Origin of the sequence: Nonomuraea turcica, assembly GCF_030718205.1 — a bacterium.
GTDB lineage: Bacteria > Actinomycetota > Actinomycetes > Streptosporangiales > Streptosporangiaceae > Nonomuraea.
Genome location: NZ_JAUZQF010000014.1, coordinates 55,742 through 166,509, shown reverse-complemented (window position 1 = coordinate 166,509; position 110,768 = coordinate 55,742). Strand labels below are relative to the sequence as shown.

Sequence of the window (110,768 nt, the reverse complement as noted above, 5' to 3'; positions counted from 1 at the left end):
GGGGACGCGGCACCAGCGCGACCGCCATGGCGGTGACGATGCCCAGGTTGTGCTGGACGAACGCGGACGTCAGGTCGGGTCCGGCGACCCGGCCGTGGTAGCGGCCGGACGGGTCGAGGCCGCCGGTGGTGACCACGCTGCCGTCGGCCAGCACGGCCTCCAGCCCGGCCACGTCGTGGACGCGGGAGCGGAAGGTGCCGTCGCCGCGGTCGAGGGCGTTGCCGACGACGGAGGTGTCGGCACAGGAGTTGGTGACGTTCAGCATCCACGGGGTGTCGCGCAGCACCGCGGCGAGCTGCGCCTGCGTGACCCCGGGCTCGATGACGGCGAACCCGGCCTCCAGGTCGAGGCTGCGGATGCGGTTCATGCCGCCGAGGTCGACGACGACGTTGTCATCGGTGACCGGCATGGACGAGCCCATTCCCCAGTTCCTGCCGGTGCTGATCGGGTAGAGGCGGCGCCTGGCCGTCGTGGCGCTCCGTACCAGGGCGCGGACCTCGTCGAGGGTGCGCGGCGCCTCGGTGCCCGCAATGGAGCGAGGCTGGTGACCCCCGACGTCACGAGGCATCAGCTCCACTCGCGTGAGCTCCTGCATGTCTCTCCTCAGGCTTTCTACGGGCTAGGCGGTGTGCTGGAGCAGGTCGTCGATGGAGCCGATGGCCTGGTTGGACATCTCCCTGATGCCGAGCAGCCGCTGCTCGACGAAGATGTCGGTGTCGGGGAGGGCGTCGGGGATGTCGAGCGGGCCGGAGCCCGCGGAGCTCGCGCGCGGCGGGGACTGCACGGGAACCTCGTGCAGCGCGTAGGGGTGACGCCGCGGGCGGACGGTGTCGGTGTCGTGGGACTCGTGCCTGGTGCGGCCGGGCAGGTGCGGGGGGGTTCGCATGACGGGAGCTCTCCTACCGGATGTGAATGGGGTTTTCCGGGCGGCCGCTCTCCGTTGAGCGGCGTCAGTGTCAGCGCGCCGGAGCTCGGCCCTCCTCGTGGCCGGGATGTCCGGCCCGTGGGATGACCGCCGCGGGGATGGCCCGCGCGAGCTCCGGCACACCGTGGTTGATGACGCTCGCGGCGATCCGGCGTTCCGCCAGCCCCATGTGGGGGCGGCCGCCGCCGGTGGAGCTCGGCCGGGCGGCCGAGCCACGGATCATGGAGCTGGCGTGCACCCATCGGCGTGACTCGGCCAGCACGTCCCGTTGTGCGCGGCGCAGGTCGGAGTGCCGCGCGTACTGCTCGCAGACGGCGCCCGCGAGCACCCGCGCCATGACGAGGTGCTCGTCGCAGGCCGTCGCCAGTTTCGACTCAAGGCCGATGACCTGGGCCAGGAGCAGCTGCAGGTGGGGCAGTCCTGAGCTGCGCTCGAACCCGGCGAGCTCGGCCAGCCGCTCGGGCCAGCGCAGCCGGCGCTGGATCGAGGCGCACGTGGCGGCCACGACCTGCGCGGCGGGCTGATCGTCCGGGTTGTGTCCCTCGAGCTGCACGGCCCGCTGGGCGGTGTGCTCGAAGTCGGACAGGCGGCGCAGGCCGCTCTGCAGCAGGCGTACGCGGTTGTGCAGGCAGGCGGCGCTCCAGCCGAGCACCAGCAGCCGGTTCTGGTCGGCCTCGCAGTGCCAGCCGACCAGGGACACCTCGCGGGCCATGCGGTGGTAGAGCACCCAGGCATCCGGCGGGGCGGGCGGCGCGGGGGTGTCGATCCACACCTGCAGGCCGCCCGGGGGCAGCTCGCCGACGCCGATGTCCATGCCGTCGGGCGCGACCCTGGCGCAGATGCGCCGGACCACGCTCGTGTGCTCCGGAGCCACCGGTACCGGGCCTTCTAAGACAGGCGGCACTCGCTCGGGGGCCACCTTCGCCCTTGGCTCGATGCTCATCTGAGGCCACCTCCTGACCCGAGGGCCATATTCGATCCCTGTAAATTCACACTTAATGTTGCCGCTCTGATCGTGAGCAGCGGGCCGTTTTCTGTCAACTGGCACTTAACAGATACAGTATGGATCCCTCGCCGCGAGGCTAGGCGGCGGCGTGAACGGATGACTTCCCGCAGGTGAATCCGGTGTTACGGGCCGTGGCCGATCTAGAGTCCGAACGGTTCCGGCACGCGTGAGGGACCGGCCGGGAGAGGTCCGCGCCGGAGCCTGGAACAGTGGTCGCGACCAGGTCGCCGGCCTTCGTACGGCCCCTCGGCGACCGGCGCGTCGCTGGCAGGAGGCGGCTACTGCCCGCTACCGCGGCACTCCCCCAAGTCCCGGCTCTTACCTGATCGATAGTGATTCGTCACTAGACCGGATTCGTCGCAATCGACCGCCCGGCGCGGACCCGGCTACAGCGGATTGTCGTGGTCGCCGGTGCGCTGCGCCGGAATGCTCGGCCCCATTCCGTAATGGCGGTAGAGCTCCATCTCCTCCGCCACGCTCAGGTGCCCGTCGACGTCGATGTGCGGCGCCGCGTGAACCGCTTCCCGATCGAAGGGAATCTGAATCTCGTGGCCCGCGCGGTGACTGCCGGCCAGCGGCACGAAGGTCTGCCTCATCCCGAGGAACCCCGTGCGCACGGTCACCCACTCGGGCTCGTCGGTGCGTTCGTTGAGGTAGACCTGGCCGACCTCGCCGATCGGCTCCCCGTTCGGCCCGATGACATGACATTCGAGCAGGTTGCGAATCTCGGTCTGCGTGGCCACGACGATCCCCCCGACGCGATGACCTGCCCTAAATGTGACGAATACCCCATATCACCCTATTTGCACACTCACTCGCCATGGGCGCCGCGCAGCGCGGACAGGTGCTGCTCGAGCGTCGGGGCCGCCTCCTTGGCCAGGGCGACGACCGCCGGGGACGATCCGCGGGAGATCTCCATCTTGGTGGCCGCGATCGCGGCCATGTGCTCGTTGGTCATGGTCGCGAGGAACTCCTGGTCGAAGTCCTTACCGACGGCGGCCCGCAACTGGAGGATCTCCTCCCGCTGATGGGCGGAGATCGACTTGGGCAGCTGGACGCCCAGCCGCGTGGCGAGCTGGGCGACCTTGATGTCGAAGGTGGTGTGGTCCTGGACGAGCGTTTTGCCGATCGCCTTGATCCGCTTCGTGGAGCCCTTGCCCTGTGCCAGCCGCCCCGTCTGGATCTCTGCGACATTGCCCTGGTGGATGGTCCGCATCCAGGCCCTGTCCTGTTCGGACGGCGGCGTGTCGGTCTTCGGCGCCAGGGCTGCGGTGTTGGTCGGCGCCTCGGCGCATCCGGCCAGCGCGGCGGCGGCCAGCAACAGGGTCAGGCGTGTACGCATGGGCGTTCCTATGACATGGCGACACTTTTCCACTACGCACAGTAATCGCAACCCCGTGGATGACCCCCGCATTCCGGTGGCCTGGGCGCGCCCTGCGCCCGGGCGGCCGTTTCCCCGCCGCCAAGGATCGCCCGATGACGGCGACGATCTCGTCGAACGGCACCGTGACCATGTCGTGTGGCCGCCTGGGTGGCCACGGGCCGGGTTCACCGGAGAGCGTGCAGGCGTGGCGGGAGGCCGAAGGCACGGGGCAGGACGGTCAGCGGAAGCTCAGCTCCAGGGTGGTGTGCTGCTTGCGGATGACGATCCCCTCGGCGTCCGCCTGCCCCGGGTAGGCCGTCACCCGCAGGTCCCCCGCCTGCGGGCGGCCCGCCTCGTCCCAGGCGGCGACGTGCGCGGCCAGCTCGGCCGCCAGCCTGGCGCCGGCGCCGCCGTGACCGCGGGCGACCAGGAACCCCTCGGCCGCCAGCACGGCGATGCTGTCGCCCTCCACGATGCCCGCGCTGAACGTCGGCCCGGCGGCCGTCTGACCGCTGAGCGCGCACCAGCGCGGCTCGTGCAGGGCCAGCCACAACGACATGCCCATGCCGATCACGGGCATGGGTGCGGGCTCCTCGACCTTGGTGGTGATCTCGGTGGGCACCGCGTCGAGCGCGGCGGCCACGTCACCGAGCTTGCGCGGCCCGGGAAGCGCCATGATCAGCTCGGGATCCCGGCGCAACACGATGATCACCTCGGGACCGGCGAACGGCCCCCTCATCCGCATGAACCCGCACGGCGCCACCGACCGGCTCACCCAGTGCCCGTTCTCACGCTCCATGGCCACGGACACCTGCACGCCGCGCAGATCCAGCGGCACCACCAGCCGCCCGTCCGGGCGCAGTTGCGCCAGCCAGGCGGGCGCCAGGTCCCACACGCCGACGGTGGCGATCAGGCGGTCGTACGGGGCCAGCTCGGGGTGGCCCGCGGCGCCGTCCCCGCGCACCACCTTCACCCGGGACTCCCCCGCGGCCGCCAGATGCTCCCTGGCCCCCGCGACCACGTCCTCGTCGATGTCGACGCTCACGACACGCCCCTCGGGACCGACAAGGCGGGCGAGCAACGCCGCGTTGTAGCCGGTGCCCGCGCCGATCTCCAGCACCCGGTGCCCGAGGGCCACGGCAAGCTGGTCGAGCATGGTGGCCATGATGGCGGGCTGCGACGAGGAGCTGATCGGCCGGCCCTCGTCGTCGCGTTTGGTCACGATGGGCTCGTCGCGGTAGGCGTCCTCGGGGGCGACGCCGGGCACGAAGAGATGGCGCGGCACGGCCCGCATGGCCGCGGCCACGGGCTCGCTGACGTCCTGGCGCTCCCGCAGCAGCGCCACCATGGCTTCCCTCTGCGTCGCGACGTCCATGCCCCCATTGTCGCGCCTGCAGCACAGAGAATTGTTGGTAAAGAACGAGTCAGGAAGGGTTGGGAGCCGATTGAGGGGGAAGGGCAGCCAACTCCTGACCGTCGACCGTGAGGAGGAGCCGTAGTGCTCACCCTGACAGCCAACGCAGCCCAGGCGATTCGCGATTTGACCGCGTCCGCGCCCGAAACGGCCCAGAGCGGGATCCGCATCTCGTCTCAGGGCGAGGGCGCGAGCTCGCTCACCCTTTCGCTGGCCACCGCACCGGAGCCGGCCGATGCGATCGTGGAGGCCGAGGGGGCGCGCGTCTACCTGGATCCCGTCGCCGCCACCGTACTGGAGGACAAGTCTCTCGACGCCGGAGCCGATGACCAGGGAAGCGTGTCGTTCCTGGTCACCGACCAGACAGCCTGACTCCACACGGGCGCGCCCCCGCCGCGGCCTGCCAGGTCGCGGCGGGGGCGGTCGCTCAGCCGCCGGACAGCAGCTTGTGCAGGTAACGCAGCTGCTCCTCGGACTGGAAGCCGCCGCCGCCCTCGTGGTTGTTCCAGGGCCAGACGGTGATCTCCTTGGGGCCCTGCCAGTGGTTGTATCCGGCGAACACCGTCGACGGTGGGCACACGTCGTCCATCAGCGCGACCGAGTACAGCGCGGGCACCCGGCCGCGGGCGGCGAAATTCAGGCCGTCGAAGTATGACAGCGTGCGGAACACCTGCTCGGCGCTGTCCCTGCGGGTCGCCAGGAACCTGACCAGCTCCTGGTACGGGTCACGCCCGGTGATCTCGACCGCCCTCCGGAAGTGGGTCAGGAACGGCACGTCGATGAGGGCCGCCTTGACCGCCGGGTGCAGCGCAGCCGTGGCCTGGGCGATGCCGCCGCCCTGGCTGCCGCCGGAGACCACGATGTGGCTCGCGTCGACCGCCGGGTGTGCGAGCGCCGCGTCCACGGCCCGCACGGCGTCGGTGAAGACCCGCCGGTAGTAGTAGTCCTCCGGGTCGAGGATGCCGCGGGTCATCATGCCCGGAGCCTGCGGGTTGGCGCTGCCGTGCGGGTCGCCGGTGGTGCCTGGGCTGCCCACGTTGCCGCCGCCGTGGCCGCGGGTCTCCATCACGAACACCGCGTACCCGGCGGCGGGCCAGAACAGGTGGTCCTTGGGGAACCCGCGCCCGCCGCTGTAGCCGATGTAGTGCATCACGCACGGCACCGGGCCCTCGGCGCCGCGCGGCAGCAGGAACCAGCCGTTGATCCGGTGCCCGCCCCAGCCGGCGAACGACACCTCGTACACGTCCACGGCGGCGAAGGGCAGGTCGTACGGGACGTACTCGGCGGCCAGGTCGTACTGCCCGGCCTCGGCCAGGGTGCGGGACCAGAAGTCGTCGAAGTCGGCGGGCTCGTCGCGGTCGGGGAGGTAGGCGCGAAGCTCCTCGAGCGGCAAGTCGAACAGTGGCACGGGTTCTCCAATTCCATCGAAGGATGGTGATATTTCATCCCATCGTGGCGGAAAGCGCTATCCCACCCCTCCGGCTTTCCGCGGCGTCCGGTGAAAGCGACGCTCCCGGGTAGAGGCGATCACGTGAGCAGACACGTCGTCCAGATCCCCTACTCCCACCTCCATCCCGGCCTGATCCTGGACGCTCCCGCGGGCGCCCACGACTTCCTGGTGCACTTCGGCGACGACTCCGAGTCGCGGGCGCAGTTGCTGAGGGACGACACGGGGCGGCCTGTCCTCAGGATGGGCGGCTACATGACGGCCCAGGGCACGGTCGTCGACGAACGCGTGTGGACCGTATGCGAAGCCGCCCGGCACGGCGACCACATCCGGCTCCGCCTGGGCCGCTCCCTCGCCTAGGCCTGGCCACGCCGGGCCGTGTGAGCGACCGGGCCGGTGAGGCGGTCCTGCGCGGGGCGCGGCCCCGGACAGGGCGCGTGCCGGTTCAGGATTGGGCCTGGGGGTGGGGGGACGGACGGGCGGTGCAGGAGCCGGCCTTGGTGGAGGCGACCTTCCACTCCGCCCCCGGGAACGGGCTCATGAAGTGCGTCAGCAGGTCCACCGCGTAGTCCGGCGCCTGACCGCCGGGATCGAGCAGGGACACCATCTGAGGCCCGTCGGCGCCGCGCAACGTGATCGAGTTGCCGGTGCCCCCGGCCGCGAAGCCCGGCTTGGCGTCGACGGTCACGCAGGCCAGGCTGATCCCGGCCGCCTCGATCTCCTGCTTGGCCCCGATCCGCCGCATCCGCTGGTCGTAGCGGCGCAGCGCGAGCGACGTCGTGGGCCCGAGCCGCATGGAGTCGCGGAAGACGTCGTTGCCGAGCTCCCTGCTCAGCTTGACCTCCATGGCGACGTCAGGCCGCAGGTCCACCCCCTTGGCGGAGATGTCGAGCCGCTCGTAGTTCCCCTCGAAGCCGGGAGCGACGTACCCGAGCGCCGGTGGCGCCTTCAGCCCGAAGGGGATCTTCCCCGGCCGGACGCGCAGCCACGACACCCGCCGGGCCGACAGCCTCAGGTCCTCCACCGAGCTGGCCCCCAGCCCGAAGCTCCCGCCGAGGTGGTACGTCAGGAATCCGGTCGTGTACGGGATCTCCTGGCTCATCGTGATGCCCTGCCGGGCGACGGGGTCCAGCTTGAGCCCGCCGCGCACCGCGATGCGGCCCGTGGGCACCGGCCTGGAGACGAGGTCGAGGGTCTGGTCGGGATTGAGCCTGATCGTGGTGTCGGCGGCCAGATCCTGCACGGAGAGCGACACGTCCCCGTACCGGCCGGAGGGATCGACGAGGCCGCCCTCCACGCCGAGGTACCCGTCAAGGGTGCTGACGCCGCCCTCCGCCTTGTACGTGACGGCCGGCACGCCGAGCGCGGCAGCCGAGGCGTCGGCGTCCACGCCGAACGTGCCGGGCACGTCGCCGAGCCGCAGCTCGCCGGTGCCCTTGCCAGCCAGCGTCACCTTGGCGACGAGGCGCTTGACGGCGGCGGAGTTGCGTACGCGGATGCGGGTCTGCGCGCCGTACGTGCCCTGGACGGACACGGCGGCGGGCACCGGGTCGATGGCCACGTGGCCGCGCAGGTCCCCGGCCTCGGCCGTCACGGCGAGCGCGCCGAGCGTGGCGGCGGGCTCGATGCGGTACGAGGCCTGGACCGTGTTGCCCTGCCCGACGCCGAACGGCCCCAGCGACATGCTGGTGATCTTGGAAGGCAGGCCGGTCAGCGTGGCCTTGGCCTTGATCGGCACGGGCGTCAGGACGCTGCTGGCGAGATACACCCCCAGGCTCCGGCGACGGGGGCTGAAGCCCGAGAACGCGAACGTCTTGTTCGCCAGGTCCACCGACACCTGATCGGGCAGCCCGGTGACGTCGAGGTAGCCCTGCAGCCCGAAGCAGCCGCGGTCGGGCGTGCAGAAGGGCCCTGGTGCGCAGCCGGATGAGCCGGGCGCGCAGCCACCGTCCACCAGCGACACCCCGCCCGGCAGGGCCGGCGCGGCGCGCATCTTCTGCAGCGCCCCCGTCTTCCCGAGCCAGGCGCGGGCGCGCACGTCGAGGCGGGAGCCGGAGTACGTGAGCTTGCCGTCGGCGACCGAGACCGCCAGGCGGCCGGGCACGGGCCCGAGACTGCCGGCCAGGCCGAAGCGCACGTCGCCCTGCGTGACGTCGGCGTCCACCGCGAGGGTCTGCCTGGCCGACCGGAAGTCGGCGGTGAACCCCTGCGCGGCAGGACTGAACTCCACCTGCGACAGCCCCTTGACCAGCACGCTGGCGTCCAGGTCTCCGGACGCCTGGTCGTAGTGCGCCGCCAGGTGAGGTCCCGTGGGCGCCGTGGCGTCGTCGTGGTTGGTGAAGGCCAGCGCCGCCGAGCCGACCGGGCCCGACAGGCCCCGGAAGCGGTACGACGCGGCGTTCCACGAGGCGTCGAAGCGGGCGGGCACGCCGGTCACCTCGGCGGCGGCCCTGGCGTAGCGGTCGCCGAGCTTGGCTCTGGCAAGGGCCGACACCTTGGCGACCGGCGTGTCCGAGTTCCAGGTGAGCGTCTGGGCCTTGGTGTCGGCGACCAGCTCGACGTGCTTGCGCACGCCTTCGACGGTGGTCCGCAGGTCGTCGCCGGTGCCACCGGTGGAGGTCACGTGCGCTTTATTGGCATAAATCTGGATTTGGCGGATCTTCGAGGATGCGTCGATCTTGACCGTCGTGCGTTCGCCCAGCTGCCACGACGCCTTCACGTCGTCGCGCACGCCGAGCACGGTGCCGTCGATCGTGGGTCCCGACTTGACGTTCGCGTACGCGGCCCGCAGCTTGTCGATCAGACCGCTGGCCTGGTATTCGGCCTTCCTGGCCGCCGGGTCGAGCGTGACGTCCACGGTGGCGGGCGTGTTGGAGATCTCCAGCCGGGCCAGATGGGCGCCGTCGATGCTGGCCGCGCCCACGAACGACCGGCCGCTGGAGTCCACTTCCAGGTGGACGTGCGGCGCGGCCCCGTACGTGACCTCGAATCCGGACAACCCCGTCAGCAGCCCCGACACCCCGACCGCGGCACCGTTCTTGATCATGGTGACGTGGCCGCCACGCGGGCTGGAGATCGCGCCCTCGTTACGCTGCAGCACCACCGCGAACCTGCCGATGGGCGAGCTGGTCGAGTGCGTGACGCGGTGCTCGGCCAGGTTGTTGACCAGGCGCACCTTGGCGGGCAGGTCGCTCAGCTCGGCGCGCAGGACGGTCTTGTCGGCGTTCCTGTCGAAGAAGAGCAGCTCCGCGGCGCCGGCGCGGGGGCGTCCCGAGTCGACGGACAGGGTCTGGCGGCCGTTCGCGGCGGCGTACTTGGCGGTGAGGGTGGGCGGGACCTTCCGGAGCTCGGCGCTCACCGCCCTGGCCAGCCGCCCGTCGCGGTAGGTGTAGTGGTGCACCCGGGCGCGGGCGACGGGCGACGGGCCGGCGAAGCGGATCTCGCCGCCCGCCAGCCGCACTTCGGCGCGGGTGGGCATCCGGTCGAGCACGGCCTGGGTGAACTGGCGTCCGGTCACGGCCAGCGCCTCCAGCTTGGCGGGCGCGGAGGCGGTGACGTCGAGTGTGGGCGGGTCGAGCGCGGCGCTCACGGTGAGCTTGTCGGTGGCCGGCGTTTGGCGCAGGCTCACCGCGCTGCGGCCGGTCAGTCCCGCGATCACGGCCGCGGACGCACCCGGATCCTTACGCCGGACCGAGGCCTTGACCCGCTTGCCCGCCAGGTCCACGGTGAAGGTGCCCCAGTCGTAGTCCGACAGCGACGAGCCGCGCCGCAGCCCGTCGAACCCGACCGACACCTTGCCGTCGTACTCCGCCCAGACCTGCGCCTTGAGGTTCTCCCGCGTCAGCCGCTTGACCGCGAAGCCCAGCCCGACCGCGCCTTCTCCGGGCATGGCCGCCGGGACCAGGTCGGCGGCCAGGTCGGGCAGGCCGTCGCCGGTGACGTCGGCGGCCGCGGGCACGCCGACGGGCTGCTGGATCGAGCAGGACACCGGGACCTCGGCGCTCTCGACGCACAGCCGGTACGTCAGCCCCGGCACGGCCTTGCCGAGCCCGTCGAACACCTTGACCACCGAGGCCAGCGGCTTGATCAGCGACAGCGTCTCGGCCTGCGCGGTGTCCGGCAGGATCTTCCGCACGTCCGGCACCTGCCCGCCCACGCCCTCCTCCTCCAGGACGGCGGCGGCGTCGGCGGTGACCTGGTTGATCAGCCCGGGTCCCGCGGCCGTGGTCACCTCGGGCTCGCCGGGGCCCACCTGCGCGTTCACCGCCGGCCGGACCGCGAGCGACGGCCGCGTGGGAACGGTCACCGTGGCGGCCGGCGGCTCCTCGACGGCGGGCACCGGCCGGACCGTGACGGCCGTCCCCGCTGATGTGCGCACCTCGGCCTGGGCGGCGGGCGGCACGGCCACCAGGACGGCGGCGGCGATGGACGTCGAAGCGAGCACGCGCAGAAGGGCGTGCGGCATGAAGCTTTCTCCCCCGGACCGGTCTAATTCATCCCATCAGAAACAATGGTCACGAGACGACCATATTTCCTCACCGGTAGTCAAACCGTCACGGAAATGGAACTCCAACCTCCGGGGAGAACCGCAGGCCCCTCAGGAGTGGTACGGACGCAGCCGCGGCGAGCCCGCCCAGGGTCAACGGACTCCCGCAGCGGCGTCAGGACGCGTCGCCTGGCGGCATCACCACCGCGTCCGGGCCCGGGAAGACGAGCTGCTCGTGCCCGTCGTCGTAGCGGACGACGAAAGGCGGCGAGCCGCCGGCGCCGCGGACCTCGATGATCTGGCCCTTCCTGTCTTTCTGACCGACGACGTGGCCGTGCACGAGCAGAATGTCACCGACGTTCGCCTGCATGATCGCTCCTCTCAGCTGGGCAAGGACAACTTTGAGGTTCCTCCCCACCTTGCATCAGCCGTAGCACCGAGGGAAGGCCGGCATCCGGGGCCTCGGCATCTTTTCCGGCGTGGCCTAAGGTTGACGTATGAAGGCTTCTTCAAATAACCAGGTGTCGGATCTGGAGAGCTGCAGCACCCGGGTGGTGGACGCCGAGCGGGTCGCGGTGGTGCGCTCGCGCATGCCCGGTGACGGTGATCTGGCGGACACCGCGGATGTGTTCGGCCTGCTGTCCGATCCCGGCCGGTTGCGGCTCTTGCTGGCGCTGCTGGAGGGCGAGCTGTGCGTCTGCGATCTCGCCGTGGTGAGCGGGCTGAGCGAATCGGCCACCTCACACGCGCTGCGGCTGCTTCGGGCGCATCGCGTGGTGTCGGTGCGGCGGGCCGGCCGGATGGCCTACTACCGGCTCGACGACGCGCATGTCCGGATGCTTCTGGATCTGGCGGTGGCGCACACCGAGCACACGCAGGCCATCCATCCTGAACGCGACGAGCGCAAGCAGGGCTGAGCTCGCATGCGGCTCGGCGGCGGCCGACAGCCCGTCGTGTTGACAGGCCCGTGACAGATGTCGCTATCGTTCATATGTGAACAGCTATTCAGGAGTTGAGAGCGCAGGCCGGCCCGCCCGCCACCGGTCCGCCGACGTGCGGCTCGACCTGTCCGGCAGCGTTCGCATGCATGCAGGCTCTCGAGACGGCGAGGTCACCGGATGAGCGCCGGGCACGGACACGGACATGGCCACGCCGGCGGCCGCCACCGCTGGCGGCTGGCCGTCTCCTTCGTGCTCATCGGCCTGTTCTTCATCGTCGAGCTCGTCTTCGGGCTGCTGTCGGGATCGCTGTCCCTGTTGTCGGACGCCGGGCACATGGCGGCCGACGTGGTCACCCTCGGCGCCGCGCTGGTCGCCACGCGCATCGCCACCCGGCCCGACACCACCGGCCGGCGCAGCTACGGCTCCTACCGGGCGGAGGTGTTCGCCTCGTTGCTGGCCGTGGCCATGATGCTCGGTGTCGCCGTCTACGTCGTCATCGAGGCCATCAGCCGCATCGGCGGCACGGCCGAGGTGTCCTCCGGGCCGATGCTCGTCGTCGGTGCGATCGGCCTGATCGTCAACGTCGTGGCCCTGCTCCTCCTGCGGTCGGGCGCCGCCGAGAGCCTCAACGTGAAGGGCGCCTACCTGGAGGTCGTGGCCGACACCGCGGGCTCGGCCGGCGTCATCGTCGCCGGCTGGCTCGTCGCCACCACCGGTCAGCCTGTCTGGGACACCCTCGTCGCCCTGGCCATCGGCGCCTTCGTCGCCGTCCGCGCCGTCTCCCTCGGCCGCCAGGTCTTCGCCGTGCTGGGTCAGCACGTGCCGGAGGGCGTCGACGCCACCGCGGTCGCGACCGACCTGTCCGCCATCGACGGCGTATGCGACGTCCACGACCTCCACCTGTGGACGCTCACCTCCGGCATGAACGTGGCCACCGCCCACCTGGTCACCAGCGACCCGAACGACAACCACGCCGTCCTGGACCGGGCCCGCGACGTGCTGCTGCGCCGCCATCACATCGCCCACGCCACCCTGCAGGTCGAGCCGACCGATCATCAAGGATGCGACGAACTGGGCTGGTGAGTGGCTAAGGGGCGCAAAAGCAACGGGTGGCGCAGGAGTCCTTCCTGCACCACCCGTACTCTCTGGCGACCTGGGTCAGGCCTTGTACTCGGGGTAGCCGTAGCCCACGACGTGGGACTTGGGCCGGATGCGCTGCTCGACCTTGCCGTTGCCGGTGTTGCCCTCGATCGCGGTGATGGTGCCGTCGCCGTTGTCCTTCTTGACCATGCCGACGTGGTCGATGCCGTCGGTGCCCTGGCCGTTCCAGTCGTAGAAGACGACGGCGCCGGGCTTGGCCTCGGTGCCCCAGTGCTTGTTGGCCTGGAACCACTTGGCGTAGCTGACGGTGTAGGCGTCCCAGCCCATGGTGGGGCGGGCGCCGGCCTGCTCGCCGACCCAGGAGATGAACATGGCGCACCAGGGGGCGTTGGCGTAGGCCTGCAGGCTGCCGCCGTCGCGGGCGACGGTCTCGGCTGCCCGCGGGGAGGACATGTACCAGCTGTGGAACGGGGTGCCGCCGCCGGCGGCGTTCTCGCTCACGCCGATCTGCGACTCGGCGATCTTCAGTACGGTGTCGGCGCTCACCTGGCCGGCGCCCTTTTGCGGGATGGCCTGGGAGGCGGGCAGGTTGGACCGCGCGGGTTGCGTGGACTGCTGGTCGGCGGCGAAGGCCGGGGATCCGGCGACGACCGTCGCGGTCATCCCGGCGGCGACCAGGGAGAGGCTTGCGGACGTCAGGGCACGAGCGAAGACGTTCTTGGCCATGGGTGAAAGATGCTCCTAGCTTCCATGCCGCCTACCGGGTTAGCTGACGGGTTCGGGCGTGGAAGTGCCCTACGGGGCGCTCGTGTCGAGCGCGCCGATTCACCCCAGATGAAGTGGGTCCCCGGTTCCGCAGATTGCGAATTCGGCGGCCGCGTCATGGTCACGGACTCGAAGGTCCATGCCGATGAGACGCGGTCTCGGCAATACGGAGGACGTTACGCGGCACTGCCAGGCGTACGCCCTGAGTCCTAAAGGTAAGCGAACGGCATAGAGAGATGCAAACCCCGATGGGGAGCAGGCAACAGAATGCCCTATGACATAGGCGATCGAGGCGAAATTCTTTACCTACTCCGGGCCCTTGACGGGGTTTTCCAAAGGCGCCCGGCAACGGCGACCTCTGCCCGGCCAGGAACCGTCACGGCGGGCGCTGCGTGCCTGGTCACAGCCTCACGGGAATGCATTGGGCCCCGCTTGCGCTATCTGAGGATAGATATATACCTTTTGCGTAATCGCGGTATACGTTGTGGCGAACTGTCGTCACCGTCGTTGCCGTTTTGTTGACCGGACCGCGCCTCCCGAGGGGATCCCTGGGATGGCGTTCGGCCGCCGAATCCGCGCCTCGCGGAGCCGGGGATCCCCACCTTTCTGCGCGCGTCGGGCACTTCCACGCCCGAACCCGCCAGCTAGCCCGGTAGGCGGTATGGAAGCAAGGAGTCAATACCCCATGTCCAAGCCCCGGCTTGCCGCAGTCGCCCATTCCCTCAAGTCCCTCAAGAACCGTCTCGACCTTCCCAGGAAGACGCTCAGCCTCGCCGTCGGTGGCGCGATCCTGGCCGCAACCGCCGCACTCACGGGTGTGGTCGGCACCGCCATCGCCTCATCCCCTAAGCACAGTCCGGTGCACGAGGCTCAGCCCGCGTCCCGATCCCTGGCCTTCGGCCTGGACATCTCCAACCACGAGCCGCTGTACGACTGGAGCGCGAGCTCGGCCCAGTTCGGCATCATCAAGGCCACCGAGGGCACGAGCTTCCGTGACGCCTCGTTCGCCAGGCACTGGCGCGAGCTCGACAAGAAGCAGATCGTGCGCGGGGCCTACCACTACGGCCACCCCGGCAACGACCCCATCGCCGAGGCGGAGCACTTCCTGTCCGTGGTGAACTCCCAGCCCGCCAAGCAGGGCGACCTGCTGGTCCTGGACCTGGAGACCACCGACGGCGAGTCCGCAGGCGAGGTCAACGCCTGGGCGAAGGCGTGGTTGTCGCACGTCAAGGCCAAGACCGGGGTCACCCCGATGTTCTACAGCGGCTGGAACTTCGCCGACACCTACGGCAAGGGCCTGGCCGAGTATCCGCTGTGGGTCGCCCACTACAGCAAGCCCAAGGGCGCGCTCACCCCGCCCGCCGACTGGAAGTCGTGGACCATCCACCAGTACACCGACGTCCCGGTCGACGAGAACGTCTCCGCGCTGACCCCCGAGGAGCTGCGTGACCTGGGCCGCCCCGCCGTCTGACACCCTTGCCCCGGCCCACGGTCGAGGACGCCGGGGGTGGCGTCTCCCCGTTCGCCACCCCCAAGGTCCTCAGGGACGGATGAGGACCTTCAGCGCCTCGCGGGCGGCCATCGCCCGATAACCGTCCGGCACGTCGTCCAGGCCGACCGTGCGGTCGAAGACACGGCCGGGCTCGATCGTCCCGTCGAGCACCTCGGGAAGCAACTCCTCGATGTAAGCGCGAGCCGGCGCCACCCCGCCGGTCAGGGTGAGGTTGCGCAGGAACTCGGCAAATCCCATCGGCACCTGCTCATACTGCGGCACACCGACCCGGCTCACCGCTCCGCCGTCGCGGGCCACGGCGAAAGCCGTCACGATCGCCTCTTTGGTGCCGACACACTCCAGCACCGCGTGGGTGCCGTCGCCTCCGGTCAGCTCACGCACCCGTTCGACGCCCTCCTCGCCCCGCTCGGCGACGACGTCGGTGGCGCCGAACTCTCGCCCCAGAGCGGTGCGGCCCTTGTGCCGGCCCATGAGCATGATGCGCTCGGCGCCGAGCCTCTTGGCCGCGAGCACCGCGCACAGCCCGACCGCGCCGTCGCCGATCACCGTCACCGAGGTGTGCAGCCCGACGCCGGCCGTCACCGCGCAGTGGTGGCCGGTGGGGAGCACGTCCGACAGGGCGAGCAGGGACGGCAGCAGCGGGGAGTCCTCGCCGACGAGCAGCTTGACCAGGGTGCCCTCGGCCTGCGGCACGCGGACCGCCTCGCCCTGGCCGCCGTCCACGCCGTCCGCCGCCCAGAAGCCGCCGTGCCGGCAGGACGTCTGCAGACCCTCGCGGCAGAAGTCGCAGGTGTTGTCCGACCACACGAACGGCGCCACCACCACGTCGCCGGTCTTCAGCCGGGACACTTCCGCGCCGACGTCCTCCACCACGCCGAGGAACTCGTGGCCGATGCGTTCGCCCAGCTCGGTGGCGGGCCTCGCCCCGTACGGCCACAGGTCGCTGCCGCAGATGCATGAGCGCAGCACGCGCACCACGGCGTCCGTGGGGTGCTGGATCTTCGGGTCGGGGACCTCCTCCACGCGAACGTCACGGGCACCGTAGATCAAGGTTGCTCGCATGAGGGCCTCCCCGTCGTGATTCTCCCGTCGTCACAGGTACCCGGGGTCGGCCGAGATCGCGTGATCGGCACGTCTGCTCCAGGTCCGTTGTCGTTAAAGACGCCCCGCATTGACATGCAAGTCGCTACTTGCCTATCGTGGGGTCCGTGGGCGACGTGTTCAAGGCCTTGGTCGACTCCACCCGGCGCAAGATCCTCGACGAGCTGACCGAGAAGGACGGGCAGACCTTGTTCGAAATCTGTACGCGCCTGGCGATGAAATACCAACTCGGCTCCTCGCGGCAGGCGATCTCCCAGCACCTGGACGTTTTGGAAGCCGCCGGCCTGGTGGAGACGCGCCGCGAAGGCCGCTACAAATTCCACTTCATCAATACGGCGCCGCTCGAGCCCATTGTCGACCGATGGCTCAGGCGCGCCCCGAAGGAGTCACCATGAAGATCCACCTGTCCAGCGTATTCGTGGACGATCAAGAACAGGCCATGCGCTTCTACACCGACGTGCTGGGCTTCACGGTCAAGCACGACGTCCCGCTGGGTGAGGACCGCTGGCTGACCGTCGTGTCACCGGACGACGTGGACGGCACCGAACTCGTCCTCGAGCCCTCCAGCCACCCCGCCGTGCCGCCCTTCAAGGAGGCACTGGTGGCGGACGGCATCCCGATGACCTCGTTCGCGGTGTCGGACGTGCATAAGGAGTACGAGCGTCTGAAGGGCCTCAGCGTGCGCTTCACGCAGGAGCCGACGGTCATGGGACCGGTCACCACGGCCGTCTTCGACGACACCTGCGGCAACCTCATCCAGATAGCGGCCCAGGGATAACCACCGGCGGACCGAGCGCTGTTCTCTGCGCCGGTGGTGCTGCGGTAACGCATGCGTGCCTTCGTCTTCACCGGTCCAGGACGCGCGGAGGTCCAGGAAGTGGAGCCGCCCGTGCCGGGGCCCGGTGGGGTGGTGGTCGAGGTGGAGCGGGCCGGCGAGGGCGTGGATCCCGCCAGGGTCGGGCGCCGGGTGACCGGCGACAGCATGCTGGGGTGCGGCGGCTGCGCGCGGTGCTTGGCGGGCCGCCGGCACCTGTGCGCCGACCGATACGAGATCGGCGTGCGCAGCGGCTGGCCGGGAGCGCTGGCCGAACGGCTTCCCGTGCCCGTTCGGGCGCTCCAGCCGCTGCCCGGCCCGGTCGATCCGGTGCTCGGCGCGCTGGTGGAGCCGGGCGGGAACGCGTTGCGGGCGGTCCGCGCCGCCGCGGTGGCGCCCGGCGCTCGCCGGCGTTCGCCCGCTCGCTCGGCTTCACCCGCACCTGGACGACGCCTCCGGAGCCGTCATCGAGGTTCGACGCTGTGATCGACGCCTCGACGGGGTCCGGCGCTCCCGCGCTCGCGCTCGAGGCCGTGGAGCCGGGCCGCAACGTCGTCTTCATCGGCCTGTCCGCCGAGCCCAGCCTGGCCGACACACGCCGCCTAGTGCTCAAGGACGTGACCGCCGTGGGCGTGCTCAGCGCCACCGGCGGCCTCGAGGGAGCCATCGACCTGTACGCCTCCGGTCAGGTCGATCCGCGTCCGCTGGTCGCCGCCACCGTCCCACTGGACGAGGCCGCCGCGCCCGCTACACCCGATCGCACCGAGATCCCGTCACAGCCGGATCTGCCCGCAGAGATCCCCCGCTCTGGGCTGACGCGCATCCGAAAATCCGTCGCCCCGGATCTGCCTGCTGGTTAGCGTTTCCCGGTGGACATCTACCTGGAGACAGACCGGCTGATCCTGCGCCGCTTCACCGAGTCGGACGCCGACGACCTCTTCCACCTGCACAACGATCCCGACGTCATGCGATACCTCAACGGCGGCAAGCCGACGCCCCGCAAGATGATCGTCGAGGAGACGCTGCCGAGGTTCATCGCCTCCGGTTTCTGGGCGGCGATCGAGAAACCTTCGGAGGCGTTCCTCGGCTGGTTCCATTTGCGGGCGGCCAAGGGCAAGCCCGCCGACGAGCCGGAGCTCGGCTACCGGCTGCACAAGTCGGCCTGGGGGAAGGGGTACGCCACGGAGGGCTCGCGGGCACTGATCGACAAGGCGTTCGGGGAGCTGGACGCGCGCCGCGTGTTCGCCCAGACGATGACGGTGAACCTGGGATCGCGGCGGGTCATGGAGAAGTCCGGGCTGAGGCACGTACGGACCTCCTTCATGGACTGGCCCGACCCCATCGACGGCACTGATCAGGGCGAGGTGGAGTACGAGCTCCTGCGGCCCGACTGGGAGGCCCGCCGGCCAACGTGAGCCGGGAATGGGCTACGTCACCGCGACCACCGCGTAACGTTCGTCGTCGATCTCCTTGCCCCACAACGCCGGGTCGGCGAGCACCTCGACGCGCACGTCCGCGAGGTCCGCGACGGTCAGGCGCACCGCCGCCACCAGATCGCCCGCACGCACCCCGCCGTCCCACGGCATGCCCGCCTCTGATCCCGCGTCCCGCCGCGAGCCCTCGCTGCTCTCGCCGGGCGTGCTCCAGCGTCCCTCCACGAGGACCAGCCGTCCGCCGGGCCGCAGCAGCGCCGCCCAGCGGGTCAGCGCGGCCTCCGGATCGGGGATGGTCCACAGCAGGTGCCGGGCCAGCACCACGTCGAAGCGCCGCTCCCCCACGGGTGGCCGGGCGGCATCCCCGACCAGCACGATCGCGTCCATGCCCGCCAGCTTCGCCCGCGCCCGGGCCACCATCCGGGGCGCCAGGTCCACGCCCACGACCCGATGCCCGCGCTCGGCCAGCAGCAGGGACAGCGACCCGGTGCCGCACCCCAGGTCCACGACGTCGAGCCGGCCCTCGGGCAACCAGGCGGCGAGCCGATCGGCCCAGGCGGCTCTGACTCTGGGGTCGCGCAACCCGTGGTCCGCCTCCTCGTCGAAGGAGTCGGCGGCGGCGTCCCAGTGTGCGGCGATGTCATACATGGCGCCCATCGTGGCACCCACCACCGACATTTCGCGGAGGCATGGACCTGGTGCACTGGTCAGACCAGTCGCTAGGGTGCCTGTCATGGGATATGACGCGCTGTTCCGCCTGGACGGGCGGCGAGCCGTGGTGATCGGGGCAGGGAGCGGGATCGGCAGAGAGGCGGCCCAAGCCATGGCCGCCCACGGGGCGTCCGTGGTGTGCGCCGACCGGGACCTGGCCGCGGCGGAGGAGACCGCCGCCGCGTGCGGGGGATCCGCACGGCTGCTCGACGTGCTCGACGCCGGGGCCGTTGGCCGGGCCGCCGCCGACCATCCGGCCGACGTGCTGGTCTTCACCGCCGCCACGAACGTCCGCAAGCGGCTGCTCGACTACTCGGGCGAGGAGTTCGACCGGGTGGTGGCGCTGAACCTGCGGGCTTCGTTCGACGTGGTGCGGGCGTTCGGCGCGGGCATGGTGGAACGGGGACGCGGGTCGATCATCGGGTTCGCGTCGATCCGGGCAAGCGTCACCGAGCCGGGGCAGAGCGTCTACTCGGCCACGAAGGCCGGCCTCGTGCAGTTGCTGCGCACGGCCGCCGCCGAGTTCGGCTCGCACGGGGTGCGGGTGAACGCCATCGCGCCCGGCGTGGTCGAGACACCGCTGACCCGCCAGATCAAGGACCACCCTGACTGGTACGCCGCGTACGCCGCCAAGAGCGCGCTCGGCCGCTGGGCGTCCGCGGAGGAGATGGCCGGAGCGGTCGTCTACCTGGCGAGCGACGCCGCGAGCTTCGTCACAGGATCGGTGTTGTACGTGGACGGCGGCTGGACCGCCGTGGATGGCCGTTTCGACCCGCCGAATTGAGATGAATATCCCCGCCGCAACAGGGCAGCGGGCACGGTTCCGTCCCAACAAAGAAGGAGGGACCTGACCGATGAGTACAGCACGGAAATTAGCACCCGCGACCCTAGCGGCCGTGCTGGCGTTGACCATCGCCCCAGCGGCGCAGGCCCAGACGGCCGCCGCCCCCGTGACGGCCTCCATCGCGGAGTCCGGCACGGCTCTGCACCTGTCCAGGCAGGACAAGTCGTACCTGCGGCAGGCGCATCGCGGACACCTCGCCGAGATCGCGGCCGGCAGGGCCGCGCTACGCGAGTCCCGCGATCGGGGCGTGCGCGAGATCGCCTGGCGGCTGATCCGCGATCATCGCAGGCTGGACGCCCGGCTGCGCAACGTCGCAGACCGGTTCGACGTCCGGCTGCCGGACGCGCCGACCGCCGAGCAGCAGGCCGCCCTGCGTGACGTGGTCGCGAGGTCCGGTCAGCGCTTCGACCGGGCATGGCTGCGGCTGCAGGCCGACGCCCACTTCCGGTCGCTCCGGCTGGTCCAGGTGGAGCTGCGTCTGGGTCATTCGAACTGGACAAAGGACCTGGCGCGGGACAGCGCGCCCGTGATCCGGCACCACCTGCGGATGATCCGCGCGGAACAGTAGCCGGCACATCCCCGGCGGCCGCGGCCTAACGGGTCGCGGCCGCCGCCTCCCAGCGGCGTGGCGCGCAGAGCGTGCTCCCGCCGCGGCGGCGAGCCGCTGCCGAGAGGTGTGTATTCGCCGGCCACTCGGGCAGTGGGATCACACTTTTGATGCCACCCGGGGGGAGGGCGATATGGCCCGCAAGGAGAAAGCCAAAGGCAAGATCGAGGAGACGAAAGGCATGGCCAAGGAGCGCACCGGCGACGTCACCGGCAACGCGTCTCTGCAGGCCAGGGGGAAAGCGGAGAAGACCAAGGGCAATGTGCGGCAGGCGAAGGAAAAGGCGAAAGACGCCTTCAAGAAGTAGCGGTTCCGCACCATCGTGACGACAGCGGCGGGAGCCCCCGGGGAAGGGCTCCCGCCGCTGTCGCCCAAGCTTCCTGGTTCTAGGGCCGGATGATCGCCATCCTGGTGACGGTGAGCTCCTCGATGGCGAAGCGCGGGCCTTCGCGGCCGGTGCCCGAGTCCTTGACGCCGCCGTACGGCATGTTGTCCGCCCGGAAGCCGGGCACCTCGTTGACCACCACTCCCCCGGCCTCGATGCGCTCGATCGCGGCGAACGCCGTGGCCAGCGACCGCGTGAAGACCGCCGCATGCAGGCCGTACCGCGACGCGTTGACCGCCGTGAAGGCAGCCTCCAGGTCGGGCACCGCGCGCACGCACACCACGGGGCCGAAGATCTCCTCGTCCCAGGCGGCGGCCCCGTCGGGGACGCCGGCGAGCACGGTCGGCGCGATGGCCCGGCCGTCGCGGAGCCCGCCCGTGATCGGCTCGGCCCCGGAGGCGGCGATCCACTCCAGCACCCGGTCCGTCGCGGCCTCGTCGATGAGCGGGGCCACCCGGGTCTCGGGCAGGCGCGGGTCACCGACCACGACGGTCTTGACGCGGTCGGCCAGCAGGGACAGGAACGCCTCGCGTACCGGCTCCTCCACCAGGACCCGCTGGACCGAGATGCACGCCTGGCCGGAGGCGTAGTAGCCGCCGCGCACGACCGCGTCGGCGGCGGCCTCCAGGTCGGCGTCGGCGGCCACGATGAGCGCGGCGTTCGAGCCGAGCTCCAGCAGGACCTTCGTGGGGGCGGCGCCGCGGGCGATGGCGTGGCCGGCGGCGGCCGAGCCGGTGAACGAGACTGCGCCGATCCGCCGGTCCTCGACGAGCGTGCGGCCGACCTCGACGTCGCCGGTGACGAGTTGCACGGCGGCGGCGGGCAGGGCGCCGGTGGAGCGGAGGAGGTGGACCAGCCAGAGCGTGGCCAGCGGGGTGGCCGGGGCGGGTTTGACGATCACGGGGCAGCCGGCCGCCACGGCGGGCGCGATCTTGTGGGCGGCGAGGAGCAGCGGATAGTTGAAGCCGGTGATGCCGACGACGACGCCGATGGGGCGGCGCGTCCAGAAGCCGATCAGGCCCTCTCCGGACGGCAGGAGGTCGAGCGGCACGGTCTCACCATGCAGCCTGGCCACCTCCTCGGCGGCGGTGGCGAGCGTGACGAGCGTCCTGGCCACCTCGACCTTGCAGTCCAGGAGCGGTTTGCCGGTCTCCATGACGAGCAGGCGCTCGAACGCGTCGCGGTCGGCATCGAGGGCGTCGTGGGCCTTCATGAGGGCGGCGCGGCGGGCGTGCGAGGGCAGCGCGGCCATGGCGGGGGCGACGGCCAGGGCCTCGTCGATGGCTCGGGCGGCGTGGGCGGGGGCGCCCAGGGGGGCCGTGGCCACGACGGAGCCGTCGTAGGGGAAGATCACGTCCGAGGTTCGGCCGGTTTGCACCCACCCGTCGCCGATGGGCAGGCCGTCCGGCCAGGTGGTGTCGATGGTCATGAGATTCCCCCTGTGGTGGCTGCTGCGCTCGGGAACACGTCGAGGTACGCGGGCGCGCCCTCGCGGCCGGTCGCGGCGAGGACGGCGTGGGCGACGGCGCGGCTGAAGACGTCCGCCGCGGCCGCCAGGATGTCCTGGAACTCGTCCTGGGCGGGGGCGGGGGCGCCGCACGTGGACAGGCCGAAGATCGTGTCGCCGTCGGTCATGGTGTGGGCCGGTCGGATCGCCCTGGCCAGGCCGTCGTGGGCCACCGCCGCCAGCTTGCCGCACTGGGCCTTGGTGAGGGTGCGGTCGGTGGCGACCACGCCGATGGTGGTGTTGAAGGACGGCGTCTTCTGCGGATTCCAGGCGTGGACTTCGTGCGGGGCCGGGGGTCGGAGGTGGTCGAACTCGCCTGGGAGGCCGTAACGGGCGCCGGCCAGGGTGCCGTCGGCGGGGTCCAGGACCGAGCCGACGGGGTTGGCGACGGCCAGGGCGGCGACGGTGGTGCCGTCGGGGAGGACGGCGCTGGCCGTGCCGATCCCTCCCGCCAGGCCGCCCGCCATCGCCCCGGTCCCGGCCCCAATCGACCCGCTCGCCGTCGGGGGTGCCGTCCCAAGCACGGCTTCGGGGCCCGCCTCGACATTCCCGCCGACCGGGGTTGCGCTCCCTTCGGCGGGAGAGGCGTGGGTGGGCGCGCCCGACGCGCTTCCAAGGACGTACGCGCCGCTCGACGCGCCGGACACCGCGTTGGGCGCCGTGGCGGGTGGTGCGCCGGGCACCGCATCGGGCACCGCATTGGGCGTCGTGGCGGGTGGCGCGCCGGGCACCACGTCTGGCGTCGGGGCGGGCACCGCGGCAGGCGCCGTGGCGGACGGCGCGCCAGGCACCGCAGCCGGCGCCGTGGCGGACGGCGTCGTGGCGGGCGGCGCGGCAGACGGCGCGGCAGACGGCGCGGCAGACGGCGCGGCCGACGCCGTGGCAGGCACCGCAGCGGGCGTCGTGGCGGGTGTGGGAGGGCCGGAGGCGAGGACGTTCGGCGCAGGTGTGGGGTGGGTGGCGGCGTCGTAGGCGGCGGTGCCGAGCGAGGCGTCGGGGACGGCGCGGAAGGCGCCGCCGCGGCCCAGGTCGAAGATGACGGCCGCAGGGACGATCGGCACCACGCCGCCGCTCACCGGGTAGCCGATGCCCGCGTCCGCCAGCCGGTCCACCACCCCGCACGCCGCCGCCAGCCCGTACGCGCTCCCGCCCGTCAGCACCACGGCGTGCACGCGTTCGACCAGGTTGCGCGGGTCGAGCAGCTCGGTCTCCCGCGTCCCCGGCGCGGCCCCGCGCACGTCCACCCCCGCCACGGCGCCCCCGGCGGGGGCCAGGATGACGGTGGTGCCGGTGCGGTGGCCGCCCCCGACCCGGTGGGCGTGGCCGACCCGCAACCCTGCCACGTCCACCAGCGAGTTCGTGGGACCGGGACGCATCAGAAGTCGCCGTTCAGGAACCGCCGCGCCGCCTCGGCGAACACCCGGGTGCACCGGACGATCTCCTCGACCTCCACGTATTCGTCCGCCTGGTGCGCGATCCACTTCCCCCCGGGCCCATACACGACGGACGGGATCCCGCCCCAGTGCGTCAGCACGGTCCCGTCGGTCGACCCGGGCACCCCGCCGTACACCGGCTCCTCCCCCGTGACCGCGCGGTGGGCGGCGGCCAGCGCGGCCACCACGGGGTCGGACACGGGCACGTCCACCGGCGGCCGGTCCACCAGCACCGACACCTCCGCCCCGATCCCGTCGCAGGAGGCCAGCGCGGCCACCCGGTCGGCGATGTCCTTGTGCTCGACGCCCGGGATGGTCCGCACGTCCACGAACACCGAAGCGCCGGCGGGGATGACGTTGACCTGCTCCTCGGAGCCGGCCTGGAGCACGGTCGGCGTCACGTAGACCTCGCCGAGGTGCTCGTGCGCCGGATGCCGGCCCTGCAGCTCCTCCTGCAGCGCCCCCAGGCCGACCAGCAGCGGGCCGATGGCCTGGATGGGGTTGCGGCCGTGCTGCGGCATGGCGCCGTGCGCCATCTTGCCGGCGAGGTCCACGCGCAGCCGCAGCGCGCCCTTGGCGACCGCGCAGATCTCGCCCGCCTCGGGTTCGGCCACGATCGCGCCGTCCACGCCGGCCGCGAGCCCTTCGGAGACGAAATGGTGGGCGCCGATCATGAGGCCTTCCTCGTCGGCCAGCGCGCACACCTTGATCCGCCCGGGGAACGGCCCGGCGAGCTGCAGGGCGCGGGTGGCGTACAGGGTGGCGGCCAGGCCGGACTTCATGTCGGCGCTGCCGCGCCCCCACAGCCTGCCGTCGCGGATCTCCCCGCCGAACGGGTCCACGGTCCACTCCGACAGGTCGCCTTCGGTGACGACGTCCGTGTGCCCCTCGAACATCAGCGTCGGCCCGTCACCGCCGCCGCCCTCGACCACGGCCACCACGTTGGGCCGGCCGGGCGCGGCTTCGTACACGGTGGGCTCCCAGCCCCAGTCCCGCATGCGGGCGGCCACGAGCTCGGCGGCCGGCTGCTCACGCCGTCCGGGGTCGTTGGTGCTGGGGATGCGCACCAGCGCCTGCGTGAACGCCACCACTCCATCGGCATCGACGTCGATCACAACAATCCCTCCAGAGTCGGTACGGCCTGCAGCAACGTTTGGGTGTAGGGGTGGGCGGGCGCGGCCCACACCTCGTCCACGGGCCCGGTCTCGACGATCTCGCCCTGGCTCATGACCGCGACCGTCTCGCAGACGTGCCGCACCACGGACAGGTCGTGCGAGACGAACACGAGTGTGAGCCCGAGCTCGTCGACGAGGTCGGCCAGCAGGTTGAGTATCTGCCCACGGACGGAGACGTCCAGAGCGCTGACGGGTTCGTCGGCGACGAGCACCTTCGGGCGGGGCGCGAGCGCGCGGGCGATGGCGATGCGCTGCCGCTGCCCGCCGGAGAACTGGTGCGGGTAGCGGTCGGCGGCGGCCCCGGGCAGGCCGACCTCGTCGAGCAGTTCGGCGACCCGGTTGCCGACGGGCAGGCCGAGGGCGACGAGCGGCTCGGCGACGAGGTCGCGCACCCGCATGCGGGGGTCGAGCGAGCTCATCGGGTCCTGGAAGACGATCTGGAGGTTCTCGCGCAGGAAACGCAGGCTCCGCTCGGGGCGGCCGGTGATCTGCCGGCCGTCGAACGTGATGGTGCCGCTCGTGGGCTGGTCGAGCGCGCACAGCAGGCGCAGCAGGGTGGACTTGCCGGAGCCGGACTCGCCGACGATGCCGTACCGCTCGCCCTTGCCGATGGTCAGCGACACATCGTTCAGCGCGTGGACGGCGGCGCCCGGCTGGGTGAGCGAGGTGCGGGGGCGGCGGTAGACGCGGGTCAGGTTGCGGGCGTCAATCAGCGGGGTGCCAGCATGCGTGGGCATGGCCGTCTCCTGTCAGCGCCGGTGCCGTCTCACAGTCGGGGGCGGCGTGCGCGCAGCGGTTGCTGAACACGCAGCCGCCGGGGAAGTGCCCGGCCGCCGGGACACTCCCCTGGATGGTGGGCAGGCGGGTGCCGCGCGGGGTGAGCTTCGAGGCGGCCAGCAAGCCCTCGGTGTAGCGGTGGCGGGGCCGGGTGAAGACCTCGCGGATGGGGCCGCTCTCGACGACGCGGCCGCCGTACATGACCAGGACCCGCTCGCAGACGGAGGCGACGACGGCGAGGTCGTGGGTGATGAACAGCAGCGCGGGCGCGACCTCGGCGATCAGGTCGAGCATCTGCTTCTGCACGGTGACGTCGAGCGCGGTGGTGGGCTCGTCGCAGATGAGCAGCTGGGGCTCGTTGGCCAGGGCGATGGCGAGCATGACGCGCTGGCGCTGCCCGCCGGACAGCTGGTGCGGGTACGCGCGGGCGATCTGCCGGGGGTCGGGCAGGCGGACCCGTTCGAGGAGGTCGTACGCCCGGGTGTAGGCCTGCGGGCGGGGGACGCCGTGCAGGGTCATGACCTCGGCGACCTGGGCGCCGACCCGCATGAGCGGGTTGAGCGCGGTCATCGGCTCCTGGAAGACCATGGACAGGTCGCGGCCGCGCAGCCGCTTCAGCCGCTTCTCCGGCACGCCGACGAGGTCGCGGCCGTCCAGCGCGGCCCGCCCGGAGGCAGTGACGCCTTCGGGGAGCAGGCCCATGAGCGACAGCGCGGTCAGCGACTTGCCGGACCCGGACTCGCCGATGAGCCCGACCCGCTCGCCCGGCCCGATCGCGAACGACACGTCGCGCACGAGCTCGACGGCGTCCGCGCGCACGGTCAGTCCCTCAACCTCCAGCACGGATCCTCCTGAGCTTGGGGTCGAGGTAGTCGCGCAGCCCGTCGCCGAGGAGGTTGAAGCCGAGCACCGCGAGGGCGATCGCGATTCCGGGCCAGAGCGCCAGGCGCGGGGTGGAGAACAGCAGTTCCTGCGACTCCTGCAGCATGCGACCCCAGGACGGGGTGGGCGGACGGGTGCCGAAGCCGAGGAAGGACAGGGCCGCCTCGGCCAGGATCGCGATCGCGAACGACACCGACGCCTGCACGATCAGCACGGATCCGATGTTCGGCAGCACGTGCCGCACGGCGATCGCGGTGCGGCGGCGCCCAGCGGCCCGGGCGGCGAGGATGTAGTCGGTGACCATGACCTGGAGTGTGGCGGCGCGGGCCACGCGGGCGAAGGCGGGCACGGTGGCCACCCCGATCGCGATCATCGCGGTGAGCGTGCCGGCCCCGTAGACCGCGCCGAGCATGACGGCCAGCAGCAAGGCCGGGAAGGCGAACACGAGGTCGTTGACGCGCATGATCAGCTCGGACAGCCAGCCCCACGGTGACATCCCGGCGATCATTCCGAGGGGGACGCCGAGTACGGCGGCGATGCCGACGGCCACGATGCCGACGTAGAGGGTGGTGCGGGCCCCGACCATGAGCTGGCTGAAGGTGTCGCGGCCGAACTTGTCGGCGCCGAGGAGATTGCCGTCGCCGGGCGCGCGGAGCTTGCGTGCGGCGTCGACGAGCGTCGGATCGTGCGGGGTCCAGAAGAACGACAGCAGCGCGGCCAGCACCACCAGTGCCACGAGCGTGCCGCCGACCAGCAGGGCGGCGTTCATGCGGCCTCTCATCGCAGCCTCGGGTCGAGCAGGTGGTAGGTGATGTCCACCACGAAGTTGATCAGTAGCACGGCCGCCACCAGCACCATCACCACGCCTTGGACGAGCAGCAGGTCACGCCCGGCCACGCCGTTGAGCAGCAGGTCGCCGAGCCCCGGGATGACGAAGACGCGCTCGACCACGACCGCGCCGATCAGCAGCGTGGCCAGTTGCAGGCCGAGCACGGTGACGACGGGGATCGAGGCGTTGCGCAGGCCGTGCCGCCAGAGCGCGCCGGTGCTGCCCCTGCCCTTGGCGCGGGCGGTGCGCAGATAGTCCTCGCGCATCACGTCCAGCACGGCGCTGCGGACGTAGCGGGTGAGCACCGCGCCCTGGACCAGGCCGAGGGACAGCCACGGCAGCAGGAGGCTACGCAGCCACTCCCCTGGGCTCTCGGCGATCGGCACGTACCCGCCGGACGGCAGTGCCTGGGCCTGCACCGCGAACACGAACACCAGCAGGATGCCCGCCAGGAACGCCGGGACGGCGATGCCGACCTGGCTGGCCGCGCTGATGGCGGCGCCCAGCGGGTTGCGGTGGTGCACGGCGGCGAAGGTGCCGAGCGGCACCGCGATGACCAGCGCCACCACCATGCCGCCGAGCACGAGCACCGCCGTCACGCCCAGGCGGTCGCTGATCTGCGGGCCGATGGGCGAGCTGGTCACGTACGAGGTGCCGAAGTCGCCCTGGGCGAGCCCGCCTACCCAGTCGAAGAACTGCGCGACGGGCGGCCGGTCGGTGCCGAACTGCGTGCGCAGCTGGGCCACCGCCTCTGGGGTCGCGTTGACGCCGAGCGCGATCTCGGCCGGGTCGCCGGGCAGCAGCCCCATGAACGCGAACACCACCACGGCGGCCACGGCGGTGCTCGCGAGCAGCACCGCCAGCCGTTTGAGCAGGTAAACGATCACTGTTTGGCGAGCGCGGTGAAGTCGAAGGACTCCGCGATGGCGTTCTTCGGCAGCCCGGTGACGCCCTTCTTCGCCACGATCAGGTTGGGGAACAAGAACAGCCAGTCGGCCGCGGCGTCATCGGACAGCAGCTGGGCGGCCTTCTTGAGGTCGCCGGTCTGCTGCTGCTCGGTGCCCTCGTCGGCGGAGGCGAGCAGCTTGCCGAACTCGGGGTTGTCGTAGTGGAAGTAGTACGACTTATCCGCGAATATCCCCATGTCACGGGGTTCGACGTGGTTGATGATCGACAGATCATAGTCGCCCTGCTTGAACACCACGTCCAGCCAGCGGGCCGGGAACTCCAGGGGCTCGATGTCGGCCGTGATGCCCACCTGGGCCAGCTGCGACTTGACGACCTGGGCGCTCGCCACCGCGTACGGCAGGTTCGGGATGCGCATCTTGACGGTGAGCGTCTTGCCGCCGAGCAGTTCCTTGGCCTTGGCCGGGTCGTACGGGTAGTCGCCGGTGCGGTCCTCGTACCACGGGTCGGTGGGCGGCACCATCGAGCCGATCAGCTGGCCGCGCCCGGCCCAGGCGGTGTCCAGCAGCGCCTTGTGGTCGATGGCGTGGCGCACGGCCTGGCGGGCCTTCTTGTCGTTGAACGGCGCGCGGGCGTTGTTCATCGACAGCACGACCTCGCCGTTCGTCGTGCCCTCGACTGTCTGGAACCGGTTGGGGTCGGCGAACTGCTGCAGCGACTCCGGCGCCTGGACGCTGGAGATGACGTCGATGCCGCTGGTCAGCAGCGCGTTGTTCATCGCCGTGGCGTCCTTGAAGTACTTCAGCGTGATCGACGACAGCGGCGGCTTCGTGCCCCAGTAGGAGGGGTTGGCGTTGAGCTGGATGGAGTCGCCGCGCCGCCACGAGCCCAGCACGTAGGGGCCGGTGCCGACGGGCTTGTTGGCCAGGTCGGCGACGCCGGTGCGGCTGAACATCGCGCCGAGCCTGGTCGCCATCGAGTAGAGGAAGCCGTTGCTGGGGCGCTTGAGCGTGACAACGGCGGTGGAGTCGTCCTTCTTCTCCACCTTGTCGACCACGTCGAGCTGTGACTTGATCTTCAGCTTCCAGTCGGTCTTGACCCGGTCGAGCGAGAACACCACGTCATCGGCGGTGAAGGCCGCGCCGCTGCTGAACTTCACGTTCTTCCGCAGCGTGAACGTGTAGGTCTTCCGGTCGTCCGAGACCTCCCACTTCTCGGCCAGCAGCGGGACGATGTTGCCGTCCTGGCCGAGCTTGACCAGGCCCTCGTAGACGTTGACGAGCAGCGCCTGCGGGATGGCGGCGCCTTCGGTGGCGGTGAAGTCCAGGTTCGCGGGCTCGGCCACGAATCCGACGGATAGAGATTGGGCCGCGGGGGTCGAAGTGCCGCCGCCGGCCTCGCCGCCACAGGCGGCCGCGCTCAGCAGGAGACCGCCCACGGCGATCCAGATTCCGATGCGCCTCATGTCTTGCAGCCTCCTGGCTAGTGCACTGGTCGGACCAGTAGGCTCAGCACATTGCCAGCCGATGGCGGCTCGGGTCAAGGGGGACGTCCATGAGTGGTCCGCAGTTCGAGCCGGTACGCACCGTACGCGCCTATGAACGGGTCGTGGAGCAGATCGAGGGGGCGATCGAGAGCGGCGCTCTGTGCCCGGGCGGGCGGCTGCCCAGCGAGCGCGAGCTCATGGTGCAGTTCTCGGTGAGCCGCTCCACCGTGCGCGAGGCGCTGCGGGTGCTGCAGGCACGCGGCCTGGTGCGCTCGCGGCCCGGCGACCCGAACGGCGCCGAGGTCCTGCCGTTCACGCCCGCCGCCTTGCACAAGTCGATGACCACGCTGGCCCGGGTGGCGGAGTTGTCGCTGGGCGAGCTGGTGCAGTTCAGGATGGTGCTGGACGCGGCGGCCATCCTGCTGGCGGCGCGGCTGCGCACCGAGGAGCAGCTGGAGGAGATGGCCGCGGCTGTGGAGCGTATGAAGGAGGCCGCCGCCGTGGAGCGCATGAAGGAGGCGGACAGCGCGGCCTTCAGCGCCGCGGACGTCGCCTTCCACGACGCGCTGGCGCGGGCCAGCGGCAACACACTCATCCAGGTCTGCACGGACGTCGTCCGGTCGGTCGTGGTCGACCTCATCGCCGGCAGGATCGCCGCGGCTCCCGACCAGGAGGCGCTGATGCGCCGGAGCATCGCCCACCACGAGGAGGTCCTGGCCGCCGTGCGCGCCGGCGACGGCCCGCTGGCCGCCCGGCTGTTCCGCAGGTCGGTGTACGACTACTACGCCGGCTACGTGCCCGAGGAGGAGCGAACCGCTCTGCAAGCCCTTCTGGAGTGATTTGCCCCACACAGTGCTATCTTGCACGCGTGGGCCGCGGGGACGACAACGGGCTGACAGAGGCCTTCCTGCGCGAGCCGCGCCGCTACACCAGCCACCAGGTCGCCGAGATGGCGGGGGTTCCGGTCTACCGCGCGCGGCGCTTCTGGCGTGCCCTGGGGTTCGCCAACGTGGCCGACGACGCCGTCGAGTTCACCGACTCCGACGTCGAGGCGCTCAAGACGTTGCTCGGCATGGTCAGCTCCGGCGTCTACGACGAGGAGCACGTGCTGCTCATGGCCCGCTCGCTCGGCGGGGCCACCGCGAGACTGGCCGAGTCGCAGGCCGAGCTGGGCGTCGAGGCCCTGGACCAGGCGGGCGTGCCGCTGGCCGACCGGCCGCGGGCCTGGCGCCGGCGGGCCGAGCGGGTGGTGCCCGACCTGGCCAAGCTGCTGGTCTACGCCTGGCAGCGCCAGCTCGCCGCCGCCGCGGGCCGCATGGCCGACCAGGACATGAGCGCGGTACGGCTGGCCGTCGGCTTCGCCGACCTGGTCGCCTTCACCCGGCTGAGCAGGCAGATCACCAGCAGCGAGCTGGCCCGGCTGATCGACAGGTTCGAGGGCGGATCCGCCGACATCGTCACCTCCACCGGCGGCCGGGTGATCAAGACGCTGGGCGACTCGGTGTTGTTCGTGGCCGACAAGGCACACGTGGCGGCCGAGATCGCGCTGCGCCTGGTCGAGACGCACGCGCGCGTCAGGGGCCTGCCGGAGCTACGGGTGGGGCTGGCGTCCGGGCCGGTGATCTGGCGGATGGGCGACGTGTTCGGCACCACCGTCAACCTGGCGAGCAGGCTCACCGCACTGTCGCTGCCCGGCACGATTCTGGCCGATCCGGCGCTGGCCGAGGAGCTCGAGGGCGACCGGGCCTTCCGGCTGCGGCCGGTCGACAAGCTGTCGGTACGCGGGCTGGGCGAGATGGCGCCCTTCACCGTCATGCGGGCGGGAGCCGGCTGACGTGTCCGGCATGATCGCGGGGCATCCGCTGAAGTGATCCGCGGTTTCGGGCGGCGGGCTGAGCGGGCATGGACTCCCGGCAACGACTTCACCTGACCCCCGGGACATCTCTCCGTCCCCGTCGAGAGAGGCCGCTGACCGCATGCCGAGCTTCCCTGAGATCATGCATCGCACGTTCTTCCGCACGCTGTCCCTGCTCACGCCGGCGGCGCAGGGCGTGCTGCTGCGCCGCTACTTCAACTGGTGGCACCGCAACCCGGACCCGTGGAAGCTGGCGACCGACAGCTACGAGCAGCAGAAATACCTGTCCACGCTGCAGCTCCTGCCGCCCAGGCCGTACCAGCGGATCGTCGAGGTGGGCTGCGCCGAGGGCGTGTTCACGCACGCGCTCGCGGCGGCCTACCCGGACGCCGAGATCACCGGAGTGGACGTGTCCGAGCGGGCGCTGGCGCGGGCGCGCGAGCGGGTGCAGGGCAACGCGCGGGTGCGCTTCGTGCGGGCGGACATCCTCACCCACAGCCCGGACGAGCGCTTCGACCTGGTGTTCTGCTCGGAGACCCTCTATTACCTGGGCCGTACGGAACGCCTGCGGCGGGCCTCGGCGCGGCTCGGCGAGCTGCTCGCGCCCGGCGGCGTCCTGGTGGCGGTCCACCCGTGGCCGGAGGCCACCCGCCTGCACCGCTATCTGGACAGGTCGCTGCCCCGGCTCGGGGAGGAGGTCTACACCGCCACCTACCGGCCGTTCGCCGTCTCGATCTACGGCACGGATCCGATCTGACGCTTGCCCAGCAGATCGGCGGCGATGTCCCGGACCACCACGCGCTGGATCTTGCCGGTGGCCGTCTTCGGCAGCGCGTCCACGACCAGCACCTCGCGCGGGCGCTTGAAGGAGGCCAGGCCGTCGCGGCAGAACGCGACCAGCTCCGTGGCGTCCACGGCGCGGCCCGCCGCCGGCACCACGCAGGCGACCGGCTTCTCCAGCCCGTCGGGGTCAATGTAGGCCACCACCGCGCACTCCCCCACCGACGTGTGCTCCAGGAGCCTGGCCTCGACCTCCATCGGCGACACCCAGATGCCGCCGGCCTTGATCAGGTCATTGGAGCGGCCCAGGCAGTGATAGAAGCCGTCCGCGTCGCGGGTGTAGGTGTCCCCGGTCCGCAGCCACTCCCCCTGGAACACCTGGCGGGTGGCGGCGGTGCGGCACCAGTAGCCGGTGGCGATGGAGTCGCCCCGGACGTACAGGTGGCCCGGCTCGCCTTCGGGGACCGGCGCGCCGAGGTCGTCGAGCAGCCTGGCCTCGTAGCCGGGCACGACCGTGCCCGAACTGCCCTGACGTACCTGGCCGGGGCGGTTGGAGATGAAGATGTGCAGGGCCTCGGTGGAGCCGAGGCCGTCGATGATGTCCACGCCGAACCGCTCGGTGAAGCGCCGGTAGATCTCGGCGGGCAGCGCCTCGCCGGCCGAGACGGCCAGCCGTACCGACTCGAACGCGTCGTCGGGGGCGCCGGGGGCGAGCAGGGCCGCGTAGAACGTGGGGCCGGCGAAGAACAACGTCGGCCGGTCCGCCGTCACCCGCGCGATCACCCCGGCGGGGGTGGGCCTGGCCGGGTCGAGGATCACGGTCGCGCCCGCGGCGAGGGGGAAGAACAGGGAGTTGCCGAGGCCGTAGGCGAAGAACAGCCGGGCGACGGAGAAGCACCGGTCGCCGGGGCGGATGCCGAGGACCTGCTTGCCGTAGGTCTCGCAGACGTCGCGGATCGCGCCGTGCCGGTGCATGGCGGCCTTGGGCGCTCCTGTGGTGCCGGAGGTGTAGAGCCAGAGGGCGGGCGAGTCGCGCCAGCTGTCGTACGCGGCCCCGGCGCCCTGGCCGTGCGCCGCCACGGCGCCGCGGCCGGCCTCCAGCACGTCCGCCCAGCGCCGGACCCGCACCCCCGAATCCCACGCGCCCGCGTCCTCTGCGGCTGGGTCCGGGTCCGCTTCGTCCGGCTCTGTCAGGACGAGCGTCGTTACGTCGGGGGCGGTTGCCAGCGCCTCCCGCACGGCCGGCGCGAACTCGGGCGTGGCCACCACGACCCGCCCCCGCGCGTCCCGGAACAAGGTGGCCAGCTCGGCGCCGTTGTACATGGTGGAGATCGGCACGGCGACCGCCCCCATCCGCATGACCGCCAAGATGGCCACCACCGTCTCGGGGCGGTCCGACATGACGAGCAGCACCCGCTCCTCAGGCCGGACGCCCAGCTCCCGCAGTCCGGCGGCCAGCTCGGCGACGCGGGCGGCGAGCTGCGCGTACGTGACGGAGCTTGGGGCGCCCGCGGGCCCCGTCACCGCGACCTGATCACCTCGGCCGGCTTCGACCTGCCGGTCCACGAGGTAAACGCTGGCGTTGAACGACTCCGGCATCATGGCCGTCCCCATCCGCAGGCGGACATTCGTAGGCGCATCCTCCACAGAGAACAGATGAGCCGTCAACCGCCCGTAGGATCACAGATGCACGTACTCGTAGTCGAACGGCCGCCCGTTGATCCCGTTTCGCGGCGGCGCCACCCAGGCGGCGATCTTCCCCTGCTCATACACGGGCCGCATCAGCGCCTTCACGTGCTCCTTGTCCGCGCCCGTCGGCAACCACCGGCCTCTGGCCGCCTCCCATGACCCTTCGTCGAGGACGCGCCCGTCCGGGGAGATGTGGTGCCCGGCGAACACGCCGACCCGGCGGTTGAACCCCACGTGCGGCAGATAGAGGGTCGCGTCGAGGCCGTGGCCGGCGAGGATGCGGTTCCACCGGTTCACGCCGGTGGCGCAGTCGGCGATGTACTCGCCCCGCAGGTCCGCGTTGAGCGCCGTGAGCGCGGGCAGTCGCACGTCCACCAGCCGGCCCCGCTCCACCTGCGGCACGACGGCGAAGGCGTCGGTGAGCCGGTGGTCGTCGGCGCGCCGCTCCTCCTGCCAGCGGCCCTTGAGCCCGGCGGTGAAGTAGTTGGCCACATTGGTGGACGTCTCGCCGCCGAACAGGTCGAGGCTCACGCTGTAGTGGAAGTTGATGTACTTCTGGATGACATCCAGCGGGATCCCGCCGTACGGCCCGATGTCGTCGGTGTCGTGCTCGCGCATCAGCTGCGCGGTGCGCTCCACCACCCGGTCCACGCCCGTGGTGCCCACGAACATGTGGTGGGCCTCCTCCTTGAGCATGAACTCGCACGTACGGCTCAGCGGATCGAACGCCGACTCCTTGAGCGTGCCGAGCTGATACTTCCCATCCCGATCGGTGAAGTACGTGAACATGTAGAACGACAGCCAGTCCGGCGTCTCCTCGTTGAAGGCGCCCAGGATGCGCGGCGAGTCCTCGCTGCCCGAGTTGCGCTTGAGCAGCTGCTCGGCCTCCTCACGGCCCTCCCTGCCGAAGTAGGCGTGCAACAGGTAGACCATGGCCCACAGGTGCCGCCCTTCCTCCACGTTCACCTGGAAGAGGTTGCGCAGGTCGTACAGGGAGGGGGCGGTCAGCCCGAGCCGGCGCTGCTGCTCGACGCTGGCCGGCTCGGTGTCGCCCTGGACGACGATGAGCCGCTGCAGGTCGGCGCGGTGCTCGCCCGGGACCCGCTGCCAGACCGGCCGGCCCTGGTGCTCGCCGAAGGCGATGCGGCGGTCGTCCTTCGGCTCGGCCAGGAAGATGCCCCAGCGGTAGTCGGGCAGCGGCACGTGATCGAAGTGCGCCCATCCCTCGCGGCCGACCGAGACGGCGGTGCGGAGGTAGACGTCCCTGGTCGGCAGCGCCGGGCCCATCTCCGCCCACCACTGCAGGAAGCGCGGCTGCCATGACTCCAGCGCCCGCCGCAACCGGCGGTCCTCCGAAAGGTCGACGTTGTTCGGTATGCGCTCGCTGTAGTCGATGGACACCTCTCAAGCGCAACATCGCCATGTAGTCGCGTCAAGGGGATGTAGACCAATGGTGCTGGGCGAACGGGATCCGGCCGAGGATGTTCGCGAGGGCCGCGGCCGGATAGTCGATCATGTCGGCGGGCAGGGCGTGGACGGGCCACCAGGCGATCTCCGAGCACTTGTGGGGTTCGGCGTTGTACGGCTCGCCGGTCCACTTCCCGGTGGTGAAGAAGAGGCCGACCCGGTCGGGCGCCCGGTGCATGACGTGGGCGAACGTCAGGTCGGCCGGGTCGATGGTCACGCCCAGCTCCTCGGCCGCCTCCCGGGCGGCGCCATCGGTCGCCGGTTCACCCTCCTCCAGGTGTCCCGAGGGCAGGTGCCAGAGCCCGTCGCCGTAGCCGGTGCCGGAGCGGCGGGCGAGCAGGAGCTCGTCGCCGCGCAGCAGCACCACGTGGACGTCGACGATGGCCCGGAAGCGGTCCGGCGACGCGGCGGCCGAATCGGCAGAGGGACGGCCAAGGACGTCCCTGCGCTGGTCGGGGCCGGTTGGGCGGCGGTCGAGGGCCTGGGCCCATTTGACGGCCACGGCGGCCACCTGGATCAGCTCGGCACGCAGCCGGTCCGGGTCGGCTTCGGCGAACGCCTCCAGCACCTCCTCAGCCAGGACATGTCGCTGGTCGCGTATTCTCGCGGGGACTTCGTCACCACCGTCCTCGCCGTACGGAGCGGCCGTCTCCGTCTCCTGCCTGGCCAGGTCGGACTCGGCCGTCGTACGCGCGCCTCCGGTGCCGTCGGGCAGCTCCTGCATGCCCCACCTCTCGTCCTGGGCCGCCCGCTCAGCCGCCACCTCGGCGAGCACCCTCGCCAGCGAGCCCGGCACGCCCGCGTCGCCGTCATGTGTCATGGCCCCCAGTGTGGCCTGGAGACTCAGCTCACGAGGCAGCGGGCCGGAAGCCGGGCCCCAGGTCCATGGTTCCCGAGCACACATGGTCGCGGAACGCCCGCGCCGCCGGGGTCAGCCGATCTCCCGCGGGCCAGCTCACCCCGATCGTCCGGAACATGGGCGGCGACAAGGGGATCTCCACGACGCCGGAGCCCGGCGTGGCCGGACGGGGTCCGGGCTGGGAACGGGGCAGGACCGCGACGCCGAGCCCCGCCGCCACCAGTCCGCGCACGGTCTCCGACTCCTGGCACTCGAAGGCGATCAGCGGCTCGAACCCCGCCGCCGCGCACAGGTCGTCGACGATCTGCCGCAGGCCGTACCCGTGCTCCAGTGCGACCTGCGCCTCTCCCGCCAGCTCCGCGGCCCTCACCCGCTCGCGCGTGGCGAGCCGATGTGCTACCGGCACGGACAGGACCAGCTCTTGATCGGCGAGCGGCCGGCTGTCCAGGCCCGGGTCGTCCAGTGGCATCGGGGCGACGAACACCAGGTCGCTCTCGCCCTCGTGCAGGTTCCGGAGCATGTCCTGACGCGAGCCCTGCGCCAGGCTGAAGCGGGCGCGCGGGTGGCGCTCGCGGAAGCCGCGGATGAGCGACGGGACGAGCGTGCGGCCGAGCAGATGCAAGAAGCCCAGCAGGATGCGGCCGCTGTCCGGATCGATCTCCTCGCGTACCTCGCGGGCGGCGCCGGTGACAGTGCTCAGCGCGCGGGCCGAGGCGGCGGCCAGTGTGCGGCCCGCCCTGGTCAGGCGGATGCCGCGGCCGGCCGGCAACACCAGCGGGGCTCCGACCAGGTCGGACAGGGCGGCGAGGCGGCGGCTGGCGGTGGGCTGAGGGATGCCGAGGAGCTCGGCGGCACGCGTCACGTGACCGGTCTCGCCGACCGCGGCCAGCAGGGCGAGGGTGGGCGCGAGGTGGGCGGCCAGCTGTTCATCGGATTCATCCATCACGGTATGAATTATCGCTCATTTCAGTATTAGACGTATTTATTAGCCTTGCTTAGCGTTGTGCGGGTGGTCATCCAAGCGCAGAGCGCGCCTCCACAGGTGGACACCCGGCGGGTAGGCGCGGCCGTCGCGGCGGCGGGGCTGTCGTCGTTCGCGCTGCTGTACGCGCCGCAACCGGTGTTGCCGCAGCTGGCCGCCGCGTTCCGGCTCGATCCTGGCAGCGCTTCGCTCGCCATCGGCGTGGCCACCGGCGCGCTGGCGGTGGCCGTGCTGCCGGTGGCCGCGCTGGCCGAGACCGTGGGGCGGCGGCGGATGATCGTCTGGTCGGTGGTGGTGTCGGCGGTGCTCGGGCTGCTGCTGCCGCTGGCGCCGTCCTTTCCTGTGCTGCTGGCCATGCGGGCGGTGCAGGGGGTGGCGATCGCCGGGTTCGCGGGGGTGGCGGCGGCCTATCTGGCCGATCAGGTGGGCATCGGACGGCTGGCGGCCGCGGTGGGCACGATGATCGCGGGGAATTCGGTCGGCGGGATGCTGGGGCGGCTCGGCACCGGCTTCGCCGCCGGCCCGCTGGGCTGGCACGGCGCCCTCGCTGTGGTGGCCGGGGTCGCGCTGGCGTGCGCACTGTTCGCGTCCCTGACGCTGCCCCGCACCCCGCCGCTCCAGACGCACGCCGAGCGGCCCCCGCTCGGCGTGGCGCGGCTCGGGCTGTCCAGAGCCGGATCGGGCAGTGGTGGCGCGGGCGTAGCCGGGCGGACGCGTGGCGGCGCGGGCCGGGCCGGGCGGAGAAATGCCGCGGCGGGGGTGCTCGTTCCGTGTGTGGCCGGGGCGCTTGCCACGGGCGCGTTCGTCGCGATCTACAACGCCGCCGGCTTCCGCCTGGCCGCACCGCCCCTCGCACTCACCCCGGCCATCGCCTCCTTGGTGTTCCTCTCCTACGCCATGGGCACAGCGTCCTCGGCCGCCGCCGGGCGGCTCGCGGACCGTCTGGGGCGTACGGCGGCCTTGGTCACGTCGCTGATCGTGACAGTTGCCGGCGCCGTACTGACCCTCCACCCGTCGCTGCCGGCGACGGCGCTCGGCTTCGCCGTACTGACCGCGGGCTTCTTCGCGGCGCACGCCATCGCCAATGCCTGGGTCGCCGCCCAGGCCTCCCCGCGCGCACGCGGCCGGGCCGCCGGCCTCTACACCCTCTGCTTCTACCTGGGCAGCGGCGCGGGTGGCACGGCGGGCACCATCGTGTACGGCAACGCGGGCTGGCCTTGGCTGATCGCCCTGATCTCGGCCTGGCTGCTGCTGGCCACGCTGGCCGTCCTGCTGAGACCCAGCACTCGCCGAGCACGCAGGCACACCGTTGCGCATGCAGTGCCGCGGCGTGGCCGGCCGTCCGGCTGAGCTCAGGCGCAGTGTTCCCAGTTGGTGGTGCCGCCGCCATACATTGAGGAGCCGTAGTACTGGTAGCCGCCCCACATGACGCAGCGGTTCACTCCGTAGAGCTTCACCGGACCGGCGTAGTACTGGTAAGTACCGCCGTCGGTCTGGAAATCGTCATATCCGCTGGCCTGCCCGCGCACCTCCAGCCACGCTCGCGTGTAGTGCGAGGTCCCCACGGAGGCGCCCTTCTTCATCGCCACGACACAGTTGTACGAGCCGTTCCACAGCAGGAAGGCGTCCGCGTAGGTCGAGGTGTAGGAGTCGATGACGCTGTAGCCGGAACCGCAGACCCCCTGCGGCGTGTAGGGATTGGCCATCGCCGGCGAGGGCACCATGATCGACAGCCCGAGCATCGCACCGACCACGGTAACCCTTGAAAGTCGTCGCAAGATGTCTCCCTCGGTCGGTTCTCACGCCTATCGCGGAGTACGCGAGCTTCGTCCGCAGCATGATCGCTTACGTAACGGCTGTGGCGCAAGGGCGATTTCGGACGTGCATCATGAGTCCCATGCGAGCCGAGCCCGGGAGTGGAGCCATCACGTGATAGCGCTGGATATCGCAGAGGTGGCCGTCGGGCTCCTCTTCCTCCAGGGGGCCTGGTGGAAGTTCGCGCATGTCGGCGAGTTCCGGACGATCATGCGTCGCCAGGCGGGATTCGTCGCGCGCTGGAGCGGCCCACTCGGCGTCGTGGTGCCGGCCGGCGAGCTGCTGATCGGGGGCGTGGCGGTAGTGGCCGGGCTGATGGCGATCGCGCCGCCGGTCGCGCAGGCCGCATTCGCGGTGCAGGCCGCGTTCGCCGCAGTGCTGCTGGCGCACACCCTTCAGCAGCGGAGATCAGGTTCGCGCGCCAGATGTGGATGCCTCAACGGCACCGAGACGTTCGGCACCGCGACCGTGGTCAGAGGGGTATTCGTGCTCGCCGTGAGCCTGGCGGTCCTGATCTTTCCTGCCGACGGGGCGAAGGACCTCCTCGCGACGCTCGCCGGCGCGGCCGTGATCTACTTGATCGTCGCCGTGGGGTTGAGCGCGATCTTCTGGACATCCCCAAAACCATGATCTAGCGCAGCAAGATCTAGTTCATGTAGCTTTGGCCGCGTTCCGACCGAAGGAGGATGGGGTGGCCCAACCGCACGAGTGGCGAGCCCCGAGTGGTCGTCGCCTGACGGTGACACTGCCGGACAAGTCCGTCGTCGAATCTCGCACGGTGTTGGCCAGGTTGGCCGGCTCCACGATCACCGCGGGCTTCCAGATCGGTCCCACGGGCTTCTTCGAGAAGTTCGCCAACTACGAGCAGCCCACCACGGTCGTCGACCGGTTCGTGCTTCAGAACCGCGAGGTCGTCGTGGCCGCGAGCGCGGACGGCTACCTCACCGTGGCCGGCTGGCGCGGGCCGCACCACGACGTCGCCGTGGTGTTCACCGGACCGGCGCCGCAGCGTTCCCGGCTCATGGAGTACTTCGACACATTCACCTACAACGACGACCCAACAGGTGTGACCATCGCCATCCCCTCGACCGTGAACGCCGATCTGTTCAGCGAGACCATCGGCGTGGTGGTGCAGGACAGAGGTCAGATCGTCATCCCCAGCGCGACCGCGGCGCAGGGTCTGGTGCCGAGACACCGGGGCACGCCCTCACGGCACGGCGAGGTGTGGCGGACGCAGAAGAACCCGGACGCCAAGGGCGAGCGGGTCAGAGACTACATGTATCTGCTGGGCACGCCGCGCGGCTTCGCGGAGATCACGTTCTTCGAGCACGCCAGCGTCAGTGACGACGACCTGCTGCGGTGGCTCGACGACATCGACGTGAGCTGGCAGTAAGGGGTTCATCGTTGTCGGCTGACACCGCTCTGATGATCGTGACCTGGGCGGCTCTGATCATCCTCTACCTGGGTCTCGCCGCCACCCTGCGCGAGGTGCGCCGGTTACGCGCCGAGGTCCTGGCCCTCCGCACCGGGGGCGGCCCGAGCGCGGCCCCCGCGCTGAAGCTCCCGACGCTGGCCTACGACGGCCAGGCCGAGCGCGTCGTGCTCGCGGCCGATCTGGGCTGCCCGGCATGCGACCAGGCCGTCATGGAACTGGTGGCGCTCGCGCCCGGGCTGGAGCAACCGCCCATCCTGCTCACCTACGAGGAGCCCGAGGTCTGGGGTACGGCCGCGCAGGCGCTGACGGTCACCAAGGATCCTGCCGCCTGGTCGCAGATCGCCCACCTCACCCCGCCTGTCGTGCTCCTCGTGCGTCCCGACGGGCGGGTGGCCGACCTGCGCCTGCCGGTCAACGGCTCGGCCGTGACGACCGCCCTGGCCGACTGGGGCCTGACTATCGCACCGGAAAGGGTTTGAGATGGCGCTGGAGTTCTCGTCGATCCCCGACGCGCAGGAGACCGACGCCGGCACGGCGCGGCCCACGCGGGCCTTGAGCAAACTACCCCGCACGTCGAACAGGCGCGGCTTCTTCCGGGCGCTCGGCCTCGCCGGCGTAGGCATCGGCGCCGCCGCGCTGACCCTCGGCCCGCTGAACCGTCCCCGGCTGGCGTCGGCGGCCACCAGCGACTACGGGCACTCCGAGTACGGCGCCGACAACTGCAGCGACTCCTACCCGAGCGGCTATACCCAGGAAAGCGACACGCAGGGCGCCTACACCAGCGGCAACGGCTACCAGGCCGCCTGCTTCGGATTCGACTACCGGGGCAGCGGTTACTGCCGCTGGCGCTGGCACCGCAGCCCCATCTACACCGCATGCGGTCCGTCGGGCGCGAAGAGGAACTCCTGGCAGTGGAAGACCCCGGACGGGCGGGTCTGGCGTTGCTCCGATGGATTCGACAACGGCATCTACTCGATCTGCCGCGCGCGGGTCGCCTGATTCATGGTCGGCCGGCACGTCACGATCACCCGCCGATTCTGGCACCCGCTGCCGCTGGCCGTGGTCATCGCGACACTGTCCCTCGTGGCCACCGCCTTCCACCGCAGCGGCATCGCGGAGACGGCGCCCTGGCTGGCGATGGGTGCGGCGGCGGGCTTCTCCGTCAGCGGCTCCACTTGAAGCCGTAACTCGGCGTACCTGCTGAACTCGCCGGTCTGGCGATCTTCTCCTTCTCGGCTCGGCTTCTGCCTGGGCACGTTCCTCGGCGCAGTCGCCATCGCGTTCGTCCTGATGACGGGCGGTTCGGTGATCCGTCTGGTGCTGCCGAGCGCAGCCTGGGCGCTCGGTCTGGCGGTGTTCGCGCTCGCCGTGTCGGCGAGGGAGTTCGGCGTTCTGCGGTTCTGGCTGCCGGAGAACAAGCGCCTGGTCCCCGAGCACGTCACCCGGCACGGTCCGTTCTTCGGGCCGTTGCAGTTCGGCTTCGAGATGGGCACGGGCATGCGGACCTACGTCCCCAGCGGCCTGCCGCACCTCCTCGCGCTCTGCGTCGTCCTGCTCGCCTCGCCCTGGGCGGCGCTGGGCGCCGGGCTCGGGTTCGCAGCCGGCCGGTCGCTGATGACGTTGGCCAACCTGCGCTACGACGGCGAGCACGGCTGGGATCTGAAGTGGCTCAGCGGAGAGAAGGTGATCAAGGCGATCCTCCTCGCCGCCATGGTCGTCCCGCTCGCCGTTGTACTCGCACACGCCTCTGGCGTGTAGCAACGGTTCACCGAGCCCGGCCGGCCACCGGACGACCGCACCGTCAGCAACGCCGAGGTGCTCGTGAGCCTGTACCGGACCATCCGGGAAGCGGCGAGCGCCGGCAACAGTTCATACCCTAGGCGGGCCCCAGCCGCGTGACGGTCACCGTGATCTCCTGGCGGCTCCCCGGCGGCCCCTGGTAGATGCCCTTGAGCGGCGGCACGTCCGAATAGTCCCGCCCCCGGGCCACCACCACGTGCGCCTCCCCCACGTACGTCCGGTTGGTGGGATCGAGCGGCAGCCACTCCCCCGCCCAGTACTCCACCCACGCGTGGCTCTGCCCCGCGACGGGCTCGCCGATCCCGGCGGTCGGCCGCGGATGCAGGTAGCCCGAGACGTACCGGGCCGGCAGCCCGGCGGCCCGCAGCAGCCCCGCGGTGAGGTGCGCCATGTCCTGGCAGACGCCCTTGCCCAGGTCCCACGCCTCCTGCGCGGAGGTCTGCACGCCGGTCGAACCGGGCATGTACTCCACCCGGGCCGCGACCAGCTCACAGATCGCCTCGGCCGTCTCGTGCGGATCGCGGCCCAGCGCCTGCATCTTGGCCAGCTCGTCCAGGTCGGCGTTCACGGCGGTCATCGGGGTGCGCCGCAGCAGCTCCTCCATCGACGGATGGGCCAGCGTGACGGAGACCTTCGGCGTACGCGGCCCGCTCGTCTCCACCCTGCTGACGGCCTCGACGGTCAGCGACCGGTGCGGCTCGGGCACGTCGAACGCCGTCACCGTGGTGCCCCAGTAGTCCTCGTACGAGTAGGTCGGCACGGCCGGGGTCACTTTGACGCGGCTGGACAACACGCCGTGGGCGGGCGTCATCCTGAGCTCGTTGTAGGAGGAGTGCGCCTCACCGTCGTACTCCACGTGCGTCACGTGGGAGACCTTCACGCGCCAACCCATGCCATCGCCTCCCTGTGCTGGAAGAACCGCTTCGTGATCGCTTCGCCCGCGGCCGCGCACGCCTCCTGGAGGGTGCCGAGCAGCTCCGGCAGCCGGTCGCTGAGCTCGTCCAGGTCGCTGTACTCGAGCCCGGCGCGCACCCGCCCGATCGCGGCCTGCGCGGAGTCGGCCACCCCGGCCCTGGCCGTGTCGGGGGCGAGCGCCCGCAGGCACTTCTCCGCGGTCAGCAGCGAGTAGACGACCGAGCGCGGGAAGAGCCGGTCGAGCAGCAGGAACTCCAGCACCGCGCTGTCCCGGGCGCCGTGCGTCCTGGTGAACGACTCGTCGGCGCCGCTGGCCTGCAGCAGCAGCCGCCAGTCGCTGGCCAGGTGAACGGCCAGGAGCCGGGTGGTCATGTCGACGCGTTCGAGGCTGCGACCGAGCACGATGAAGCGCCAGCAGTCGTCCCTGCTCATGGTGGCGTCGGCGAGACCGAAGAACAGGGCGGCCCGCTCGCGGACGAACGCCAGGCAGGCATGCGGGGGCAGCGTCTCCAGCTTGGACAGATGGTGCCAGGTGACGTTGAGGCACTCCCACACCTCGCTGGACAGCACCTCGCGCACGCCGCGCGCGCTGTCCCTGGCGGACCTGACGGAGGAGGCGATCGAGGCGGGCTCGTCCAGGTCGTAGGCCAGGCGCCGGATGACCGCCTGGGGACTGGCGGGAGCAGCGGGGCTGAGACCGAGCACCGCGTAGAGGGAGTGGTTGGTCTCGGGCTCGTCGAGCATGCGGTGCACGGACACGTCGAGGAGCCGGGCGGTGTCGTCGGCACGCTCGACGTACCTGCCGATCCAGTAGAGCGTCTCGGCGATGCGGCTGAGCAGCGGGCGCGTCATTGCTGTTCCCCTTCCCAGGCCGCGGTCCTGCTGGGGCTCCACTGCGCGGCGCTGGGCGCGGCCACCGCGACGGAGGCGGCGGGCGGCCAGGCCTCGCCGAGCACCCACGTGTCCTTGGAGCCGCCGCCTCTGCTGGAGTTGACCACCAGCTCACCCTCCGGCAGCGCGACGCGGGTCAGCCCGCCGGGCAGCAGCCACACGTCGTCGCCGTCGTTGACGGCGAACGGCCGCAGGTCGATGTGGCGCGGCGCCGGGCGCTCGCCGACCAGGGTGGGCGAGGTGGACAGCAGCACCGGCCGCTGGGCGATCCAGCCGCGCGGATCCTCGCGTACGGCCTCCCGCACGGACGCGAGCTGCTCGGGTGTGGCGACAGGCCCGATCACGATGCCCTTGCCGCCCGCGCCGTCCACGGGTTTCAGCACCAGCCGGTCGGCGTCGGCCAGGACCTGGTCGCACACGTCAGGCTCGTCGAGCCGGTAGGTCTCCACGTTGGGCAACAGCGCCGTCTCCCCCAGGTAGTAGGCGATCAAGTCGGGCACGTACGTGTAAATGAGCTTGTCGTCGGCGACCCCGTTGCCCACACCGTTGGCGATCGTGACGTTGCCGGCGCGGGCGGCGTTCACGATGCCGGGGCAGCCGAGCACGGAGTCGCCGCGGAAGTGCAGCGGGTCGAGGAAGTCGTCGTCGACGCGGCGGTAGACGACGTGGACGGGGCGGCGGCCGTACGTGGTGATCATGTAGAGGCGGTTGTTCTCGCAGACCAGGTCGCGGCCCTCGACCAGTTCGATGCCCATGAGGCGGGCCAGCAGCGCGTGCTCGAAGTAGGCGGCGTTGTAGACGCCGGGCGTGAGCAGCACCACGGTCGGGTTCGCGACGCCCGCGGGCGCGGCGGCGCGCAACGCGGCCAGGAGCCTGGCGGGATACTCCTCGACCGGGCGCACGAACTGTTCGGAGAAGAGCGTGGGCAGCGTGCGGGTCATGGCGAGCCGGTTCTCCAGCACGTAGCTGACGCCGCTGGGGGTGCGGACGTTGTCCTCCAGCACGCGCAGGGCGCCCTGCTCGTCGCGGATCAGGTCCGTGCCGCCGACGTGGACGCGCACGCCGTTGGGCGGGCGCCAGCCGTGGGCGACGCGATGGTAGTGGGGGCTGGAGTGCAGCAGGCGCCAGGGGACCACGCCATCGTGGAAGACCTGGCGGTCGCCGTACACGTCGTCGAGGAACGCCTCCAGCGCGCGGATCCGTTGCCGCACGCCGCGCGTCACGAGGTCCCACTCGGCGGCGTCGATGACCCGCGGGATCAGGTCGAGCGGGAAGGGCCGCTCGACGCCCGCGTAGTCGAAGGTGACCCCGCGATCGGTGAACATCCTGGCGAGCTGGTCGGCCCTGGTCCGCAGCTCGCGGGCGCCGAGCGGCTGGAGCGCGGCGAACAACGCCTGGTATTGGCGACGGGGCACGCCCGGCCGCTCGAACATCTCATCCCACGCTCCGGCCATGACATACGTATCAAAGATGTCCGCCATGACCGATTTATAGGAAAAGTATGTTTCGGACAATGGCGTCGAATGTTACAAGCGCACGGAGCGTTCGAGGGAGTCGGTCAGCCACAGGTGGGTGGAGCCGAGCGTGGCCACCTCGCCGCTGACCTCGGTCACCAGCCGCCAGTAGCGGCGCATCCGCGGCTCGCGCTCGTGAGCCACGTCCGTCAGCAGCCGCCTCCGGAACTCCGGGGTGTCGCCACTGGCGCGCACGCCGGCGTGCGCCGCCACGAACCGGTCGAGCTCGGGCCCCTCCCGAGGCGCCTCACCCGCCAGCACCAGGGGCTCGGCCAGCCCGCACGCCTCGCCGACCCCGGACATCAGCGCGTCCTCATCGGAGATCAGCTCGATGTTGACGCGGGCCCGCTCCAGCAGGGCGCGAGTCAGCGATCGGTCTCCCGCCAAGGCGACCAGCTCGGCGTACGCCACCACCTGCGACGGGGTCGGGTCGATGGGCGGCTCGGGCACGGCCATGGACACGAACGCCGTGAACATGCCCTCGGAGATCGGGGCCAGCATCGCGCGCCGCCAGAAGTCGATCACCGCGTCGCGGGCGGCGGGGCCTGCCTCCACGGCGGCCAGCACCTCCAGCCGGGCGGCCCGCTCGGCCGGGCAGGCCTCTTCGACGGCCCGCAGCGAGGCCCGCCGCCAGGCCAGGTCGGCGAGCTGGATGTCGAGCGCGGCCCGCTCGGCCGCCACGACCTCGTCCACAGAGCGTTCTCCATCAAGCACGCGCCTGATGGAGACCAGTCCGAGCCCGAGCCCGCGCAACCTCCTGACCAGGCCGAGCCGGTCCACGGCCGCCGGGTCGAATCTGCGGTGCCCGCCCGTGCTCCGCACGGAGTCGATGAGGCCCTCGTCGCAGTAGAAGCGGATCGTCCGCACCGGCACGCCGGTCAACCGGGCCAGCTCGCCGATTCCGAGGGTGTCATCGCGTAAAGGCACTTGAACCTCCACTTGACTGGAGTTCCTACGGTACCGGCGTAAGCGTTCACGCGATCGAGGGGAGTTTCGCCATGCTGGACGTCGAACGGCTGGAGGAAGGGCTGCGGGAGCAGACCGCGGGGTTCGCCCGCGCGGCCACCGGAGGGGATCCGCAGGCCATCGTGCCGACCTGCCCGGAGTGGCCGTTGCGGGTGCTTGTGGGGCACATCGGGCAGGCACACCGGTGGACGGCCGAACTCCTGCGCAAGGGTGAGCCGGTGTCCGTCCCCGACCCATGGCAGGCCGAGCCCGGCGCGCCCGAGGGGTGGGAGGAGTGGCTGCGGGCGGGCGCCGAGGACCTGCTCGACGCCCTCAGGGAGAGCGGCGCGGACATGGAGATGTGGACGTTCCTCGGGCCGCGGCCGGCGCTCTTCTGGCTGCGGCGGATGCTGGCCGACACCGCCGTCCACCACTACGACGCGGCGGCCACGACGGGGGCCGTGTTCGAGATCGCCGGCGATCTGGCGCTCGACGTGGTCGACGAGGGCATGGAGATGCTGGTGGCGCCGGGCGCCGAGCAGCTCAAGCCGGACCTGGTGGAGTTGCGGGGCCGGGGTGAGCGGCTCGGCGTGCGGCCCCGCTCGGGGGACGGCTGGGTGCTCATCCGGACGCCGGAGGGGCTGCGGTGCGAGCGCGGGCCGGTCCCGGCCGAGGCCGACGTGGTGGTGTCGGGTGCGGCGGCGGACCTCATGCTGGTGTGCTCACGCCGCCTCCCCCTCGGCGACGCCCGGGTGGAGATCACCGGGGACCGCGCCCTGATGGAGCACTGGCTGGCCCGGATGGCGTTCTGACGCGGCTCACCTGGTTTCGACGAGGCCAACCACCGCTCCACCTGCCGCACGGCCTCCGCGCGGCACCTGGCATTCGACACCCGGCTCGGATGCTGCTCGAGAGTGGTCGCTAGACGAGGGCGACGCGCACCACCGGTGACCAGCGGGTGCAGCTCGACTTCTGGCCGGGAATGCCCCTCCTGCAGAGCTGGACCATGACGTCCACGTACGACCCGGCGGGAGCCGTGAAGGTGAACTTGCGGGCGACACCCGCCTTCACCTCCCGCTGCGCTCCGGCGCCGGTGCGGAGGTTGTAGTAATAGCCGGGCGCGTCACCATAGCCGCCGTAATACAGGGTGACGTTGTTCGTGCACGAGTTGTACCGGGCGCCCAGGTACGGGGTGTCGTTGTACTCGTACCTGGTGGGGTTGCTGCCGGTCCGGTAGCCGGTCCGCGACGTGCCGTCCCGGATGTCGCAGTTCTGCGCCGTGACGGCGGCCTGTACCGTCGTGGTGGCCCCGGCCTGCGTTGCGGATGCCGACAGCAACCCGGCGGTCATCAAGGACGACGCCATGGCGGCGCCGACGAGCATTCTTGCCTTCATGAGATTCCCCTGTCTCGGAACTGCCTACTCCGATGACTTTGAAGGCGCGGCACCCCCGGCCGCATGAGTAGCCCCTACTCAAAACCGGCGGGGCTCTGCGGCGGCGGGAAAGGGCTGGCTCGGATGTGGCCGGCGCCGAAAGTCCGGGCTGGCTCGGATCCGGGATCCGGGCTGGCCCGGATCCCTGGCGCCGCTCTCCTGACTAGCGTCGCGAGTGGGGAGGTGCCAGTGGAATCCGAATGGCCGTTCACCGCTCGCAGGTCCGAAATGGAGTCCCTCGCTTCTGGGGCGGTCGCCGTCGGGGAAGCTGGGGCCGGCAAGTGCAGGTTGCTGCGGGAGGCCGCGCGGCGTGCGGGCGGCGGGCTCGTCACCGTCGCGGCCGAGCCGAGCGTCCCGTTCGGCGCCTTCGCGCACCACGACCCGGCCTCGCACCGTCGCGTCCTCGCCGTCCTGGCCTTCCTCCGCTCGGCCGGCACCCGCTGACCCGCGGACGATTCGGACGCTCACCCCCGCCGAGACCTGCCTGGCATCCCTGTCGTCTCAACTGTCGAGGAAGCGCAGGATGGCGAGCACGCGGCGGCTGTAGCCGGGGTCGCGGGGCAGGTCGAGCTTGTCCATGATGGCGTTGACGTGCTTTTCGACCGTACTGAGCGAGACGTGCATACGCGCGGCGACGGCGGCGTTCGTCAGACCTTGGGCGAGGTGCCGCAGCACCTCGGCTTCGCGCGGGCTCAGCTTGCTCAGCGGGTCGGCGTGGGTGGTGCGGGCGAGGAGCTGGCGCACCACCTCGGGGTCGAACACGGTGCCGCCCGTACGCACCCGCTCCAGCGACTCCAGGAAATCGGCCACCTCCGAGACCCGGTCCTTGAGCAGGTAGCCGAGCCCTTCGGTGCGCCCAGCCAGCAGCCTGGCCGCGTAGTGCTGCTCGACGTACTGGGACAGGACGAGCACGCCGACCTCCGGCCGGCGATCCCGGATCTCCAACGCCGCTCGCAGGCCTTCGTCCTTGTGGGCGGGCGGCATGCGCACGTCGATCACGGCCACGTCCGGGCGGTGGTGTTCGACCGCGTCGAGCAGCGCGGATGCGTCCCCGACGGCGGCGACGACCTCGTGGCCGGCGTCGTCGAGCAGCCGGGTCAGGCCCTCGCGCAGGAGCACGGAGTCGTCGGCCAGGATCACCCGCACGGCTCGGCCTTCGGCAGCGTGGCGACGATTTTGGTGGGGCCGCCGGGCGGGCTGTCCACGACGAACTCGCCGTCCAGCGCCAGCACCCGCCTGGCCAGCCCGGACAGCCCGCCGCCCGACGGCTCGGCGCCGCCCTTGCCGTCGTCCGAGATCGCCACCCGCACCGTCCGCTCGTCCTCGCTCAACACGACCAGGATGTCACGTGCTCCGGCGTGCTTGACCGCGTTCGTGATGGCCTCGCGAGCCACGAAGTAGACAGCGGTCTCGATCTCGGAGACCGGTCGCTCGGCCAGTCCGTAGTGCACGGTCACCGGCACGCTCGACCGCTCGGCCACGCCCGCGAGCGCGGCACGCAGTCCCAGCTCGTCGAGTGCGGTCGGGTAAATGCGCCAGGCCACGCTCCGCAGCTCGTCGAGGAGGTGGCGCGACTCGGCGTAGGCCTGGGCGACCAGCTCGCCGGTCGTGTCGTGGTCGCTGCTGTGCTGGGCGCGGCCGAGCAGCATGGCGAGGGCCACGCCGCGTTGCTGCACTCCGTCGTGCAGGTCGCGTTCGATTCTGCGGCGCTCGTCGTCCACGGCCTTGACGATGCCGGAACGGGTCGCGGTCAGCTCGGCGATGCGTCTGCTCATCTGCTCGTGGCGGTCGGGGCCGAGGAAGCGGCCGGCCAGCCGCCGTTCGAGGGACCCGACGGCCAGGATCATGAGGGCGGTCAGGGCCAGCAGCGCCAGCCCGCTGGTCACGCCGAGCACGCCGCTGCTGGTGACCACTTTCACCCCCGGCAGGTTCACGGGCACCTGCTCGGACTCGCCCCAGGCCAGGTCCCACGACCCGCCGAGCAGGAGCAGACCGGTGAGGAACAGGGCGGAGGCGCAGACGTACCCGCCGAGCACGCCCAGCGTGGCACGGGCGGCGAGGAAGCCGTAGCCGGCCTCCCCCGACGTCTCGTGGCCGAACCATCGGGCGAGCCTGGCACGTTCGACGGACACCAGCCTCGCCAGGCCCCGCGCGGCGGCGGGGCGGATCGCCGGCACCATCGACGCGGGCCACGCCACGCTCAGGAAGGCCAGCTCGACGACGCCCAGCGCCATCCCCAGGAACACGCCGGCCAGCACGCGGACGACCCGCTGGCCGTGATCCGACGCTGCCACGGCCCGAGTCTAGGCGTCGCGGCGGCGCAGCACCGCGTGGCCGATCGCCAGCGCGGCCGCTGTCCAGGCCAGCAGCCAGGCCAGTCCTTCGCCCGCCGGGTACGGGATCGGCCCGCCGGTCAGGTTGTCGGTGCTGCCCATGAACGCCAGCCCCGCGAACAGCGGCATGCGCAGCGACGCCTCCAGCGCCGCCTGGCTCCCCGTCATGAGCAGCAGCAGAGGCAGACCCATGAGCAGCATGAACACGACGGTCAGCGTGCCTGCCGCGCTGCGCATGGCGGTGCCCACGCCCACGGTCATCACCGACAGCAGCGCGAAGAACCCGCCGACGGCGAGCAGGTCGGCCACGACCTCGCCGGCGGGCAGCACCACCAGCCCGCCGAACGCGTCGGCCGACAGCAGCAGGTAGACGGCCGCCGTCGCCACGGCGCCCGACAACACGCCCGCCGCGGCCATCGCCGGAACCACCACCAGCGCCTTCGCCGCCAGCATCACACCGCGGACGGGGACGGCCTGCAGGGTGACACGGACGGCGCCGGAGGAGTACTCGGAGGTGATCGTCAGCATCGCCAGCGCCACGAGCGCGAACTGGGCGAAGGCTGCCGCGGACACCACAGGCTCGCTCGCGACGACCGGCGTGGCCGCGCCCTCCCGCCGCAGCGCCTCCGTGGCCGTCGCGCCGCCCAGCGTCAGGGCGCTGAGCACCATGAGCACCGTCGCGGCGGCCAGGCACCACCACGTCGACCGCACGGACCAGAACTTGCCCCATTCGGCGCCGATCGCCTGCCACAACGTGCTCACGCCTCCGCCTTTCCCGCGCCGTACTCGACGCTCTGCGCCGTAAGCTCCTGGTATGCCTGCTCGAGCGACGCCTCCCGGGTCCGCAGCTCGTGCAGCCTGATCCCCGCCTCGTGCGCCAGGTCGCCCACCCGCTCGATCGGCGCCCCTGTGGCGACCAGTTCGTTCTCCGCCTGGCGCGCCACCTCGACCCCGGCGGCGCGCAGTCGTGCGGCCAGCTCCCTGGCGTGCGGGGTGCGGACGACCACGGCCGTCAGCGAGCTGCCCGCGATGACGTCCGCGAGCGGGGCGTCCATGAGGAGCCGCCCCTTCCCGATCACCACCAGGTGGTCCGCGGTCAGCTGCATCTCGCTCATGAGGTGGCTGGAGACGAACACCGTGCGGCCCTCCGCGGCCAGCGACCTCATGAGGCCGCGTACCCAGCGCACCCCGTCGGGGTCGAGCCCGTTGACGGGCTCGTCGAACATCAGCACCTCGGGGTCGCCCAGCAGCGCCGCCGCGATCCCGAGCCGCTGGCTCATGCCGAGCGACAACGTCCCGGCCCGTTTGCGCGCCGCGCCGGCCATCCCGACGGTCTCCAGCACCTGCGCGACGCGCCGCCGCGAAATGCCGTTGCTGCGCGCCAGCGCCGCCAGGTGCGCGTACCCGCTGCGGCCGGGGTGCAGCGCGCGTGCGTCGAGCAGCGCCCCCACGGTGCTCAGCGGGTTCCTGATCTTCCGGTACGGCCTGCCGCCGATGAGCGCCGTGCCTGAGGTGGGATGGTCGAGCCCGAGCACGAGCCGCATCGTCGTCGACTTGCCGGCTCCGTTCGGCCCCAGGAACCCGGTCACCGTGCCGGGCTTCAACGCCAGCGACAGGTGGTCCACGACGAGCCGGTCGCCGTAGCGTTTGCTCAAACCCTTGAGACTGATCACGCCGCCTCACGCTAGGCAGCCGAAGCCCGAGCCACCATGGGGGCGGACCGTCGACCTCGATGGCGGAAAACCGCAACGGCCCGCCCGGGGCGCGTTCAACCCGCTGACCGCCACCGGCACGGCGCCGGACGAGGCGCGGCGCTTGTGCGAGGACGCGGCCCACGGGCTGGCGCCGGCGCTGCGGGACATCGAATTCACGGAACGGCACCTGGTGGAACGCTGCTCGACACCGAGGTACGGCGGGCGATCAATCGCACATCACCGCTTCCTACGAGAATCCCGGCTGGATCAGAAAATCTGCGGCCGGCGTGGCGACGTTTTTCACGTGCGGCATGTGGCGGCCGAGATGGAGCAAACGGGCCGACCGCCCATGCGACGACCGCCGCTATTGCTGGCATGCAGATAGCGGTTGCTCCAATTGCGGCGACTGCTCGCTCTGACCTGCACGTTTTATTATCCAAAGGGCATTGGACAATGTTCGGACATTGATCGCTTGGCGGTGGCGGCGACGGCACGCGACAGTTGGTGGCGGAAAGAACGACCACCACCCAGCGAAATGGGGGAAATTTGCCATGAGAATTCGTGGGAAAGTCACGCTCACCATCGCCGCGATGGCCGGCTCGACGTTCGCCTATTCAACGGCGGCGGCCCCGTCGTTCGCCGTTTCCAATACGGCCGCCGTTTCCGCCGCCCCGCAGCAGGCGCTCGACGTCATCCGGGGGAAGACGCGCTGCTTCAGCTACTCCTACGGCGACGACGGCACGACGAGCGTCACGGTCTACTTCCACAATCGCTGCAAGCACTCACGCGGGATCAAGATTCGGGTCGCGCAGGCGAAGGACGCCTGCATCTGGGTACGGGGCGGGGACTTCGACAAGAAGAAGTTCAAGGGGGCGCGCCCCACCGTGCAGTCGATCAAGGAAGTCTCGCACTGCGGCTGACGCCCTGATCCCGTGTTCCGTGCCGGGCCCCGGCCGCGCTGCCGGGGCCCGGCCCCCCCTTTCGATGGTTTTGGTAGCCTCCGTGGGATGGTGCAGTCGTCCGGACCTCAGGACGAAGCGGCGGCGTCGCGGCGGGGGCGCAAGCCGATCCGGCCGGATCCGGCGTCCGGCCCTGTCGCGCTGTTCGCACACCGGCTGTGGGAGCTCAAGGAACAGGCGGGCGACCCCTCGTTCGCCGACATGGCCTCGCGCCTCGGCGCGGCTGCCTCCAAGTCGTCGCTGGCGGCCGCGGCCCGCGGGAGCGCGCTGCCGACCTGGGAGACGACGTGGGAGTTCGTCCGGGTGCTGGCGGTCGACCGGCTGGGGCGGGACGCCGAGGAGGCCAGGCGCGAGTGGCGGGCCCATTGGGAGCTGGCCGCGAGCACCGCACAGACCGAGACCGCTCCCCCTCCCGAGGCCGCATCCCGCCCCGAGACCGCACCTCACGCCGATGTGCGCTCTGATGCCGCGTCCCATGCCGCCGACCTCGAAACGGTGGCCGAGGCCACCGAAACCGAGGTCCTCATGGCGGAGAACCCCGTCGCCCGAGCCCGATCCACCCCATCCAAATCCCTGATCGCAGCGATCGTGACCGGCGCGACCGGTCTCGCCGCCGCGCTCTTCGCCTGGCTCGCCCCGGGTCCGGAGCCGGCCGAGCCCGCCGCCCGCAGCACCCCGGCGCCGTCGAACTCCTCCTTCGACGACTCCCTCTTCGAGGGGGACGTCACCCATCCGGACGGGACGGTGGTGAAGAAGGGGACGGAGTTCACCAAGATCTGGCGGATCAGGAACGCCGGCACCATCCCCTGGCAGGACCGCTATCTCACCCGCCTGAACGACACGCCGTGCAAAGCTCCGAAACGCGTCGCGATCCGCCCGGTCCAGCCGGGCCAGTCGGTCGAGATCGCGGTGCGCGTCCGCGCCGCCGACTCCCCCGGCCGATGCAAAATCTACTGGAAGATGACCGACGCGGCCGGGGCCGAGTTGCTCACCGCCAAGAAACCGATCTTCCTGGACGTGGTGGTCGCCTGACGGGTCAGCGCTCGAAGAGCGTCCTGGCCACGTCGAAGGACTGGCCGGCCACGTCCTCCTCGGCCCGCCGGTACGCCTCGATCACGGCCTCGGCCAGCGCCTGCGAGCCCAGCCGCAGCGCACGGGGATCGATGCGGAGCGCGGTCAGTGACCCGCTGGGCGACAGCTCGACCGCGACCTGGCCGCCGGCGCTCTCGCCCCGCCCTCTGGTCTCGGCCAGCAGGCGGGTCGCCTCCTCGAACCCGGCCGCGTGCGCCGCCAGCTCCGCGAGGGCGCGGTCGATCTCCGGATCGCCGGAACGGGGTGTCGTCATCGTGGTTCCTTACGTCAGCGCTTGAAGATGAACGCCCTCGGGGCGTGCGCCAGGGCCGAGCGCAGCGCGCCCTCGTCCGACAAGCCGCCGCTGGCGACGAGCGGGTAGATGGTGGCGGCCGACAGCGTGCGGCGGAAGAACTTGCCCGCCGGGCCCGCGCCTAGCAACGTCTCGGTGAGCTGCGTCTTCGGGATGAACTTGCGGACGTCGCTCAGGGCCTTGATGCCGCCGTTGTAGGCCATCTCGGCGGCGAAATGCTTGCCCGCGTACGCCCAGAGGTTGCCCATCGGCTGGCCGGTCGCGGCCGAGCTGGCCGCGTGCACGCCGGTCTTGAGCACGGTCCACAGCACGGAGTCGGCCACCGCGTCCAGGCCCTCCCGCACCAGGTACTCGCCGACCTTACGCTTGCCGATCCGGTACTGGAGGATCCACTGGACGGTCTTCTGGAAGATCGTGCGCTCCAGTCTGGCCCTGGCCTGCAGGTACCGGAAGGCCCTCAGGGCGGCTTCCCTGGCCGCCGGGTAGACGAAGCCGAACATCATCGTGAACGCCATGGCGGCGAGCATGGTGCCGATGATCCACAGCTGTTCCCGGTGCTCGTCCACGGCGTTGGCGTAGTCGTCGCAGCCGTCGGCCAGTTCGCGCAGCTCCTCCTGGAGCGCGGCGTAGCGGGGGGCGAGCTCGTACGGCCACACGTCCGCGAACCGGGACACGGCTTGGCTGTCGTTGGCCTTGCGTACCACGGCGACGCCGGTCTCGGTCTGGCGGGCGAGCTCACCGATGGAGTCGGCGAACTCGCGCAGGTCCCGGGCGCGGGCCCGCAAATTGGACGTGTCGGCCTCAGGCACGTACACGCCGGCGAACCAGGCGAGGGCCTGGAAGGGGTCGAACATCAGGCACCCTCCTTGCGTGGCGGGGCCTGCGGGATCGGCGCGTCCGGGATGTCCGGGATTTTCGGGAGCGTGTTGATGATCTGCTGCTCCAGGTAGTCCCACATCTTGTCGAAGTCACGCAGGTTGCCGGCCCACGTGAAGTTCTTGTCGGCGATGCGGCGCAGGGCGCCGGTGAGGGAGTCGTAGCCGTCGGCGTACCACTCGGCGAAGCGCCGGCCGTCGTCGTCGCCGCCGACCAGGCCGGAGGTGCCGGCCAGCGACGTGGAGGCGCGCTGCCGCGCCACCACGTCGTCGCCGGTCTTGTCGAACAGCCTGGCCAGCTCGCGTATCGAGGTCCAGTCGATCAGCACCCCCTGCCCGGAGTTCGGCGCGGGGCCCGGCTCCCGGCTCCGGTCGTCAGGAACGTGCGGGACTTCCGCCGTGGGGAAAGGGGTGGGCGTCGGCGCCGACGTGGTCGGGCTGGGCGCCGGCGTCTCCGACGGGCTCGGACTTGGCGTGCCCGAAGGCGTCGGGCTCGGGGTGCCGGAGGGCGTCGGACTCGGCGTCCCCGAAGGGGTCGGACTTGGGGTGCCGGAGGGCGTCGGATTCGGCGTGTCCGAGGGCGTCGGGCTCGGCGTCCCTGAAGGCGTCGGGCTCGGAGTGCCGGTGGGCGTAGGGGTGGCTGAGGACGTCGGGGTGGGCGTGGACGTGGGACTGGCGGTCGTCGTCGCCGTGGGGCCTGGACCGGTCACGGGGCTCGGCCCATCGGACGAATCCGCCATTAACACTCCATTCACTACAAAACCACCAGTAACAATGACATCAGCACGATAACACCGACAAATTTCCCCAGTGTTAACCGTGGCGTTTAAATCAGGACTGGTGTGCGTTCATCCACTCAGGGGTCTCCCTGAGCAGCTCGTCCAGGTCCTCGAGGAGTTCCTCCTCGACGCGCCCCGCCCGCGCCAGCTCCTCCACCCGCTGGCACAACGCGGCCTCGCGCCCGGCCCCCACGGTCGCGCAGCTGCCCTTGAGCCGGTGCGCCAGCGCCGCCACCTCCGGCAGATCCCCGTCCCGCGCCGCCCGGAGCAGATCCTCGAACGTCCGCCGAGCGGTCGCGAGGTACGCCTGCGCGACATCCGCCACCGCCTCCGCCGACAGGCCCGCCAGCTCGGCCGGAAGACCGGCGTAGGAGGCCCACTCCGGAATCCTGGCGAGCACCCGCGGCCAGTCCACCGGCTTGGCCAGATGGTCGTCCATGCCGGCTTCGAGGCACCGGATCCGGTCGTCCGGCATGGCCGCCGCGGTCATCGCGATGATCGGGGTACGCGCCTCCTCGCGACCCCTGATCTCCTCGGTCGCGGCCAGCCCGTCGAGCACGGGCAGCTGGCAGTCCATGAACACCAGGTCGTAGCCGCCGGCCAGCACGGCGCGCACCGCCTGCTCGCCGTCCTCGACGGTGTCCACCTCGTGCCCGGCCTGCCGCAGGACGAGCATGGCCACCTGACGGCTGACCTCGTCGTCCTCGGCCACCAGGATGCGCACGCCCTCGGCGGCGCCCGCGGCGACCGGCGTGCCCTCGCGCGGCTCCCCGGAGCACTCGGCGGTGCCCAGGGCGTTCTCCACGGCGGCGAGCAGGCGGCGCCGGCTGAGCGGCCGGGTGATCGACTGCACGGGCCGCTCCCCGGCGGACGGCCAGGCGAAACGGGCCCGGCCCGGCGTGACGACCACGACGACGCTGGTGGTCTGGAGCAGCGGGTCGCTGAGGATGGCGTGCGCGAGCGTCTCGCCGTCCTGGGCTGCGCCGAGCTTTCCGGGGCCGAGCTCTCCGGGGCCGAGCTCTCCGGCGCCAAGGTCGAGCGCGACCACGGCCAGCTCGTACGGGCTGCCGCCGGCCGCCGCGTCGTGCAGGCAGGCCAGCGCGGACCGGGCGTCCCTGGTCTCCTTCACGGAGAGCCCCGCGTCGGAGAGGTAGCGCCCGGCCAGCGCCCGGTCCTCGGGGCGCGGGTCGGCGACCAGCGCGCGCCGCCCCGCCAGCGCCCCGGCCCCTGGTTCGGACCACGTCAGAACGTCCACCGGCAGCCGCACCCAGAACCGGCTGCCCACTCCCTCCACGCTGTCGAGGCCGATCTCCCCGCCCATGAGTTCGGTGAGCTGCCTGGAGATGGCGAGGCCCAGGCCGCTCCCGCCGGTCCGGCGCGTGATGGGCGAGTCGACCTGGCGGAAGACCCCGAAGACCCGCTCCCGGTCGTCGGGGCCGACGCCGATGCCGGTGTCGGAGACGGCGAACCCGAGCACCACCCGCGAGCTGCCCGGCTCGCCCTCGTGCAGCGTGACGTGCAGGTCGACGCCGCCCTGGACGGTGAACTTCAGTGCGTTGCCGATCAGGTTCGTGAGGATCTGCCGCAGCCGGGCCGGGTCGCCCGCCACCTGCCGCGGCACGTGTTCGTCGAGCCGCAGCGTGAGCCAGAGGCCCTGCTCGTAGGCCAGCGGCGCGAGCGGCGCCACCACTTCGTCGCACAGCCGCGGCAGGTCGAACGGCGCCGCGTCGACCTGCAGGTGGCCCGCCTCGATCCTGGACAGGTCGAGAAAGTCGTCGAGCAGGCGCAGCACGTTCTGGGCCGACTCCTGGCCGGTGGTGGCGTAGTAGCGCTGCTCGTCGTCCAGCCGGGTGCCCATGAGCAGCGAGTTCATGCCGAGCACGCCATTGATCGGGGTGCGGATCTCGTGGCTGATCTTGGCCAGGAACTCGGATTTGGCGCTGGAGGCCTGGACCGCCTCGTCCCTGGCGTCGGCGAGTTCGGCCGCGTACCTGGCCAGGGTGGCCTGCGCCCGGCGGCGGCCGCGCGTGGTGTGGATCTGGATGCCCAGGCCGATGAGGATGAGCAGGGCGAGCAGGGCCGCCACCGTCATCACGTTGCCGCGCAGCTTCTCGGCGGAGGCCAGCGCCTCGGATGCGGCGACCTCGGCGGTCACCGTCCAGCCGACGCCCGGGATGGGCTCGGAGGCCGACAACACGGCGCCGTCGATGCCGTGGAAGGGGCCGTTCCAGGTGCGTGCCATCAACGCCGCGTCCACCCGTGGGTCCTCGCGCAGGGAGGTGAGGGCGTACAGCTGCCTGCCGGGGTCGGCGACGAGCACGCCGGCCTGGTCGGTGATCAGCAGCCGGATGTCCTGGGCCTCGGCCGCGTCCTTGGCGAACCGCTGGATGGCGTCCAGGCTGTAGACCACGGTGAGAATGCCGATCATCCGCTTCCCGTCGGCGCTCGGGATGGGCACGGCCACGGCGACGGCTCTGGACAGGTCGCGCATCGTGGGCGTGTAGGCCTGCGAGACGTACGGCTGGCGCTGGTCGCGCACCGCCCGGTACCAGTCGGTGTTGCCGATGTCCTGAGGCAGGGCGCTCTGCGGCTCGGCGCCCAGCATGTCGCCTTCAGGGGAGATGAGGATCAGGCCGCTGACGCCGTCGCGCATCTGCTTCAGTTCGCCGAGGTAGCCCTGCAGGGTGGCGGCGGTGGCGTTCTCGACCGCCTGGCGTACCCGGGGCTGCTGGGCGAACGCGCTGACGAGCTGCTTGAGCGAGCCCATCTGCTGATCCACCACGACCCTGCTGACCGACGCGGTGGTCTTGACCCGGTCGGTGACCTCGTCGCGTACCGCCTGCTCGGTCAGGGAGATGCTGGAGGCGGTCAGCAGCGCCAAGGGAAGCAGCCCGAGCAGCGTCCACAGGGCCGTCACCGCGAGCAGCCATCTCACCGGCGTCCGTCTCCCTGTCGCTCGAGCCTGTCACTCGGGTACAGAGTAGGAGGGATCGGGCGCGCGTGGGAGGATCGCCGTGAGCAGAATGCGCTAAAGTCGATCTTATTTAACAAAAGCCTCCTAAGCTGCTCAGAACCGCTGTCAGTAGAAGCGAGGAGTGTGGCGATGCCTGTATCCAGGGACATCACCGTTCTCATCGTGGACGACGACCCGGTGGTGACCGCCGCGCTGCAGGCGCAGGTGAACCGGGTCCTCGGGTTCCGAGTGGTGGGGATCGCGCACAGCGGGCACGCGGCGCTGGCGGCCGCGGCCCGGTTCGCGCCGCGGCTGGTCCTGCTCGACCTGCATCTGCCGGACCTGCCTGGCCTGGAGGTCGCGCACCGGCTGCGCCGGCCCGATCAGCCGCCGGCCGACATCATCGTGATCTCCGGGCGCAAAGAGTCGGCGACGGTACGCGCGGCCATCCAGCGCGGCGCCCTCTACTACCTGGTCAAGCCGACCAGGGCCGGCACGCTCGAGCAGACGCTGCTGCGCTACGCGGCGACGACCGAGCAACTGGAGTCCGGCGGCCGGTTCGCCGAGCAGCAGGAGATCGACCGGATCTTCCGCCTGCTCCACATCGACCACGTCGACCGGCCGAAGAGCATCTCCGCGGCCACCGAGCAGGCGGTGCTCGACGCGCTGGCCGAGGTCGAGGAGGACGTGTCGGCGCACGAGCTGGCCGCCTCCATCGGCGTCAGCCGCGCCACCGCCCGCCGTTACCTGGAGCATCTGGCCGACCGCGGCCTGGTGGAGGCCCGGCCGAGGTACGGGCCGACCGGCCGGCCGCAGCACCGGTACCGGTCGCGGTGACCAGGCTTCGCACCCTGTTCGTGGTGCTGCTGTGCCTGCTGCCCGCGGGCTGCGCGAGCTCCGAGGCGGCGGCGTTCCCCGAGGGCTCGACCATGGCGCGCATCAGGGACCGCGGCGTGCTCGTCGTGGGCATCAAGTTCGACCAGCCGATGTTCGGCTACAAAGACCCGGCGACCGGGCGGATCACCGGGTTCGACGCGGAGATGGCCCGGCTGGTGGCCAAGGACCTGACCGGAAGCGAGCGCAACATCCGTTTCGTCGAGACGGTTTCGCGCGAGCGGGAGAACTTCATCGCCCAGCAGGTCGTGGACCTCGTCATCGCCACGTACTCGATCACCGAGGCCCGCTCCCAGCTGGTGACCTTCACCGACCCCTACTACTACGCGGGGCAGGACCTGCTGGTCAGGGCGGCCGACACCCGCATCGACGACGTGTCGGATCTCGCTGGCAAGAAAGTGTGCACGGCCAAGGGCTCCACGTCCGTCGAGCGGCTGCTCGGCGAGCTGTCCCGCGAGAACCTGGCGATCGTGGACGGCTACAGCGAGTGCGTGCCGGCGCTGCTGGCCGGCCACGTCGACGCGATCAGCACCGACGACACCATCCTGCTCGGCCTGCAGGAGCAGCATCCGAGCGCGCTGCGGCTGGTCGGCAAGCCGTTCGGCAAGGAGCCGTACGGGATGGGCATCCGCAAGCACGACACGGTCTTCCGCGACTACCTCAACGGGCTGATCGCCCGCTGGCTGGCCGACGGCCAGTGGGATCGGGCCTACCGGGACACCATCGGCGTCTTCCCCGGGGCCACGTCCGACCAGTCCAAACCTGCTCGCCGCTGACCAGTATCGCTAATTTCTGAGCAAAACGATCACAAGCCTTTTCGCGCCATATACGGCTCCTACGGTTACGCCAACGCTGACAGACAGCAAGGAGCGTGACACATGAGCCAGGCGGATCTGATCGTCCTGGACCAGGTCAACAAGCGCTACGGCGAGCACCACGTGCTCAGGGACGTGAACCTGACCGTCCGGCGGGGCGAGGTCGTCGTCGTCATCGGCCCGTCCGGAGCCGGCAAGTCGACGCTGTGCCGCGCGATCAACCGGCTGGAGACCATCGACTCCGGCACGATCACCGTGGACGGCACGCCGCTGCCGGCCGAGGGCAAGGCGCTGGCCCGGCTGCGGGCCGAGGTGGGCATGGTCTTCCAGTCGTTCAACCTCTTCGCGCACAAGACCGTCCTGGACAACGTCGTCCTCGGGCAGGTCCACGTGCTGAAGAAGCCGAAGGGCGAGGCCGTGCGCAAGGCCCGCGAATTGCTCGACCGGGTCGGCATCGGCGGCCAGGCGGCCAAGTTCCCCGCCCAGTTGTCCGGCGGGCAGCAGCAGCGGGTGGCGATCGCCCGCGCGCTGGCCATGGAGCCGAAGGTCATCCTGTTCGACGAGCCGACGTCGGCACTCGACCCGGAGATGGTCAACGAGGTGCTCGAGGTGATGACCTCGCTCGCCCGCGAGGGCATGACCATGGTCGTCGTCACCCACGAGATGGGCTTCGCCCGGCGGGCCGCCGACCGGGTCGTCTTCATGGCCGACGGCGAGATCGTCGAGCAGGACAGCCCCGACGGCTTCTTCGGCGCGCCGAGCAGCGAGCGCGCCCAGTCCTTCCTCGCCAAGATCCTCACTCACTAAGGAGCCCCCCGTGTTTGGAAGATCCCTTTTCGCAGTCTTCGCCGTCATGGCCGCGACCACCGCGTGCGGCGGCGGGTCGGAGTCGTACGCCTCCGTCGTGGACAAGGCCAAGAACGACAAGAAGCTGGTCATCGGGGTGAAGGCGGACCAGCCGGGTCTGGGACTGCGCACGCCGGACGGCGCGTTCGCCGGGTTCGACATCGAGGTCGCCAAATACGTGGCCAACGAGCTGGGCGTCGACCCCGCGAACGTCACGTTCAAGGAGACCGTCTCCGCCAACCGGGAGGCGTTCATCGAGCAGGGCCAGGTGGACCTGGTCGTGGCGACGTACTCGATCACCGACGCCCGCAAGCAGAAGGTGTCCTTCGCCGGGCCGTACTTCGTGGCCGGGCAGGACCTGCTCGTCCGGGCGGACGAGGCGGCGCTGACCGGCCCCGAGGCGCTCAACGGCAAGAAGCTCTGCTCGGTCGCCGGCTCGACCCCGGCGCAGAAGGTCAAGACGGAGTACGCCAAGGAAGTGCAGCTGCAGGAGGAGCGGACGTACTCGGCGTGCGTGGACCGGGTGCTCGGCGGCCAGCTCGACGCCATCACCACCGACAACGTCATCCTGGCCGGCTACGCCGCGCAGCACGCGGGCAAGCTGAAGGTGGTCGGCAAGCCGTTCAGCACCGAGAAGTACGGCATCGGGCTGAAGAAGGACGACACCGCCGGCCGCAAGGCGGTCAACGACGCGCTGCAGAAGATGTTCTCCGACGGCAGCTGGACGAAGGCGCTGCAGGCCAGCGTGGGCGCCTCCGGCTTCGCCCTGCCGCAGGCGCCGCAGCTGGAGCGGTACTGATCCTATGGAAGCGTTGCTCTTCGAACGCGACACCATCCTGGCCGCGTTCTGGATGACCGTACGGCTGACGGCGATCAGCGCGCTCGGCTCCCTGATCCTGGGGACGGTGCTGGCCGCCATGCGGGTCGCCCCGCTGGCCTCCCTGCGCGGGGCCGCGAGCGTCTACGTGTCGGTGGCCCGCAACACGCCGCTCACGCTGGTGCTGCTGTTCACCGGCCTCGGCATCGGCGCCAACCTCGGCGTCGAGCTGTCCGACGACATCGCGACCAACAACTTCTGGCTCGCGGTCATCGGGCTGACCGCCTACACCTCGGCGTTCATCTGCGAGGCGCTGCGCTCCGGCCTCAACACGGTGCCGGTCGGGCAGGCCGAGGCGGCCCGGTCGCTGGGGCTGGGCTTCGTCAAGACGCTGCGGCTGATCACGTTGCCGCAGGCGTTCCGCGCGGTCGTGGCGCCGCTGGGCAGCATCCTCATCGCGCTGACCAAGAACACCACGATCGCGCTGGTGGTGGGTGTCAGCGAGGCGTCCGTGCGGATGCGCGAGATGATCGAGACGTACGGGGACCAGGTGATCGAGATCTTCCTCGGCTTCGCGGCCGGGTTCGTGCTGCTGTGCCTGCCGATGGGGCTGCTGTTCGGCTGGCTGTCGAAGCGGATGGCGGTGGCCCGATGAGCTTCGCCAACCTGTACGAGGCGCCGGGGCCGCGCGGGATCCGCCGCAACCGGCTGCTGGCGGCGGTGGTCGCGCTGGTGCTGCTGGCGATCGCGTACGTCGTGTACGTGCGCTTCGACCAGAAGGAGCAGTGGGCGGCCGAGAAGTGGCTGCCGCTGCTGAGGGGCGACGTGTGGGCCACGTTCATCCTGCCCGGCCTGGCGGGGACGCTGGGCGCGGCCGTGGCGGGCGTGGTGCTGGCCGGGCTCTTCGGGATCGTGTTCGCGACCGCCCGCATGTCCGACCATCGGTGGATCCGGGTGCCCGCCGCCATGGTGGTGGAGTTCTTCCGCGCCGTCCCGCTGCTGCTGCTGATCTTCTTCGCCTTCTTCGGCTCGTTCGTGCTCATCGGCGTGAACATCTCCGCCTTCGCCGCCGTCGTCTTCGGGCTCACCCTCTACAACGGCTCGGTGATCGCGGAGATCATCCGGGCCGGCGTGCAGAGCCTGCCGAAGGGGCAGCGGGAGGCGGCGTACGCGGTCGGCATGCGCAAGGGGCAGGTCATGCGGCTCGTGCTGCTGCCGCAGGCGCTGCGGGCGATGATGCCCGCCCTGGTCAGCCAGTTCATCGTTCTGCTGAAGGACTCGGCGCTCGGGCTGATCGTCGGCTACGACGAGCTGGTCGACCGCGGGCTGAACGGGATCGCGGCCAACTTCTCCAACGTCATCCCGGCGGCGATCCTCATCGCGGCCATCTTCATCCTGATCAACGTGTCTCTGGATCGGCTGGCCCACCGGCTCGGCGCGGCGTGACCGGCGACCCCCGTTGCCGCCGTCGGCGAGGACAATGATCCCATGGCGCTCACCCCCGGCCCGCTCGCCGGCTCACCTGGCCCCTTCTCCGGTCGTCACGTCGCCGATCTCGCTCACGACCTCCGCCGCGGCCGCGCCACGTCGGCCGAGCTGGTCGAGCAGGCGCTCGACGCGATCGCCGCGCTCAACCCGGCGCTCAACGCCTTCGTCACGATGGACGCCGCCGGCGCCCGGGCGGCCGCGCGGCGAGCGGACGAGGAGCTGGCGGCGGGCACGGACCGGGGGCCGTTGCACGGCATTCCGGTCGCGGTGAAGGACCTCATCATGATCGCTGGGCTACGGGTGACGATGGGGTCGCGGCATTTCGCCGGCCACGTCGCGGAGGCCGACGCCGAGTGTGTCGCGCGGCTGCGCCGGGCGGGCGCCGTCATCGTGGGCACGACCACGACCCATGAGTTCGCCTACGGCCCGACGGGTGACCGCTCCGCGTCCGGGCCCGCGCGCAACCCGTGGGATCAGGGCCGCATGACGGGCGGCTCCAGCGCCGGCAGTGGGGCGGCGGTCGCGGCGGGGCTGGTGCCGCTCGCGCTCGGCACCGACACGGGTGGCTCCGTGCGGATCCCGGCGGCGCTGTGCGGCGTGGCGGGCTTCAAGCCCGCGTACGGTGCGATCCCGGCCGACGGCGTGTTCCCGTTGTCGCGGACGCTCGATCACGTCGGCGTCCTGGCGGGCGGCGCGGAGGACTGCCTGCTGGCCTACACGTGCCTGACCGCGCCACCTGGCGGAAGCGGCCGAATGGAGGCCGGCCGGCGGGTTCGCGTGGCGTGGCTCGATCCCGCCGGCCTCTTCCCCGGCGATCCGCGGGTGGTGCGGGCCGTGCTCGCGGCGGCGGGGCCTCTGGAGGAGGTCCACCTGCCCGAGGGCGTCGCGGACACGCTGCGGGAGACGTACACGACCATCCAGAGTTGTGAGACGGCGGCCGTGCACGCCGACCGCCTGGCCACCGCGCCCGAGTTGTTCGACTCCGAGGTGCTCGAACGCCTCCGCGTGGCCGCGGAGGTGCCCGGCTGGCGGTACGTCCGCGCCATGGACGCCCGGGCCGGTCTCGCCGGGGCCGTGGACGCGTTGTTCGACCGCCACGACGTGCTGGCGCTGCCGACCGTGCCGATCATTGCCCCGCCGCTGGGCCTGCGCGAGACCGAGATCGACGGCCGACCGGCCGCCGTCCGCGCCGCCTTGCTCGCGCTGACCAGCCCGTGGAACGTCCTGGGTCTGCCCGCCCTGACGCTGCCCGCCGGGACGGTGGACGGCCTGCCGGTCGGCCTCCAGCTCGTCGGCCGCCCCGGCCAGGAGTCCCTGATCTTCGAAGCCGCCGCGCGCTGAGCCGAAGCCACCGGGTCAGCGGGGTGCGGCCGCCTCCGCGTGGACGAGGCGCATACCGTCGGGCAACCCCGTGACCGAGGCCGTACCGTCGTGGCCGATGCTCACCTCGACGTCGTGCCCGGCGACCCGTAGCCCGCCCACGGTCAGCGCGCCCAGGACGGCGCCGGACAGCGGGCGCAGCAGCGCCCGTCCCTCGGGCACGTCGGGGTGCAGGCCGAGCGCCGCGTGCGCGATGGTGAGCGCGGCGGCGGCGGACCAGGCCTGGGGGCGGCAGGCGGCGGGATAGGCGACGGGTCGCACCACCCGCTCGCGGGCGTCGCCCGCATACAGCTCCGGCAGCCGGTAACCGAAGGACTCCGCCGCGGCGAGCAGCCCTTCGGCGAGCGTGGCCGCCTCCGCCTCGAAGCCCTCGCCGGCCAGCCCGGCGAGCACGATGGCCGTGTCGTGCGGCCAGACGGATCCGCAATGGTAGGACAGCGGGCTGAACCCGCCCTCCCCCGACGACATCGTCCGCAGCCCGAAGCCCTCCGCCATGCCGGGCGCCGCCAGCAGCGCGGCGACCTCGGCCGATTCCTTCCTCGACAACAACCCGGTTCCGAGGAGGTGGCCGATGTTGCTGGTGAGGGCGTCCACCGGCCGCTTGTTCCGGTCGAGCGCCAGCGCGGGGAAGCGGCCGTGGACGCCCTCCACCCAGAAGGCGGCGCGGAACCGCTCGGCCAGGGCTTCGGCGTACTCACGCCACCGGGCGGCGCCGGGGATGCCGAAGGCGTCCAGGAGGGCGGCCCCGTCCAGGGCGGCCCGGTGGGCGTAGCCCTGCACCTCGGCCAGCGCGATCGGCGGCTCGGCCCGGCCGCCGTCGTGGAAGCGCACCGCGTCCCCGGAGTCCTTCCACCCCTGATTGGCCAGGCCTCGGCCGCTGGCGTCGACGTACTCGATGAACCCGTCGCCGTCGGAATCGGCGTGCTCGGCCAGCCAGCCCAAAGCCGCCCGCAGGCCAGGCAGCAGCGCCTCCACCTCCGCGTCCGGCATGCCCCAGCGCCACGCGTCGTGCAGGAGGCTGATCCACAGCGGGGTGGCGTCGATGGTGCCGTAGTAGGCGGCGGGCAGGCGCCGGTCCTGCTCCCCCAGCGTGAACGCGTTCCGCCGTAACTCGTGCATGATCTTCCCAGGCGCCTCGCCGGTGTGCGGGTCCAACCGCTGGCCCTGGCGGCGGGCCAGCACGCGCAGGGTGCCGGCGGCCAGCCGGGTGCCCAGCGGCAGCAGCATCCGGGCGGCCCAGATGCTGTCCCTGCCGAACAACGTCAGGAACCACGGCACCCCGGCGCCGAGGAAGGTGTCGCCGGGCGCTCCCGGTTCGGCCAGGCGTAACGAGCGGAGGTCGGCCAGTGCCTGGTCGAGGAGCCGGACGATGCGGCGGTCGGCGGCGGTCACGCGCGGCACGCTCCACTCGAGCGGTCCGGTGGCCGGCACCACAACGGCGGCCGGATCGTGCACGACCAGGCTCCAGCGCAGCGTGACCCGGCCCCGCGGGGGCAGTGTGACCTCCCACGTCAGGGACGCGTGCTCCCCCGCCCGTGCCCGTGATCCGTGCCCGCTGACGGTGACCTGGGTCGTCTCCGACCGCCAGGACAGCCGCCCCTCGCCGGCCGGGACGCCGGCCGCCTGTGGGGCGGCGATGGGGGGCTGGGCGGCGGGCGGGGCCGCGGGATGGGTGGCGGTGCGGCCTGATTTGACGTCTTCGATGGCGGCGAAGTCACAGGCCAGCTCGACGATGACCGTGGCGGTCACCGGCACGGAGGCGGTGGAGACGATCTCGATGTGCTCGTCCATCCCGTACGGGCCGAGCTCACGCACCCGGTCCAGCCGCACCGTGGGATCGGCCGTGCGGTCGCCGAGCCAGCGCGCCAGCGACACGAACCGCGTCCGCCCCGCCCCGGCAGGCGCGTGCCCGACGCCCTCCGGTTCCCGTCCGTCGAGCAGGAGCCTGGCCAGCGACAACACCCGGCGGTCGGCGCGGAAGAGCCCCTGCACGCCGGCCTGGCGGATCTGACCGTCGGGGCCGCTGAGCGCGCTCGCGGGTGCCATGACCGTACTGACCAGGTCGTGCAGCAGCGGCTGAAGCACGAAGACTCCCCCTCTTGACAGAAGCGTGTCGGCGGTGGAAATTTCGTAACAATCCGCTAATTTGAACGATCAAATCATGCCTCACCGAACTTTGAACGTTCAACCCCCCGAAAGGCGATTCATGGCGGAAAAGGTGACGATCATGGATGTGGCCCGGGCGGCAGGCGTGTCCCGGCAGACGGTGTCGAACACGCTCAACAGCCCCGAGGTCGTCCGTGAGGAGACCCGCCGCCACGTGCTGGACGTGATCGAACGGCTCGGCTACCGCGCCAACCAGGCCGCCCGCCAGATGCGTACGGGCCGCTCCCGCCTGATCGCCATCCGCATCGACCCGGGCGGCGACGGCATCAGCGGTTCGGTGCTGGACACGTTCCTGCACGGCCTGACCGAGTCGGCGGCCCGCGCCGGTTACCGGGTCCTGCTCTACACCGCCGCGGACGACCGTTCGGAGATCGCGGCCTTCGAGGACCTGCTCGGCTCGTACGAGCCGGACGCCTTCGTACTGACGGCCACGCACCATGACGACCTCCGCACCTCCTGGTTATTGGAGCGGGGGTTGCCGTTCGTGGCGTTCGGCCGGCCGTGGAGCGATCTGCCGGGCGCGCGCCATCCGTGGGTGGACGTGGACGGCGCGGCGGGGACCGAGGCGGCCACCCGCCGCCTGCTGGCCGCCGGGCACCGGCGGATCGGCTTCATCGGCTGGCCCCCGGGCTCCGGCGTGGGCGACGACCGGCGGGCGGGATGGGCCCGCACGATGGCCCAGCACGGCCCGGCCCCGGATGGCCGCGGCCGGGCGAGCGCGGATGCAACGGCCCCGGACGGCCGCAGCACGGCAAGCGCGGACGCAATGGCCCTCGAGGGCCTCAGCCGCGCGGTCGAGGACGGCGTGGAGAGCGGCGAACGTGCGGCCCGGGACCTGCTCGCCGCCGACCCCGGCGTGACCGCCTTGGTGTGCGCGAGCGACTCGCTCGCCCTCGGCGCCCTCAACACCCCGGGCCGGCGGGTCGCCGTGATCGGCTTCGACGACACGCCGGCGGCCAGGGCGGCCGGCCTGACCAGCGTCCGCCAGCCGCTCGCCGAGGCCGCGGCCGCCTGCGTCGAGCTGCTCACCCGCACCCTCGGCCACGCGGCCGCACCGGCCGAGCACGTGCTGCTCGAGCCGTCCCTCACCGTCAGGCGGTCGGCATGACCCCCTAGCCCCAAGCCCAACGCGAGAACAGGACCCCCCGATGATGCCAAGAACCCGCCGGGCCACGGCGCTCGGCAGCCTCGCCTGCGCCTCCCTGCTCCTGACGTCCTGCGGTGGCCGCGGCTTCGACGACCCGCCCGGCGGGCCCGCCCAGCAGACCACCGGCCCCGTCTCCCTGCAGATCCTCATCGGCTCCTCCGGCGACGCCGAGACCGCCGCCGTCAAGCAGGCGGCCCAGGCTTGGGCCGCCTCCGCCGGCGCCTCGGCCACCGTGACGCCCGCGCAGGACTTACAGCAGCAGCTCGGCCAGGCCTTCGCCGGCGACAACCCACCCGACGTGTTCTACGTGGACGCCGTCCGCCTCGCCGACTACGCCAGCGTCGGCGCGCTCGAGCCGTACGGCAACAAGATCAGCAACCCGGACGACTTCTACCCCACGCTGCGGACCGCGTTCACCTACAACGGCACGTTCTACTGCGCGCCGAAGGACTTCTCCACCCTGGCCCTGATCGTCAACCAGGACCTGTGGTCCAAGGCCGGGCTGAGCGACGCCGACGTGCCGACGACGTGGGAGCAGCTGACCTCGGTGAGCGAGAAGCTCAAGGCCAAGGGCATCACCCCGCTGGCGCTGGGCGACACGCGCGATCGCATCGGCGCGTTCATGGTCCAGGCCGGCGGCTGGCTCACCAGCGCCGACGGCAAGCAGGCCACCGCCGACAGCCCGCAGAATCTCGCGGCGCTCGAGTACGTACGCTCCCTGCTGTCCGGCGAGCTGGCCCGCTCCCCCAGCCAGCTCGACGCGGGCTGGGGCGGCGAGGCGTTCGGCAAGGGCAAGGCCGCGATGACCATCGAGGGCAACTGGATCAAGGGAGCGCTCAAGGCGGACTTCCCCGACGTCAAGTACACCGCGTACGAGCTGCCCGCAGGCCCCGAGGGCAAGGGCACGCTGTCGTTCACCACCTGCTGGGGCATTTCCGCCAAGAGCCGGCACAAGCAGCAGGCCATCTCGTTCGTCGAGGCGATGACCAAGGCCGACCAGCAGATGGCCTTCGCCCGGGCGTTCGGCGTCATGCCGTCGCGGCAGTCGGCCAAGAGCGCCTACACCGCCGAGTTCCCCGCTGACGCACCGTTCGTCAACGGCGCCGACTACGCGCAAGGGCCGGTCAACGCCCCGAAGATGGAAAGTGTCCTGGCCGACTTCGACACCGGCCTGCAGCGGCTGACCTCCACCGCGCCCAAGACACTGCTGCAACGCGTGCAGAAGAACACCCAGGCCGCCCTCGGCACGTCATGATCGCTCGCCGGCCCGGCGCCGCGCGGGAGACCCTCGCCGGCTGGCTGTTCGTCGCCCCGGTCGTGGTGATCCTGGGCCTGTTCATGCTGGCGCCGATCCTCATGGCCATGTGGGTGAGCCTGACCGACTGGAACGGGCAGGGCAGCCCGTTCCGCTCCGGCGTCCCCTTCGTCGGCCTCGACAACTACACCCGGCTGTTCGCCGAGGAGGGGCTGACCCGGCAGGACTTCATGACGAGCGTGCGCAACAACGCCTATTACGTGGCCATCGTGGTGCCCGCCCAGACCGTGCTGGCGCTCGGCCTGGCATTGATCGTCAACGCCCGGCTGCTGCGGGGCAGGACGTTCTTCCGCGCGGCGTTCTTCTTCCCGTCGGTCACCAGCTCGGTCGCGATCAGCGTGGTGTTCCTGTTCGTGTTCGCCAATTCGGGGGCGGTCAACGGCCTGCTGGCGTTGTTCGGCGTGGACGGGCCGCAGTGGTTCGCCGATTCGCGCGGGGTGCTGCACCTGCTGCTGGGGGCGGTCGGGCTGGCCGATCCGGCCGCGCCGCCGCAGGCGCTGACCGGCGGCGGGCCGTTCGGGCTCTCGTGGTGGGAGTGGTTGTCCGGCCCGAGCGTGGCCATGGTGACGATCATCGTGCTGGTCGTGTGGACCACGTCGGGGACGTACATGCTCATGTTCCTGGCCGCGCTGCAGGACATCCCCGTGTCGCTGGAGGAGGCCGCCATGCTGGACGGCGCGGGCCGGTGGGGGGTGTTCCGGCACGTGACGCTGCCGATGTTGCGGCCCGCGCTGTTCCTGGTGCTGACGCTGGGGCTGATCGCGACGTGGCAGGTGTTCGACCAGGTCTACGTGATGAGCCAGGGCAATCCCGCCAAGACCACGCTCACACCGGCGTACCTGTCCTACGAGAGCGCCTTCGGCTCCTTCGAGTACGGCACCGGCACGGCGATCTCGTTCGTGCTGTTCTTCATCATCGTGGTGCTCACGCTGGTCCAGCGGTGGGTCATGAGAGGGAGGGGGTGAGCATGGCCCGCGACCCGCGCACCGGCCCCCGCGCGCTGGCCTCGACCTTCGCCGGCTACTTCGTGCTGGTCTTCTTCGCGCTCGTGTTCCTGTACCCGTTCGTCATCCAGATCGCGACCTCGTTCAAGACCGAGCCGGACGCGGCGGCCCACCCCCTGTCACCCTTCCCCGATCCGGTGTCGCTCGCCGGCTACGAGCGCGTGTTCGCCGGCACCGGCCTGCCGCTGTGGCTGGGCAACTCTGTGCTGGTGACGCTGGTCATCACGGCCGGGCGGGTGCTGCTGGACTCCATGGCCGGGTACGCGCTGGCCCGGCTGCGGTTCGGGGGCCGGCGGGCGCTGTTCTCGGCCATCGTGGCGATCATCGCGGTGCCGGGGGTAGTGCTGTTCATCCCGAAGTTCCTGGTGCTGAACCAGCTCGGCCTGTACGACAGCTACACCGCGCTCATCCTGCCCGTGATCGCGGACGCCACCGGGGTCTTCATCATGAAACAGTTCTTCGAGTCGATCCCGACGACCGTGGAGGAGGCGGCCCGGGTCGACGGCGCCGGGGTGTTGCGCACGTTCTGGTCCGTGGTGCTGCCGATGGCCCGGCCCGCGCTGATCACGCTCACCATCATCTCCTTCCAGGGCTCCTGGAACGAGTTCCCGCACACGCTGGTCGCGGTGCAGAGCCCGGAGTTGTTCACGTTGCCGCGCGGGCTGGCCGACCTGGTGAGCGGGTCGCTGGGCAAGGGCACGCAGTATCCGCTCAAGCTGGGCGCGGCCTTGCTGGCCACGATCCCGGTGGCGGTCGTCTTCGTGGTGTTCCAGCGGTACTTCGTGCGCGGCGCCAACGAGGGCGCCGACAAGGCCTGAGCCCTTGCCGGCGGTCTGCCCGCGTCGGTCAGCTCACCAGCCGGGCGGCCAGACCGTGGTCGCCTCCGGCGGCGATGAACGTGATGCCGGTACGCCCGGCGACCGGGAACACCGGCATCGGCACGGGTTTGCCGGTGCCGGTCTGGCCGGACTCGTACTGACCCCAGCCGTAGGCTTCCCCGCCGCTCGTCAACGCCAGCCCGAAAGCGCAACCCGCCGCGACCGCCGCGAACTGTGCATCTCGCTTGCCGAGTCGGCCACCCTGATGGGCCAACTCGTGTGGGACGCGTCGCAGAGGCGCGACGACGCCGTGTCGGTGCAGTACTTCGACCAGGCGATCGCCGCCGCCAGGGAAGTCAGAGATCCCATCCTCGAAGCTCACGCCCACCTCCGGAAAGGCTTCGTCGCCTTGTACGGCACCAAAGACGTCAGAGAAGGGCTGCGCCTCTGCAACGAGACGGCGCTTGTCAGTCGGAAGGTCAGCGACGTACTCACCGGTCTGGGCTTTCTGCACGTCAGCGAGGCGTACGCGATGCTGGGAGAAAGGCGCCACTGCGAAAGGGTCCTGGGAAAGGCGGAGGACAGTTTCGCCCGCATCCACCACGACGATGAAGCGCTGCACATGTTCTCGCCCACCCAATTCGACCGCCTGGCGGGCTCCTGCTACCTGTCCCTCGGCGTGAACCACAAGGCCGAACAGATCCTGACCAAGTCGGCACGCAGCCTGGTCCGCTGGAAGAAATCCCAGTCCATCGTGCTGGGCAACCTCACACTCGCCTACGTCCGGCAAGGCAAGCTGGAAGAGGCGTGCGGCACCCTGCACCAGGCCATCGACCTCATCCAGGAGACGCGCGGAGCAGGCGGACTGAACATCGCCTTCACCGCAGGCAGGGAGCTTGCACCCTGGTGCCACGAGCCAGGGGTTCAGGAGATCAGCGATCGGCTGTTCGCGCTGATGGCGACGTGATGGACTGACGGTATGAGCCTCGACGATGACAAGTGCGCGGCCCGGGAACGCATCTGGTCGGCGCTGATCGAAGCCGAGATCTCCGCACCGGATGCACACGGCCATATCCCTCAGTTCGTCGGCTCAGACAGCGCGGCCGACCTGCTCGCGACCACGGATGCCTGGCGACGAGCGCGTACGGTGAAGGCCAACCCGGACACGGCGCAGTTGCTGATGCGCGCTCGTGCTCTGACCGAAGGCAAGATCCTCTACATGGCGGTCCCGAAGATCGCCACCATCGAGCCGTTCTACCTCATCGATCCCGCGCACTCCACGCTGCCGCCTGGCCAAGCCGCCTCCAGTAGCACAGCCGCACATGCGAGCCCTCGGGTGGGCCCAGAGCACATGCGCCCGATCGACCTGATCGTCTGCGGCACCGTCGCGGTCAACCGGGAGGGAGTACGGCTAGGCAAGGGAGCGGGTTACTCCGACATCGAGGTGGCTCTCCTGATCGAGGACGGCCTTGTCACCAACGACACGCTGATCGTCACCACGGTGCATTCGCTCCAGGTGGTCGATGAACCGCTGCCGGAAACGGCGCACGACTTTCGGGTCGACCTGATCGTCACGGAAAAGGACATCATCACCTGCCCACGTTCTCCACGCCCAAGCGGGGTGATCTGGTCCAGCATGCCCGCGGACAAGATCGCCGCAATCCCGATCCTCGGATTGCGCGCCAAGGAGAACCTGAGCTAGATCAGCGGGCACCACTCGCCATGCAAAGTGCGTAGCCGTCAAACGAGGTTTAGCGCCCCGGGCGAGATCATCACCCGGGGCGCCAAACCTCGTTTGACAGATCCACAGAACACTGCGAAACATCGTGAATCGCGGGGCTCGCCTCTTCAATCCTGACCAGTCCGGGACCTTCGCAGATCCGGTCAGGCGACGCGTTGCCAGGTGTCCCCGAAGTCGGCGATGACCTTCAGTTCTCCGCCCAGAGCGTGGATGTACAGGCCGAGGGTGGCCAATTCGGCGATGGACCCGCTCTCGATCGCCGAGACGCGCTGCTGGGACACCCCCATCGCCTGAGCCACCTCGGCTTGGGTCAGCCCGACCTTCTTACGCATGTCTGCCAGGAACCCCCCGCGCACCTGGGCCACCCGGCGCTCCCGTGCCTCCTCCAACGCCTGGCGGTCGTCGGGGTGGACGAACTCGGTGATGAACTCCTCACGCGTATAGGAGTGGAACTCGGTGCTCATGGCAACTCCTTCAGATACGCCTCATACCACTGCTCGGCCAGCGGGATGGCTTGTCGGTACCACTGGTTCCATTGCCCGGACTTGTCGCCCGCGATCAGGAGGACCGCGTTGCGGAGGGGATCGAAGATGAACAGGATCCGTACTTCGCTGGTTCCGCTGGACCCGGGCCGCAACTCTTTGAGATTGTGCAGGCCGGAGCCGCTGATCCGATCCACCAAAGGGCGCCCCAGGGCCGGTCCCTCATCCAAGAGCCGGTCGATGGCCTCGGCCACCAGCCTCCGCGTCACCGCATCTCCAGTACGCAACTCGTGGAGCCAGTCGCGTACCTGGGTGGTCAACACCAGTCGATATGCCATCCGCCCTCCAGACACAATAATCTTATTGTACTCAACGGGAGGCGGATGAACATGCTCTTCCGCGCCACGCTGCCCGCGCCTTCCCCGCTCCGGATAATGCTGCCAGGATCGGCGACTCGCGCTCGGCTTCGGTCAAGGGTGGCGCTCGCGCCGCCGGCGCGGCGTCGTGATGCTCACTGACGGCATAGACCACAATGCCGGGAAACCAAGTCCGATACCGCCGCCAGCTGCAGTTTCCCCTCGCCGGTAGGAATCTCGGTGCCGTCCCCGACCCATCGCTGGTCCGGCGCGCTCACCCCGAAGTCCCGCTGGAGCTGGTCGGAGGCGTGCCACCGGCCACCATCCCGGCGGGTGGTGCTCTTGCGCTTGCAGCTCGGGCGGGCGGCCAGCCCACCCACGCGCATGATCTCGCCACCGTGTTGTCGGAGAACCCGCCAGCCCTCCCGGCGCAAATGCTCGGCGATCCGGGACGAGCCGTCGGCTCCCTTGCGCCGCCAGAACATCGAGATCACCGCCTCGACCAGCCGTAACCGCCGCCGTTCCCGAGCACTGGGGCCTTCCCGGGCACGGCCCAGCCACTTGTACAACGAGGCCACCGAGCGGCCCAGCGCCCGGCACGAGACCGCATACGGGATGCCATGCTCGGTCCTCTGGGCGGCGATGAACGCCGCCAGCTTCACCGGGTCGTGTCCGTCGCCCAGAGGACCAAACTGCGCTTGAGCACTGTGAGACTGGAGAGACACCGCCCCTCCAGCCAGGGTCTGACCCAGCTTGAGACTGGCCCCGTGCCTTGGTGATGACCTGTCGCCCTGGCCTGGGCGGTGCCGCCGGACCAGGCGGTGATGTGTCCCTATGGGGGCCTCGCCATGTGCATCATCACAGTCCTGACCTCCTTGCCCGGCCGGTGACGACACCCAAAGCGCCGAGCCGTTGAGGGCGATCCGTGACTCGCCCCGCCGACACCACCAACGCCAACGCCCATGAAGAGCAAGCCCGAGCGCAGTCTCGTTACCGGCCGCGTCATATAGGCGGGTCCAGGTGCGGTCGGCCAGGTTCGGGTGCGCAGTGGTGGCCGACTCGGTGAGAGTTTCGATCAGGCCGAGGCTGTTGTAGCTGGTCCAAGTGGCGTTGCCGCGGCCGTCGGCGAGCCGGGTGCGGGCGCCGACCGCGTCGTAGCCGAAGCTGGTCGTGATCGATTTGCTAGCGGAGATAGGCTCGACCAGCTCGGTGAGCAGGTTGGTGGCGTCGTAACTGCGGCGGGTGACGTGGCCCTCGCCGGAGGTGTAGCGGGTCGGGTTGCCCACGGCGTCATAGCCTAGGCCGACGGTACGCACGGTGGCGCCCGTGTTGTCCAGGCTTGTCACGCTCGTCAAACGGCCAGCCAGGTCATAGGCGCCGACCGTGGAGTTGCCGAGCGCGTTGGTGACCTTGGCGGGGCGTGCGCGACCACCTGGAGCCGGCCAGCGCCGCCGCCGACGCGGTGCGAGCGTGGGAGGCGATCACCCCCGGTGGGACGCCCCCTGGCGGGGGACCGGCACTCGTGCTACTCGTTGAGAGCCGGTGCGGCTGGAGGCGGTGCTTCGCAGGATCAGTTTGGCGACCCGTTCCGGTGCGTCGTTCATCGGAACATGCCCGCATCCCGTCAGCTGGACCAGCCGCGCCCCAGGGATCACCGCCATGACACGGGCCGCCTGCCGGTCGGGTAGCAGCCGGTCATGCGTTCCCCAAGCGATGGTCACCGGTATGTCGGCAATGGTGCCGTTGAACAGATCCGGTGCCCGTCCAGCGCGCAAGGTCGCCTGGAAGGCCACCGATTGGCGCAACGCGCGCAGGCAGGCCGTCAGGGTGTCGGGCGGGCACCCGTCGGCGCTTCCGTACAGAATGCGGGTCAGGGCCACCTGTCCCACGACCGTGCCGGCCATCCGTTCCACGACGGTGTCGGGCAGCCGGGCGAGCTGGCGTGCGGTGGCCAGCACGGCGAAGGCGTAGCGTCGCTCGCCCTCGTTCCAGAATCCGGCCGGCGCCAGGGCGGTCACGCTGCGTACGAGCCCGGCCTGGGCCAGCCGTAGCGCGATCAGGCCGCCCAGCGAGTGGCCGACGACATGCGGCCGCCGTACGCCGAGCGCTTTGAACACCGCGCCCAGCCCCGACACCATGGTCGGCAGGTCACGCGGCACGTCGGCGGACAGGTCGGGAGACTGTCCGAAACCCGGCAGATCCAGCGTGATCGCCTCGCGTTCGGCTCCGAGCAGAGGGATCACCTGGTCCCAGGCATGCCTGTCTTGCCCGATTCCGTGCAGCAAGACCACGGGCTCGCCCGTCCCCTGCCGCTCGTAGGCCACGGTGATCGGAGCCACCCCGTTCGGGCGGCTTCGTACGAAACATGGTGCCTCGGCAGGCGCTGGATCCCGGTCACGATGACGGTTGGTCACCGGCAGCATCGAACCGGCTTGCCTGCTCGCCTCCACGCAGAGCTCGGCTGCTGTGCGCATCCCGGTTTGCAGGACGCCGCCCAGCTTGGTGACGGCGTCGAACCCGTTCGCCACCGTCGGCGGAACCTTCCACATGGCTTCCCGGACCCCCTTGTCACGGTGCGCCTTCTCCACAGGGTACTCGTTTATCCCGATTAGGTGACTTTGTCCCTGTTAGGTGACTTGAGCTTGTGACAAAGATCGGAACGATCGGCTGGAGGTGGTGCGGCGGTCCGCTCTAGAAGCATCCTTCTCCAATTTCACTTATGCCCCCGAATCCGACTTACACCCCAAGACTTGACCGATCTGGTCCGGCATCATGCCCATCTCCATGGTTTTGGGCGCCTGACGTCACCCGCAGTTGACGCCCTCGTCTGTCCCCCGCGGGGCACGACCCGAGCGTGCCAGGACGATTGCCTTTGGAAGGTTGAAATACCTGCTCTAGGCAGCAAAATCGGCCGCGGATCAGACTTGCGGGCCCCTGCGCGGGGCACGGGTCGAGACGGGGGGCGCCGGTCCGGTCGCGGCATGCCGAACAGACTGGGGCGCTGTGCCGACCCCTCCTCCACGAGTGCTGTCGCCGGCTGGGGACTTCCATGACATGCCACGCAACAGCGATCATCTCGGCCAAGCATGGGAGCCACGGCATTGCCCATCACCACCTCGATCGGGATGTTCATGCGCGAGCAGGCGCTGATCTCGTTGCGCCGGATCGTCAGCCTGGCGGCCGGCCCTGCCGCGCCCCGGATCGAGCGTGTGTTGCGCAGGCCGTGCGCCAGAGTCCTCACCCGTCTCGCCATGGCATTGCTCAGATCAGCCCAGGCGATGGGCGAGTGTCCCGGCGCCGGCAGTCACACGTGGCGGGTGATCGAAGCCGATGTCAGTATCACCACGCGGCAACGCCAGATGCTGATCGACATCTACGAGTCCTTCCACAAGGAAAACCACGCCAAGGCCGCGCTGGCCAGAGCGGCACATCGGGGCCGGCCTGCCCGGCACGGCGGCGCTTCACCGCTTGAGCGGCCATACCGCACCAGATACAAGGAGAAATGGCCCATGACCCTCTCCAAAGAAGTCAAGAGGATCGCCGAGTCCAAGCCGTTCTGCGCAGTGGCGGGCGCCAGCGGCTACGCGGCCGACCAGTGGCGAAAGATGCGCTCCCGCGATGTCCCCGCAACCGCCCGCACCCTGCCGAGTAAGACCGCCGAGACCATCACCCGGGACCTGCCCGCCAAGGCTCGCAGCTACCTCGACACCGCGGTGGACCGGGTCACCAAGGTCTACGACGACCTGGCCGTCCGCGGCCGGGAGATCGTCAGCACCTTCAGCCGGGAGGCCGCCCACGAGCTCGAGGAGGTCTCGGCGGTGGCGCAGCGGAAGCCCGCCCCGGCGGCCAGGGTCCCAGGCCGCAGGCAGGAATCCGTGGTCAAGCCGTCACCGGCCGGCGCTCCCGCGAGGAAGGGGCGCAAATCGGTAGTGCAGCCATCTCCGATCGGAAGCGCGGCCAAGGAGACCGCGGGGGCCGGCACGTCCCGTACGCGTAGCAAGGCCGGCCGCAAGACGTGACCAGACCATCCGGCCACACGGGCCCACACTCGATCGGGTGCGGGCCTTCACTCGCCCAGCCTCCGTTTCCGGCTGCCGAAGCGACCTTTCAGCCTTGGCGATCTCGTCCGGCGAACGCCCGGCTCACCGCGGGTAGGCGCCGCCGTCCAAGCTGAGCACCTAGTTCGTGAGGTAGCCGTTGCGCAGCACGGCCATGGCCAGGTCGGCCACCTCCTCCGGCCGCCCGAACCGCCCCACCGGCAGAGCCCCCGGGCGGGCCGTGGCCGGCAACATCTCCGTGTCCTCGATCAGCGCGGGCGCCAGGGCGTTCACCGTCACCCCGCGGGCGGCCACCCGCGCGGCCAGGAAGTGCACCAGGCCGTGCAGCCCCGCCTTGGACGCCGCGTATTGCGGTCCGACGATGCCGCCGGTGAAGCCCGCCACCGACGACATGAACAGCACCCGGCCAAACCCGCGCTCGGTCATCCCCGGCAGCGCCCGCTGCGCGAGCAGGAACGGCGCCCGCAGGTTGACCGCCATCGTGCGGTCCCACGTCTCGGCGTCCACCTCGGTGTACTCCTGCTGGACCGAGTACGCGGCGTTGGCGATCAGCACGTCCACCGGACCCAGCGCCTCGGCGGCGGCCGCGAGCAGCGCGGCTGGCGCCCGCGGGTCGGCCAGGTCCCCTGGCAGCGCCACCGCTCTCACTCCCGCGTCCCGCGCCTCGGCCACCAGTAGCTCGGCCGGGGCGGCGCGGGTGCCGTACGTGAAGGCGGTCCTGACCCCGGCGGCGACCAGCCGCCGCCCCGTGCCTGCCCGATGCCGCCTGACGCTCCGGTCAACACAGCCACCCGGCCATTGAGTTCGATCACAGCGTCAAGTCTTTCCCTGTGTGCTCAGGTGTAACTCGCGGTCCACCTGGAGCGTCTACGGTGCCGCCCATGACGATGCGCAGGTTAATCGCGAGCATGCTGGCCGGGGTCCTGGCCGGCGGTACGGTCGCCGTTGTGCTGATCCAGACACCACCCGCCACGGCGGAGCGTCGCGGCCAGGCCCCCATCGTGATCGGGCACAGGGGCGCCAGCGCGCACCGGCCCGAGCACACCCTCCTGGCCTACGAGGCGGCCATCGCCATGGGCGCCGACTACATCGAGCCCGACCTCGTCTCCACCAAGGACCACGTGCTGGTGGCCCGGCACGAGAACGAGATCTCGGGCACGACCGACGTGGCCACGCGGCCCGAGTTCGCGGGCCGGCGCACCACCAAGACCATCGACAACGCGCAGATCACCGGCTGGTTCACCGAGGACTTCACGCTGGCGGAGCTGAAGACGCTGCGGGCCAAGGAACGCATCCCCGACCTGCGGCCCGACAACACGGCCTTCGACGGGCTGGCGGAGATCCCGACGTTCGAGGAGGTCGTGCAGCTCGCGCTCAAGCACGGCGTCGGCGTCTATCCGGAGACCAAGCACCCGACCTACTTCGACACCCAGGGGCTGTCGCTGGAGGAGCCGCTGCTGGAGGTGCTGAACCGCCACAGCGTACGCAAGGCCTACATCCAGTCCTTCGAGACGGCGAACCTGCGCGACCTGCGTTCCAAGACCAAGTTGCCGCTGATCCAGCTCATCTCGGCCACCGGCAGGCCCTTCGACTGGGTCGCCGCGAACGACCCGCGCACCTACGACGACATGGTCAAGCCGGAAGGGCTGCGTGAGGTGGCCCAGTACGCCGACGGCATCGGCGTGGACACCCGGCGTGTGGTGCCGCTGGACGCCACGGGCAAGACGCTGCCGCCCACGACGATCGTGGCCGACGCCCACCGCAAGAGGCTCGACGTGCACGTCTGGACCGTGCGCAACGAGAACTCCCAGCTCCCGGCCGACTACCGGATGGGGAACCCGGCCAGTCCCGTGTACGCGCGGGCGACCGGCAACGTGATGGGCTGGCTGTCCAGGCTTCTCGAGCTGGGGATCGACGGCGCGTTCTGCGACGACCCCGGCATGGGCCGGGCCGTCGTGACCAAGCGGTCGCTCTAGCCGGTGCGGCGTCGGCGCCGCCCGCCTGTCCGGGCTGCCGAACTGATCGCCGCCTGTCCGGGCCGAATGTGATCGCCGCCTGGCCGGCCATGGTCCCGGCCAGCGCGGCGCCCGGGCCTGCAGTGCCACGACTGCGCGTTCAGCTGACGGCGGCGCCGAACCACTGGGGCAGCCGGCTGAGCAGATCCTGCTGATCGTCTCCGATCCACGCCACGTGGCCGTCCGGCCGCAGCAGCGCCGCGGGCACGTCCAGTTCCTCGCTGGAGTCGACGATGTGGTCGACCCGATCCTCCCAGCCCGCCACCGAGAGCCGGCCGGTCTGGTCGAGCAGCAGCCCGCGGCCCCCGTGCGTCAGCTCGTAGAGGCGCCCCTGCTTCAGCTTCACGTCCCGCATCCGCCGGCCGAGCAGTTCGTGCCCCTCACCGAAGTCGTAGCGGACCCCGATCGCCGTGATCTTCTCGATCAGGTACCGGTTCACCTCCTCGAAGTCCATCAGTTCCGCCACCAGCCGGCGCACTGACTGGGGCCCCGGCTCGGTGGACAGCAGCTCCATCTGCGCGCGGGTGTTGTCCAGCACGGCGGCGGCCACCGGGTGCCGTTCGGTGTGATAGCTGTCCAGCAGCCCCTCCGGCGCCCAGCCGTTGACCTCGGCGGCCAGTTTCCAGCCGAGGTTGAACGCGTCCTGGACACCGAGGTTGAGCCCCTGCCCGCCGGTCGGCGGGTGGATGTGCGCCGCGTCGCCGGATCCTCGGTCAGCTCCATCTCGCCCAGCAGCGTCTCGACTTTGGAGGGCCCGCCGGGGAAGCCGACGCCGAGCACTTTGCGCACCGTGCTGCGGCCGCCGTCGCACCCGACGAGGTAGCGCGAGCGCAGCCGCGTGCCGTCGGCCAGCATCAAGCCGGTCGGTCCGCCACCGGCAATGATCACATCAATCATGAAACCCCCATTCAGCACGGTGACTTTCGGCAGGCTGCTCCGCGTAGTCCGGCGGCACGCACACCTGCAGGTTCTGGCCTCGGTCGCCGGAGTGGGTTACCTCCGGCGAGCTTCCAGCGCATCCAGGATCAGGTCCGGGCCGTAGCCGAACTCGCTCGTGTCGTCATAACCCGGCTGCAGGGCGTGGTCGACGATCATCTCGGTGAGGTACGGCAACTCGTCCGCCTGCAGGTGCTCGAGGATGCCGCCGGCCACTTCATCGACCTCGTCCGGCGTGGTCAGCGGCAGGTTCGGCTCCTGGAGGACGAACCCGCTGATGTAGCTGTCGATGAGGGAGACAGCGTGGGCGGCCATCACAAGCGTGAATCCCGCCCTCCGGAGGACACCGAGGACCGCGTCGTGGTGGCGTAGCGTCGCCGGCCCCGGGTTGCGACGGGAGTCCATGAGCCCGAGAGCCCAGCTGTGCTGCGACAGGACCGCACGCGCGGAGAAAGCGCGCGCACGGATCGCCTCCACGCCCAGTTCCTGCGCCACCCGTCGCATCGTGATCGCTTCCACGCCGCCGCGATCCGCGACCCGGATCGCGGCTTCCAGCACGCGACCTCTGCTGAGCGGTGGTGGGGGCACGTGAACAAGCGGGTGTTCCATCCTCCCGCTGTCGCGGGCGGGATGTGGCCGGTGCTGACTCACGTCGGTCGCGTCTCTGGCGCGACGTACCGCACGCCGCTCGATGCGCATCCTGTCGACGGCGGCTACCTCTTCGTTCTGGTGTATGGATCGCGGTCCGACTGGGTGCAGAACATCCTGGCGGCCGGCGAGGCGTTGCAGGCCCTCCCCGATGAGATTGCACGTCCACCGAGGATCCTCCGCATCACCGAGTTCCTCCGTATGGACCTGGTCGCAGGCTGACGATCGACCTCCGGGCTCAGTGCACCCTGGCAAGGTTGCCGGCGATTGCGGCGAGCAGGGCATCGCCGCAGGCGGCGGAGTCGTCCGCCGCCCAGCAGACGTAACCGTCGGGACGGATGAGCAGGACCGCGGCGCCCAGATCGTCGGCGCAGGTGGCACGGACGAGGTCGACGCGTGGCGGGAGCCGGAGGCCGGCCGGGACGGTTCCGGCCAGATCCAGCAGGACGGCGTGCCCCGAGCCGAACAGCGCCGACAGCCGGGTGGGGCCGGCTTCGGTGACCAGGTCGGCGTCCGGCAGGCGCTGTCCGGTGAGCGGATGGTCCCCGGACAGCTCGTAGCGCAGCGAGAGGCCGGACATCAGTCCTGCGAGAAGGCGGTTGGTGTCGGGCAGCCGCAGCAGGTCGATGAAGATGTCACGCAGGGCGGCCAGGTCCTCGCTCGGATTCGGAGCCGCCAGGACGCGCTGCGCCGACGTGTGATGCAGGACCTGGGCTCCGACCGGATGCCGTTCGGCGTGGTAACTGTCGAGGAGGCCGCTCGGCGCCCGGTCCTGGACGGCTGCGGCCAGTTTCCACCCGACGTTGAACGCGTCCTGGATGCCGAGGTTGAGGCCCTGGCCGCCCAGCGGCGGGTGGATGTGTGCGGCGTCGCCCGCGAACAGGACGCGGCCCACGCGATAGTGCTCCAGTTGCCGAGTGGCGTCGCTGAACCGCGAGGAGTTGTCCACGGCGCCGAGGGTGGTCTCGTGGCCGTACAGGGCCTGGAGCGCGGCAGTGATCTCCTCGGGGGTGATGGGGATGTCGGTGGCAGTGTCCGTCCGGTCCGCGCGCCCGAAGGTGAACCGGTATCGGTCGCCGCCGAGGGGGACCAGCATGGCCCAGTAGCCGCCCGCTTGACGGGTCAGGGTGCTCAGGTGTCCAACCTGCTGCGGCACCAGCGACGACACGGTGGACAGGCGGATGTCGGCCAGCACCGCCTGATGGGTCCCGGGCCTGCCGGGAAACGGCAGCCCGAGCAGTTTCCGCACCGTACTGTGGCCGCCGTCGCACGCCGCGAGGTAGCGTGCCCGCGCCCGCAGGCCGTCCGCCGTCACGATCACGCCGTCGTCGTCCGGCTCGACCCCTGAGACGGCGGTGCCGCGCAGGATCCGCGCGCCGGCGGCGATCGCCCGCTCTTCGAGCACTTCCTCGATCCCCCACTGAGGAATCGCGATCGGGTAAGGGTGCCTGGTCTGCCAGGGTGTGCAGTCCAACGGCACCGGAAGGGCCGCGAAGTGCCCGCCGACCGGATCATGCGGCATGGCCCGGTGCAGCAGCGGTTCCAGCAGCCCGCGCGATTCCAGCAGCTCAGCGGTACGGGGCTGAATCCCGCCGCCCTTCACTTGCTCGATGCGCTGGGGCAGCTTCTCCAGCACCAGGGTCTCGACCCCGGCCAGAGCCAGTTCGTACGCCAGCATCAGCCCGGTCGGGCCGGCCCCCGCGACGACCACCTCAGTCGTGCTCTCCGTCACCATCGTCACTCCCTCTCATCCCTCGCCTCGAGGCAAAAATATACCAGGTGCAGAAATCCTCTCAGGGCAGCGTTCTGCTACGGTAATGCCGTGGACGGCAAGCCAGGACTGCGGGAACGCAAGAAGCAGCGGACCCACGCAGCGATCTCCGATGCGGCGATCACGCTGTTCCTCGAGCACGGCTTCAACCAGGTCTCGGTGGCTCAGGTGGCCGAGGCGGCCGAGGTGTCCAAACGCACGCTCTTCGCCTACTTCCCGACGAAGGAAGACCTCGTGGTGCATCGCCTCGCCGACCACGAGACCGAATCCGCACGCGTCGTGCGGGCCCGCCCGCCCCGCACCGACCCCCTGACGGCGCTGCGCGAGCACTTCCTCAAGGGGCTGCGCGAGCGGGACCCGATCACCGGGCTCAACGACGCGCCCCAGGTGCGGAGGCTCCACCGGATGATCCTCGACGCGCCCTCACTGGTGGCCCGGATGGAACGGTTCAAGACCGGCGCCGAGCGCGCACTTGCCCAGGCCTTGCAGGAAACGGCGGATACTCCGGAACTCACGGCGCGGTTGGCCGCCGTCCAAATCGTCGCCGTCCAGTGGGCGCTGGCGCAGGACAACGCCGGACGCCTGGCCTACGGGGAGCCGGCCGACGAGCGCTACGCGGGTGCGGTGGCCGACGCGGAACACGCGTTCGCGCTGCTGGCGAACGGACTGCTCCAAGGTGCTTGGCTCCCCGAGGGGCCAGGACCTTAGAGTGGATCGGTGACCAACGATCAGCACGGCCTGGCGATGACCGGGGCGAGCGCCGCCGCGATCCGGCACTACGATCGGGCGATCGACGAGTTGCTGCACTTCCGGGTGGAGGTCGACGCCGAGGCCAACGCGGCGCTGGCCGAGTCGCCGGACTTCCCGATGGGCAACGTCCTGGCGGCGTACCTCGGGCTGCTGACCACCGAGGTGGAGGACGCGCGCACGGCGCGGGCGCGGTTCGGGGCGTTCCGCCGCAGGATCGAGGAGTCGTCGCTGCTGCCGCGCGAGCGCGCGCACCTGACGGCCGTGCGGGCGCTGCTCGACGGCGACTTCCTGACCTGCGGGAGGCTGCTGGGCGAGATCGCGCTGGCGCATCCGCGCGACGCGCTGGCCCTGGCCGCCGGGCACCAGATCGACTTCTTCACCGGTGACGCCCGCTCGCTCCGCGACCGGATCGGCGGAGCACTCAGTGCCTGGTGCGAGGATGACCCGCATTTCGGGCATCTGCTGGGCATGTACGCCTTCGGCCTCGAGGAGGCCGGGCACTACGACCGCTCCGAGGAAGTCGGGCTGCGGGCGGTCGAGCTCAACGCGCGCGACGTGTGGGGCATCCACGCGGTCGTGCACACCTACGAGATGCAGGGCAGGTTCGGCGACGGTCTGCGCTACCTGGACGCGCGGCTGCCGGACTGGTCGAGCGGGACGTTCTTCAACATCCACACGTGGTGGCACTACTGTCTGTACGCGCTGGAGGCCGGCGACGTGCCGCGGGCGCTGGCGATCTACGACTCGGTGCTGGCCGACGGGCAGTCGTGCATGGAGCTGCTCGACGCGGCCGCGCTGCTGTGGCGGCTCCATCTGGAGGGATGGGAGCAGCACGAGCGCTGGCGGGCGCTGGCCGAGGCATGGCCGGTGCGGGTGGCCGAGCCGTTCTACGCCTTCAACGACATGCACGCGGTCATGTCGTACGTAGGCGCCGGCCGGGTGGGAGACGCGGAGAAGCTGATCGCCTCGCGGGAGGCGTACGTGCTGGCGCCGCAGCCCGGGGTGACCAACCAGGACATGACACTGCGGGTGGGGCTGCCGGTGTGCCGGGCGATCGTGGCGTTCGGGCGGGGCGATTACGCGTCGGTGGTGGATCTGCTGTATCCGATCCGGCATCGGATCAACGAGTTCGGCGGCAGCCACGCGCAGCGCGACGCCGTGCAGAAGACGTTGCTGGAGGCGGCACTGCGGGCCGGGGCGCGGGAGGTGGCGCGGGTGCTGGTGAGCGAGCGGATCAACGTGCGGCCGTGCAGTCCGTACAACTGGCTCAAGCAGGCGGCGCTCGCCGATGTCCTGGGCGACCGGGCCGCCGCGGCGGCCGCCCGGCTGCGCGCCGGGGAGCTTGTGTGTGCCGCCTGAGGCGCGGATGTCGCCGGGGCGCATGTGGCACGTCGCGTTCCGTGAGAAGATCGAGATCATGATCGGTCTGCTGCCAGGCTCAGGCCGTCGTGATCGCCATGCTCTCGCGACGGCCGCCCCCCTGATCCTCGTGCCGCGTTCGCGGATGCCCATCCGTACCGGCGTCCCGCCCTTCAACACCACGCCAGATCGTGCGGCATGTTCGCGCGCCATGGCCGGGTTCACGCGCGCGGGCGCCGGCCCGGTCGCATGCTGACCATGCGTCGAGGAGACCGCACGGAACCGACCCCCACCACGGCGCTTCCTCCCGGCGTGACGAGCGCCGGTCAGCTCCCACCGCCTCTTGGTCAGCCCTCTGTTCCCGATGTGCCGGTGGCGGGGCAGGTGCCGCCCGTATCCGACGTGACGGAGGCGGGGCGGATCCCCCCGCCCGCGTCCGACGGGACGGGTGCGGGACAGATCCCACCGCCCACGTCCGATATGACTGGGGCGGGGCGGGTTCCGCCGCCTCCGTCCGGTGTGACCAGCGTCGGGCAGCTGCCCGGTCTGCGACCTCGCCGGCGGCCGCGGGACGGGGGCGAGGCGGCCGGTGGCGACGTCGACCTGGTCGACGCGCTGGACCCGCTGGCCTGGCGCACGGTGGCCGCCTGGCTGCACGGCAAACCCTCCGCGGCCACGCGGCAGGTCGGTTTGCAGGTGCTGGCGTCGTTCCTGAGCTGGCTGCGCGACACGGAGCCGGCGCTCGAACTCCTCGCCGTCACCGGAGCCCAGCTGGACGCCTACTGCGAGGTGGCCCGCACCGGCGCGCTCACTCGCAGGCCGTTGGCGAGCAGGACGGTGGCCAGGAAACGTTCCGTCCTGCTGTCCTTCTACACCTTCGCCTGGCAGTGCGGCGTGGTACGGCACAACCAGGTCCCCGGCCAGCAGGTGGCCAGGAACCGCCGCGGCGCCGGCACGCGTACGCTCACCAGGGATGAGCGCCGGCAGCTGCGCCAGGGCATCGCGCGCCTGGCCGCCGACGGCCGCACGGCCGAGGCCGCCGCGGTCGCGCTGCTGGAGCTCACCGGCGCCGCCGTGGACGCGCTGGCCGGCCTGACCCGGCAGGACGTTCACAGCGTGGCCGGCGGCAGCCGGCCCGCCGTCATCACCGTGCATCATGGCCGGGACGACGTCGTCGCCTTCCCCGTCTCGCCGCTGGCCCGCCCGCTGCTGCGTGTGTTGTGCGCCAGCCGCCCCGCCGGCGAGCCGCTGATCAGGCGATCGGATGGCCGCCCTGTGGACCTCGACTGGCTCAGGGGCGCGCTCGCCGACGCGGCACTGGCCGGCGGGGTCCCGGAGCAGCGGGCCCGCGACCTGCACCCGCACATGCTGCGCGCCGCCACCGTCACCGACCTCCTGGAAGACGCCAAGGCCATGCCGTCCCCGCCACCACGCCCCTGACCTGAGCCGCCCTGTCCTGACCGCACCCCACACCGGAGCGGGTGGGGCGGTTCAGGGTTGGGCGGGCCCGGGATTGTCGGGGGCGACCGGTAGTGTTTCGGCACATGGATCGGCAACTCACCCTCATGGTCGTGCACGCCCACCCCGACGACGAGTGCCTCAGCACCGGCGGCATCCTGGCCCGCTACACCGAAGAGGGCATCCGCACGGTCCTGGTCACCTGCACCAACGGCGAGCAGGGCGATGACCAGGACGGCATCAAACCGGGCGAGGCGGGGCACGATGACGCGGCAGTGGCCGCGCGCCGGCTCGCCGAGCTGCGCGAGTCGGTCGCTCACCTGGGCATCGACCACCTGGAGCTGCTCGGCTACCGCGACTCGGGCATGGAAGGCTGGACGGCCAACAGCCATCCCGACGCGTTCGCCAACGTGCCCGTCGAGGAGGCCGCGGGCAGGCTCGCCGCGCTGATGGAGCACTACCGCCCCCAGGTGGTGGTGACCTACGACGAGACGGGCGGCGGCGGATATGGCCACCCGGACCACGTCCAGGCCCACCGCATCACGGCCGCGGCGGTGGAGTCGACCGGCATCCCCGACAAGTTCTACTACACGGCCATCCCCCGGGCCGCCATCAAGCGCATGTTCGAGATGATGCGCGAGCACGGGATCGACCTCGGCTTCGAGCCGTCCGACGACTTCGGCACGCCGGACGAGCGCGTCACGAGCGTCGTCGACGTCACGCCCTACATCGAACGCAAGCTCAAGGCGATCAGGGCCCACGAAAGCCAGGGGGAGAACATCTTCCTGTTCCGCATGCCGCAGGAGGCCCAGGAGCAGGCGTTCTCGCATGAGGCGTTCGAGCGGGTGCTGAGCAAGGTGAGCGTCCCCGACCACGAGGAGGACCTGTTCGCGGGCCTGCGTGACGGCTAGGCCGCAAGGCATCCCGAATATTCTGACCGGCGGCGCCGCTCTGCGTGGCGGGGTGGGCGTGTCAGATCCAGCCGCGGCGGGTGGCCTCCATCGCGACCTGGAAGCGGGTTCGCGCTCCGAGGCGGCGCATCAGCTTGGTGATGTGCCGCTGCACCGTACGTTCGCTCCACCCCAACGCCCGCCCGGCGGCCTTGTCGGTCGCCCCCGACGCCAGCAGCGTGAGCAGCCGCTCCTCCTCCCGTGACAACTCCCCGCCCTCGGGCGCCGGCTCCGCACCCGACCCGGTCAGCCGGACCGGCACGCTGCGCTCCCACACCGCCTCGAACAACGCGACCAGCGCGTCGAGCAGCGGCGACGCGTGGATCAGGTACGACGCGGCGACCACGCTGTCCCCGGCCCGCAGCAACGGGATGATCGCCAGCCGGTCGTCGGAGATGGCCAGCTTCATCGGCAGGTCCGCGGCGATCCTGGCCTGTTCACCGTGCCGCATCCCGGCCGTGACGTCCTCCAGCCAGCCGGGCAGCTCCAGCACGCTGGTGTCGTAGATCACGCGGTACTTGACGCCCCGTTTGAGGAGTTGGAGCTCGATCGGGTTGGACTCGGTGTGCTCCTGCGGGTCGGCGTACGGCGGCCGGTCGAACCCGCGCATCTGGAATCGGGTGTCCTGCTGCAGCTGCACCCACCGGTGGTTGACCTCGTCGCGCCCCGAGATCACCTCGATCAGCTCGCCGGGATGGGCGAAACGAGTGCTGGCGCGGTAGACGTCCATGAGCGCCCTGATGTGCGTACGGACCCCGTCCAGCTGGCGTTCCCGCTCGCGCAGGATGGCCTCCAGGCTGCTGTCGGGCGAGACGGCAACGTAGCGCACGGGCCGCCCGGTCGAGCGGGTGGCCAGGCCGAGCTCGACCAGCGACTGCAGGATGCGCCTGGCGGCCGACGCGGGGAGATGGCAGTCGTGGACGATCTCCGTCACCGTGGCTTGGGTACGCCGGACGAGCGCGTCGTACACCTCCTCGTCCTGAGGTTCGAGACCTATCGCCTCCAGCACGGCCGCCCTCCCCCTTCCTGTCGGGTTTACGTCACATGACAGAAAGTCGTCACCCACTGATCTTGTCAGGGAATGGCCGGAAATGTCAGCGTTCATCAGCAGCAGTCCCTCGCGGCACCTGAACGAAGGAGCGTCATGCCGCCATCCCCTCGCCGATCCCCCAGACGCCTGCTGCTTTCCGCCCTCTTATGCGTCTTATCGGCTGTCCTGCTCGGCATGCTGGTGACGCCCCACATCGCGGCGGCCGCGAGCACGGATCCGAAGCCGGGCCCGAAGATCGACCCCAAGCTGACCGCGCAGCTGAGAAGCGGACGCGTCGAAGCCGCCGTGGTCCTGCGCACCCCACCGCCCACGCTGGACGGCTCGCAGAGCCGAGCCGCCGCGCGGGCCGAGCTGGCCGCGAGCGCCGAGGCCACCCAGGACCCTGTCGTCCAGCTCGTCGAATCGCGCGGCGACCAGGTGCTCAACACGTTCTGGCTGAAGAACATGGTCTTGGTGCGCGCCACGCCCGACACCCTGGAGGCGCTGGCGGCGCTCGACCTGGTCGACCGGATCATCCCGAACTTCACCCTCACCGCACCCGAACCAGAGAAGAGCACAGCTACCGCAGCTGAGGCCACGACCTGGGGCATCGCCAAGATCGGCGCCGACCGGGTGCGGGGCGAGCGCGGCCTCACCGGCAAGGGCGTACGCGTCGCGGTGCTGGACACCGGCGTCGACGTCGGCCACCCCGACCTGAAGGGCAGGCTCGTCAGCGCCGACGCGGCGGACCCGAAGCATCCGGGCGGCTGGATCGAGTTCGGCCCGGACGGCAAGCCGGTGGCGACCGAGCCGCATGACAGCAGCTACCACGGCACGCACGTGGCGGGCACGATCGCGGGCGGGAACGCCTCCGGCACGCAGATCGGCGTGGCGCCCGGCGCCGAGCTGATGGCCGGGCTGGTCATCCCCGGCGGCCGGGGCACGCTCGCCCAGGTGGTCGCCGGCATGCAGTGGGCGCTGGCCCCGTACGCGGCCGACGGCACCCCCGCGGGCCGGCCGGCCGACGTGATCAACATGTCGCTGGGCGCCGAGGGGTACGCCGACGAGCTGATCGAGCCGACCAGGAACATCTACCTCGCCGGCGCGTTCCCCGCCTTCGCCATCGGCAACGACTGCGCGCCGGGACAGTCCGGCAGCCCGGGCAACGTGCATGAGGCGGTGTCCGTGGGCGCGACCGATGTCAACGACGAGGTGCCGGAGTTCTCCTGCGGCGGCGTGGTCAAGCGAGACGACTGGTTCGCCGCGCCCGCCGAGTGGCCGGACTCGTACGTCGTACCGGATGTGTCGGCGCCCGGCGTGGACGTGCTGTCGGCCCTGCCCGGCGGCGCGTACGGCATGCTGGACGGCACCTCGATGGCGACCCCGCACGTGGCGGGCACGGTCGCCCTCATGCGCGAGGCCCGCCCGGACCTGGGCGTGGACGCGGCGCTGGAGATCCTGGCGGGCACGTCGGTCTCCGACGACCGCTACGGCGCCCGCCCGAACCCGCGCGTCGGCCACGGCCGCATCGACGCCTACGCCGCCGTCGCAGAGGCGGCGCTCAAGAGTGGCGTGCAGGGCACGGTCACCGACGAACGCACCCGCCGCCCGCTGGCAGGCGTGACGGTCGCCAGGGCGGACGGCCGGGCCGTCCAGACGGGCGCGGACGGCCACTTCGAGCTGCGGCTGCCCGTCGGCACGCACGAGCTGACACTGTCCAGGTTCGGCTACAAGCAGCGGAGCGCCACCGTGCGCGTCGTCGCCGACCGTCTCTCCGGCGTGCGCCTGGCCATGGAGCGCACGCGGTGGGGCACGATCTCGGGGCGGGTGGTGTACGGCCCGACCGGGGCGAGCGTGCCCGGTGCCACGGTGACGGTGCTCGACGTGCCCGACCAGTTGGCCGCGACGACGAACAGGGACGGCCGGTACGTGATCGAGAACGTCCCCGACGGCGATTACCGGATCGCCGCGCACGCCCCCGGCGTGTCCAGGTCGGAGCCCGTACAGACCTCCGTGGGCAGCAGGACCGCCGACCTGACGCTGCCGCGGCGGCCCGCCACCGAGCGGGTGTCGCTGGGCTCGGACGGGCGGCAGCCCAACAGCGACGCGTGGTGGCCGGAGCTGAGCGGCGACGGCAGCGTGGTCGTCTTCGCCAGCCCGGCCTCCAACCTGGGCGACGGCGACACCAACGGCGAGCTGGACATCTTCGCCACAGACCTCCGTACCAGGACGACCGAGCGGGTCTCGGTGCCGTCCGGCGGCGGCCTGGCCGACGGTTTCTCGCTGTCGCCGACGATCAGCGGGAACGGCCGCTTCGCCGGCTTCAACAGCGGAGCGACGAACCTCGTTCCCGGGGACACGAACGGGCAGACCGACGCGTTCGTCCACGACCGGCAGACCGGGACGACCGAGCGGGTCTCGGTGTCGTCCGAGGGCGTCCAGGGGGACGGACTGTCCGGCTCGCCGCGCCTCAGCGGCGACGGCCGCTTCGCGGTGTTCATCAGCGACGCGGCCAACCTGGTGGCCGGCGACACGAACGACCGCACCGACGTGTTCGTCCGCGACCGCCAGACGGGTACCACCGAGCGGATCTCCGCCGCGGCGGACGGCAGCCAGCTCGACGGGCACTCCCGCGAGGCCACGATCAGCGCCGACGGCCGGTACGTCGCCTTCCAGAGCGACGCCTCCACCGTGGTGCCCGGGGACTCCAACGGCGTGATCGACGTCTTCGTCCGCGACCGGCAGACCGGCACGGTGGAGCGTGTCACGGGCCCGCACCCGGACACGCCCACCACTGGGCCGGTGATCAGCGCCGGCGGCCGGCACGTCGCCTTCAGCAACGGCGTGGGCCTCGGCCAGCTGTACGTGCACGACCTGACCACGCACACCTCCGAGCTGGTGTCGGTGGCCGCCGACGGCAGTGAGGCCGACGGCATGCCCTTCGCCCCCAACCTCAGCGCCGACGGCCGGACGGTCGCCTTCTACAGCGACTCGGCCAAGCTGGTCGCCGGCGACACGAACCGGTTCAACGACGTGTTCGTCCGCAACCTCGCGACCGGCGTCACCGAACGCCTCTCGGCCGGGCCGAAGGGCGCCGACGGCGACGGCTGGTCCGACCTGCCGTCGATCAGCGACGACGGCCGGTACGTGGTGTACGAGAGCACCTCGGCCAACCTCGTCGAAGGCGACACCAACCGGCGCAGCGACGTGTTCCTGCACGACCGCGTCGCCGGTCCCGAGGCGCTGTTCGCGGTGAGCGACCTGGACGTGACGCCCGAGGTCTCGCGCTCCGGCCGGGTGCGGGTCCAGGCGTGGGTGAAGAACGTGGGCGAACAGGACGGCGAGTACGCGGCCGTGCTGCGCGTCGACGGCGAGGTGGACCAGCGGCGCGGCATCCCCGTGCGGGCCGGCCGCGGCACCTGGGTCTCCTTCGACGTGCGGCGCGCCGAACCCGGCACGTACACCGTCGGCCTGGGGCCGCTCACCGGGCACTTCACGGTCAAGCGGTAGGCCGCCGAAGCATCAGGGGCGCGGGTGGTACGCCCGCGCCCCTTCCGGGGTAGCTGACCGGTACGGGGGTGGACATGGACTACGAGCAGTTCGTCAAGATCGTGGGCCGGCGGATCGGGCAAGGCGGCGCCGAGTCCGCCGGCCGCGCCGTGGAAGCCACGCTCCAGACCCTGTCCGAGCGGCTGTCGACGGAACAGAGCCACGATTTGATGGGCGAGGTCCCGCCGGAAATGATGCGGCTGCTGTATTCCGAAAGCACCCCCGAACCCTTCGACGCCGACGAGTTCCTCCACCGCGTAGCGGAGCGCGAAGGCGTGGACCTCGAAACAGCCGATCGGCACGCCCGCGCCGTCTTCTGGGCTCTGGGGCAGACCGTGAGCCCCGACGAGATCGCCTACCTGGCGGCCGACCTCCCCCACGACTTCGCGCCCCTGCTCGCGGAGGCTCGGCACCAGCCCATCGAGATCGTCCCCGCCGGGCGGTTCCTGGACGCGGTGGCCGGACGCGCCGGCCTTGACCGTGCCGGCGCACACCGCGCCACCGAGGCGGTGCTGGAAACCCTCGCAGAACGCATCACCCCCGGCGAGGTCGAGGACCTGATCACCCGGCTACCCGTCCAACTGCACGCGCCGCTGAAACGCGGCGTGACCGTGAAGCCGACCCGCATGCCGGTGGAGGAGTTCATACGCCGGATCGCCGAGCGCGAGGACGTCCCGCCGGAGACCGCCCGCGAACACGCCCTGGCCGTCTTCACCACGTTGCGCGAGTCCATCCCCCACGAGGAGTTCCTCGACGTGACGGATCACCTGCCCAGCGAATACGCACCTCTGCTCTCACGTTCCTGACGGCTGCGCAGCAGGTCCGCCGCCAAGGCGAACAGGAACTCGAACTGCATCGCCGACGCGACCACCAGCCGCACGCTCAACCCGTCCAGGTCAGGCCACGCGACCAGCACGACGACCGCGACCGGGGCCAGCACGCAGGCCGCGACCCACGCCCGGCGCTTCAGCGCGGCGAACCGGCGCAGGAGCACGAAACAGGCTGCGAGCCACGACAACGAGACCACGGCGAAACCGACCTCGTGCAGGATGCCGTGCCAGCTCATCGACGCCGGCGCCCCCGCCGGGGCGCCGGGCGGGAACCCGGCGCCCGGATCGCTGGTGAAGACCCCCGCCATGATCATCCCCATGCCGGTGAGCGCGATCAGCCGCGGTCCCCACGTGCCTCCCCGCCCCCGTCCCAGCATCCGCCGCACTCCGACGGCGAAGGCCACGCACAGCAGGCCGGCCACGACGAAGTCGGCGATCTGAATCCACCCCCGCTCCCCCAGACTCAGCAGACTGATCGGGTGGTACGTCAGGTCGAACCCTTCGCGAGTGACCGCCTGCACCAAAACCACCACCACGAACAACGGGCCGACAACCAGGCCGCAGGCCAGCAGACGAGCGGTCAGGGAGTCCCGTGTTCCCGGGGACGCGGTCTGCTGTGGCATGTGTGACATCGGCTCTCCTTTCGAAGTGGCGCCCAGGTGGCGCCCTCATCGGAGACGTCGAGACGACCTGCCCTTACCGGACATCCGTTCCAGCGACGGTCGCTGTCCCGCAAGGGGCATCGCCCAACGCTGACATCAACACCCGCAACGCGTCCTGAGGGGAACTCCGCGCACCGGATTGGCCGGCGGCATCGACCGACTTCGCCGCCGGTGCGTACGACACCTCAGAAGGCGAAGCCGCCGGGGCGCCCGTTGCGGTCGGCGATCAACCCGGCCAGGGTGGCGAGGGCGATCTCAGGAGGAGTACGGGAGCCGATGTTGAGCCCGATGGGCCGGTGCACCCGGGCGATCTCCTCCGGCGGCACACCCAGGTCGGTCAGCGCCTGCACGTGTGGCCCGGTATGGCGGGGACTGCCCATGATGCCGATCCACCGGGCGGGCGACTTGAGCAGGTCGCGAAGAACGGGGCCGATCTCCTCGCGGTGATGGTCGGTGAGCACCACATCGGCCGTGGCGTCGACGTAGGAGCCGATCTCGGTCTCCGCCGTGAACCCGCCGAGGCGACGCCCGGGATCGGGCTCGAGAAGGACCGTGCGGTAGCCGAGCTCGGCACCGAACCTCAGCAGGCAGGCGGCCACCGGGGAGGCGAAGACGGCGACCAGCGTCCGCCCGGCCTCCTCTGCGGGAGCCTCACTGTGGGCCACCTCACACGCCGGGTCTTCGTCATGGGTGTGGGTCATAACCGCAGTCTGACACGAAGCGACGCGTCTGCGCCGTAGCGCGTGCCGGGAAACCCGGCAGCCACCGCCTCGAAACAAGGTCGAAACTCTCTCTTCCCCCGTGCCGGATTCTTCTTTATCCTCATGCTCAAGAAAATCTGTGAACGTTCACAGTCTGAGAACGTCGGCTTTGCCCCTAGAGGGGCGTTTTTCTGGCCTGTCTTCATCACATCCGTCCGTGAGCGTTCACAGAAGCAGCGGATCAAGACCACCCCCCACCCGTTTCTTGGTCAAGGAGATCGGAATGGCCGTCTACCACTGCTTATGGAGGAGAACCGGGGTCACGCTCCTGCTGACGCTGGTGATGCTGCTCGCGCTCATACCGGCGAGTCCCCCACCCGCCTCCGCCGCCACGCTGACCATGCGCGGCGCCGACATCTCCTCGGTCCAGCGCAGCCTGGACCTCGGAGCCAGGTACTACAACGCCGCCGGCACGGCCGCCGACCCGCTGGACATCCTCACCGGTGTCGGAGTCAACTACGTGCGACTGCGCATCTGGAACAACCCGGCGAGCGGATACAACAACAAGGCGAAGGTCCTGGCGTACGCCCGGGCGGTCAAGGCCAGGGGCCTCGGCCTGATGATCGACTTCCATTACTCGGACACCTGGGCCGACCCCGGCAAGCAGTACAAACCGGCGGCCTGGGCCGGCCACGGCATCAGCCAGCTCCAGACGGACGTCTACAACTACACCTACGACGTCTGCACCAGCCTGAAGGCGCAGGGCACCACGCCGGACAGCGTGCAGATCGGCAACGAGATCAACGTCGGGATGCTCTGGAACGACGGCAGGGTCGTCAACAACGACTTCACCAACCTGAGCCTGCTGCTGAAGGCCGGCTACAACGCGACCAAGGCCTGCAACAGCGGCACCCAAGTGATCATCCACACCGCCAACGCCAACAGCCTCGCCAACGCGCGCTGGTTCTACGACGGAATCCGCGCGAAGGGCGTGCCCTGGGACATCACCGCCCTGTCGTACTACTGCATGTGGCACGGCTCGCTGTCCAACCTGTCCACGGTGCTCAACGACGCGCGAACCCGCTACGGCAAGCCCGTCATCGTGGCCGAGACCGCCTACCCGTTCACCGCGGCCAACGCCGACGGCGAGGCGAACGTGGTGAACGGCTCGGCGCCGTGCTCGGGTTATCCGGCGACGTGGCAGGGCCAGGCGAGCAACTTCACCGCCGTCCAGAACACCGCGCGCAACGCCGGAGCCATCGGGGTCTTCTACTGGGAGCCGACCTGGTACGCCATCACCGGTAACGGGTGGGACCCGGCCAACATGAACGGCACCGGCAACCAGTGGGACAACATGGCCACCTTCAACTGGACCGGCGGCATCAACCCCAACATCAGGTGGAACCCGTAGGACGTGCCTCTTCAGGGCGGTGTAGCGGCGGCGATTCCTCCCCCGATACGCCGCCCGACCCGCTGCTCCGCCCGCTCTAGGGGACCGCGAAAGCGCAGGTCGGCGATCTATGCCGCCATGATGCGGGCCACGGCGAAGACCGGTGCCGATGTGGCACCGGCTCGGCCGTGCTCATTCTGGAAGGCCGACCGTTCGAGGGCCGTGCCGAACTCCTCGGATGGCAAGCAGGATGACGATCCGCTGAAGGGCGGTTGTCACGGAGCGCAGTGGACTAATATGCAGTGCGTGAGGTTCTTCAATACCACCGGCCCTTGCCGCCCGCAGCGCCACTACATGCTGGAGCCCTTGGCCCGGTTGCCGAAGGTGCGCCGGATGGTCGAGGAGGAGAAGTTCTTCGTCGTGCACGCGCCGAGGCAGTCGGGGAAGACGACCACGATCAAGGCATATGCGGAAACGCTGAGCGCCGAGGGCGAGTACGCCGCGGTCTACGCCTCATGCGAGGCCGCCTCGACCGCCCACCGCGGTTCCGCGCCCGCGGAGGATCGGATTCTCGCGAGCCTCAGCCAGATGGCCGCGTTTGCCGGGCTACCGGAGGAGTGTCTGCCACCGACGCCGTGGCCGGATGCCCCGGAGGGGAACCGAGTGCTGCACGGGTTGAGAGAGTGGGCGCAGCGCTCACCACGTCCGGTCGTGCTCTTCCTCGATGAGATCGACGCGCTGCAGGGTGACGATCTGGTGAATGTGCTACGGCAGCTGCGTGACGGGCACAACAGCCGTCCGGCGCCGTTCCCGCAGAGCGTGGCGGTGTGCGGGATGCGCGATGTGCGGGACTACAAGGCCGCGTCGGGCGGCAACCCTGAGCGGCTGGTCTCCTCCTCCCCCTTCAACATCAAGGTGTCGATGCGGCTCGCGGACTTCACCTATGATCAAGTGGCCGAGCTGTACGGCCAGCACACCGAGGCCACCGGCCAGGAGTTCGAGCCGGCGGCGGTGGGGCGCGCGTTCGAGGCGAGTCAGGGACAGCCGTGGCTGGTCAACGCCCTCGCCTACGACATCATCAGTGAGCGGGGGATCACCGGCCTGATCACCGATGAGCTGATGGACGAGGCGGTCGAGCGGCTGATCCGGCAGCGGGCCACCCATCTGGACTCCTTGGCGGCCCGGCTGTATGAGCCGCGGGTGAAGCGGATCATCGAGCCGATGCTCGCGGGCTTGACCGTGGCGAGCGAGGATGTGGCCGTCTACCACGACGACGTCTCCTACGTGCGCGACCTCGGCCTGATCACGCGAAGCAAGCCGCTGCAGATCGCCAACCCGATCTACCAGGAGGTCATCACCCGGGTGCTCGCGGCGCAGGTCGAGGACCAGCTCGTCGTGGAGCCACGCAGCTTCGTCACGCCGGACGGGCGGCTGGACATGGCCAGGCTGGTGGAGGAGTTCGCGGCGTTCTGGCGCAAGGATGGGGAGATCCTCACAGGCGGCCAGGCCTATACCGAGGCCGCCGCCCAGTTGGTCTTCATGGGATTCCTGCACCGGGTCGTCAACGGCGGCGGGATCATCGACCGTGAGTACGCCCTGGGGCGGGGGCGGATCGACCTGTGCGTCCGCTGGCCGTACCGCGACGGCGACGGCAAGCGCGTGTGGCAGTGGGAAGCCGCCGAGCTCAAGGCCGACCGCCCGGGCCGCCCCGACCCCGTCTCCGAGGGCCTGGCCCAGTTGGACCGGTATCTCGACCATCTCGACCTGGACACCGGTGTCCTGATCGTCTTCGACACCCGGCCGGATGCCCCGCCCGCGGCCGAACGTACGGATGTCACGTCCGCCAGCACTCCCTCCGGCCGGCAGGTCACCTTGATGCGCGCCTGACTGCGGGTGCGGGGACTTCGCCGGAGCCTCGCACAATCAAGCGGGTTGGGACCAGCGACCGGCGGGCCTTGGATTTGTCGCCGTCCAGCCTGTCCAGCACCAGCTCCGCCGCCACCACCCCCAACCCCGCCGGGTCCTGGGCCACCACGGTCAGCGGCGGGTCCAGACATTCGGCCAGGGGCAGGTCGTCGAAGCCGACCAGGGCCACGTCCTTCCGCCCCGATCGGGACAGGGCCACCACCGCGCCCATCGACGCCAGGTTGTTGCCGGCGAACAGGGCGGTCGGCGGGTCGGGGAGGGACAGCAGGCGCAGGGCGGCGAACTGGGCGGCCTCCTGGTCGTGGCCGGTTTCCACTAAGGCGCGGTCGAAGGACAGGCCGGCGTGGTCGAGGGCGTCGCGGTAGCCCTGGAAGCGTTCGCGGCGGGTGTAGAGGGTGGAGGGGAGGTCGCCGATGAAGCCGATTCTGCGGTGGCCGTGGGTGATGAGGTGCGCGACCCCGGCCCTGGCGCCCTCTCTGTTGGCGCTCACAACGCAGTCCGCCGTCAGGCCGACCGCGGGGCGGTCGAGGAAGACGATGGGCAGGCCGGCGACGCGTTCGGTGCGCAGGTGGCGGTGGTCGCTGGCGGCCGAGGGCACGACCATGAGGGCGCTCACCCGCCGGGCCAGGAACGTCGCGATCAGCGACTGCTCCAGGTCGGGCGTCTCGCTGGAGGAGCCGACGATGAGGGTGAGGCCGCGGGCGCGTACGACGCTCTCGACGCCGCCCGCGACCGTGCCGAAGAACGGGTTGCCCATTTCGGGGATGACCAGGCCGATCGCGGCGTCCCGCGCGCCGACGCGCATGTTGCGGGCCATCAGGTTGGGCTGGTAGCCCAGTTTCCTGACGGCTTCCATGACGCGTTCGCGGGTCTCGACGGCGACGGGGCCGTCGTCGTTGAGCACCCGCGAGACGGTCTTCGCCGTGACCCCGACCTCGCGGGCCACGTCTGTCATCGTCGGACGCCGCATTTGAGCCATGCTAGTGGCCGCCGATCATCCGTCAGGACAAGCCGATCGCCTCCGCCGCGCCCTTGTCCGCCACCACGGCCTTGCCCTCCGTCACCTGGAGCGCCCCGGTCATGATGGCCACCACCTCGGCCATGCTGTGGTCGCCCGGCTTGATCTGGGCGACCCTGCGGCCGAGGCGCTGGACGTGGATGCGGTCGGCGATCTCGAATACGTGCGGCATGTTATGGCTGATCAGCACGACCGGCGTGCCGCCGTCGCGGACGCGCTTGATCATGTCGAGGACCTGGCCCGACTCCTTGACGCCGAGGGCCGCGGTGGGCTCGTCCATGACGACGACGTGGGTGGCCCACGCCACGGCCCGGGCCACGGCCACGCCCTGCCGCTGCCCGCCGGACAGTGACTCGACCGGCTGCGTGAGCGAGCGCAGCCCGATCTTGAGCGAGGCCATGTGCTTGGCGGACTCCTCGCGCATACGCTTCTTGTCGAGCATGCGGAAGACGCTGCCGAGGATGCCTGGTTTGCGGAGTTCCCTGCCCAGGAACATGTTCGTCGCGATGTCGAGGGAGGCCGCGACCGCGAGCTCCTGGTAGACGGTCTCGATGCCGTGCCGGCGCGCGTCGATCGGGGATCGCAGGCGCACCGGCTTGCCGTCGAGCATGATCTCGCCGGAGTCCGGCTGGAGCGCGCCGGTGAGCGCCTTGATCAGGCTGGTCTTGCCCGCGCCGTTGTCGCCGATGACCGCGAGCACCTCGCCGGGCATCAGGTCGAAGTCGGCGCCGTCGAGCGCGGTCACGTGGCCGTACCTCTTGACCAGGCCACGGGCCTGGAGCACCGGGGTGGTCATCGGTTCCTCCTGCGGGAGAGCTGGTCGACGGCGACCGCGAGGATCACCAGGATGCCGGTGATGAGCGTCTGGTAAATCGACGGTACGCCCATGAGCTGCAGGCCGTTGCGGAACACCCCCACGATGAGGGCGCCCACGAGGGTGCCGATCACCAGGCCGCGCCCGCCGAACAGGCTCGTCCCGCCGAGCACGACCGCGGTGATGCTGTCGAGGTTGTCGGTCTGGCCCGCCTGCGGGTCGCCGACGCCGGTACGGGAGACGAGCAGCAGGGCCGCGATGCCGTACACGAAACCGGCAAGGGTGTAGACGCCCACGAGCAGCCGCCGCGTCTGGATGCCGGTCAGGCGGGCCACTTCGGGGCTGTTGCCGAGCGCGTACACGTGCCGGCCCCACGCCGTGGACCCCAGCAGGTACGCGAACAGCAGGAACAGCAGGATCGTCAGCAGCGACCCGTAGGTGACGTTCGTCTGCCCGATCTGGAACGTCTGCCCCAGGAACGTCAGCAGCGGCGGCAAGTCCGTGATCGTCTGCTCGTTGGAGTAGATGTGGGTGAGCGCGAAGACCACGTTCAGCATGCCCAGCGTCACGATGAACGGCGGCAACGAGATCTTCATCACCAGCAGCCCGTTGACCAGCCCGAACCCGGCGCAGACGGCGAGCCCGGCGGCCACCGCGAGCAGCGGCGGCAGGCCGCTGTCGACGGCAAGCTTGGTCATCACGATCCCGCCGAACGCCATGATCGCGCCGTTGGCCAGGTCGATGCCCGCGGTGAGGATGATCAGGGTCTGCCCGATGGCGAGCGTGCCGACCACCATGACCTGCTGGATGATCAGCGAGAAGTTGGGGCCGGTGAGGAACTGAGGGCTGTTCAGCGCGAAGAACACGCAGGCCAGCACGAGCGCGATCGCCGGGCCCGCGACCGGTGTCGAGATCAGGCGACGCGGCAGCGTCGCTTCCATGACGGCCATGTCAGCCCCAGCAGTTGGCCAGGCCGAAGGCCGTGTCCTTGGCCTCGACGCCGGTGACGGACTTGTCGGTGATCAGCGTGACGCCGGTGTCGGTGTAACCGGAGGCCTTCTTGCCGGCCTTGGCGAACTCGGCCACCGCCTTGACACCGTCCTCGGCCATCTTGAGCGGGTACTGCTGGCTGGTGGCGGCAATCTGGCCCGACTGCACGGCCTTGACGCCGGCGCAGCCGCCGTCCACAGAGACGATCAGCACGTCCTTCTCGCGGCCCTTGGCCTTCAACGCCGTGTACGCGCCCATCGCGGCGGGCTCGTTGATCGTGTAGACGACGTTGATGTCAGGAGCCTTCTGCAGGCAGTTCTCCATCGCGGTCTGGCCCTTGGACTGGTCGCCCTGGGTGTCCTGGGAGCAGACGACCGACGGGTCGCCCGCCGGGACGCCGAACCCCTTGAGGAAGCCGTCGTGCCTGAGCTGCCCGACCGTGACGCCTGGTGCCAGGTCCAGCGTGGCGATCTTGGCGGGCTTGCCGGCCATGGCCGCCTTGGCGTACTGGCCGATCAGCTCGCCGGCCTTGAAGTTGTCGGTGGCGAACAGCGCGTCCGTGGCCTCCTGCGGCTCGGTGGGCGTGTCGAGCGCGATCACGAGCACGCCCGCGTCCCGCGCCTTCTTGATCGCCGGGACAATGGCCTTGGTGTCGCTCGGCGTGATGAGGATGCCCTTCACGCCGGCGGCGACCATGTTCTCGATCGCCGTGATCTGAGAGGCGTTGTCGCCGTCGAACTTGCCCGCGGCGCTCATCAGCTCCAGGCCGTTGGCCTGCGCGGACTTCTGCGCACCCTCCTTCATCTTGACGAAGAACGGGTTCGTCTCGGTCTTGGTGATCAAGCCGACCTTTGGGGTCGTGGTGGCGGCGGTCTCGGTGCCGCCTCCGCCTCCGCAGCCGGTGACGAGGAGGGCGGTGATGAGCAGGCCGGCCGGCAGTTTTGCGTTCATGAGCGCGTTCCTATCTGGGGGGATTCAATGTCAACGATGACATATGTCAACGTTGACATCCGCCGTGCTGCGATGATGGACTCCCGTCCGAGAAACGTCAATGCCCCCATGCCGTAACAAATCGGCAACGCGCTGGAAAGGCGGGCCCATGAAGGCAGGCCAGATGATCGCTGTCCTGGGCGAATGCGTCGCCGACGGCTTCACCGAACGGCACTCCGCCGGCGCGGATCCGGGTGGGCTGGCGTTGCGCGTGCTTCCCGGCGGCGGGCCCGCCAACACGGCCGTGGCCCTGGCCCGTCTCGGCACCCCCACGCGGTTCCTCGGCCGAATCTCGGGGGACGTGTTCGGCGGGCTGTTCCGGGAGCACCTCGCCTCCTCGGGCGTCGATCTGTCGGCATCCGTCGACGCCAAGGAGCCCAGCACGCTCGCGGTCGCCGCGCTGGACGCCGGGGGGCAGGCCGAATACACCTTCTACGCGGAGGGGACCGCCGACTGGCAGTGGACGCCGTACGAGCTGGACTCCGCCCTGCTCGGCGCGGCGGCATGTCTGCACACCGGTTCGCTCGCCCTGGCCAGGGAGCCTGGGCGGGCGGCGATCGAGGAGTTCGCGCGGGCCGCCGCCGGGCACGCCACGATCTCCCTCGACCCGAACGTCCGCCCCACGCTCGCCTCCCGGGACGACTACCCGGTGGCCCGGTGGTGTGAGTGGGCCGACATCCTCAAGCTCAGCGACGACGACCTGGGATTCCTGGTGCCGGGCGTGACTCTGGCACGTGCCTGCGACGACTGGCACGAGGCCGGCGCCCGGCTCATCGTGATCACCAAGGGCGCGGCCGGCGCAGTGGTGTCGCTGGACGGCGAGCGCACGACTGTCCCGGCTCCCGAGGTCGACGTCGTGGACACGGTCGGCGCGGGCGACTCCTTCACGGCCGGCCTGCTGCACAGCCTCGGCTCCAAGGGGCTGCTGGGCGGCCGTCTCGGCAATCTCACGCTTGGTGCGGCGGTCGAGGCGGCGGAGTTCGCGGTTCAGGTGTCAGCGATGACGTGCTCGGTTCCGGGTGCGAACCCACCGTGGGCGACCCAGCTCGCCGCTCTTTGAGCACGGTCAGGCGAGGTCGTCGAGCAGCTGTTCCGCGACCAGTTCCTCCGGGACGGCGAGGCCATGTGATCGCATGGCAGGGGCCAGCCCAGAATCCCAGGGCGCGTCCGTCACCCGACCAGGTGACAGGGTGCTGCCCTCCCCCAGAGCTCCCAGGTAGTCAGCCGTGGACATGCGCCACGGCTCGGCGCCCGTCTTGGCCATGGTGTAGGCGGCGATCCGCAGCCCTTCGCCGTCGAAATCGCCGTGGTAGTGCAGCCTGGTGCCGGGCAGGGAGCGGAGCAGGCGGATGGCGGCGCTGTTGGGCCATCCGGAAGTGCACACCATGGGCGGGCACGACGTGCCGAAGCGCTGCTGGGCTAGCGCCAGGACGGACGGGTTCTCCACCACCCACACGTCGCGTTCCCGCAGCTCCAAGACGCCCTGCCGGAGCTGGGCGAGGGTGATGACGCTGGCCTGGCCGTCCCAGATCCGCAGGACCCTGGCCAGGGCGGAGTCACCGGCGGGCCGTAAGCCGGCGACCAGGACCGTCGTGGACAGGGCGTCGCAGGCCACGCCCGCCCGCTCCCACAGCGCCCGCCGGGCCTCGGCGCCCTCTGGCGCGGGCACGTCGTAGAGCGTCGACAGGGCCTTTAGCACCAGGGAGGACAGCCGGGTGCCGTCGTCCAGGGCGTGCGGGTCGCCGGTCACGTCGGCCGCGAGCGCCGCCAGCGGCCGTCCCGAGGCAGGTAGTGCGGCGAGCACGGCGAGGGTCTGGTGGAGAAGCTCGCGGCCGGCGCGGACGGCGGACAGGGCCAGCAGCGCCGGCTCGGCGGTGACCACCGGGTGGGTGGTGAACCAGTCCAGCAGTGCTTCGCGCTCCTGCCGCCGCTCGGCTCGCCGGCGCCTGCGGTCGTCGAGCGGGCCGATCAACGCTTCGGTGACGGCACGGACGTCGAGCCCGCCCAGCGCGGCCTCCAGCCGGGCCACGTCGATGGTGGTCGACGGGCCCGGGTAGCGGTCGAGGCCGAGCAGGTCGGCCACGGCGGCCTGCTGCTCGTCCTCCAGACCGGTGACTTTGACGCGGCTGACCTGGTGGCCGGAGGAGAGCCGCTCGTGCAGGGCCGCCCAGACCGGCCGCAGCCCCGCCGCCCGCAGCCGCTCCGGGACAGCGAGCGCATCATCGGGCAACCGATCGGCCGCGGTCCGGCCCAAGGCCGCCTCGTAGACCCCCGGCAGATCCGATGGGGCCGGGTCGGACACGGTCGGATCGGACGCAACCAGGTCGGAGGCGATCGGGTCGGACACGGCCGGGTCGGACACGGCTGGGCCGAAGGCTATCGGGTCGGACGCGATCGGGTCAGACACGGCCGGATCAGACACGGCCGAGCCGGAGGCAGCCGAGCCGGAGGCAGCCGAGCCGGAGGGGGTCATTCGGTCGCCACCGTACGGTAGCCGGTCCAGACGAAGCGGGCCGTCGTCACCGCGTCGTCGCCATCCCCCGTGATGAGCTGGTGGATCGCGATCCCGTCCAGCTCACGGTATTCGCACCACTCGTGGTCGGACGTGAGCACGAGATCCAGCCCCAGATCCACCAGCAGCTCGAACACCTGCCCCCGATTCGTCCGGTCCACCCCCACGAAGACCTCATCCAGCAGGATGAACCGCGGGCACCCAGGATCGGTCTGATAGTGCGCGGCCACCGCGGCGAACAGCGGCAGGTGCAGCGCGATCGCCTTCTCCCCACCCGACAGCGCCCCGTGCAGCTTCCTGGTGAGATCCTGCCACCCCTGCCCGTCCCCGCGATCGAGCTTGACCATGAACCGGTGCCAGGCCGTGTAGTCGAGCACCTTCATCAGCTGGTCCTCCCAGCTCGCCGCGGAGTTGTCGGCCCGCGCCTCCTCCACCCGATCCCTGAAGAAGACATAGAGGGCCTCCTTGTCGGCCTCGTTCAGCCCGGCCGGGTCGCGGAGCAGCAGGTCGCGGGCGGCCCGGGTGCCGGCGGACTGGGCCGGATCCACCTGCCACACCAGCCGCACCGCCACCCGGGAGGCGGTGCGGACGCGTTCGAGGCGCTGGTTCATGCCCTCGACCAGCGCGGTGGCCTGCCTGATCCGGTCGGCGAGATGCCGCCGCGTGTCCCCGGCGAGCGTGCGATCGAACAGGTCCCGCTCCGCCTCCGTGATGTCCGAGCGCCGCTCGTCACGCTCTTTGCGCAGCGCCGTGCTCAGCGCGGCCGCCCCGGCCCGGACACCGCCGACGGTGGCCGTCAGGACCTGGACGTCGTCGTCGGGCGCCAGCTCCAGATCCGCCCGGTCGGCGAGGGTCTCCCTGGCGTGGTGGAAGGCGTCCTGCAGCCGGGCCTCGGCTTCCCTGACGTTCTTGTTCTCGTACGGCACCGCCGCCAGCCGCTCGGCCACGGCCCTGGCCGCCTCGAGCACCGCCCGCACCCCGGCGTCCGGGGCCAGCTCGACGGGCACCCGCGCGTCCGCGGGCAGGTGCCCGGCCGCCAGGCGGCGGAAACGTTCGGACACCGCCTCCCGTGCCAGGCCCGCCTCGGCGTGTTTGTCCTCGGCCGTGCCCAGCTCGCCCTTGAGCCGGCCCAGCCGGGCGTTGAGCTGGGCCAGGTCGTCGTGGATCGACTTGATGAGGCGGCGGCAGGCCTGGTGGGCGGTCTGGGTCGCGTGCAGCTGCTCGAGCACGTGCAGGTGCTCGGCGCCGACCGTGGACTCGATGGCGGCCAGCCGCTCGGCCAGCACGACGGCGGCGGCCGCGGCCTCCTCGGCGCGTTCGACGGCCCTTACCGCCAGGTCCTGGTATTCGCCGGCGGTCTCGGCGGCGGCGTCGGCGCGGTCGCGGGCGGCCCGGGCGTCGCCGCGGCGGTCGTGCCAGACGGCGCCCGCCGTCTCGGCGGTGCGGAGCGCCTCCTCCAGGTTGTCCAGCGCGGGGAGCGCGGTCGGGAGAGCATGTCCCGCCGCCAGCTCGGTGAGCCGCCGCAGCGACCTGCCGGCCTCCTTCTCGCGCTCGTGCAGCCGGCCTTCCTGCGCCCGCAGCTGGTCCTCCAGCAGCGCCACCTTCTTCACCGCGCCGTCGAGGGCCTGGAGAGCCTCGGCGTAGGGTCTGCGGTCCGGCCTGCGGCGCAGCTCGGCGGCCAGCGTGTCGCGGTCACCCGCGAGCACGGCGAGCAGGTGGTCGCAGTCGGCGATCAGGCCCGCGAGCTCGCTCAGCCGCTCGTCCAGCTCGGCGATGCGGCGGCGCCTGGCGCGTTCGCGGGCGGCGGCGCCGATGTAGGAGGGCTCGGGCTTGACCCAGCGACCGGCGGCGGGGCCGAGCCGCCAGGTGCCGTCCGCGCCGATGACGGCGGGATGGTCGACGCCCATCGCGGTGGGCGCGAACGCGATGCCGGACAACACGGTGTCGGCCGGCGCCGGGGAGTCGGGCTCGGGGATCAGCACGTGGGCCAGGCTGTAGGCGGGCGCGGGCCGCGACAACGCGGCCACGGCGAAGGCATCGTGCTCGCCCGCGTCGAACCCGCCGTCGGGCAGCAGCCACAGGTCGAGCAGGCCCGCGGCCTCGAGTGCGGCCTCCACCCCGGCCTGGGCGACGAGGTCGATGCCGGATCTGAAGGCCACCGCCCGCCACAGCGGCGCGCCTGCGCGTCCGTCCCTCGCGGCGGGGGTACGGGTGTGCGGGGCAGGCGGCTCCAGCACTCCCTGCCCGTCGAGCCCTTCGCGTTCCCCGGCCAGCTCGGCGCGCTCGGCCATGAGCCCTTCGTGGAACGTCGTCAGCTCCTGCTCCCTGGCCGCCAGCCGGACGGCGGCCGTGGTGCGGGCCGTGCCGACCAGCTCGTCGGCCTGCTCGAACCGGTCCACCAGGCCGGCCAGCTCATCGGGGTCGAGCCGGAGCTGGGTGCAGCCGCTCGCCCAGTCGGCCAGGGCGGCAGCCAGGTCGCGGGCGCGCTCGTCGCGGAGGCGTTCGGCCTGGTCGTGGGCCTGCTGGGCGGTGGCGAGGCCGTCTCTGGCCCGGTCACGGTCCTGCTCGGCTGCGGTGCGACGGTTGATCGCCTCCTCGTGGGTCAGGGCGGCGGCCCTGACCTCCCTGATCTGGGCGGCACGGCTGGTCACGGCGGCCCGCAGCAGCTCCCGCGCGCGGCGCACGGCTTCCTCGCCGTCGCGCACGCTCGCCAGGGCGACAGACGGCGAGGCGACGCCGAGTCGGTCGTCGCCGCCCGCCCCGGCGTCGTCGCCGGCTCGAGGCCTGCGCGCGGCGTCGGCATGAGGGCTTTCGGGGCCGGACATGGATCTCCCGGCGCCACCGCCCCTGCCACTTTCGTCGCGAGAGGCGCCCTGCGTGGCGCGCCGGCCGGGAGACGCGTGCAGGTCAGCGCCCTTGTCGGGAAACGCGGCCCGGTCGGCGCCCTCGTTGGGAGACGCGGCCCGGCCGGCGCCCTCGTTGGGAGACGCGGGCCGGCCGGCGCGCTCGCTCTCCTCGTGAACTGCGAGCAGCCCCGCGCGTTCGGCCGCGTGGCGGGCTTCGGTGCGGGCGCGGTCGGCGAGCGCCGCGGCCGTGCGGGCGGCCGCCTCGGCGTGCGCCGCCGCCTCCTGCTTGCCGGTGGCGGACCGGGCCGCCGTCCCCGCCTGGTCGCGGAGTCCGGCTGCCCTCTCGTGGGCGCTCTGCGCTTCGGTGCGGAGCCGGTGCAGGTCGCTGCCCGCCTTGTAAGCCTCGCTCTCCTTCAGCCCGTCGATCTGTGCCGCCAGCGCCAGCTCCTGGGCCTCCTCCTCCCCCAGCCGCGCCGTGGCGGCCAGCAGCTCGTCCTCGGCCTCCTTCAGAGACTCTCGCTTGGCCTTGGCCTCGGCGGCGAGGGAGTCCATGGTGTAGCCGGCCGAGGTCACGGCGGCCGCCGCAGCGCGCAGGACGCGCTGGGCGTATCCGCGCTGCCGGGCGGCGAGCCGGTCGGCCTCCTCCACGTCCCGATCGAGCAGGCGCAGCTCCTCGCGCTGCCGGTCGAGCCGCTCGAACCCCTCGGCGATCTCGTGGATCTCGCCCTCGCCGAGCGGCGGCAGGGCGCTCGACAGCAGGTCGGACAGCAGGCCGGGATCGAGGCGTTCGGACAGCTTGGGGGTGCGGAGCTGGCGCAGGGCGGTGAGCAGCGAGTCGTAGCGCTGCTCGTTGAGTCCCCGGTAGAGCGTCTGGCGGACGACGGTGCGATAGGCGTCGGCGGAGTCGTGGACCTTGCCGGTCGTGCCGAGCTCCTCGACGAGCTGCGCCTTGGTCAGGGGCTGGCCGCCTTCGCCGCTGACACGGATGCCGTCCGGCGTGTCGATGCGGGCTTCAGTCGTGAAATAGGTGACGGTGACGTTTTTGGTGTGGATGGTGGCCTGGAGGCGGGCGCCGCAGGTGAACCAGCGTCCATCGGAGTGGCGGAACTCCAGCCACACGTAGCCGACCCGGGTGGTGCCGGTGGCGCCGTCGCCCATGAGGTTCCAGTGCATGGTGCGCTCGGTGCCGCCGAACGTGGACAGCCGGCTCGGCTTGAGGCTGGCGTCGAGCACGTAAGGAAGCAGCAGCTCCAGCACCTTCGACTTGCCGCTGCCGTTGGGCCCGCGCAGCAGCAGCCGGCCCCGGTGGAACTCGAACACCTCGTCGTAGTAGCGCCAGACGTTGAGGATCCCGGCGCGTACGGGCGTCCAGCGGCCCTCTCCCCCGTGCCCGGCCCGGGCGGAGGTGAGCTCGGTGACTGTCATTCGTCCTCCACGAGGTCCGTGCCGCGATCGACCCGGTAGCGTGCGGCGGCCGGCAGGGCGGCGACCTGGTCACCGGTGCGGCGGGCCAGCCCGAACAGCATGAGCGCCTCCAGCGCGTCGGCGGCCAGCCGCGGCCCGCCGCCGTCCGACTGGTAGGCCTTGGCCCATTGGGGGAAGCGGCGCAGCAGGCCGGCGGCCTCGGCGTCGAGCCGGGCCGCGGTCACGGGGCCGGCGGAGACCAGCAGGTCGAGCAGGAGGAGGGCGGCGACCTTGGCATGGCTGGAGTCGTCGGGGAACCTGGCGTCCGTGGCGGTGGAGTCGGAGTCGACGAGCAGGAAACCCTCCGCGCGTTCCTCCAGCACGAAACCCGCCTCCTCGGCGGCGCGGCGGATGATCTGGCGGCCGGTGAGCGAGGCCGCGTACGCGGACTGGGCGGGCGTCAGCTCCTCGCGGTAGACGACGGGCTCGTCGAGCAGGCGGCGGATGATCGAGTGCCTGGCCCACAGGTTGCGCTGGGTCTCGGTGGGCTCGTCGCCGCCGTAGCGGGTCTCCGCGGTGAGCGCGGCGAGGTCGGCGCCCTGTCCCGCCGCCGCGATCCGGGACGGGGGCACCGGCGCGGCCAGCAGCCTGATCACGCGGGTGGTGTCGACCCGGTAGAGCACTTTGGCGTCCTCGTCGTCCAGGTAGGAGTCGGTCGTCCCGTCCATCGCCGTGACCGCCCCGTAGTGCTCGAGCAGTTTGAGCGCGTCCACGAAAGCCGCCCTCTCCTCGCCCCTGACCGGGTCGAACGCCGGCACTCCCGGCTCGACCCCGGCCGCCTGCACCACGCGCTGGGCCAGCATCCCGATCGTGGTGACCGGTGAGGTGAGCAGCTCGGCCGCGCACAGGCACAGCAGCGTGTAGCGGCGGCGATCGAACGGCGCCCGCGTCGTGCGCCGCCGCCGGGCGGGCCGGGTCGCGCTCGCCTCGGACCTGACCTTGACCAGGCGGGCGTAGCCCTGACGCGGCTCCACGACCAGCCGCCACCCGCAGAAGTAGTCGAACCACTGAGTGAGCGGCTGCCGCCGTTTCCTGATCAGGTCGAACGCGGCCGGATCGTCGTGCAGGGACACCAGCGGCCGGCCGAGGAGCGTCCTGATCGCCCGCGCGATCTCCTCTTTCTCGGCCCGGACGAGCTGGTTGGCGAGAGTGCTCACGCGCCCACCGCCCCGGCGCGCGCGCCCAGCCTGAGCGAGCGGATGTCGATGAGGTAGTCGGGCCCCCTGAACCATCCCTCCGAGGTGCGCACCACCGCGACCGCCCCGTCCTCCGGGGCCCGGAGCACGATCTCCACCCGTCCGTCCGAGGTCACGGCCCGCCGAAACCCGGTCGAGTCCGGCCGCTCGGCCAGGGCCCGCCCCAGCAGGTCGAGCAGCCGGCCGAAGGTGTCGTGGTCGAGCTCCCCCAGCTGCGACAGCCGCATCGCCCCGGTCGTGGCGAGCGCCGACCAGGCGGCCTCCAGCTCGGCCCGCTCCTTCTCCGCCCTGGCCCGCCGCTCGGCCCGCAACGCCACCACATCACGCACTCTCCCCGTGCGGCCCATCCGCTCGGTGCGTCCCCGCGACCGCAGCAATGCCGACACCTCGACCGGCTCGGCCTCCGCCCACGGCACTCCGGCCGGGA

At 71.0% G+C, this 110,768-nt stretch carries 111 protein-coding genes, 1 pseudogene and 2 riboswitches (2 of these 114 running past the window's edge); of the genes and pseudogenes, 54 read left to right on the top strand and 58 right to left on the bottom strand.

The features are described 5' to 3' along the window. From Q9G87_RS33335 to fxlM, 6 genes are all read right to left on the bottom strand, one after another. Window positions 1-595: the start of an FAD-binding oxidoreductase gene (locus tag Q9G87_RS33335; RefSeq protein ID WP_305920513.1), read on the bottom strand. 806 nt of this gene lie to the left of the window's left edge; 595 of the gene's 1,401 nt are visible here — the first part of the coding sequence; the start codon lies at window positions 593-595; its stop codon lies beyond the left edge, outside the window. 24 nt (window positions 596-619) lie between these two features. Next, window positions 620-886, bottom strand: coding sequence for a hypothetical protein (locus Q9G87_RS33330; protein WP_305920512.1), 267 nt, complete (start codon window positions 884-886; stop codon window positions 620-622). A 70-nt stretch (window positions 887-956) separates the two neighbouring features. Continuing rightward, window positions 957-1,868: a hypothetical protein gene (locus Q9G87_RS33325; protein WP_305920511.1), complete on the bottom strand. Its 912-nt coding sequence runs from the start codon at window positions 1,866-1,868 to the stop codon at window positions 957-959. A gap of 449 nt (window positions 1,869-2,317) precedes the next feature. Then, window positions 2,318-2,674, bottom strand: a complete 357-nt coding sequence (locus tag Q9G87_RS33320; RefSeq protein ID WP_305920510.1) for a PRC-barrel domain-containing protein — start codon at window positions 2,672-2,674, stop codon at window positions 2,318-2,320. A 68-nt stretch (window positions 2,675-2,742) separates the two neighbouring features. Then, entirely contained in the window at window positions 2,743-3,273 is a 531-nt protein-coding gene (locus Q9G87_RS33315; RefSeq protein WP_305920509.1) for a DUF4142 domain-containing protein, read from the bottom strand. Between the two features lie 259 nt (window positions 3,274-3,532). Beyond that, the gene (gene fxlM, locus Q9G87_RS33310; RefSeq protein WP_305920508.1) at window positions 3,533-4,669 is read right to left on the bottom strand and encodes a methyltransferase, FxLD system; all 1,137 of its coding nucleotides are present in this window, start codon (window positions 4,667-4,669) and stop codon (window positions 3,533-3,535) included. 123 nt (window positions 4,670-4,792) lie between these two features. Here fxlM and Q9G87_RS33305 point away from each other — a divergent pair, with 123 nt between their 5' ends. Then, complete coding sequence (locus Q9G87_RS33305; protein WP_305920507.1) at window positions 4,793-5,080, top strand: Fe-S cluster assembly protein HesB; 288 nt, start codon at window positions 4,793-4,795, stop codon at window positions 5,078-5,080. Between the two features lie 55 nt (window positions 5,081-5,135). Here the strand turns inward: Q9G87_RS33305 and Q9G87_RS33300 are convergent, their stop codons facing one another. Continuing rightward, entirely contained in the window at window positions 5,136-6,116 is a 981-nt protein-coding gene (locus tag Q9G87_RS33300; protein ID WP_305920506.1) for an acetylxylan esterase, read from the bottom strand. 123 nt (window positions 6,117-6,239) lie between these two features. On the opposite strand from Q9G87_RS33300, the gene Q9G87_RS33295 reads away from it, so the two are divergent. Further along, window positions 6,240-6,515 (top strand): hypothetical protein, encoded by a 276-nt coding sequence (locus Q9G87_RS33295; protein WP_305920505.1) that lies wholly within the window; start codon window positions 6,240-6,242, stop codon window positions 6,513-6,515. A gap of 85 nt (window positions 6,516-6,600) precedes the next feature. On the opposite strand, the gene Q9G87_RS33290 is transcribed toward Q9G87_RS33295, so the two are convergent. Together Q9G87_RS33290 and Q9G87_RS33285 are read right to left on the bottom strand one after the other, a co-directional pair. Next, entirely contained in the window at window positions 6,601-10,620 is a 4,020-nt protein-coding gene (locus tag Q9G87_RS33290; protein WP_305920504.1) for a hypothetical protein, read from the bottom strand. Between the two features lie 196 nt (window positions 10,621-10,816). Continuing rightward, window positions 10,817-11,011, bottom strand: a complete 195-nt coding sequence (locus tag Q9G87_RS33285; protein ID WP_305920503.1) for a DUF1918 domain-containing protein — start codon at window positions 11,009-11,011, stop codon at window positions 10,817-10,819. A 127-nt stretch (window positions 11,012-11,138) separates the two neighbouring features. On the opposite strand from Q9G87_RS33285, the gene Q9G87_RS33280 reads away from it, so the two are divergent. Both Q9G87_RS33280 and Q9G87_RS33275 read left to right on the top strand, forming a co-directional pair. Then, on the top strand, window positions 11,139-11,558 hold the full coding sequence (locus Q9G87_RS33280) for an ArsR/SmtB family transcription factor (protein ID WP_305920502.1): 420 nt from the start codon (window positions 11,139-11,141) through the stop codon (window positions 11,556-11,558). A gap of 201 nt (window positions 11,559-11,759) precedes the next feature. After that, complete coding sequence (locus tag Q9G87_RS33275; RefSeq protein ID WP_305920501.1) at window positions 11,760-12,665, top strand: cation diffusion facilitator family transporter; 906 nt, start codon at window positions 11,760-11,762, stop codon at window positions 12,663-12,665. Window positions 12,666-12,740: 75 nt separating this feature from the next. Here Q9G87_RS33275 and Q9G87_RS33270 read toward each other — a convergent pair whose 3' ends face one another. Continuing rightward, window positions 12,741-13,409 (bottom strand): CHAP domain-containing protein, encoded by a 669-nt coding sequence (locus Q9G87_RS33270; protein ID WP_305920500.1) that lies wholly within the window; start codon window positions 13,407-13,409, stop codon window positions 12,741-12,743. A gap of 13 nt (window positions 13,410-13,422) precedes the next feature. Continuing rightward, a riboswitch (cyclic di-AMP (ydaO/yuaA leader) is annotated at window positions 13,423-13,567 on the bottom strand. Between the two features lie 436 nt (window positions 13,568-14,003). Continuing rightward, window positions 14,004-14,122: riboswitch (cyclic di-AMP (ydaO/yuaA leader) on the top strand. 11 nt (window positions 14,123-14,133) lie between these two features. Between Q9G87_RS33270 and Q9G87_RS33265 the strand changes: the two genes are divergently transcribed. After that, the gene (locus Q9G87_RS33265) at window positions 14,134-14,919 is read left to right on the top strand and encodes a glycoside hydrolase family 25 protein (protein WP_305920499.1); all 786 of its coding nucleotides are present in this window, start codon (window positions 14,134-14,136) and stop codon (window positions 14,917-14,919) included. A 69-nt stretch (window positions 14,920-14,988) separates the two neighbouring features. On the opposite strand, the gene Q9G87_RS33260 is transcribed toward Q9G87_RS33265, so the two are convergent. Next, entirely contained in the window at window positions 14,989-16,023 is a 1,035-nt protein-coding gene (locus Q9G87_RS33260) for a zinc-binding dehydrogenase (protein WP_305920498.1), read from the bottom strand. Between the two features lie 146 nt (window positions 16,024-16,169). On the opposite strand from Q9G87_RS33260, the gene Q9G87_RS33255 reads away from it, so the two are divergent. From Q9G87_RS33255 to Q9G87_RS33235, 5 genes are read left to right on the top strand one after another with little or no spacing between them, the layout of a single operon-like run. Further along, a complete protein-coding gene (locus Q9G87_RS33255; RefSeq protein WP_305920497.1) occupies window positions 16,170-16,457 on the top strand; it encodes an ArsR/SmtB family transcription factor in 288 nt (95 codons plus the stop codon). Beyond that, a complete protein-coding gene (locus Q9G87_RS33250; RefSeq protein ID WP_305920496.1) occupies window positions 16,454-16,840 on the top strand; it encodes a VOC family protein in 387 nt (128 codons plus the stop codon). The genes Q9G87_RS33255 and Q9G87_RS33250 overlap by 4 nt, the downstream gene beginning before the upstream one ends. Before the next feature lie 51 nt (window positions 16,841-16,891). Then, complete coding sequence (locus Q9G87_RS33245; protein ID WP_305920495.1) at window positions 16,892-17,362, top strand: alcohol dehydrogenase catalytic domain-containing protein; 471 nt, start codon at window positions 16,892-16,894, stop codon at window positions 17,360-17,362. Continuing rightward, window positions 17,359-17,736, top strand: a complete 378-nt coding sequence (locus tag Q9G87_RS33240) for an MDR/zinc-dependent alcohol dehydrogenase-like family protein (RefSeq protein WP_305920494.1) — start codon at window positions 17,359-17,361, stop codon at window positions 17,734-17,736. Before Q9G87_RS33245 ends, Q9G87_RS33240 begins: the two co-directional genes overlap by 4 nt. A 9-nt stretch (window positions 17,737-17,745) precedes the next feature. Next, the gene (locus Q9G87_RS33235) at window positions 17,746-18,291 is read left to right on the top strand and encodes a GNAT family N-acetyltransferase (protein WP_305920493.1); all 546 of its coding nucleotides are present in this window, start codon (window positions 17,746-17,748) and stop codon (window positions 18,289-18,291) included. 12 nt (window positions 18,292-18,303) lie between these two features. Here Q9G87_RS33235 and Q9G87_RS33230 read toward each other — a convergent pair whose 3' ends face one another. Further along, window positions 18,304-18,957 (bottom strand): class I SAM-dependent methyltransferase, encoded by a 654-nt coding sequence (locus Q9G87_RS33230; protein WP_305920492.1) that lies wholly within the window; start codon window positions 18,955-18,957, stop codon window positions 18,304-18,306. A gap of 85 nt (window positions 18,958-19,042) precedes the next feature. On the opposite strand from Q9G87_RS33230, the gene Q9G87_RS33225 reads away from it, so the two are divergent. From Q9G87_RS33225 to Q9G87_RS33215, 3 genes are all read left to right on the top strand, one after another. Further along, window positions 19,043-19,804, top strand: coding sequence for an SDR family NAD(P)-dependent oxidoreductase (locus Q9G87_RS33225; RefSeq protein ID WP_305920491.1), 762 nt, complete (start codon window positions 19,043-19,045; stop codon window positions 19,802-19,804). Window positions 19,805-19,874: 70 nt separating this feature from the next. Beyond that, a complete protein-coding gene (locus tag Q9G87_RS33220) occupies window positions 19,875-20,432 on the top strand; it encodes a DUF4142 domain-containing protein (protein WP_305920490.1) in 558 nt (185 codons plus the stop codon). A 172-nt stretch (window positions 20,433-20,604) separates the two neighbouring features. Continuing rightward, window positions 20,605-20,778: a CsbD family protein gene (locus tag Q9G87_RS33215; protein ID WP_305920489.1), complete on the top strand. Its 174-nt coding sequence runs from the start codon at window positions 20,605-20,607 to the stop codon at window positions 20,776-20,778. Between the two features lie 79 nt (window positions 20,779-20,857). On the opposite strand, the gene Q9G87_RS33210 is transcribed toward Q9G87_RS33215, so the two are convergent. The 8 genes from Q9G87_RS33210 to Q9G87_RS33175 are packed head-to-tail and all read right to left on the bottom strand — an operon-like array spanning window position 20,858 to window position 29,830. Continuing rightward, entirely contained in the window at window positions 20,858-22,285 is a 1,428-nt protein-coding gene (locus Q9G87_RS33210; RefSeq protein ID WP_305920488.1) for an aldehyde dehydrogenase family protein, read from the bottom strand. Next, window positions 22,282-23,739: a P1 family peptidase gene (locus tag Q9G87_RS33205; protein WP_305920487.1), complete on the bottom strand. Its 1,458-nt coding sequence runs from the start codon at window positions 23,737-23,739 to the stop codon at window positions 22,282-22,284. Before Q9G87_RS33205 ends, Q9G87_RS33210 begins: the two co-directional genes overlap by 4 nt. Then, window positions 23,739-24,911 carry a M20 family metallopeptidase gene (locus Q9G87_RS33200; protein WP_305920486.1) on the bottom strand — a complete coding sequence of 391 codons (1,173 nt, stop codon included), beginning with the start codon at window positions 24,909-24,911 and terminating at the stop codon, window positions 23,739-23,741. The genes Q9G87_RS33205 and Q9G87_RS33200 overlap by 1 nt, the downstream gene beginning before the upstream one ends. Continuing rightward, window positions 24,908-25,708 (bottom strand): ATP-binding cassette domain-containing protein, encoded by an 801-nt coding sequence (locus tag Q9G87_RS33195; protein ID WP_305920485.1) that lies wholly within the window; start codon window positions 25,706-25,708, stop codon window positions 24,908-24,910. The genes Q9G87_RS33200 and Q9G87_RS33195 overlap by 4 nt, the downstream gene beginning before the upstream one ends. Next, window positions 25,677-26,591, bottom strand: a complete 915-nt coding sequence (locus Q9G87_RS33190; protein ID WP_305920484.1) for an ABC transporter ATP-binding protein — start codon at window positions 26,589-26,591, stop codon at window positions 25,677-25,679. The genes Q9G87_RS33195 and Q9G87_RS33190 overlap by 32 nt, the downstream gene beginning before the upstream one ends. Then, on the bottom strand, window positions 26,578-27,399 hold the full coding sequence (locus tag Q9G87_RS33185; RefSeq protein WP_305920483.1) for an ABC transporter permease: 822 nt from the start codon (window positions 27,397-27,399) through the stop codon (window positions 26,578-26,580). Before Q9G87_RS33185 ends, Q9G87_RS33190 begins: the two co-directional genes overlap by 14 nt. An 8-nt stretch (window positions 27,400-27,407) precedes the next feature. Further along, the gene (locus Q9G87_RS33180; RefSeq protein WP_305920482.1) at window positions 27,408-28,346 is read right to left on the bottom strand and encodes an ABC transporter permease; all 939 of its coding nucleotides are present in this window, start codon (window positions 28,344-28,346) and stop codon (window positions 27,408-27,410) included. Then, window positions 28,343-29,830: an ABC transporter substrate-binding protein gene (locus Q9G87_RS33175; protein WP_305920481.1), complete on the bottom strand. Its 1,488-nt coding sequence runs from the start codon at window positions 29,828-29,830 to the stop codon at window positions 28,343-28,345. The genes Q9G87_RS33180 and Q9G87_RS33175 overlap by 4 nt, the downstream gene beginning before the upstream one ends. Before the next feature lie 89 nt (window positions 29,831-29,919). On the opposite strand from Q9G87_RS33175, the gene Q9G87_RS33170 reads away from it, so the two are divergent. The 3 genes from Q9G87_RS33170 (at window position 29,920) to Q9G87_RS33160 (ending at window position 32,463) form a co-directional block, all read left to right on the top strand. Next, window positions 29,920-30,690 carry a FadR/GntR family transcriptional regulator gene (locus Q9G87_RS33170; RefSeq protein ID WP_305920480.1) on the top strand — a complete coding sequence of 257 codons (771 nt, stop codon included), beginning with the start codon at window positions 29,920-29,922 and terminating at the stop codon, window positions 30,688-30,690. Between the two features lie 29 nt (window positions 30,691-30,719). Next, entirely contained in the window at window positions 30,720-31,685 is a 966-nt protein-coding gene (locus Q9G87_RS33165) for an adenylate/guanylate cyclase domain-containing protein (protein WP_305920479.1), read from the top strand. A 163-nt stretch (window positions 31,686-31,848) separates the two neighbouring features. Beyond that, window positions 31,849-32,463, top strand: coding sequence for a class I SAM-dependent methyltransferase (locus tag Q9G87_RS33160; RefSeq protein ID WP_305920478.1), 615 nt, complete (start codon window positions 31,849-31,851; stop codon window positions 32,461-32,463). On the opposite strand, the gene Q9G87_RS33155 is transcribed toward Q9G87_RS33160, so the two are convergent. From Q9G87_RS33155 to Q9G87_RS33140, 4 genes are read right to left on the bottom strand one after another with little or no spacing between them, the layout of a single operon-like run. After that, entirely contained in the window at window positions 32,442-34,133 is a 1,692-nt protein-coding gene (locus Q9G87_RS33155) for a benzoate-CoA ligase family protein (RefSeq protein WP_305920477.1), read from the bottom strand. The two genes, Q9G87_RS33160 and Q9G87_RS33155, sit on opposite strands and share 22 nt — an antisense overlap. A 33-nt stretch (window positions 34,134-34,166) precedes the next feature. Beyond that, window positions 34,167-35,576 carry a benzoyl-CoA 2,3-epoxidase subunit BoxB gene (gene boxB / locus Q9G87_RS33150; protein ID WP_305920476.1) on the bottom strand — a complete coding sequence of 470 codons (1,410 nt, stop codon included), beginning with the start codon at window positions 35,574-35,576 and terminating at the stop codon, window positions 34,167-34,169. 31 nt (window positions 35,577-35,607) lie between these two features. Then, window positions 35,608-36,462, bottom strand: coding sequence for an NUDIX hydrolase (locus Q9G87_RS33145; protein WP_305920475.1), 855 nt, complete (start codon window positions 36,460-36,462; stop codon window positions 35,608-35,610). A 28-nt stretch (window positions 36,463-36,490) separates the two neighbouring features. Next, window positions 36,491-37,444, bottom strand: coding sequence for a LysR family transcriptional regulator (locus tag Q9G87_RS33140; RefSeq protein ID WP_305920655.1), 954 nt, complete (start codon window positions 37,442-37,444; stop codon window positions 36,491-36,493). Between the two features lie 66 nt (window positions 37,445-37,510). Between Q9G87_RS33140 and Q9G87_RS33135 the strand changes: the two genes are divergently transcribed. Continuing rightward, window positions 37,511-38,833, top strand: a complete 1,323-nt coding sequence (locus Q9G87_RS33135) for an MFS transporter (RefSeq protein ID WP_305920474.1) — start codon at window positions 37,511-37,513, stop codon at window positions 38,831-38,833. 2 nt (window positions 38,834-38,835) lie between these two features. Here Q9G87_RS33135 and Q9G87_RS33130 read toward each other — a convergent pair whose 3' ends face one another. Then, entirely contained in the window at window positions 38,836-39,261 is a 426-nt protein-coding gene (locus Q9G87_RS33130) for a hypothetical protein (RefSeq protein WP_305920473.1), read from the bottom strand. Window positions 39,262-39,412: 151 nt separating this feature from the next. Between Q9G87_RS33130 and Q9G87_RS33125 the strand changes: the two genes are divergently transcribed. From Q9G87_RS33125 to Q9G87_RS33100, 6 genes are all read left to right on the top strand, one after another. Continuing rightward, the gene (locus Q9G87_RS33125) at window positions 39,413-39,928 is read left to right on the top strand and encodes a MauE/DoxX family redox-associated membrane protein (protein WP_305920472.1); all 516 of its coding nucleotides are present in this window, start codon (window positions 39,413-39,415) and stop codon (window positions 39,926-39,928) included. 61 nt (window positions 39,929-39,989) lie between these two features. Continuing rightward, a complete protein-coding gene (locus Q9G87_RS33120; RefSeq protein ID WP_305920471.1) occupies window positions 39,990-40,691 on the top strand; it encodes a hypothetical protein in 702 nt (233 codons plus the stop codon). An 11-nt stretch (window positions 40,692-40,702) separates the two neighbouring features. After that, window positions 40,703-41,212 (top strand): hypothetical protein, encoded by a 510-nt coding sequence (locus tag Q9G87_RS33115; protein WP_305920470.1) that lies wholly within the window; start codon window positions 40,703-40,705, stop codon window positions 41,210-41,212. A gap of 1 nt (window position 41,213) precedes the next feature. Then, on the top strand, window positions 41,214-41,732 hold the full coding sequence (locus Q9G87_RS33110; protein ID WP_305920469.1) for a hypothetical protein: 519 nt from the start codon (window positions 41,214-41,216) through the stop codon (window positions 41,730-41,732). A gap of 3 nt (window positions 41,733-41,735) precedes the next feature. Further along, window positions 41,736-41,912: a hypothetical protein gene (locus Q9G87_RS33105; RefSeq protein WP_305920468.1), complete on the top strand. Its 177-nt coding sequence runs from the start codon at window positions 41,736-41,738 to the stop codon at window positions 41,910-41,912. Between the two features lie 111 nt (window positions 41,913-42,023). Continuing rightward, a complete protein-coding gene (locus Q9G87_RS33100; RefSeq protein WP_305920467.1) occupies window positions 42,024-42,491 on the top strand; it encodes a hypothetical protein in 468 nt (155 codons plus the stop codon). A gap of 118 nt (window positions 42,492-42,609) precedes the next feature. Here Q9G87_RS33100 and Q9G87_RS33095 read toward each other — a convergent pair whose 3' ends face one another. Genes Q9G87_RS33095 through Q9G87_RS33080 form a run of 4 tightly spaced genes read right to left on the bottom strand, consistent with a single transcriptional unit; the run spans window position 42,610 to window position 46,780 of the window. After that, window positions 42,610-43,425 carry a transglutaminase family protein gene (locus Q9G87_RS33095; protein WP_305920466.1) on the bottom strand — a complete coding sequence of 272 codons (816 nt, stop codon included), beginning with the start codon at window positions 43,423-43,425 and terminating at the stop codon, window positions 42,610-42,612. Next, window positions 43,410-44,300: an alpha-E domain-containing protein gene (locus Q9G87_RS33090; RefSeq protein WP_305920465.1), complete on the bottom strand. Its 891-nt coding sequence runs from the start codon at window positions 44,298-44,300 to the stop codon at window positions 43,410-43,412. The genes Q9G87_RS33095 and Q9G87_RS33090 overlap by 16 nt, the downstream gene beginning before the upstream one ends. Further along, window positions 44,297-45,820: a circularly permuted type 2 ATP-grasp protein gene (locus tag Q9G87_RS33085; protein WP_305920464.1), complete on the bottom strand. Its 1,524-nt coding sequence runs from the start codon at window positions 45,818-45,820 to the stop codon at window positions 44,297-44,299. Before Q9G87_RS33085 ends, Q9G87_RS33090 begins: the two co-directional genes overlap by 4 nt. A 45-nt stretch (window positions 45,821-45,865) precedes the next feature. Continuing rightward, window positions 45,866-46,780: a MerR family transcriptional regulator gene (locus Q9G87_RS33080; RefSeq protein WP_305920463.1), complete on the bottom strand. Its 915-nt coding sequence runs from the start codon at window positions 46,778-46,780 to the stop codon at window positions 45,866-45,868. A 71-nt stretch (window positions 46,781-46,851) separates the two neighbouring features. Here Q9G87_RS33080 and Q9G87_RS33075 point away from each other — a divergent pair, with 71 nt between their 5' ends. Next, the gene (locus Q9G87_RS33075) at window positions 46,852-47,610 is read left to right on the top strand and encodes a maleylpyruvate isomerase family mycothiol-dependent enzyme (RefSeq protein ID WP_305920462.1); all 759 of its coding nucleotides are present in this window, start codon (window positions 46,852-46,854) and stop codon (window positions 47,608-47,610) included. A 109-nt stretch (window positions 47,611-47,719) separates the two neighbouring features. Here the strand turns inward: Q9G87_RS33075 and Q9G87_RS33070 are convergent, their stop codons facing one another. Next, complete coding sequence (locus Q9G87_RS33070; RefSeq protein WP_305920461.1) at window positions 47,720-48,193, bottom strand: hypothetical protein; 474 nt, start codon at window positions 48,191-48,193, stop codon at window positions 47,720-47,722. Window positions 48,194-48,421: 228 nt separating this feature from the next. On the opposite strand from Q9G87_RS33070, the gene Q9G87_RS33065 reads away from it, so the two are divergent. After that, entirely contained in the window at window positions 48,422-48,676 is a 255-nt protein-coding gene (locus Q9G87_RS33065; protein ID WP_305920460.1) for a hypothetical protein, read from the top strand. Between the two features lie 57 nt (window positions 48,677-48,733). On the opposite strand, the gene Q9G87_RS33060 is transcribed toward Q9G87_RS33065, so the two are convergent. The 4 genes from Q9G87_RS33060 to Q9G87_RS33045 are packed head-to-tail and all read right to left on the bottom strand — an operon-like array spanning window position 48,734 to window position 52,238. Beyond that, a complete protein-coding gene (locus tag Q9G87_RS33060; protein ID WP_305920459.1) occupies window positions 48,734-49,378 on the bottom strand; it encodes a response regulator transcription factor in 645 nt (214 codons plus the stop codon). Next, window positions 49,369-50,526, bottom strand: a complete 1,158-nt coding sequence (locus Q9G87_RS33055; protein WP_305920458.1) for a sensor histidine kinase — start codon at window positions 50,524-50,526, stop codon at window positions 49,369-49,371. Before Q9G87_RS33055 ends, Q9G87_RS33060 begins: the two co-directional genes overlap by 10 nt. A gap of 9 nt (window positions 50,527-50,535) precedes the next feature. Further along, window positions 50,536-51,327, bottom strand: coding sequence for an ABC transporter permease (locus Q9G87_RS33050; protein ID WP_305920457.1), 792 nt, complete (start codon window positions 51,325-51,327; stop codon window positions 50,536-50,538). Next, window positions 51,324-52,238, bottom strand: a complete 915-nt coding sequence (locus Q9G87_RS33045; protein ID WP_305920456.1) for an ATP-binding cassette domain-containing protein — start codon at window positions 52,236-52,238, stop codon at window positions 51,324-51,326. The genes Q9G87_RS33050 and Q9G87_RS33045 overlap by 4 nt, the downstream gene beginning before the upstream one ends. 572 nt (window positions 52,239-52,810) lie before the next feature. On the opposite strand from Q9G87_RS33045, the gene Q9G87_RS33040 reads away from it, so the two are divergent. Continuing rightward, window positions 52,811-53,179 (top strand): hypothetical protein, encoded by a 369-nt coding sequence (locus Q9G87_RS33040; RefSeq protein WP_305920455.1) that lies wholly within the window; start codon window positions 52,811-52,813, stop codon window positions 53,177-53,179. An 87-nt stretch (window positions 53,180-53,266) separates the two neighbouring features. After that, complete coding sequence (locus Q9G87_RS33035; RefSeq protein WP_305920454.1) at window positions 53,267-54,250, top strand: NBR1-Ig-like domain-containing protein; 984 nt, start codon at window positions 53,267-53,269, stop codon at window positions 54,248-54,250. 4 nt (window positions 54,251-54,254) lie between these two features. Here Q9G87_RS33035 and Q9G87_RS33030 read toward each other — a convergent pair whose 3' ends face one another. The 3 genes from Q9G87_RS33030 to Q9G87_RS33020 are packed head-to-tail and all read right to left on the bottom strand — an operon-like array spanning window position 54,255 to window position 55,806. After that, window positions 54,255-54,563: a YbaB/EbfC family nucleoid-associated protein gene (locus Q9G87_RS33030; protein WP_305920453.1), complete on the bottom strand. Its 309-nt coding sequence runs from the start codon at window positions 54,561-54,563 to the stop codon at window positions 54,255-54,257. A gap of 14 nt (window positions 54,564-54,577) precedes the next feature. Next, window positions 54,578-55,456 (bottom strand): WXG100-like domain-containing protein, encoded by an 879-nt coding sequence (locus tag Q9G87_RS33025; protein ID WP_305920452.1) that lies wholly within the window; start codon window positions 55,454-55,456, stop codon window positions 54,578-54,580. After that, window positions 55,456-55,806 carry a hypothetical protein gene (locus tag Q9G87_RS33020; protein ID WP_305920451.1) on the bottom strand — a complete coding sequence of 117 codons (351 nt, stop codon included), beginning with the start codon at window positions 55,804-55,806 and terminating at the stop codon, window positions 55,456-55,458. Before Q9G87_RS33020 ends, Q9G87_RS33025 begins: the two co-directional genes overlap by 1 nt. A gap of 70 nt (window positions 55,807-55,876) precedes the next feature. On the opposite strand from Q9G87_RS33020, the gene Q9G87_RS33015 reads away from it, so the two are divergent. Next, complete coding sequence (locus Q9G87_RS33015) at window positions 55,877-56,269, top strand: hypothetical protein (protein WP_305920450.1); 393 nt, start codon at window positions 55,877-55,879, stop codon at window positions 56,267-56,269. 39 nt (window positions 56,270-56,308) lie between these two features. On the opposite strand, the gene Q9G87_RS33010 is transcribed toward Q9G87_RS33015, so the two are convergent. Continuing rightward, window positions 56,309-59,191: a hybrid sensor histidine kinase/response regulator gene (locus tag Q9G87_RS33010; RefSeq protein WP_305920449.1), complete on the bottom strand. Its 2,883-nt coding sequence runs from the start codon at window positions 59,189-59,191 to the stop codon at window positions 56,309-56,311. A 168-nt stretch (window positions 59,192-59,359) separates the two neighbouring features. On the opposite strand from Q9G87_RS33010, the gene Q9G87_RS33005 reads away from it, so the two are divergent. From Q9G87_RS33005 to Q9G87_RS32975, 7 genes are all read left to right on the top strand, one after another. After that, window positions 59,360-60,046: a response regulator gene (locus Q9G87_RS33005; RefSeq protein WP_305920448.1), complete on the top strand. Its 687-nt coding sequence runs from the start codon at window positions 59,360-59,362 to the stop codon at window positions 60,044-60,046. After that, window positions 60,043-60,879 (top strand): glutamate ABC transporter substrate-binding protein, encoded by an 837-nt coding sequence (locus tag Q9G87_RS33000; protein ID WP_305920447.1) that lies wholly within the window; start codon window positions 60,043-60,045, stop codon window positions 60,877-60,879. Before Q9G87_RS33005 ends, Q9G87_RS33000 begins: the two co-directional genes overlap by 4 nt. A 102-nt stretch (window positions 60,880-60,981) precedes the next feature. Further along, on the top strand, window positions 60,982-61,725 hold the full coding sequence (locus Q9G87_RS32995; protein WP_305920446.1) for an amino acid ABC transporter ATP-binding protein: 744 nt from the start codon (window positions 60,982-60,984) through the stop codon (window positions 61,723-61,725). A gap of 10 nt (window positions 61,726-61,735) precedes the next feature. Further along, on the top strand, window positions 61,736-62,563 hold the full coding sequence (locus Q9G87_RS32990; RefSeq protein WP_305920445.1) for a glutamate ABC transporter substrate-binding protein: 828 nt from the start codon (window positions 61,736-61,738) through the stop codon (window positions 62,561-62,563). 4 nt (window positions 62,564-62,567) lie between these two features. Next, complete coding sequence (locus Q9G87_RS32985) at window positions 62,568-63,236, top strand: amino acid ABC transporter permease (protein ID WP_305920444.1); 669 nt, start codon at window positions 62,568-62,570, stop codon at window positions 63,234-63,236. After that, window positions 63,233-64,027 (top strand): amino acid ABC transporter permease, encoded by a 795-nt coding sequence (locus tag Q9G87_RS32980; RefSeq protein ID WP_305920443.1) that lies wholly within the window; start codon window positions 63,233-63,235, stop codon window positions 64,025-64,027. Before Q9G87_RS32985 ends, Q9G87_RS32980 begins: the two co-directional genes overlap by 4 nt. Window positions 64,028-64,069: 42 nt before the next feature. Further along, window positions 64,070-65,410, top strand: a complete 1,341-nt coding sequence (locus Q9G87_RS32975) for an amidase (RefSeq protein ID WP_305920442.1) — start codon at window positions 64,070-64,072, stop codon at window positions 65,408-65,410. Window positions 65,411-65,425: 15 nt separating this feature from the next. Here Q9G87_RS32975 and Q9G87_RS32970 read toward each other — a convergent pair whose 3' ends face one another. Then, complete coding sequence (locus Q9G87_RS32970) at window positions 65,426-67,534, bottom strand: amylo-alpha-1,6-glucosidase (RefSeq protein ID WP_305920441.1); 2,109 nt, start codon at window positions 67,532-67,534, stop codon at window positions 65,426-65,428. 121 nt (window positions 67,535-67,655) lie between these two features. Here Q9G87_RS32970 and Q9G87_RS32965 point away from each other — a divergent pair, with 121 nt between their 5' ends. From Q9G87_RS32965 to Q9G87_RS32940, 6 genes are read left to right on the top strand one after another with little or no spacing between them, the layout of a single operon-like run. Next, window positions 67,656-68,723, top strand: coding sequence for a LacI family DNA-binding transcriptional regulator (locus Q9G87_RS32965; RefSeq protein ID WP_305920440.1), 1,068 nt, complete (start codon window positions 67,656-67,658; stop codon window positions 68,721-68,723). Between the two features lie 40 nt (window positions 68,724-68,763). Further along, window positions 68,764-70,017 carry a sugar ABC transporter substrate-binding protein gene (locus tag Q9G87_RS32960; protein ID WP_305920439.1) on the top strand — a complete coding sequence of 418 codons (1,254 nt, stop codon included), beginning with the start codon at window positions 68,764-68,766 and terminating at the stop codon, window positions 70,015-70,017. Continuing rightward, window positions 70,014-71,042 (top strand): carbohydrate ABC transporter permease, encoded by a 1,029-nt coding sequence (locus Q9G87_RS32955; protein ID WP_305920438.1) that lies wholly within the window; start codon window positions 70,014-70,016, stop codon window positions 71,040-71,042. Before Q9G87_RS32960 ends, Q9G87_RS32955 begins: the two co-directional genes overlap by 4 nt. Window positions 71,043-71,044: 2 nt before the next feature. Beyond that, entirely contained in the window at window positions 71,045-71,899 is an 855-nt protein-coding gene (locus Q9G87_RS32950; protein ID WP_305920437.1) for a carbohydrate ABC transporter permease, read from the top strand. 55 nt (window positions 71,900-71,954) lie between these two features. Next, window positions 71,955-72,866: a transcriptional regulator gene (locus Q9G87_RS32945; RefSeq protein WP_305920436.1), complete on the top strand. Its 912-nt coding sequence runs from the start codon at window positions 71,955-71,957 to the stop codon at window positions 72,864-72,866. Between the two features lie 12 nt (window positions 72,867-72,878). After that, window positions 72,879-73,601, top strand: a complete 723-nt coding sequence (locus Q9G87_RS32940) for a 5-formyltetrahydrofolate cyclo-ligase (protein ID WP_305920435.1) — start codon at window positions 72,879-72,881, stop codon at window positions 73,599-73,601. A 182-nt stretch (window positions 73,602-73,783) separates the two neighbouring features. On the opposite strand, the gene Q9G87_RS32935 is transcribed toward Q9G87_RS32940, so the two are convergent. The 4 genes from Q9G87_RS32935 to Q9G87_RS32920 form a co-directional block, all read right to left on the bottom strand. Beyond that, window positions 73,784-74,104, bottom strand: a complete 321-nt coding sequence (locus tag Q9G87_RS32935) for a helix-turn-helix domain-containing protein (RefSeq protein ID WP_305920434.1) — start codon at window positions 74,102-74,104, stop codon at window positions 73,784-73,786. Further along, complete coding sequence (locus tag Q9G87_RS32930) at window positions 74,101-74,460, bottom strand: type II toxin-antitoxin system RelE/ParE family toxin (RefSeq protein ID WP_305920433.1); 360 nt, start codon at window positions 74,458-74,460, stop codon at window positions 74,101-74,103. Before Q9G87_RS32930 ends, Q9G87_RS32935 begins: the two co-directional genes overlap by 4 nt. Window positions 74,461-74,633: 173 nt before the next feature. Next, window positions 74,634-75,824: a hypothetical protein gene (locus tag Q9G87_RS32925; RefSeq protein WP_305920432.1), complete on the bottom strand. Its 1,191-nt coding sequence runs from the start codon at window positions 75,822-75,824 to the stop codon at window positions 74,634-74,636. Window positions 75,825-75,959: 135 nt separating this feature from the next. Next, complete coding sequence (locus tag Q9G87_RS32920) at window positions 75,960-77,066, bottom strand: alpha/beta fold hydrolase (RefSeq protein WP_305920431.1); 1,107 nt, start codon at window positions 77,064-77,066, stop codon at window positions 75,960-75,962. Window positions 77,067-77,579: 513 nt separating this feature from the next. Here Q9G87_RS32920 and Q9G87_RS32915 point away from each other — a divergent pair. Continuing rightward, window positions 77,580-78,497, top strand: a complete 918-nt coding sequence (locus Q9G87_RS32915; protein WP_305920430.1) for a hypothetical protein — start codon at window positions 77,580-77,582, stop codon at window positions 78,495-78,497. 159 nt (window positions 78,498-78,656) lie between these two features. Here the strand turns inward: Q9G87_RS32915 and Q9G87_RS32910 are convergent, their stop codons facing one another. After that, complete coding sequence (locus Q9G87_RS32910; protein ID WP_305920654.1) at window positions 78,657-79,274, bottom strand: SDR family NAD(P)-dependent oxidoreductase; 618 nt, start codon at window positions 79,272-79,274, stop codon at window positions 78,657-78,659. A gap of 143 nt (window positions 79,275-79,417) precedes the next feature. Here Q9G87_RS32910 and Q9G87_RS32905 point away from each other — a divergent pair, with 143 nt between their 5' ends. Then, window positions 79,418-80,512, top strand: a complete 1,095-nt coding sequence (locus Q9G87_RS32905) for a glycerophosphodiester phosphodiesterase (RefSeq protein ID WP_305920429.1) — start codon at window positions 79,418-79,420, stop codon at window positions 80,510-80,512. Between the two features lie 139 nt (window positions 80,513-80,651). Here Q9G87_RS32905 and Q9G87_RS32900 read toward each other — a convergent pair. Further along, a pseudogene (locus Q9G87_RS32900) lies at window positions 80,652-81,403 on the bottom strand (FAD-dependent monooxygenase); the annotation flags it as partial. Between the two features lie 141 nt (window positions 81,404-81,544). After that, entirely contained in the window at window positions 81,545-82,045 is a 501-nt protein-coding gene (locus tag Q9G87_RS32895) for a TetR/AcrR family transcriptional regulator C-terminal domain-containing protein (RefSeq protein WP_371825859.1), read from the bottom strand. A gap of 30 nt (window positions 82,046-82,075) precedes the next feature. Here Q9G87_RS32895 and Q9G87_RS32890 point away from each other — a divergent pair, with 30 nt between their 5' ends. Then, window positions 82,076-82,357, top strand: a complete 282-nt coding sequence (locus tag Q9G87_RS32890; protein WP_305920427.1) for a PNPOx family protein — start codon at window positions 82,076-82,078, stop codon at window positions 82,355-82,357. Window positions 82,358-82,373: 16 nt separating this feature from the next. On the opposite strand, the gene Q9G87_RS32885 is transcribed toward Q9G87_RS32890, so the two are convergent. Further along, entirely contained in the window at window positions 82,374-83,870 is a 1,497-nt protein-coding gene (locus Q9G87_RS32885; RefSeq protein ID WP_305920426.1) for an FAD-dependent monooxygenase, read from the bottom strand. 87 nt (window positions 83,871-83,957) lie between these two features. Between Q9G87_RS32885 and Q9G87_RS32880 the strand changes: the two genes are divergently transcribed. The 5 genes from Q9G87_RS32880 to Q9G87_RS32860 all read left to right on the top strand — a co-directional run bounded on the left by Q9G87_RS32880 (window position 83,958) and on the right by Q9G87_RS32860 (window position 88,384). Continuing rightward, window positions 83,958-84,614 (top strand): TetR/AcrR family transcriptional regulator, encoded by a 657-nt coding sequence (locus tag Q9G87_RS32880; RefSeq protein ID WP_305920425.1) that lies wholly within the window; start codon window positions 83,958-83,960, stop codon window positions 84,612-84,614. A gap of 9 nt (window positions 84,615-84,623) precedes the next feature. Next, on the top strand, window positions 84,624-86,015 hold the full coding sequence (locus Q9G87_RS32875) for a tetratricopeptide repeat protein (RefSeq protein WP_305920424.1): 1,392 nt from the start codon (window positions 84,624-84,626) through the stop codon (window positions 86,013-86,015). Continuing rightward, window positions 86,005-86,271, top strand: coding sequence for a hypothetical protein (locus tag Q9G87_RS32870; protein WP_305920423.1), 267 nt, complete (start codon window positions 86,005-86,007; stop codon window positions 86,269-86,271). Before Q9G87_RS32875 ends, Q9G87_RS32870 begins: the two co-directional genes overlap by 11 nt. 263 nt (window positions 86,272-86,534) lie before the next feature. After that, a complete protein-coding gene (locus tag Q9G87_RS32865) occupies window positions 86,535-87,455 on the top strand; it encodes a tyrosine-type recombinase/integrase (protein WP_305920422.1) in 921 nt (306 codons plus the stop codon). A gap of 104 nt (window positions 87,456-87,559) precedes the next feature. Continuing rightward, window positions 87,560-88,384 carry a PIG-L family deacetylase gene (locus tag Q9G87_RS32860; protein WP_305920421.1) on the top strand — a complete coding sequence of 275 codons (825 nt, stop codon included), beginning with the start codon at window positions 87,560-87,562 and terminating at the stop codon, window positions 88,382-88,384. A gap of 61 nt (window positions 88,385-88,445) precedes the next feature. On the opposite strand, the gene Q9G87_RS32855 is transcribed toward Q9G87_RS32860, so the two are convergent. Then, the gene (locus Q9G87_RS32855; RefSeq protein ID WP_305920420.1) at window positions 88,446-89,432 is read right to left on the bottom strand and encodes a helix-turn-helix transcriptional regulator; all 987 of its coding nucleotides are present in this window, start codon (window positions 89,430-89,432) and stop codon (window positions 88,446-88,448) included. A gap of 216 nt (window positions 89,433-89,648) precedes the next feature. Here Q9G87_RS32855 and Q9G87_RS32850 point away from each other — a divergent pair, with 216 nt between their 5' ends. Both Q9G87_RS32850 and Q9G87_RS32845 read left to right on the top strand, forming a co-directional pair. Continuing rightward, window positions 89,649-92,963: a S8 family serine peptidase gene (locus Q9G87_RS32850; protein ID WP_305920419.1), complete on the top strand. Its 3,315-nt coding sequence runs from the start codon at window positions 89,649-89,651 to the stop codon at window positions 92,961-92,963. A 74-nt stretch (window positions 92,964-93,037) separates the two neighbouring features. Then, entirely contained in the window at window positions 93,038-93,808 is a 771-nt protein-coding gene (locus tag Q9G87_RS32845; RefSeq protein ID WP_305920418.1) for a DUF2267 domain-containing protein, read from the top strand. Here the strand turns inward: Q9G87_RS32845 and Q9G87_RS32840 are convergent. Beyond that, window positions 93,766-94,464: a DUF998 domain-containing protein gene (locus tag Q9G87_RS32840; protein ID WP_305920417.1), complete on the bottom strand. Its 699-nt coding sequence runs from the start codon at window positions 94,462-94,464 to the stop codon at window positions 93,766-93,768. The two genes, Q9G87_RS32845 and Q9G87_RS32840, sit on opposite strands and share 43 nt — an antisense overlap. A gap of 215 nt (window positions 94,465-94,679) precedes the next feature. Further along, window positions 94,680-95,195: an XdhC family protein gene (locus Q9G87_RS32835; protein WP_305920416.1), complete on the bottom strand. Its 516-nt coding sequence runs from the start codon at window positions 95,193-95,195 to the stop codon at window positions 94,680-94,682. A 283-nt stretch (window positions 95,196-95,478) separates the two neighbouring features. On the opposite strand from Q9G87_RS32835, the gene Q9G87_RS32830 reads away from it, so the two are divergent. Next, window positions 95,479-96,606: a glycoside hydrolase family 53 protein gene (locus tag Q9G87_RS32830; protein WP_305920415.1), complete on the top strand. Its 1,128-nt coding sequence runs from the start codon at window positions 95,479-95,481 to the stop codon at window positions 96,604-96,606. A 285-nt stretch (window positions 96,607-96,891) separates the two neighbouring features. Next, entirely contained in the window at window positions 96,892-98,472 is a 1,581-nt protein-coding gene (locus tag Q9G87_RS32825) for an AAA family ATPase (protein WP_305920414.1), read from the top strand. Here Q9G87_RS32825 and Q9G87_RS32820 read toward each other — a convergent pair. The 4 genes from Q9G87_RS32820 to Q9G87_RS32805 are packed head-to-tail and all read right to left on the bottom strand — an operon-like array spanning window position 98,453 to window position 102,284. Next, complete coding sequence (locus Q9G87_RS32820; protein WP_305920413.1) at window positions 98,453-99,481, bottom strand: LacI family DNA-binding transcriptional regulator; 1,029 nt, start codon at window positions 99,479-99,481, stop codon at window positions 98,453-98,455. The two genes, Q9G87_RS32825 and Q9G87_RS32820, sit on opposite strands and share 20 nt — an antisense overlap. Before the next feature lie 31 nt (window positions 99,482-99,512). Then, complete coding sequence (locus Q9G87_RS32815) at window positions 99,513-100,325, bottom strand: ATP-binding cassette domain-containing protein (RefSeq protein ID WP_305920412.1); 813 nt, start codon at window positions 100,323-100,325, stop codon at window positions 99,513-99,515. After that, a complete protein-coding gene (locus Q9G87_RS32810; RefSeq protein WP_305920411.1) occupies window positions 100,322-101,284 on the bottom strand; it encodes an ABC transporter permease in 963 nt (320 codons plus the stop codon). Before Q9G87_RS32810 ends, Q9G87_RS32815 begins: the two co-directional genes overlap by 4 nt. 10 nt (window positions 101,285-101,294) lie before the next feature. Further along, the gene (locus Q9G87_RS32805) at window positions 101,295-102,284 is read right to left on the bottom strand and encodes a sugar ABC transporter substrate-binding protein (RefSeq protein WP_305920410.1); all 990 of its coding nucleotides are present in this window, start codon (window positions 102,282-102,284) and stop codon (window positions 101,295-101,297) included. Between the two features lie 148 nt (window positions 102,285-102,432). On the opposite strand from Q9G87_RS32805, the gene Q9G87_RS32800 reads away from it, so the two are divergent. Beyond that, window positions 102,433-103,383: a carbohydrate kinase family protein gene (locus tag Q9G87_RS32800; RefSeq protein ID WP_305920409.1), complete on the top strand. Its 951-nt coding sequence runs from the start codon at window positions 102,433-102,435 to the stop codon at window positions 103,381-103,383. Between the two features lie 6 nt (window positions 103,384-103,389). Here the strand turns inward: Q9G87_RS32800 and Q9G87_RS32795 are convergent, their stop codons facing one another. The 4 genes from Q9G87_RS32795 to Q9G87_RS32780 all read right to left on the bottom strand — a co-directional run. Continuing rightward, entirely contained in the window at window positions 103,390-104,730 is a 1,341-nt protein-coding gene (locus Q9G87_RS32795) for a TIGR02679 family protein (protein ID WP_305920408.1), read from the bottom strand. Between the two features lie 62 nt (window positions 104,731-104,792). Further along, window positions 104,793-109,106 carry a TIGR02680 family protein gene (locus Q9G87_RS32790; protein ID WP_305920407.1) on the bottom strand — a complete coding sequence of 1,438 codons (4,314 nt, stop codon included), beginning with the start codon at window positions 109,104-109,106 and terminating at the stop codon, window positions 104,793-104,795. Then, window positions 109,103-110,302, bottom strand: coding sequence for a TIGR02678 family protein (locus Q9G87_RS32785; protein ID WP_305920406.1), 1,200 nt, complete (start codon window positions 110,300-110,302; stop codon window positions 109,103-109,105). Before Q9G87_RS32785 ends, Q9G87_RS32790 begins: the two co-directional genes overlap by 4 nt. Further along, window positions 110,299-110,768, bottom strand: partial view of a TIGR02677 family protein gene (locus Q9G87_RS32780; protein WP_305920405.1) — the end only. The gene runs 1,075 nt beyond the window's last position; the window shows 470 of its 1,545 coding nt (coding positions 1,076-1,545); the start codon falls outside the window, past its right edge — the gene reads right to left on this strand; it ends in the stop codon at window positions 110,299-110,301. Before Q9G87_RS32780 ends, Q9G87_RS32785 begins: the two co-directional genes overlap by 4 nt.

What these genes read in the sequence shown, in the direction of transcription:
- Q9G87_RS33325 (WP_305920511.1), bottom strand. Translation starts at nt 1,868, where the DNA reads ATGAGCATCGAGCCAAGGGCGAAGGTGGCCCCCGAGCGAGTGCCGCCT.
- Q9G87_RS33070 (WP_305920461.1), bottom strand. Translation starts at nt 48,193, where the DNA reads ATGAAGGCAAGAATGCTCGTCGGCGCCGCCATGGCGTCGTCCTTGATG.
- Q9G87_RS32905 (WP_305920429.1), top strand. Translation starts at nt 79,418, where the DNA reads ATGACGATGCGCAGGTTAATCGCGAGCATGCTGGCCGGGGTCCTGGCC.
- Q9G87_RS33205 (WP_305920487.1), bottom strand. Translation starts at nt 23,739, where the DNA reads ATGCGTCCCGGTCCCACGAACTCGCTGGTGGACGTGGCAGGGTTGCGG.
- Q9G87_RS32800 (WP_305920409.1), top strand. Translation starts at nt 102,433, where the DNA reads ATGAAGGCAGGCCAGATGATCGCTGTCCTGGGCGAATGCGTCGCCGAC.
- Q9G87_RS33090 (WP_305920465.1), bottom strand. Translation starts at nt 44,300, where the DNA reads ATGACGCGCCCGCTGCTCAGCCGCATCGCCGAGACGCTCTACTGGATC.
- Q9G87_RS33330 (WP_305920512.1), bottom strand. Translation starts at nt 886, where the DNA reads ATGCGAACCCCCCCGCACCTGCCCGGCCGCACCAGGCACGAGTCCCAC.
- Q9G87_RS33145 (WP_305920475.1), bottom strand. Translation starts at nt 36,462, where the DNA reads ATGACACATGACGGCGACGCGGGCGTGCCGGGCTCGCTGGCGAGGGTG.
- Q9G87_RS33245 (WP_305920495.1), top strand. Translation starts at nt 16,892, where the DNA reads ATGCGTGCCTTCGTCTTCACCGGTCCAGGACGCGCGGAGGTCCAGGAA.
- Q9G87_RS32950 (WP_305920437.1), top strand. Translation starts at nt 71,045, where the DNA reads ATGGCCCGCGACCCGCGCACCGGCCCCCGCGCGCTGGCCTCGACCTTC.
- Q9G87_RS33095 (WP_305920466.1), bottom strand. Translation starts at nt 43,425, where the DNA reads ATGGGTTGGCGCGTGAAGGTCTCCCACGTGACGCACGTGGAGTACGAC.
- Q9G87_RS32955 (WP_305920438.1), top strand. Translation starts at nt 70,014, where the DNA reads ATGATCGCTCGCCGGCCCGGCGCCGCGCGGGAGACCCTCGCCGGCTGG.
- Q9G87_RS33175 (WP_305920481.1), bottom strand. Translation starts at nt 29,830, where the DNA reads ATGAGGCGCATCGGAATCTGGATCGCCGTGGGCGGTCTCCTGCTGAGC.
- Q9G87_RS32810 (WP_305920411.1), bottom strand. Translation starts at nt 101,284, where the DNA reads ATGGAAGCGACGCTGCCGCGTCGCCTGATCTCGACACCGGTCGCGGGC.
- Q9G87_RS33250 (WP_305920496.1), top strand. Translation starts at nt 16,454, where the DNA reads ATGAAGATCCACCTGTCCAGCGTATTCGTGGACGATCAAGAACAGGCC.
- Q9G87_RS33260 (WP_305920498.1), bottom strand. Translation starts at nt 16,023, where the DNA reads ATGCGAGCAACCTTGATCTACGGTGCCCGTGACGTTCGCGTGGAGGAG.
- Q9G87_RS33280 (WP_305920502.1), top strand. Translation starts at nt 11,139, where the DNA reads ATGAAGGCTTCTTCAAATAACCAGGTGTCGGATCTGGAGAGCTGCAGC.
- Q9G87_RS33285 (WP_305920503.1), bottom strand. Translation starts at nt 11,011, where the DNA reads ATGCAGGCGAACGTCGGTGACATTCTGCTCGTGCACGGCCACGTCGTC.
- Q9G87_RS33075 (WP_305920462.1), top strand. Translation starts at nt 46,852, where the DNA reads ATGCTGGACGTCGAACGGCTGGAGGAAGGGCTGCGGGAGCAGACCGCG.
- Q9G87_RS32965 (WP_305920440.1), top strand. Translation starts at nt 67,656, where the DNA reads ATGGCGGAAAAGGTGACGATCATGGATGTGGCCCGGGCGGCAGGCGTG.
- Q9G87_RS32820 (WP_305920413.1), bottom strand. Translation starts at nt 99,481, where the DNA reads ATGCGGCGTCCGACGATGACAGACGTGGCCCGCGAGGTCGGGGTCACG.
- Q9G87_RS33290 (WP_305920504.1), bottom strand. Translation starts at nt 10,620, where the DNA reads ATGCCGCACGCCCTTCTGCGCGTGCTCGCTTCGACGTCCATCGCCGCC.
- Q9G87_RS32980 (WP_305920443.1), top strand. Translation starts at nt 63,233, where the DNA reads ATGAGCTTCGCCAACCTGTACGAGGCGCCGGGGCCGCGCGGGATCCGC.
- Q9G87_RS32995 (WP_305920446.1), top strand. Translation starts at nt 60,982, where the DNA reads ATGAGCCAGGCGGATCTGATCGTCCTGGACCAGGTCAACAAGCGCTAC.
- Q9G87_RS32840 (WP_305920417.1), bottom strand. Translation starts at nt 94,464, where the DNA reads ATGTCACACATGCCACAGCAGACCGCGTCCCCGGGAACACGGGACTCC.
- Q9G87_RS32830 (WP_305920415.1), top strand. Translation starts at nt 95,479, where the DNA reads ATGGCCGTCTACCACTGCTTATGGAGGAGAACCGGGGTCACGCTCCTG.
- Q9G87_RS33040 (WP_305920455.1), top strand. Translation starts at nt 52,811, where the DNA reads ATGAGAATTCGTGGGAAAGTCACGCTCACCATCGCCGCGATGGCCGGC.
- Q9G87_RS33105 (WP_305920468.1), top strand. Translation starts at nt 41,736, where the DNA reads ATGGTCGGCCGGCACGTCACGATCACCCGCCGATTCTGGCACCCGCTG.
- Q9G87_RS32885 (WP_305920426.1), bottom strand. Translation starts at nt 83,870, where the DNA reads ATGGTGACGGAGAGCACGACTGAGGTGGTCGTCGCGGGGGCCGGCCCG.
- Q9G87_RS32850 (WP_305920419.1), top strand. Translation starts at nt 89,649, where the DNA reads ATGCTGGTGACGCCCCACATCGCGGCGGCCGCGAGCACGGATCCGAAG.
- Q9G87_RS32940 (WP_305920435.1), top strand. Translation starts at nt 72,879, where the DNA reads ATGAGCCTCGACGATGACAAGTGCGCGGCCCGGGAACGCATCTGGTCG.
- Q9G87_RS32845 (WP_305920418.1), top strand. Translation starts at nt 93,038, where the DNA reads ATGGACTACGAGCAGTTCGTCAAGATCGTGGGCCGGCGGATCGGGCAA.
- Q9G87_RS32805 (WP_305920410.1), bottom strand. Translation starts at nt 102,284, where the DNA reads ATGAACGCAAAACTGCCGGCCGGCCTGCTCATCACCGCCCTCCTCGTC.
- Q9G87_RS33270 (WP_305920500.1), bottom strand. Translation starts at nt 13,409, where the DNA reads ATGGCCAAGAACGTCTTCGCTCGTGCCCTGACGTCCGCAAGCCTCTCC.
- Q9G87_RS33215 (WP_305920489.1), top strand. Translation starts at nt 20,605, where the DNA reads ATGGCCCGCAAGGAGAAAGCCAAAGGCAAGATCGAGGAGACGAAAGGC.
- Q9G87_RS33005 (WP_305920448.1), top strand. Translation starts at nt 59,360, where the DNA reads ATGCCTGTATCCAGGGACATCACCGTTCTCATCGTGGACGACGACCCG.
- Q9G87_RS33210 (WP_305920488.1), bottom strand. Translation starts at nt 22,285, where the DNA reads ATGACCATCGACACCACCTGGCCGGACGGCCTGCCCATCGGCGACGGG.
- Q9G87_RS33195 (WP_305920485.1), bottom strand. Translation starts at nt 25,708, where the DNA reads ATGCCCACGCATGCTGGCACCCCGCTGATTGACGCCCGCAACCTGACC.
- Q9G87_RS32960 (WP_305920439.1), top strand. Translation starts at nt 68,764, where the DNA reads ATGATGCCAAGAACCCGCCGGGCCACGGCGCTCGGCAGCCTCGCCTGC.
- Q9G87_RS33160 (WP_305920478.1), top strand. Translation starts at nt 31,849, where the DNA reads ATGCATCGCACGTTCTTCCGCACGCTGTCCCTGCTCACGCCGGCGGCG.
- Q9G87_RS33265 (WP_305920499.1), top strand. Translation starts at nt 14,134, where the DNA reads ATGTCCAAGCCCCGGCTTGCCGCAGTCGCCCATTCCCTCAAGTCCCTC.
- Q9G87_RS33315 (WP_305920509.1), bottom strand. Translation starts at nt 3,273, where the DNA reads ATGCGTACACGCCTGACCCTGTTGCTGGCCGCCGCCGCGCTGGCCGGA.
- Q9G87_RS33025 (WP_305920452.1), bottom strand. Translation starts at nt 55,456, where the DNA reads ATGTTCGACCCCTTCCAGGCCCTCGCCTGGTTCGCCGGCGTGTACGTG.
- Q9G87_RS32815 (WP_305920412.1), bottom strand. Translation starts at nt 100,325, where the DNA reads ATGACCACCCCGGTGCTCCAGGCCCGTGGCCTGGTCAAGAGGTACGGC.
- Q9G87_RS32835 (WP_305920416.1), bottom strand. Translation starts at nt 95,195, where the DNA reads ATGACCCACACCCATGACGAAGACCCGGCGTGTGAGGTGGCCCACAGT.
- Q9G87_RS33110 (WP_305920469.1), top strand. Translation starts at nt 41,214, where the DNA reads ATGGCGCTGGAGTTCTCGTCGATCCCCGACGCGCAGGAGACCGACGCC.
- fxlM (WP_305920508.1), bottom strand. Translation starts at nt 4,669, where the DNA reads ATGGACGTCGCGACGCAGAGGGAAGCCATGGTGGCGCTGCTGCGGGAG.
- Q9G87_RS33085 (WP_305920464.1), bottom strand. Translation starts at nt 45,820, where the DNA reads ATGGCGGACATCTTTGATACGTATGTCATGGCCGGAGCGTGGGATGAG.
- Q9G87_RS32935 (WP_305920434.1), bottom strand. Translation starts at nt 74,104, where the DNA reads ATGAGCACCGAGTTCCACTCCTATACGCGTGAGGAGTTCATCACCGAG.
- Q9G87_RS33225 (WP_305920491.1), top strand. Translation starts at nt 19,043, where the DNA reads ATGGGATATGACGCGCTGTTCCGCCTGGACGGGCGGCGAGCCGTGGTG.
- Q9G87_RS32975 (WP_305920442.1), top strand. Translation starts at nt 64,070, where the DNA reads ATGGCGCTCACCCCCGGCCCGCTCGCCGGCTCACCTGGCCCCTTCTCC.
- Q9G87_RS33220 (WP_305920490.1), top strand. Translation starts at nt 19,875, where the DNA reads ATGAGTACAGCACGGAAATTAGCACCCGCGACCCTAGCGGCCGTGCTG.
- Q9G87_RS32860 (WP_305920421.1), top strand. Translation starts at nt 87,560, where the DNA reads ATGGATCGGCAACTCACCCTCATGGTCGTGCACGCCCACCCCGACGAC.
- Q9G87_RS32985 (WP_305920444.1), top strand. Translation starts at nt 62,568, where the DNA reads ATGGAAGCGTTGCTCTTCGAACGCGACACCATCCTGGCCGCGTTCTGG.
- Q9G87_RS33100 (WP_305920467.1), top strand. Translation starts at nt 42,024, where the DNA reads ATGACGGGCGGTTCGGTGATCCGTCTGGTGCTGCCGAGCGCAGCCTGG.
- Q9G87_RS33035 (WP_305920454.1), top strand. Translation starts at nt 53,267, where the DNA reads ATGGTGCAGTCGTCCGGACCTCAGGACGAAGCGGCGGCGTCGCGGCGG.
- Q9G87_RS33275 (WP_305920501.1), top strand. Translation starts at nt 11,760, where the DNA reads ATGAGCGCCGGGCACGGACACGGACATGGCCACGCCGGCGGCCGCCAC.
- Q9G87_RS33140 (WP_305920655.1), bottom strand. Translation starts at nt 37,444, where the DNA reads ATGGATGAATCCGATGAACAGCTGGCCGCCCACCTCGCGCCCACCCTC.
- Q9G87_RS32790 (WP_305920407.1), bottom strand. Translation starts at nt 109,106, where the DNA reads ATGACAGTCACCGAGCTCACCTCCGCCCGGGCCGGGCACGGGGGAGAG.
- Q9G87_RS33030 (WP_305920453.1), bottom strand. Translation starts at nt 54,563, where the DNA reads ATGACGACACCCCGTTCCGGCGATCCGGAGATCGACCGCGCCCTCGCG.
- Q9G87_RS32930 (WP_305920433.1), bottom strand. Translation starts at nt 74,460, where the DNA reads ATGGCATATCGACTGGTGTTGACCACCCAGGTACGCGACTGGCTCCAC.
- Q9G87_RS33170 (WP_305920480.1), top strand. Translation starts at nt 29,920, where the DNA reads ATGAGTGGTCCGCAGTTCGAGCCGGTACGCACCGTACGCGCCTATGAA.
- Q9G87_RS33230 (WP_305920492.1), bottom strand. Translation starts at nt 18,957, where the DNA reads ATGTATGACATCGCCGCACACTGGGACGCCGCCGCCGACTCCTTCGAC.
- Q9G87_RS33185 (WP_305920483.1), bottom strand. Translation starts at nt 27,399, where the DNA reads ATGAACGCCGCCCTGCTGGTCGGCGGCACGCTCGTGGCACTGGTGGTG.